Here is a 97,815-nt window from a genome sequence, read left to right as displayed (position 1 = left end):
ACCAACGGCCACTGGAACGCCGAAGTCCGCAACGGCCGCCTGGCCTGGACCGACGACACCACCCCACCACGCATCAACCACGCCCACCACCCCGACGAACTCCTACACGGCGACCCCGACCCACCATGCTGACTGCGCGAGTGACCGACTCACGAACGCACGAGGCGGGCGATCGCCGCGCTCGCCTCGGCGAGCTTGGCGTCGGCCTCGGCGCCGCCGCTGGCGACGGCGTGGGTGACGCAGTGGTTGAGGTGTTCGTCGAGCAGCCCGAGCGCGACCGACTGCAGCGCGCTGTTGACGGCACTGATCTGGGTGAGGATGTCGATGCAGTACTTGTCCTCGTCGATCATCCGGGCGATCCCGCGGACCTGCCCCTCGATACGGCGCAGCCGCTTGGCGTAGTTCTCCTTGTGCGCCGAGTAGCCGTGTTCCCCGGCTGCGACGGGGCCTCCGGCGAGTGCCGTTGCGTCGTCTGGGTTCTCCGTCACGGCGTGCCGCCCTTCAGCATCTGCTTCATCTGCTCGATCTCGGCTTCCTGCGTGGCCACCATGGTCTGGGCCATCGAGATGGCGTCGACGTTCTCACCGTGCGCGATCTCGGCCTTGGCCATTTCGATCGCCCCCCGGTGGTGGGCGACCATCGAGTTCAGCCACAGTGTGTCGAAGTCCGGCCCGTTCAGCGACTCCAGCTTCGCCATCGTGGCGTCGTCGACCATGCCGTGCATCGCCGATCCGTGCCCGGAGTGGTCGCCGCCGGTGGCGGCGTCCGGGTTCTCGTTCCACTGCACCAGAAAGACGTTGAGGATGTTGATCTCGGGCTGCTGCGTGGCGGTGATCTGGTCGGCCAGCGCGATCACCCCCGGGTCGGTGGACCGCTCGGGCACCAGCGCGGACATCTCGATGGCCTGTTTGTGGTGCGGCACCATGTTGGTGGCGAACGCGACATCGTCGGCGTTGTAGCCGGCCGGCTCGCCGGTGATCACCGGCGTCTCGACCCCCGACGTACCGGTGTGCTCCGCGGATTCGGTTCCGCCGCCGCACCCGGCCAGCGCAACGGCGGCGGCCAGTGCGGCGAACGTGGCGGAAAGGCTTGCGATGCTCGAGCGCATGCCCCCAGCGTACAGGTACCCCATGGGGGTATCGATAGTGGTTTGGCCGGGTGAAACGCCGGGGGCATACTTGGGCGCATGCCCTCAGACTCAGCAAGCGGCTCATCGCCGGACATGAAGCCCCGCAGCCGCGATGTCACCGACGGACTCGAGAAGGCCGCCGCCCGCGGCATGCTGCGCGCGGTGGGCATGGGTGACGAGGACTTCGCGAAGCCGCAGATCGGGGTGGCGTCGTCGTGGAACGAGATCACCCCGTGCAACCTGTCACTGGACCGGCTGGCCAAGGCCGTGAAGGAGGGCGTGTTCGAGGCCGGCGGTTTCCCGATGGAGTTCGGCACCATCTCGGTGTCCGACGGCATCTCGATGGGCCACGAGGGCATGCACTTCTCGCTGGTGTCGCGCGAGATCATCGCCGACAGCGTGGAGACCGTCATGCAGGCCGAGCGGCTCGACGGTTCGGTCCTGCTGGCCGGCTGCGACAAGTCGCTGCCCGGGATGTTGATGGCCGCCGCCAGGCTCGACCTGGCCAGCGTGTTCCTCTACGCCGGTTCGATCCTGCCCGGCCGCGCCAAGCTGTCGGACGGCAGCGAGAAGGACGTGACGATCATCGACGCGTTCGAGGCGGTCGGCGCGTGCGCGCGGGGACTCATGCCCCGCGAGGACGTCGACGCCATCGAGCGCGCCATCTGCCCTGGCGAGGGCGCCTGCGGCGGCATGTACACCGCCAACACGATGGCCTCGGCCGCCGAGGCGCTGGGCATGTCGCTGCCCGGCAGCGCCGCTCCCCCGGCCACCGATCGCCGCCGCGACGGGTTCGCCCGCAAGAGCGGGATGGCCGTCGTCGACATGCTTCGCCGCGGCATCACCGCCCGCGACATCCTGACCAGGGAGGCGTTCGAGAACGCCATCGCGGTGGTGATGGCGTTCGGCGGCTCCACCAACGCCGTGCTGCACCTGCTCGCGATCGCCTACGAGGCCAACGTGAAGCTCACCCTGGAGGACTTCACCAGGATCGGCGCCAAGGTGCCACACCTGGCCGACGTCAAGCCGTTCGGCAAGCACGTGATGTTCGACGTCGATCACATCGGCGGCGTCCCTGTCGTGATGAAGGCGCTGCTGGACGCCGGACTGATGCACGGGGACGCATTGACCGTGACGGGGCAGACGATGGCCGAGAACCTGGCGCACATCGCGCCGCCGGATCCCGACGGCAAAGTGCTGCGCGCGTTGTCCAACCCCATCCACCCGACCGGCGGCATCACGATCCTGCACGGATCGCTGGCTCCCGAGGGTGCGGTGGTCAAGTCCGCGGGCTTCGACTCCGATGTCTTCGAAGGCACCGCAAGGGTTTTCGAGCGGGAACGGGCCGCGCTGGACGCCCTCGAGGACGGCACCATCACCGCTGGCGACGTCGTCGTCATCCGGTACGAGGGCCCCAAGGGTGGCCCCGGCATGCGCGAGATGCTGGCCATCACCGGTGCGATCAAGGGCGCCGGCCTGGGCAAGGACGTGCTGCTGATGACCGACGGCCGGTTCTCCGGCGGCACCACCGGTCTGTGCGTCGGCCACATCGCACCGGAGGCCGTCGACGGCGGACCGATCGCGTTGCTGCGCGACGGTGACCGGATCCGCCTCGACGTCGCCAACGGCACCCTGGACGTGTTGGTCGACGCCGACGAGTTCGATGCCCGCAAGACCGGTTTCGAGCCGTTGCCGCCGCGCTACACCACCGGCGTGCTGGCCAAGTACACCAAGCTGGTCGGCTCGGCGGCGGTCGGCGCGGTCTGCAACTAGCGCCGCCCCCTGCCCCGCCGGCGCGAGCACGGCCGTCGGCCGGCCCCCTGCCCTAGTCGACCAGGGCGATCGCGAAGCCGTCCCAGCCCTTGGTCCCGACCGTCTGGATCGCGGCGGCGTCCAGCCGCGGGTGTGCCGCCATCATGTCGAACATGGCGCGGATCGCCTGCGCCTGGGCGTCGTCGGGCGCGGGGTCGAGCACCCGGCCGTTGCGGGCGATGTTGTCGACGACGATCACCGTGCCCGGGCGCCCGAGCGTGACGGCCCACTCGACGTAGGAGACGTTGTTCTCCTTGTCGGCGTCGATGAAAACCAGGTCGAACACCTCACTGCGCTGCTGCAGCTGCGGAAGCGTCTGCAGTGCCGCACCGACGACCACCTCGACCCGGTCCGCCACGCCGGCCCGTTCGAGGTTGGCGCGGGCCACCTCGGCGTGTGCGGGTTCGTATTCCAGGCTGACGACCCCGCCGTCCGGCCCGACCGCACGGGCCAGCGCGATGGTGCTGTAGCCGGCCAGCGTCCCGATCTCCAGGACCCGGTGCGCACCCGCGATGCGCACCAACAACGACAGCAGCTTGGCGTGCTGCGCCGACACCTCGATCGGCGGCATGCCCGCCGCCTTACCGGTCTCCCGGGCGGCATGCAGCGCCTCGTCCTCGGTGTGCAGGACGCGGTTGAACAGATCGTCGAGCGAAGCCCAGTCCGGCACGGTCATCCTTGCGACGTTACCCCCGGCCCCCGACCGGCCGGCCGGCTCCGGGGCGGCCCACGAGGAACAACTAGCGCACCCCCTCCTTCGCGTAGACCACCCGCAGCACGTGTGCCACCTCCGGCCCCATCACCGTCGCGGCGAGCTCGCAGAACGTCGCGACGAAAACGGGACCGTGCGGGAGATCGGCCCCGGCGAGGTGGTGGGCGATCTCGTGCAGCGCCACCAGCTCGCGCAGCGCCCAGGCGGTGCCACCCTCCGGCACCGCGATGGTCGGCCCGTCCGCCCCGCACTCGTAGTGTGCGGCTGTGGTCCCCCGGCGGGGCCGCACCCGCAGCGGGGTTGCTGCGGGCCAGCGCCGCCGGACGGCGGGATGCGACAGCACGTCGTCAACGTAGCGCTGCACGCCGTCGACGGTCGCGAAACGCGCCTCCGGCGGCAGCGTGAGTGCCGTTCCGAAGAAGTCCACCACCGGGTTGCCCCGTTGGGCCGCCCGGTCGAACATGGTCCGCACGAATTCCTCTGCCGCATAGACCTTTGCGCGCTGGGTGTCGCGGGTCATCGCCCCAGTGGCGTGCGAGCCCCGGGCAGCTCGGGGTTGCCACCCAGCCTGGCCCGCCGGCCCGCCCGATCGCCGGCCTGCCGGGCGGCCGACGAGTACCCGGCGGTGGCGCTGGTCGCCCGCCACGTACCCCGGGCCCGCGAGGCCTGCCGATAGTAGTCCTTGAGCTCGAGATCCTTGTTGCGCAAGGCGATAGCGGTGCCCGGCACACTGGCCGGACCCGTGGTCGCCTCCTGCTGCGCCTGCCGGCGCGCGTCGGCCAGCCGCTGCCCGACGCGGGCTCCGAACGCCAGCTGGAAGTTGATCCGCGCCGTGATGGTCGGGGTGGGCCGGTGTGCGCCGGAGTTGATGTAGTCCGTCGATGCCCGCACCATCTGCAGCACCAGGCTGGTGTAGAGGGTGTGGCTGGCCTCGATGTCCTCGGTGAACCCGTAGGCGTAGACGAACGTCGAGTTCGAGGCGATGTCGCATTTGACGTCGTTGGCCGCCGCGATCACGACGAACAGTTGGACATAGGTGCGCAGCCCGCGGGTTCCGGCCTCACCGATGGTGACGGTGCGCTGGATCGGGGTCTGCGCCTTGCTGCGGTTGGCCCCGTGACTGCGGGCGACGGCCAGATCGATCGACGTCGCGGTCGCCAGCCGTTGCGCGGCGGCCATGAAGGCGTCGGCCTCGTGCTGGTTGTCGGTGCCCTCGGCCTGGCGCAGCAGCGCCGCGATCCGGGCCAGCATCTTCTCGTCGGTGCTCATATTCATGCTCGCGAGGCTAGGCAGCGGGTACGACGGTCCTTCGGCGCGTTCATGACGTGTTCACCGAGTTCAGTATCCCCTATCCCCACACCGGTTTTCATCCACAGGTGGCCTGGGGTCAGGAGTCGACCTTGTGCACGAACTGGTCGAGCGCACTCACCAGCTGTGGCGAGAGCGGATCCTGCTTGGCGTAGTTGGCGATGCTGTCGGTGGGGTCGTCGCGCAACACGTGGTTGACGCCTTCGAGCTTCACCTCCGTCAGATCGGTGTGCTTCAGCGCGTCGGCCAGTGGTTGCACCGAATCGCAGCGGGCCTGGTTGTCGGAGTCCGAACAGGTCAGCAGCACCGGGGTGCCGGCGGGGACGGCGGCCGCCAGCGCGAGCGGATCGATCTTGTCGGCCTCGATGACGGCCTTGACGTTGCCCGGGTTCACGATCGCGCCGAGCCCTTCGGGCAGCTTGTCGGGCACGGTCCCGTCGGTGCGCACCTGCTCGACGGCCGCCCGCCACGCCGCCACGGTCTCGGGGGATCCGTCGGCCTCGACCCGGGTGGTGATGATGTCGAGGTAGCGGCCGGGCAGCGGCTGGAACAGGCCCAGCGCGTGCACCTTCGGCGCGCCGGGCGAGGTGTCGCCGGCCAGCGTCACGGCATGGATGGTGCCCTCGCCCACCGCGTACACCGACAGCAGCTGCGGGTCGGTCTCGGGCCGCTGGGCCAGGAACCGCACCGCGGACTTCGCACCCGCCGTGTACACCGCGCTGACCACGTCGTCGGGGTTCTTCTCGAACGGTCCGAGTCCGGTCTGACCGGTGCCCACCTTGTCGTAGCGCAGGCTGGCGACCCCGCGGTCGGACAGCAGCTCGGCCAGTTGGCGCATGTTGCCGATGGGGCCGGCGACGAGGTTGTCGCCGTTGCGGTCGGTGTTCCCGCTCTCCGAGATCAGCAGCGCAGCGGGGCCGGGTCCGGCGTCGGAGCGGTGGCGATAGGTTCCGTGCAGGGTCAGGCCGTCGGCCTCGAACGTCACGTCCTCGTCGGTCCAGCCGGACTGCGCACCGTCGGTGTCGCCGTTGTCCGGGGAACACCCGGCCGCGAGCAGCACCGTCAGCGAAAGCAACAGTGCGACAAGACACCTCACAGCTTCGACTCGATCCACGCCGTGACGTCGTCGAGCACCAGCCCCTGCTCGGGTTCGTTGAACACCTCGTGAAACAGCTCCGGATACACCTTGAGGTGCACATCGTCGGAGCCCACGCACTCGACCAGTCGCCTGCTGCCCTGCACCGGGATCAGCCGGTCCGCCTCGCCGTGCACCACCAGCAGCGGAGCGGTGATGGCGGCCGCGCGCTGCGGCATCGACTCGCCCACACCGATCAGCGCGCGGGCGACGCCGGCGGGCAGCTTGCCGTGGTAGACCAGCGGGTCGTTCTCGTAGGCGGCGACCACCTCCGGGTCGCGTGACACCGCGTCGGCGGGCAGGTCCTCCACCGGCAGTCCGGGGGCGAGTCGGCCCAGCACCTTGGCCATCAGCATCAAGACCGGCGAGACCGCCTCCTGAGCGTCGACAGCCGGCCCGGACAGCACCATCGCGGCGTAGTCGTCGGGATGCTCCACCCCGTAGGTGAAGACGATGCCGCCGCCCATGCTGTGCCCCACCACGATGCGGGGCAGTTCCGGGTGCTCGGCGGTGGCGATGCCGACCAACTTGTGGAAGTCGGCGGTGTACTCGGAGATGTCGCGCAGGTACACCCGCTTGCCGCCGGATCGGCCGTGGCCGCGGTGGTCGAGCGCGTAGGTGATCAGCCCCGCCGCACCGAACCGGGCCGCCACGTGGTCGTAGCGGCGGGCGTGCTCGGCGTACCCGTGAGCGAGGATCACCACGCCGCGGGGCTGTGGACATTCCTGCGCGTCGGGGGTCCACACGTCATAGACGATCCGGACACCACCGACTCCGTCGAAACTGCGTTCGCTGTGGGTGACGGCCATTCCCGAGAGACTACGGGGCGGTGGCGCGGCACCCGAACCGCCCGCCGCCGAAACGCCATGGGACGTGTCGGTCGCGCTGCGTAAGCTGAATTCCGTGACCGTGTCCGCGCTTGACGACAGCGGTGCCGGGGATGCTTTTCTCGCCGACGCACAGCGGTACCGGCGGGAACTGCTGGCGCACTGCTACCGGATGACGGGTTCGCTGCATGACGCGGAGGACCTGGTCCAGGAAACCTATCTGCGGGCCTGGAAGTCGTTCGGCGGCTTCGAGGGCAAGTCGTCGGTGCGCACCTGGCTGTACCGGATCGCCACCAACACCTGCCTGACCGCGCTGGAGGGCCGAAAGCGCAGGCCGCTGCCGACCGGGCTGGGCGCCCCGGCCTCCGATCCCACCGGCGAGATCGCCGAGCACCACGAGATCTCCTGGCTGGAGCCGCTGCCGGACGCCCCGCGCGAGGACCCGTCGGATCCGTCGGTGATCGCCGAGTCCCGCGAGTCGGTGCGCCTGGCGTTCATCGCGGCGCTGCAGCATCTGCCGCCCCGCCAACGCGCGGTCCTGGTGCTGCGCGAGGTGCTGCAGTGGAAGGCCGCCGAGGTCGGGGAGGCGATCGGCGCCTCCCCCGCCGCCGTCAACAGCCTGCTGCAGCGGGCCCGGGCCCAGATCGACGAGGTGCAGCCCAGCCGCGACGACCAGCCGGTCCCGCCGGAGTCCCCCGAGGCGGCCGACCTGCTCGCGAAGTACATCGCGGCGTTCGAGAGCTACGACATCGACGCGCTGGCGGAGCTGTTCACCGCCGACGCGGTGTGGGAGATGCCGCCGTTCGACGGCTGGTATCGCGGACCCTCGGACATCATCACGCTGTCGAAGACACACTGCCCGGCGGACAAACCCGGCGACATGCGCTTCCTCACCACGACGGCCAACGGCCAACCCGCCGCGGCGCTGTACATGTTCAACCCCGAATCCGGCCGGCACGAGGCGTTCCAGCTGCACGTGGTCGACACCCGGAGCAGCGGCATCAGCCACGTGGTGGCGTTCATGGACACCACCCTGTTCACCCATTTCGGCCTGCCCGACACGGTCTGAGCACCCGTCAGTCGCCGCCGCCTCGGTCCAGCCGTTCGAGCGCGGTCTGCACCACGACACCGAACGCCCGCTGCTCGGCCACCGACAGTCCGTCGAACACGACGGCCCGGACCAGCTCGACGTGTCCCGGTGCGGCGGTCTGCAGCGCGGACAGGCCCGCGGCGGTGATCCCGACAACCGCCCCACGGCGGTCGTCCTCGTGCCCCTGCCGGTCGACCAGGCCACGATCCCGCATCCGGCGCAACTGGTGCGACAGCCTGCTCTGCTCCCACCCGATCAGCTGACCGAGCTCGTTGATCCGCAGCGGTCCGCGCTCGGAGAGCGCGACGAGCACGTCGTAGTCGGACAGCGAGAGCTCGCAGTCCTGCTGCAGCTGCCGGTTCAGCGCGGCGTGCAACCGGTCGGTCATCGCCAGGTAGTTACGCCAGATCCGCTGCTGCTCGTCGGTGAGCCATTCCACCCGCCCAGCGTATCGGCGGAATATATGACGTGTCATCCAGGTTGTCGGGGCAGTGCCGGCCACCTAGGCTGACAAGGACCTCCGAGGAGTGATCGCCATGACCAGCCCCCAGAGCATCGTCGACATCCGTCGCGCCGACGAACGCGCCCGGACCCGGATCGCCTGGCTCGATTCCAGGCACTCGTTCTCCTTCGGCGGCCACTACGATCCGGACAACACCCATCACGGTCTGCTGCTGGTCAACAACGACGACACCGTCAAGCCGGGCACGGGTTTTGACACCCACCCGCACCGCGACATGGAAATCGTCACCTGGGTGCTGCGCGGCTCGCTGGTGCACCAGGACTCCACCGGCCACTCCGGCGTCATCTATCCCGGCCTGGCGCAACGGATGTCGGCGGGCCGCGGAATCCTGCACTCCGAGAGGAACGACTCGTGGACGCTGAGCGGCGAGCAATCTCATAGTGATCCCGTGCATTTCGTTCAGATGTGGGTGGTGCCAGACGAGTCCGGGATCACGCCGGGTTATCAGCAACTCGAGATCGACGACGAGCTGTTGCGCGGCAACCTGGTGACGATCGCGTCCGGCATGCCCGAGCACCGCGACCAGGCCGCGATCACCATTCGCAACCGCTACGCGGCGTTGCACGGTGCCCGTCTGCAGCCCGGGCAGAGCATCGAGCTGCCCGAGGCGCCCTACCTGCACCTGTTCGTGCCGAGGGGAGCGGTGACGCTCGAGGGGGCCGGCGCGCTACACGAGGGTGACGCGGTGCGCTTCACCGCGTCGGGCGGTCAGCGGGTCACCGCCGCCGAGCCGGCCGAGATCCTGGTCTGGGAGATGCATGCCGGTCTTGCTGCGGCGTAAGCGAACCGGTGCGATGCTGCTGGGAGCGGCGCTGATCGCCGGCTGCGCTGCGGAGCCTCCGGCAGCGCCCGTCCGCACCGCCCCGGCCGCACCGGCACCGTCGCCGGCCGCCCCGGATCCGTCGAACTTCGTCACGGTGGGGGTGCCACCCGATCTCGCCGCGGCACCGTTCGACGAGCCGCGGCAGGCCGTCGTGCCGGCGGGGTGGACGCTGTCGGTCTGGGCGCGCACCCCGCACCCGCGACTGGCGGCCTGGGCCCCGGACGGCAGGCTGCTGGTGTCGGTCCCGCGCGACGGCCGGGTGCTGCGTCTCTCACCCGCGCCGGACGGCGGCGCGCCCGAACAATCGGTGCTGCTCGACGGTCTCGACCAACCGCACGGATTGGCGTTCGCCGGGTCGAAACTCTATGTGGCCGAGAGCGATCAGATCGACGCATACGACTACGCCGACGGCAGCGCGACCAACCACCGCACCGTTGCGACCGGGCTGCCCGACGCCCGCAGCCCCGAACTGCGCGGTGCCTACTCCCACGCGCTCAAGAGCGTGGCGGTGGGCGCCGACGGCGCTGTCTACTTCTCCATCGGCTCGACGGGCAACATCACCGCAGCGGACCGCGTCGCCGACCCGCCGCGGGCGACGATCATGCGGGTTCCGCCCGGCGGCGGGCCCGCCGAGGTGTTCGCCACCGGGGTGCGCAACGGCACCGGCCTGGCCGTCGCGCCCGACGGCGCGCTGTGGACAGCGGTGAACGGCCGCGACAACGTCGCCTTTCCCGAACCCGGCCCGTCGTACGGACAGGTCATCCCCGACTACGTCGACGACCATCCACCCGAGCAGGTGGCCCGGTTGACGCCGGGACGCGAATTGGGCTGGCCGTACTGCAACTCCGACGGCGGGCCGACCGACCTGCCGTTCGTCCGAGATGTGCAGACCAACCCCGACGGCACCGAGATGGACTGTGCCGCACTGCCTCCGGTCGAGCAGAGCATGGGCGCGCACTCCGCGCCGCTCGGCCTGAGTTTCGTCGACGGCGCACTACCGGCGCCCTACGCCCACGGCGCGCTGGTGGGCGTGCACGGATCCTGGAACCGGCAGCCGCCACGGGCACCCGAGGTGTCGTTCTACCCTTGGCGCGGCGGCGATCTGGGCGATCAGCAGACCCTGATCGGTGGATTCCAGGCCGAGGACGGCTCCCGGTGGGGCCGGCCCGTCGCCGCCGTGGTCGGACCGGACGGCGCGGTCTACGTCACCGATGACGCCGCCGATGCGATATACCGGCTGGCGCCGGGGTAGCCGGCCCACGGCACGGGTTTCGGCACGGCCTCGCGCTCCGACCGGTGACCATCCGTGACCGGGCCGATGCGGGCGAACATCAGCAAACGGCACAGCGACCCGGTCGAGATCGCGAAGTGATACGAATGTGACGAAAGTTGACAGTGTGTCTGCTGGGATTACTGTTGACTTGCCCGCCGTCAACCGTCGCCCCACCCGGAGAGGAGCCACCGGTGTGGACCTTCCCCGCAAACGTCCGGCGCCTTGCACCGGGCGTGCGGGCGCTGGCAAGTGCCCTCGTGTGCACGGTGGCTGCAACCGCCGCAGCCCCGGTCGCAGCGGCCGCCGGCGCCCGCGAACTGCTCGCGGGGGCGATCGCCAACACCCGCGGTTCCTACCTCGTCTACAACTTCGGCGGCGGATTCCCGGCACCGATGCTCGACGCGGCGGGCAACTGGTACGAGCTGAACAACGGCGGGCGCCTGATGATCATCAAGGGCGCGTCGCAGCGGCTGGCGCCCCGACTGCTCGCCGACTCGCACACCGGTTATCAGGCCCGCTGCGAACGTGATCCGCGCGCGCGAACCGGGGAGGGGCTGTGGCAGGCCTCGGAGACCTACCCCCCGATCCAGGCCTGGCAGGCACTCGGTGCGCCGACCATCGCGATCAATGCCAACTTCTTCGACGTCCGCGGCCAGCAGGGTGGATCGTGGAAGACGACCGGGTGCAGTTCGCCGCTGGGGGCCTACGTCGACAACACCCGTGGGCTGGGCCGCACCAACGCCGCGGTGACGGGCACGCTGGCCTACGCAGGCAAGCAGGGGCTCTCCGGCGGTGACGAGAACTGGATCGCGCTGTCCACGATGGTCCTGCCGGTCGCGGGAGCGCCGTTCGTCGTCGCACCGAAGAGCGACGACGACTACGACGCCGCCTCACCGGTGGTCACCGGTCTGATCGACAAGGGCACCCGGTTCGTCGCCGTCGCCGGACTGCCGCTGCTGGCCCCCGGAGACACCGGCCAACTGCACGACCCCGGCCCGAGCGCCGCGCGCACCGCCCTGGCCTACGTCCGCGACCGCGACGAGATGTACGTTTTCCAGGGCGGCAGCTACACGCCCGACCAGATCCAGGATCTGTTCCGCGGCCTGGGCAGTGACACCGCGGTGCTGCTGGACGGCGGCGGGTCCTCGGCGATCGTGCTGCGCCGCGACACCGGCGGCATGTGGGCGGGCGCGGGATCGCCGCGCGGGTCCTGCGACACCATGGCCGTGCTGTGCGACTCCCGCGAGCGCGCCCTGCCGGCCTGGCTCGCCTTCAATTGAGCCGCAACCCCTTCCGCCGCCGGGCCGGAATCGCCTACGGTGGATTTGACCGGATCGTTGCGGCATGCCCGGATTGGTCGAGCGACGTCGCTTCCCGCTTGCGTCGCAGGAGGAAGAACGAATGAACGAGGACTTTCACGGCAAGATCGAACTCGACGTCCGGGACTCCACCTCGGACTGGACCCCCTACGAACTCAAGCGGGCCCCGCAGGGTGCCCCCAACGTGCTGGTGGTGTTGTACGACGACACCGGGCTGGCGGCCTGGTCGCCGTACGGCGGGCGCATCGAGATGCCGGTCATGCAACGGCTGGCCGACAACGGCCTGACCTACACGCAGTGGCACACCACCGCGTTGTGCTCACCGACCCGGTCCTGCTTCCTGACCGGGCGCAACCATCACGTCAACCGCTGCTCGGCGATCACCGAGGCCTCCAACGGATTCCCGGGTGCTGCCGCCCGGCTGCCGGCCGAGTGCGCGACGATCGGGCAGGTGCTGCAGGACAACGGCTACAGCACCTTCTGGATCGGCAAGAACCACAACGTGCCCGAGGAGGATGTCGCCAGCGGCGGAAGCCGATCGGAGTGGCCGTTGCAGAAGGGCTTCGACCGGTTCTACGGGTTCCTCGGCGGCGAGACCAACAACTGGTATCCCGATCTCGTCGAGGACAACAGGTTCATCGAGCAGCCGTACAGCCCCGAGGACGGCTATCACCTGTCCAAGGACCTGGCCGACCAGGCGCTGCGGATGCTGAGCGACCAGCAGGCCACCAACCCGTCCAAGCCCTGGTACCTCTGGTTCTGCCCGGGTGCGAACCATGCGCCGCACCATTCCCCGACCGAGTACGCCGAAAAGTACAAGGGCATGTTCGACGACGGCTACGAGGCCTACCGGGAATGGGTGCTGGCCCGGATGATCGAGAAGGGTGTGCTGCCCGAGGGTACCGAGCTGACCCCGCTCAATCCGCTACCCGATGACGTTGCCATGGAGGCGGATTCGGTCCGGCCGTGGGACAGCCTCAACGACGACGAGAAGCGGCTGTTCGCGCGGATGGCCGAGGTGTACGCCGGGTTCTCCGAGTACACCGACGCCCAGGTCGGTCGCATCGTCGACTATCTCGAGCAGACCGGCCAGCTGGACAACACGATCGTCTTCTACTGCGCCGACAACGGCGCGTCGGGCGAGGGCTCGCCGAACGGCTCGGTCAATGAGAACAAGTTCTTCAACGGCTACCCCGACGAGCTGGCGGAGAACATGCAGTACCTCGAGACCCTCGGCAGCCCGGACACCTACAACCACTACCCCACCGGATGGGCGGTCGCGTTCTCCACCCCGTTCCAGATGTTCAAGCGGTACTCGCAGTTCTCCGGCGGAACCTGCGATCCGATGGTCATCCACTGGCCCGCGGGCATCAAGGCCAGGGGTGAGGTCCGCCAGCAGTACCACCACGCCACCGATGTGGTCGCGACGATCCTCGACGTCATCGGCCTGGACATGCCCGGCACCTACCGCGGCGTCGAACAGCACCCGCTCAACGGGGTGTCGATGCGGTACAGCTTCGACGATTCCGCCGCTCCCACCACCAAGAAGCGGCAGTACTACACGATGCTCGGCACCCGGGGAATCTGGGAGGACGGCTGGAAGGCCGCCGCGCTGCACGCCCCGCTGTCCGGCGCCGGCCACTTCGACCGGGACGTCTGGGAGCTCTACCACGTCGACGAAGACCGCGCCGAGGCGCACAACCTCGCCGACCAGCACCCCGAGAAACTGCAGGCGCTGATCAAAACCTGGTTCACCGAGGCCGACGAGAACTTCGTACTGCCCCTCGACGACCGCTCGGCCACCGAACTGCTCACCACCGAGCGCCCCCAGGCGGAGCCGCCACGCGACCGCTACGTGTACTACCCGGACACCGCACCCATACCCGAAGGGGTGGCGGTGAACATCCGCGGCCGCTCCTACAAGCTCCTCGCCGACGTCGAACTCACCGCGGACGCCGAGGGGGTGATCTTCGCGCACGGCTCGCGCTTCGGCGGCCACGCGCTGTTCATCAAGGACCGCAAACTGCACTACGTGTACAACTTCCTCGGCATCAAACCCGAGCAGGAGTTCGTCTCCGAGGAGCTGACCCCCGGCAAGCACACGCTGGGAATGGAGTTCGTGCGCGAAAGCGCGGGCGACTACGGCGAATCGCTCGGCACCACCACGCTGTTCGTCGACGACAAGGTGGCCGCCAAGGGCCCGATGCGGGCGCAGGTGGGCAAGTTCACGCTGTCCGGCGACGGTCTCTGCGTCGGCTACGACAGCGGCGACAACGTGTCGGCGCACTACCAGAACCCCGGCACGTTCACCGGCGGCACCGTCTACGGCGTCGGGATCGACGTCAGCGAGGAGTCCTACCTCGACATGGAGAAGGAGGCGGCCGCGGCGCTGTCCCGGGACTGACCCCGGTTCAGCCGCCCAGTGCGGCGACCGCCACCACATGCGTCTGGGCGGCATAGCCGCTGCCGAAGAGCACCACGTGGGCCAGCAGCGGGAACAACTGGTGAAGGCCGATCCGGTCACGCCAGCCGGGCCGCAGCGCCCGGCGACTCTGGTAGCCGTCCAGCACCGCGTCCAGGTGCGGGCAGCCGAACAATGCCAGCATCGCCAGGTCGGTTTCGCGGTGGCCGCCGTGCGCGGCCGGGTCGATCAGCACGACCCCGTCCGGAGTCCACATCACGTTGCCGCTCCACAGGTCGCCGTGCAACCGGCTGGGCGCGTCGGCATCGTCGAAATCGCCTGCAGCACAACACTCGATGACGGCTTCGACGGCGCCACGGGTGGCCGCACCCAGCCGGGCCGCGGCCCGCTCGGCCATCGGCGCGAGGCGGTGCGCCGCATAGAACCGCCCCCAGGACGGCTCGGTGCCGAACGCCATCGGCAACGGTTGATCCAGCGGGCCGAAGAAGCCCGGCCCGCGCCACCCCGGCGGCGCGGCCCCGAACCCGTCGGCGCCGGCGTCGTGGGTGATCGCCAGTCGCCGGCCGAACTCGCGTGCGGCCGAGTGGGTGGGAGCCGTGGTCGTCAGCCGCTGCAGAGTCAGCGAGTGCTCGTCCACAGCGATCACCCGGGCGCACGCGACCCCGCCGGTGGCCGTCGAAAGCCACTGCAGCCCAGCGGCTTCACATGCGAAGAACCCGGCAGGCGCCCGCGCGTTGCGCTTCACGAACTCCACACGGCCGCCCTTCCGCCGAAATGGCATTCCAGCAGCGAAAGTTCGGAAGAATCACTGCTGGAATGCCATTTCGGCGCGACACGGACCGGCAGGGCCATGGGCACAGCGGACGTTACAGCTGGGGTGTCAGGTCGAAGGACGTGATCGTCGACATCCTGGTCACCAGCCAGGTCGCGCCTTCGCGTTCCAGCGTCAACCGGTAGGACAGGTAGCGCAACGACGGGATGTTCTTGGTGACCGGGCTGGTGGCCACGGAGTTGGTGTAGACGATCGCAGTCGCCTCCGTGGGGGTATCCGGCGGCGACACGCTCTCCACCGCGGCGCCCATCACCTGGGTGGTGTTGGTGACCTGGGCCTGCTTGTTGGGCTCGACGATGGCATCGATGTAGCGGCGGTACTCCTCGGCGAAATCGCCTGCGAGAAAACGTGATGCGCGGTCGGCGAGGGTGTTCATGTCGTCGGGCGTGTAGGTCCACAGTGTGGTGATGGCATCGGTGGCCCTGGTGGCGATCGCCAACTTGGTCTGCACCATGGCCCGCTCGGACAGGTAGGGCTGTGCCATCGCACCGGCGAAGGCCGCGGCGCCGACGAACAGCACCGACGCCGCGGCGGCGGCGCCGATCAGGCGCTTGCCCGCGGGCCGGTGCGCGACCAGGACGACCTCGTCCGGCTGTTCGTCCCCGTCGGATTCGGTGGACTCCTGCTGCGGGACAGCCGATCCGGTGGACCTCCCCGCCTTGCCGACAGGCGTCTTCCTGGCCCCCGGAGGTGTCTCGGCCTCGGGGGCGGTGTCTCCGTCGGACCCGGCGGTCAGATCACCTGGATCAGGTTGCTGATCTTCCACTGCTGTCCTTCCTTGATCGTCGTGGCGATCCACCGGCTGCCGCTCTGCACCGTCGATTTCCCGTCCGGTGAGGTCGTGGTCACCTTGGTCGCGATGAGCACGTCGGCGCTGCCGTCGTCGTTGCGGCGCTGTACGCCCGCTTCGGTCACCTCCCCGGTCGTCGGCTCGGCCTGTGCGACCTGGATCAGGATCTCGTTCTTCTTCTCGGAGAACATCTTGGCGAAATCCCCGGTGCCCTGGGCCAGGATGCGGTCGGCGTAGTCGTTGGCGTGGAACGGGTCCAGCGTGGTGTACATCGTCATGAACTCACCCGCGTAGCTCAGCGCGGCGGCGTCGAAGAGCGCTTCGCGCCGATCGGTCTCGTGCCGGACGAGCATCAGCGAGCCCGCCGTGATCGCCGCGGCCACCAGCAGCGCGCACAGTGCGGCGACCACCGGGAGCCCCCAACGCCGCGGTGGCCTGGTCTTCCTCGTGAAGAAGCCGGATCCCACGACGTTCTCGGCATCGTGGTCGGCAACCCAGTTGCGTCGCGGGCTCATCGGCCGTCCCGGCCCATCAGCGGCTTCTTGAGCACGGTCAGGTTCGCCACCCGCCACTGCCCGTCTGCGGACCTGTCGAACTCCACCCGCACCGTCGCGGTGATGAACTTCAGGTCCTCGGGATTGGTGCCGCGCTGGCCCTGCATCGCCATCAGCATCGCCGCGTGATCGGTGGTGACCGGCGGGTCGGTCAGCAGCGCGCTGGCCACCGCCCAGTACTCGTTGCCGGTGGCACCGGCCTGCTGGACCGCCTGCTGCTGGGCGATCAGTTGGGGCCGGTAGGCATCGGTCGTCAGCGACTGCGCCCTGGCGAAGTCCTCCGGCAGCGAGTCGGCACCGTAGCTCAGCATCTGCTCGACGATCCGCGGGCCCTGTTCTCTGATCTGCGCGCCGGCCCGGTCCACGGCGAGTTGGGGGCGGTACACGACGGCATAACCCAGCCCGACGGTGGCCACGCACGCCACCGCCGTGGCCACCAGCACCCACCCCACCGTGCGGTGCATGTCGCGGCGCGGCCGGACCACCCGGCGGACCTCGGTGCGCGCCAACAGGTCGGCGAACGTGCGTCCGCGCCGATCCCACAGTGGCCAGAGCCAGCCGACGAACAGCGCGGCGGTATCGAGCAGGTGCGCACACTCCCGTGCGGTCAGCCGCACCACACCGACCGGTTCACCCGCGCGGCGGTACACCCTGATCCCCACCAGCGCGCGCCCCAGCGTCCACCCGGTGGCGTGCGGCAGCACCAGCCGGTTGAGCGCCGTCGCGAACAGCACAACCAGGGCGATTCCGCCGAACAGGTACCGCTGCCAGCCGTCGGCGGGGGCGGCGAGCGCACACAGCGCGGCCGTGGCGATCACTGCGAGCCCGGGACCCAGGTCGACGGCGAGCGCGGTGGCCCTGGCCGGCCAGGACGCCGGCCGGTCCTCGGGCGTGGGGTCGTCGGCCGGGGTCGCCGGGGTGGTGTCCAGAACGGTCGTCACGACGTGACCTGGTCCAATCCGGCGATCCGGTACTGCCCGTCGTCGTAGGCCATCCGGGCCCGCAGCCGGTAACCGACCTGCTGATCGGCGGCCTCGGAGTTCGAAATCCTGACCCGGACCGCGACCAGCACGTTGATCGACCCGTCCTCGTTGTGCCGTTCGACGGCGGCCCGCAGCTCGTCGACGGCGACCGTCGCGTTGGCCGCCTGATAGGCCTCGGCCAGCACGCTTCCGTACAGCCCGGCCTGCACCCCGAACTCGCCGGTCGAGCATTCCAGGATCTTCGACTGTGCGGCCGTCATCGTGGCGGTGTCCGGTGCCTGGGTGGCCACCACGCACTCCTTGGCGGCCTGCAGCGCCGCCTCCTCGGAACGCGCGGTGGCCGCGCCCTGCTCGTTGGCCCGCAGCGCGAAATAGCCGCCGGCGATGCCCGCGCCGGCCAGCAGGACCAGCACCGCGCAGATGCTCGCGACCCAGCCCCTGCCGAGCCGCGCGGGTCGGCGGGTGTCGGAGGGCGCGTCGGTGTCCTCGGGCGTCTCGGTGGCCTCAGACGCGTCGGCGACTTCGGTTTCCGCCGACGCGTCGGCGGCGGTTTCCCCTGAAGTGTCGACGGTTCCCGGGTCTCGGGGGTCCTCCCCGCCGGTGGTGGGGTTCAGCCGGCTGGTGCCAGCATCTCCTTCCATCCATCGTCTCCTGGGTTAGTCGAGTTCCTCACGTTGTACCGGACGCCGTCCGGGCCCACCACCTCGCCGCTACTCGGGCTGTAGGCCGCGGTGCTGCCCGGCGGTCCCTGCGCGGGAGTGTAGATGCACGGGTTGGGCTGCTGTCCGCTGCAACTGACGGTACCCGAGCGCGGAGCGGTCAACGGATCGCTGGTCGGCGCCGTGTGTTCGGGAGGTGGGAGCTGATCGGCGGGCAGTGGATTCTGGCCGTTGTTGATCGACGGGGCCGGGATGACCTGTCCGGGCGCCACCCGCTGGTCGCACCGGGCCCCCGGCGCGGGACAGGACAGGATCTGGTTCGGGTCGCCGTACCAGGGGTTGGTGCCCAGCGGCACGTACGGCTCGTCGCTGCGGCATTCGTTCGGCGTCGCGGCCCGCTTACCGGGCACGGTGGCGCACGGATAGTTACGCGCACCGCGCACGCTGTTGGCCTGGTAGTCCTTCGGGATCTTGCAGTACAGGCCCGACGGCAGCGGCGCCGTGGTGGTGTCCGCCGGCGAGCGCCATTCGGAGGCGGGCAGGAACCCGGTCAGGCACGGCGGCGGCTGGTTGACGGACAGGCCGAAGTGCAGCAGGCCGCCATCCTCGAAGATGGAGCCCTGCTGCAGTAGTGCGGCGCCCTGCGGGTAGATCACCAGGGTCTGCTCGAGCCCCTTGTTGTAGGTCTTGAGCATGTCGATCACGACGGCCAGGTTCGCCAACGTCTGTGGCAGTGCCTCCCGGACGTCGCCGAAGACCGCGGTGACCTGGTCGAGTGTCGGAGCGGCCTGCTGCAGGCCGCTGCGCAGCGCGGTGTCCTGCTCCGCCGTCTGCGACGCGATCGCGTTGAGATTGCGCGCCCACTGTTCGATCGCGCCTCCGGAGTCGACCTGGCTCTGCAGGATCGGCGCCGAGTTGGCGATGATGTCGTTGACCTGAGGCAGGTTGTCCCGGAAGCCCTCGGCGAGGTTGGTCGTCGACTCGACCAGGCGCTGCAACGACGGCCCGAGGCCGCCCACCGCCTGCGATGTCTCGGTCAGCAGCGAGTCGATCTTCTCCTTCGGCAGCACCGCCAGTCCGTCGTTCGCCGCATCCAGCGCCGGACCGACCTCGGATGGCACGGTGCTCTTGGTGATGGTCTGGCCCGGCTGCAGGTACTGGCCACCCTCGCCGGCCGGCACCAGGTCCAGGTACTGCTCACCGATCGCCGACACCGAGTGCACGTTGGCGGTGGTGTCCACCGGGATCTTGACGTCGTTGTCGATGCTCATCGTCACCCGGGCACCCGTTTCGGTGGGTTCCACCGCGGTGACCTTGCCGATCTCGGATCCGCGGTAGGTGACGTTGCCCGTCTCGTACAGCCCACCCGAACGGGGCAACTCGGCGTACAACGTGTACTCACCGACCCCGACGAGGGCGGGCAGGCGCAGGTAGTACAGGCCGAGCACCCCCAGCGCGATGACCGTCAGGATGGAGAACAACACCAGCTGGATCCTGATGAACCGGGTCAGCATCGCTCACTCACCCCTTTCCACCAACGGGCCGCCCGGCACCGAGTGCGCGTTCGGGGTGAAGCGCACATCCGGGATCATCGTGTTCGGGTCGCGGCCCCACGCCTGCTCGAGCGCACGCAGCATGCCCGAGATTCCGGTGCCGCTCAGGAACCCGTTGTCGATGCCCGACAGGGTCAGGTCGATGTTCACCGAGGAGTTGATGTAGTCGCCGCGGATCGCCTTGTCCACGTTCTCGATGGAGTACGGCGCGGTCAGAAAGATCTTCAGCGCGCCGAGCAGGTACGGACCGGCCTTGCCGAGCTCGCGCAGCGGGCGCTGCAGGTTGGCCAGGTTGGTGTGGATGTCGTCGCTGGCCGGGGCCAGGGCGTCCTCGGCCGCGTTGCTGATCCGGCCGAGCGCCTCGACGGCGTCGGCGAACAGGTCGCGGGTGTCGGCGAAATGCTGGATCAGCGGCGGGAACTCCGTCAGCACCGCATCGAGAGTGTCATTGCGCTGCCCGACCACGGCCAGCAGCCGGTTGGTGGAGTCGATGGCCCGGGTGATGTCCTCGCGCTGGGCGTTGAGTTCGGCGGTGAACGTGTCCAGCCGCCCCAGGAAGTCCCTGATCTGGTCGGCGCGTCCGTTGAGCACGTTGTAGACCTCGGTCTGGATGGTTTCCAGGTTGGACACGCCGCCGCCGGTCAGGATGGTGGCGATGCTGGCCAGCACGCGTTCGGTGGTGGGGAAGGCCGAGGCGTTCTTCAGCGGGATCGTGTCACCGGACTTCAGCAGCTGCGGCGACGGGTCCGGCGGCAGGTCCAGCTGGATGTGCTGGGAGCCCAGCAGGCTGGTCTGGCCGATCCTGGCCAGCGCGTTGACCGGCAGCTTCACGCTCGGCTCGAGGTCGAGCGTGAGGACCGCGACCCAGTTCTTCAGCTCGATGGACCGCACCCGCCCGACGTACACGTCGGCGACACGGACCCGGCTGTTCACGTTGAGCGCCAGGGTGTCCGGCATCTGGACGTAGATCGTGGTGTGGTCGTCGCCGGTACCCGGACCGCCGGGCAGCGGCACGTTCGAGATGCCCTTCCACGACCCGCACGAGGTCAGCACCAGCGCCGCGACGCCGAGTGCGGCGGCGCGGCGGGTCAGTGTGCGTAGCTTGCCCACGGGTCAGCCTCCTGCCTCGGCCGGCAACAGGGGTCCGGCCGGCGCGGCCGGGGCCGGAACGGCCGCAGCGGGCGCGGCGGGCGCGATGGCACCCAGCGGGTCGCCCGCGAGCACGCCGGGCGCCGGGCCCGGCGGCGGCGCGGGCTGCGGATACCACGGGGGCGGCAGCGGGCTGGTCTCGTTGTAGGCGTCCGGCGGGCCGGGCAGCCTGCCGTTGTCGACGCCGAATGCGGGCGGGGCCGGCGGGGCGACGATGTCGGGCCCTCCCATCAGCTCGGACAGCGACTCCGGGGTGAGCATGTTCGCGGTGAACGGCTGTACCTCGACGCCCTGCATGCCGGGTGCGACCACCCAGCCCGGCTCGTGGTTGCCGTGCGACCACAGCGTGTCCCGGGAGAAGATGCCCGGCACGGTGGTGTCCTTGTAGCCGGGCGGCGGCTGCAGCCGCGGCTCGGAGTAGGCGATCTGCTTGGGCAGCGTCATCGCGGTCTGCAGCTGGTTGGCTCCGAACGGCAGGTAGTTGAACTTGATCGCGTCGAGGATCGGGCCGAGATACTCCGCGCACAACTCCGCGGACTCCTGATAGCCCAACCGGCTGCCGGCCTGGATGGCGCTGCAGATGAACTGCATCGGGTTGGCGAAGCTGGAGATCACCGGCAGGCTGACGATTCCGCCCGAGTTCGGTGCGTTGATGTTCATCAGGTTCGCCGCCACGTTGGGGTAGGCGTGCAGCGCCGTCTCGAGACCTTCGCGCGCGTCGGGCTGCAGGATCGCGGTGGTCACGTCGGCCAGGTTGTTGACGTCGTGGGCCAGCACGCCGCCGTTCTCCTCGATGAAGCCCCGGGTCGTGGTGAGCAGCTGGTCGAGGTCCTGGACCGCTTGTGCCACCTCGCGGTCGGTGTTGGTGAACGCGTTGGTGAACTGGGCCAGTTGGTTGTTCAGGGCGACGAATTGCTGGTCGCTCTTGTAGAGCGCGTTGACGAACAGCGCCAGGCTCTTCACCACGCTGAAGAAATCGCCGCGTCCCTCGTTGAGCGCGAAGAGCGCCTCCGAGAGCCCGGTCAGCGTCTTGTTCAACTGCTGGCCCTTGCCGGCGAACCCGTCCGCGGCGGATTCGATGATGTCGCCGAACGGGCCGCGCGGCTGCTCGGGTGTCGGGCCCAGGTCGGTGAGCAGCCTGCTCAGCGAGTCCCGCAGGTCGTCGTACTCGACGGGCACCTGGGTGCGGTCGAGTCCGAGGACCGCGTTGTTCTCCAGCACCGGCCCGCCGGTGAAGGGGGGCGCCAACTGGATGGTGCGCGAGGCGACCAGGCTCGGGTTCAGGATCGACGCCGTGGCGTTGGCCGGCACCTTGTACTTCTTGTCGTAGTGGAACGTGACCCGCATCTTGTCGCCGGCCGGCTCGATCTTGTCGATGCTGCCGACCTTCACACCCATGATCTGGACCCGGTCGCCGGGGTAGAGCGCCAGGGTCTGGCTGAAGTAGGCGACGACGGTGTTGGTGGTCATCTTCTTGTACAGGTTCCACCCGAGCAGCCCGCCGACGATAGCGAGGACCAGCACCAGCGCACCGACGATCACCGCCGTGCGTGCCGCACCCGACAGCCGCAGGTTGCGGATGTTGAAAACCGTTGACATCTGCTCGCCCCCCTAGCCTTGCGATCCCGGCGGGAGGAACGGCGGATTGCCCGGCAGCAGCGGCTGGCCTGCCGGGGCCGGCATCGGACCGGGTCCGGGCACCGCGGGAGCCGGCAGCGCGGGCGGCAGCGGAGCGATGCCCGGGGTGAAGTCGGGCGGCGACGGCTGCGGGTCCAGCGGGACGGTTCGGGCGCCGACCGGGGCGGGCGGCAACGGGGTGACCGCGCCGGGGACGTTCGGGGACAGCTGTCCGGGGATCGCCGCGGCGGGCACTCCGGGAGAGGGCTGCGGACCGTGCGCGTTCGGCGCCGACGCGGCGACGTTCGGCGGTGCGAAACCACCGGGAACCGGGCCGTACGGCCCCTGGGTGAGTGCGGCGCACGGCAACGGGTTCTCCGGTCGCGGCAAGCCGTCCGCGGGTGGGGTGTAGGAGCACGGAGAGCCGGGCGGCACGGCCGGGCCGGGATGCTCGGGGGTGCCCTCGATCGGGGTCGGCGCGGGCGGTGGCGCACCGTTGGCGAAGCCGGTGCCGTTCGGGTCGGGGAACCGGAACGCCGGCAGGCCGGCGTTGCGCCAGAACTCCTCGGGGTCGATGCCGCGCTTCTTGAACGCCGCGTCGACGAACGGCTGCAGGATCCAGTACGGCGCCAGGTTGACCAGCAGCACCTTGAAGTAGGGGCCCGACGCGAGCGCCTCACCCAGCGAGACCATGAACTTCGACAGCGAGGACAGCGTGTCGGCGAGATCCTGCTTGCGCTCGGCCAGGATGTCGGTGATCGTGCGGGTCTGCTCCAGCACGTGGTTGAGGTTCGGGTTGTCGTCGATGAAGCCGCGGACCTGATCGGAGAACTTCGCGACTCGTTCCAGCAGTTGGCCCACGGCGTAGTTGCGCTCGTTGATCGCGGCCAGCAGCGCCTGGGCGTTGACGAACAGATCGTTGATCTGCTCGCTGCGGTTACCGAGCACGCCGGCGACCTTGTTGGCGTTGGCCAGCAGCTGCTTGATCTGGTCGTCGCGCTTGCCGATGGTGTCGGAGAACCTGGCCACCCCATCGAGAGCCGCGGACAGATGCGGGGAGGTCTCGTCGATGGTCTGCGACAACACGTTCAGCGAGTCCCGCACCGTCTTGGTGTCCCATTTCGACGTGGAGGTGCTGACGTCGAAGAACGCGTCGTAGATCTGATACGGCGTGGTGGTCTGGCCGAGCGGGAGAACGCCGTTGGCCCGCAATCGATCCGTACCGCGCGGCTCGATCTCGATATTGCGCCTGCCCAGGATGGTGTCGGTGCGGATCGCCGCCCGGCTGTCGGTACCGATCTCGGTGCCGTTCAGCGAGTAGCCGATGACGACCCGGTCACCGTCGATGTCGAACGAGCGCACGTTGCCGACGTCGACACCGGCGATCCGCACGTGGTCACCTGCATTGAGTCCGCCGGTGTCGGAGAACTCCGCGTAATACGTCGGCTGGGCGAACAGCATCGGGACACTCGCGAAGCTCTGCCCCACCCCGATCACCAGGACCACGATGATTATTCCCATCAACCCGCTGCGAACCCGGGTCGAACCCTCCAGAACTCTCATTTCGGCATGCACCTGCCCGTGGGCTGGCTCCACACCTTGACGGTGCGGACCGGTCCTCCCGGCTGCAATCCGTTGAGCTTCAACGTGATATCGCAGGCGTAGAAGTTGAAGAAGTCGCCGTAGATTCCACCCGAGCGGCCGATTATCCTCAGTGCCTGGGGCAGCTTGACCAGCAGGGCGTCGAGCTTGTCGGAATCCTCGACCAGCGGTTGGCCCAGCACCTCGAGACGGCTCACCGTGCTCTGCAGCACCGGCCGGTTGTCGGCGAGCAGATCGGCGATCGTGCCTGCGGCGTCACTGATGTCGGCAACCGACGCGGCGATCGGGTCGGCCCGGTTCTTCAGGCCGGTGATGAGCGTCTCGAAATTCTGGACGGTCTCGTCGAACTGCTGTTGGTGTTTGACCGTCGTGTCCAGCACGGTGTTGAGGTTCTTGATCACCTCGCCGATCGCCTGGTCACGATCGGCGAGGGCCGACGTCAGCGACGCGGTCTGGTCGAGGATGTCGCTGATGGTGCCGCCTTGGCCCTGGAACACCGTGATCAGCGACTGCGCGATGGTGTTGACCTTGTCGGCGTCCAGCGACTGGAAGACCGGACGGAAGCCGCCGATCAGTGCGTCGAGGTCCAGCGCGGGCTCGGTGCGCTCGATCGGAATCGTCGATCCCGCAGGGAGTTTCGTGTTGCTCTCGCCGCGTTTGAGCTCCAGATAGCGGTCGCCGATGAGGTTCAGATAGCGCACCGACGCGGTGGTCTCCTCGAAGAGCTCCAGCGACCGGTCGACGTTGAAATCGACCTTGACCTGGTTGCCGCCGTCGATCAGGGTCACATCGGAGACCTTGCCGACCTCCACTCCGGAGGCCCGCACGAACTGGCCCGCACGCAGGCCGCTGGCGTTGGAGAAGATCGCCGTGTAACCGGTCGTCCGGTCGAACCGGATCTGTCCGAACACCACGATGATGATCGCGGTGAACAACAGCAGCACCAGTGAGAAGGCGCCGAGCTTGATCGCGGTACCGGTGATTTTCATGGGTTGATCGTGTTCTCCCCGACTTGACGCCCCCAGACGTACTCGGTGAACAGCGGCTGGCCGAGTTCCATGTGGTTGTACGGGGCGATCGATGCGCCGGTGTCCATCACCAGGTACGGCGCCGGCCACAGATCACGGGTGACGGGCTGCCAGCATCCCGGGCGTCCCTCCGGTCCGCCCTTGGCATTGACCCGCGGCAGATTGTCCGGGTAGACGTACGGGTTGCCGGCACCCAGGCCGAGCACCTCCGAATGGGTGCGCAGCGAGTAACCGTTGCCGCCCAGTGAATCTGCGATCAGCGGTTCGGCGTCGTGGTAGTTGCGGAACATGCAGAAGAACTCGGGGCTGTACTTGTCCAGCAGCGCCGTCGTCGGCACCAGGTCCGCGGCGCCACGGGTGAGATACGGTCCGCCGCGCTCGAAGACGTCGCCGCCGGTGTTGCCGAAACCGACCGCCGCCATCAGCGCCTGATCGACGTTGCCCTGCTGCTCGTTGAACGTGCGCGCGGTGGTCACCGCGTGCTGCAACCCGTCGAACAGATCGGGCGCCGAATCTGCGTAGATCCCACCGAGATCGGCCAGCAGTTGGTTGTCCCGACGGATCTGCGGCATCTGGGGGTTGATCTCGGAAAGGATCTGGTTGCCGTTGATGATCGACTCGCCGAATCGGTCGCCGAGCCCGTCGAGAGCCTGCGCGGTGGCCGTCAGCGTCTGGTTCAGTTTGATCGGGTCGACCTGTTCGGCCAGCGAGACCACGGTCTCGAACAGCGTGTTGAACTCGGTGGTCACCGACGTCACGTCGATCACATCGCTACTGGTGATCCGTTGCGCGGCAGGGTTCTCGGGCGTGGTGAACGAGATGTACTTGTTGCCGAACACGGTGGTGGCGGTGATGTTGGCGTCGACGTTCTTCGGGATCAGGCTCAGATACTTCGGATCGATCTCGAGCAGGATCTTGGCCTTGGGCTCGTCACCCACGTTGACCTGTTCGACCTTGCCGACCCGGCCGATCTCCACGCCGTTGTAGGTCACCTTGGCCCCGGGATCCATCGACAGGCCGGCGCGCGCGGACAGCAGCGTCAGCTGTTCGCGTTCCATCCACGGCGCGGTGCCCCGGAACTGCAGATACACCACCACCACCACGATGATCGCCAGAACGGCCAGCGCCAGCCCGGCGATCTTGTACGGCGGCTCACGCCTGGTGTTCAGCGGCTTCTGCGGGTCCGACATGGCCGCTACACCGTCAGGTTGAAGTTCGGGTTGACGCCGTAGAGCGCCAACGAGGCGAACAGAACCACACACACGATCGCGACCAGCGACGCCCGCATCGACCGGCCGACCGCCTCACCCACACCGACCGGACCGCCGCTGGCGTAGAAGCCGTAGTAGCAGTGGTTGAGCATGACGATCACCGAGATGATGACCGCCTGCACGAACGAGAAGAACACGTCGTCGGGACGCAGGAACGTCCGGAAGTAGTGCTCGTAGGTGCCGACCGACTGCCCGTAGAAGAGCGTCGTCGTCACCTGCGCCGACAGGAACGACATGATGATCGCCATCGCGTAGAGCGGGATTATGACGATGAATCCGGCCACGATTCGGGTCGAAACCAGATACGAGATCGACTTGATGCCCATCACCTCGAGCGCGTCGATCTCCTCGCTGATCCGCATCGCACCGAGCTCGGCGGTGGCACCGGCGCCGACGGTGGCCGCCAGCGCCTGCCCGGCGACGACGGGGGCGGCGATGCGCACGTTGATCAGGGCGGCGAAGAAGCCGGTGAACGCCTCGACGCCGACGTTGCCGAGCGACGCGAAACCCTGGATCGCGACCAGCGAGGAGCCGGACAGTGTGACGAAACCGACGATGGCGACGGTCCCGCCGACGACGGCCATCGCGCCGGTGCCCATGCCGATCTCGGCGATCAGCCGGAGCATCTCCCTGCGGTAGTACCGCACGGCATGGCCGATCGAACCGACCGCCGTGACGACGAACCACGCGATGTGGCCCAGCGAGTCCAGGCCACGGCCCGGCGCTCCGGCCCATTTCTCGGCTGCGGCGACCCCGCGGGGATACCTCGAGCGCAGAACGGCGATGGTCGACATGTCAGTTCCCCGTTCCGAACCGCACGCCGATGGTGGTCAGCACGACGTTGACCGCGAACAGTGCGATGACGCACAGCACCAGCGTCTCGTTGACGGCGGTGCCCACGCCCTTGGCGCCGCCGGCCACGGTGAGTCCGCGGTAGCAGCCCACCAACCCGGCGATCAGGCCGAACGTGGCCGCCTTGACGATCGAGATGACCACCTCGGGCAGGCCGGTGATCAGCGTCAGCGTGGAGACGTAGGCACCGGCCGACACGTTCTGCAGGTACACGCCGAAGATGAATCCGCCGACCAGGCCGACGGTGATCACCGCGCCGTTGAGCAGGATCGCGACGAACGTCGACGCGACCACCCGGGGCACCACCAGGCGGTGAATCGGATCGATGCCCAGCACCTCGAGCGCGTCGATCTCCTCCCGGATGGTGCGGGCACCGAGGTCGGCGCAGATGGCGGTCGAACCCGCGCCGGCCACCACCAGCACGGTCACCAGGGGCCCCAGCTGGGTCACCGCGCCGATCGCCGCGCCCGCGCCGGAGACGTCGGCGGCGCCGAACTCGGCGAGCAGGATGTTCAGTGTGAAGATCAGCAGCACGGTCAGTGGGATCGCCACCGCGAGGGTGGGCAGGAACGCGACCCGCATCAGGAACCAGCCCTGCAGGATGAACTCACGCCACTGGAACGGCGGCCGCAACGTGGCCTTGCCGACGAGGACGCACATCCGGACGAAGCCGCCGACGGCCTCCAGGGCCGGCCTGCTCTGGTTGCGGATGTAGCCGGACAGATTCGTCGTGCTGGTCACCGGCGCCCCCCGGCGACCATTGCCCGGCCGAGGTAGCACACCGGCAGCATCTGTCGCACGCTCCCTTCCAGCCCCGGCCCCATCCCTGTGAGCTCAGCCCCGCTACCGGCGGGTAGTGAGACAGACCACAGGACTGTACCCGATCGGGTGGTCGCGATGTACCGCATCGGCGGGATTGATATCTTCACCGCTGGCAAACCGGCCCCCCCGTCATCGGTCCCGTCGACTTCCCGCTGAAACCGTTGGCGTAGAGGAACTTTCGTCCACCTCAACAGATTGTTCACCGCCGAACCGCACCCTCAGCTCGGTCTTGAGAACTTTGCCGGCGGGATTGCGTGGAAGCGTGTCGAGGATCTCGACGGCCTTGGGGTGCTTGTATCGCGCCAGCCGGTCGCCGAGGAATTCGCCGAGATCCGCCGGGCCCAGCGGGCGCCGGGGGGCCGTCCCCGGCGAACTCTTGAGCACCACCACAGCAACCGGCACCTCGCCCCACTTGCGATCGGCCCGCCCGATCACCGCCACCTCGACGATGTCCTGGTGAGCGGCCAGCGCGTTCTCGACCTCGGCGCAGTAGATGTTCTCGCCGCCGGAGATGATCATGTCCTTCTTGCGGTCGACCACCCAGATGTAACCGTCCTCGTCCTGCCGGACCAGGTCGCCGGAGTGGAACCAGCCGCCCGCGAACGCCGCGGCGGTGGCCTCGGGGTTGTTCCAGTAGCCCGCCATCAATGTCGGAGCGCGATAGACGATCTCGCCCACCTGGCCGACGGGGACGTCGTTCATCTCGTCGTCGACGATGCGCGCGGACACCGTCGGGATGACCCTGCCCACCGACCCGAGCTTGTGGATGGCGTCCTCGCCCAACAGCATGCAGGTCACCGGCGACATCTCGGTCTGGCCGAACGCGGCAAGGATCTGGGCGCCCGGGAACGTCTCCGACATCTCCCGCAGCAACGTGTCCGAGGCCGGCGCGGCGCCCCAGGACAGCACCCGCAACTGGAGTTCGCGGGGGTTGGCCCGCTGTTCGGCACACACCGCCTGCCATTGGGCGGGCACCAGGAAGATCCCGGTGACCTGCTCGGCCTCCAGCACGTCGAGCAGTTCGCCCGGCTCGAAAGCGCCCAGTGGGTAGATCACGGTCGGACGGCCCAGTAGCAGTCCGAAGATGGTGTTGCCGATGCCCGCGATGTGGAACAGCGGGACCCCGACGAACCCGATGTCGTGGTTGATGTCGGCGCCGATGGTGAACAGGTGCGTCATCGCCTGCCCCGCCAGGTTGTTGTGGGTTAGCACCGCCCCCTTCGGCCGGCCGGTGGTCCCCGACGTGTACATGATCAGCGCGGGTGAGTCGTCGGGGATGTCGACCGGGTCGGCGGCGGGCCCGTCCTCACCCAGCAGACGTTCGTAGTCGAGCACTCCGTCGTTGGCGGTGTCGGCAGTGGCGCCTGCGACGACCACCGTCGCCAACGTGTGGTCGAGTTCCCGCACGGCGGTGGCGACCTGGGCCAGCACCGGTTCGGTGATGATGACGTGAGCCCGGCAGTCGGACACCAGGAATGCGATCTCGGCCGCCGTCATCCGGAAGTTCACCGGGACCGCGATCCCGCCGAGCTTGTTGATCGCCAGGAACGATTCGATGAACTCCGGGCGGTTGAGCATCAGGATCAGCACGCGGTCGCCGTCGCCGACACCCCGGCGGTGCAGTGCAGCCGCCAGCGCCGAGACCCGCTCATCGAGTTGGGCCCAGCTGGTGCTCTTGCCGAGGAATCGCAGCGCGACGGCATCCGGCTGCATCAACGCGTGCCGGCTGAGCTGATTGGCCCAGTTCTGGCGCCGGGCCAGGTACGGCTGCTCGGTGGCCTGGCCCAGCGGGGCGGCGGTATTACTCAACGTCTCCTGCTCCGGGTCGGGGGTTGCGGGCAGCTGATATGTGATCAAACATTGTGTTGCCACGGTCACACTATGACCCCGGCGGGTATCAGACAACCTTTATGGCCGACACGCCAGACACGCCGGAAGGGGCCGCGGAATCCGATGAACGCCCCAGTGGGTTCGCGGTCGCCGGGTGTTCTGCGCCGCGAACAGCTCTCCGACGAGGTGGCCGCCCGGCTGCGCTCCGACATCATGACGGGCGTGCTGCGGCCGGACACCTTCATCCGGCTCGACGAGACCGCCGCCCGGCTGGGCGTCAGCATCACCCCGGTGCGCGAGGCCCTGCGCACCCTGCGTGGCGAGGGCATGGTCGAGCTCGAGCCGCACCGGGGTCACCGGGTGGTCCCACTGACCAGGGGCGACATCGAGGACATCTTCTGGCTGCAGTCGACGATCGCGCGGGAACTGGCCGTCGCGGCGGCGCACCGCATCACCGACGGGCAGATCCAGGAGTTGGAGTATCTCAACGAGGAGATGTCCGACGCGGTGGCGCGAAGCGACCCGGACGGAATCGCCCGGTGTGAGTTCGCCTTCCACCGCGCGTTCAACAGGGCCGGCGGACGGATCAAACTGGCCTGGTTCCTGTTGCACGCGGCCCGCTACCTGCCGCCGCAGCTGTTCGCGACCGATCCGGCCTGGGGTGCCGCCGCGGTGGCCTGCCACACCAAACTGATCGAGGCGCTGCGCCGCCGCGATGTCGACGCCGTCGTGACGTTGACCGAGGAACAGTTCAGCGACGGCCTGGCCCGGTTGCTGGCCTGGCTGGAACAGGCCGGGCTGTGGACCTGAGCCGGATCAGCTGGCCGCGAGCTTCTCGGCGCGCGCCTTGAGGTTGTCGGCCAGATAGTCCAGCGTGTCGCCGATGGCTTTCTTCACCATCGGCTTGGGGATCGGCATCGCGGTCTCGACGTCGAGGTCGACGGTCAACAGCGACGTGGGCCCGATCGGCACCACCGAGAACTTCTGTTCCTGCTTGGCGAAGAGATCGCCCTGCTGCAGCACCGTGTAGATCTGGTTCTCGCCGGGGTAGTAGACGGCGGTGATGAACGTCCCGGACTGGCCCTGCACCACGACGTCGAGCCGCAGCTGGCTGGGCCGCCCGTCGTTGTAGCGGGCCAACACCCAGCACCCCTTGATCTCCTCGTTCCACTGCGGGTAGCTCTCGAAATCGGCGACGATCGCCATGATCGTGTCGGCAGCGGCCGTGACCTCGACCGTCTTACTCACCAGCGGCATGGGCCGAGCATATCGACTGACGCCATGACCTCGACAACTCCCTCCGAAGCGCTTCCGGGCGTCTCGATTTCCGACCCTGCGCAGCCGGTTCCCGAAGGCGGTTCCCGTTTCGACAGCACCGATCTGGCCGAAGGACGAGCGTGGCCATCGGCCGCGAGGACGGCGGCTCCCACTTCGACGTGCCGGATTGAGCCGCGATCCGCGCGGCTGCGCTGACCGGGCCTTCCGGCGCCTTCAGAACCAGGCGTCGCGCATCTCCAGCGTGGTGCGGTCCAGGCTTTCCAGCAGGTCGAGTTGCGCTGCGGTCCTGGGCAATTCGTACCGGAAGAAGAACCGCGCGGCCTGCCGCTTGCCGTAGTAGAAGTCGCCGTCGCGCCCGGCACAGGCCAGCGCCTGCTGCAGCCACATCCACGCGACGGTGATGTGCCCGAACGCCTCGAGGTAGACGACGCTGTTGGCCAGCGCCGCCTCGACGTCGCCAGGGCCGAACATCGCGGCGGTGACCGAGACGAGCCGGCGCACCGAGGCGTCGAGCCGGGTGGCCATCTCCGCGGTGTCCCCGCCGAGCGCCTCGGCCGCCCGCACCGTCGTCCCGACCGCCGAGGCGAACTCCGCCAGCGCGGCACCGTCATGCGCAATCACCTTGCGACCCAACAGATCCAGGCTCTGTATTCCGTGTGTGCCCTCGTGGATCGGGTTGAGCCGGTTGTCCCGGTAGTGCTGTTCGACGTCGTATTCGCGGGTGTAGCCGTACCCGCCGTGCACCTGGATCGCCAGGTTGTTGGCCTCCAGGCACCACTGCGAGGGCCAACTCTTGGCGATCGGGGTCAGCAGGTCGAGCAGCAGGCCGGCGCGGTCGGCCTCGGCCGGCTTCTCGGCGCTGCGCTGGACGTCGACGAGGTTCGCGCAGTACAGCGCCAACGCCAGCCCCCCTTCGACGTACGCCTTCTGCGCCAGCAGCATTCGCTTCACATCGGGGTGCGCGATGATCGGCACCTGAGGGGCGGCCGGGTCCTTGGCGGTGACCGGCCTGCCCTGTGGGCGGTCCCTCGCGTAGGCCAGCGACTTGAGGTATCCGGTGTAGCCGAGCGCAACGGCGCCCATCCCGACACCGAGTCGGGCCTCGTTCATCATCCGGAACATGCAGGCCAGGCCGCGGTTCGGCTCGCCGACCAGGTAACCGACCGCACCCGCTTCGCCGCCGGGCCGGTGCACGCCTTCGCCGAAGTTCAGCACGGTGTTGGTGATGCCGCGCTGGCCCATCTTGTGGTTCAGCCCGGCCAGCACGACGTCGTTGCGCTCTCCGACCGCACCGTCGGCGCCGACCAAGAACTTCGGCACGACGAACAGCGAGATGCCCCGCGTTCCGGCCGGCGCTCCGGGGATCTTGGCCAGCACCAGGTTGACGATGTTCTCGGTCATCTCATGCTCGGCACCCGAGATCCACATCTTGGAGCCGAACAGCCGGTAGCAGCCGTCGGCGCGGGGTTCGGCGCGGGTGGTGATGTCGGCCAGCGAGGACCCCGCCTGGGTCTCGGAGAGCGCCATGGTCCCCGAGAACCGCCCGGCCAGCATCGGCCGCACGAACATCTCGATCTGTTCGGCGCTGCCGAACTCGGCGAGCAGGTTGGCGTTGGCGATGGTCAGCATCAGGTAGCCGGCCGTGGCGATGTTGGCCGCCGACAGCCACGCGAACCCGGCCTGGGCGACGGTCGCGGGCAGCTGCGCGCCACCGAGCGACTCGTCCATTCCCATGCCGAGCAGATCGGCGGCCGCGAAGGCGTCCAGCGCCTCCTTCACCTCGGGGATGACGGTGACGGTCCGACCGTCGAACGTCGGCTCGTGCGCGTCGCTGGTCTTGTTGTGCGGGGCGAAGTACCTCGTGGCCAGCTGCTCGCACAGGTCGAGCACCCCGTCGAAGGTCTCGCGGGAGTGCTCGGCGAAGCGCTTGCGCGCGGTCAGCTCCTCGACCCGCAGCCACTCGTAGAGCAGGAAGTCCAGGTCCCGGCGGGAGAGCAGCGTGGACCTCACGGTCGGCTACGCCGATGCGCTGCCGGCGGCCAGGTCCGCGCCCAGCGGCGAGGTCTGCCGGACTTCGTCGTCACGGATCAGGCCGCGCAGCAGCGCCGTGCTGAACTCGACCGCGATCTCCTGCGCGGTGCGCCGCCCGTGCGGGCGCAGCCACCGGTAGGAGCCCAGCGTCATGCCGATGTATCCCAGCGCCAGCACGTGCGAGTCGCACTCGTAGAACTCGCCGCTGGCGATGCCCCGGTCGATCACGTCACGCACATGCTCGTAGACCTGGGTTTCCTTCTCCCGGATGTAGGCGACCTGTTCCTCGGTGAACCACTCGGTGATGTAGGGGCCTTCCTGGAAGTAGACCGCGGCCCGCTCGATGTTGCCGGCGATGCCGACCAGCAGCCGCCGGGTGAAGTGGTAGATGGTCTCGCGCGCCGAGGCGGTCGGATCGTCGTGCAGCGCATCGACGGTGAAGTCCGCGGCTCCCTTGTAGATGTCGTAGAGGATCAGCGACTTGCTGGCGTAGTAGTGGTAGACGGTCGCCTTGTTCAGGCCGACCGCGTCGGCGACGTCGTCCATCCGGGTGCCGTGGTAGCCACGCGCGGCGAACAGCTTCGTGGCCACGGCCAACAATTCCTCGCGGCGAGACATCCCGTTGGTCGTGACGGTTTCAGACATGGCGACTCACTATAGGCAGGGCCCACCGCAGGGGGCAGTCTACTAACTGGTTGGTTCAGTCTAGGCCGTTGCCATGTTGCCGCGGGTGCTGTCGGTCTAGACTTGCCGGCAGCCGCCGTTCAGCGGGCGGAGACGGAGAGGTGGCGAAATGGACCCGAATCCGGACTACGACGCCAGCGATGAGCTGGAGTACGGCATCAACTGGTTCGCGTGGATCCTGCGCGGGGTGTATCCGCCGCCGTCCTATCCGCCGGTCTGAACGCCGCCCGTCTGAGCCTCGTCGCGCCGGAACCAGTCCGCGGGCCGGATCGTGCGCGCCTTCTGGACCGACTTCGTGACCCACTTCGTCGTCTCGTCCCGGGCCCGAGTGCCCTCCGTACGCGCCCGGGCAGCGACCTCGGCCGTCCGATGTCGTAGCTCGGCGGCCCGTTGCCGAAGCTCGGCGCGCCGGTCCCGCGGTGGAACCGGCTCGCAGTCGGGCGGCCACACGATCGGCGGTTCGGCGACGACGACCGCGGCATGCACCGTCGGCCGACTCTCCTCGCCGTAGCACTCCCCACACTTGCGGCAGCGCACTTCGTAACGCAGCATGCCGGAATACACCTCCGCAGAGAACTCGATGAAGACGTAGTCCGCCATCGACACACATCGCGGGCAGCGCGCCAGCCCGCGTTCGACCACCATGCTCATCTTTGTCATGGTGGGGTGCGGCCCCGGTGGGGCGCACCGGGGCGGCGGAACTCGATGCCGTATCGGTGCCGTTCCGAGATCCGCCCACCCAGGCCGCGGCAGCAGAACGCGCCACCGGACACATTCGTCGAAGTCGGAACACCCGGGGCCACTGTGACGTCTGTGGCGACCGTTCCGGCGTGGCGTGTCGTGTTCAGAAAAATTCCGGCGACCGCGCTCACGCTGGGCGGAGTCCCGCGCAGCAGCTTACGAGTGCGCGACAGATGCGCCTGACCTCTTACACTTGCATTTCCCAAACGTCCAAGACCAAGCAATGCCGGCGCCGGAAGCGCTCCGGCCGCACCGCGAGCAGAGCCTAGATCGGATCGAAATCGATGATCATCGGGATACCGAGAGAGTCCTCACCAGGTGAGACGCGCGTCGCGGCCACACCTGCCACGGTCAGCCAGCTGATCAAGCTCGGCTACTCGGTGGTGGTCGAGTCCGGCGCAGGTGCGGCGGCGAGTTTCTCCGACCAGGCCTTCACCGAAGCCGGCGCGGACGTCGGTGCCACCGAGCAGGTGTGGGCGGCGGATGTGGTGCTGAAGGTCAACGCGCCGACCAGTCCCGAGATCGCGGCGTTGCGCGACGGCGCGACCGTGGTGGGCCTGCTCTCCCCCGCGCTGCGGCCCGAGCTGGTCGAGGAGCTGGGTACCCGGCAGATCACCGCGTTGGCGATGGAGGCCGTCCCCCGCATCTCCCGCGCGCAGTCGCTGGATGTGTTGTCCTCGATGGCCAACATCGCGGGGTACCGCGCCGTCGTCGAGGCCGCGCACACCTTCGGCCGATTCTTCACCGGGCAGGTCACCGCGGCCGGCAAAGTGCCCCCGGCCAAGGTGCTGGTGGTCGGCGCCGGTGTGGCCGGACTGGCTGCGATCGGCGCCGCGGGCAGCCTGGGGGCCATCGTGAAGGCCACCGACCCGCGGCCCGAGGTCGCCGATCAGGTGCAGTCTCTCGGCGGCGAATACGTCTCGGTCGATCCGGCGGCGGCCGAGGTGTCGGCCACCGGCTACGCCAAGGAGATGGGCGAGGACTACAAGGCCCGCGAGGCCGCCCTGTACGCCGAGCTCGCCAAGGACGTCGACATCATCATCACCACCGCGCTGATCCCCGGTAAGCCGGCGCCGCGCATCATCACCGCCGGCATGGTCGCCTCGATGAAGGCCGGCAGCGTCATCGTCGACATGGCCGCCGGTAATGGGGGCAACGTCGAAGGCACCGTCAAGGACCGGGCTGTCGTCACGGACAACGGGGTGACGATCATCGGCTACACCGACCTGGCCGGGCGCCTGCCCGCTCAGGCCTCGCAGCTGTACGGCACCAACCTGGTGAACCTGCTCAAGCTGCTCACCCCCGAGAAGGACGGCCAGCTCACGCTGGACTTCGACGACGTGGTCCAGCGCTCGGTGACGGTGGTCCGCCACGGTGAGATCACCTGGCCGCCCCCGCCGGTGCAGGTGTCGGCAGCGCCCGCGGTCAAGGCCGCCGAGGCGCCGGTGGCCAAGCCCGAGAAGAAGCCCATGACGACGGGCCGCCGGCTGGGCATCACGTTCACCGCCGCGGCGCTGCTGTTCGCGTTGATTGCGCTGTCCCCGGCCGCGCTTCAGGTGCACCTGACGGTGTTCGCGCTGGCGATCGTGATCGGTTACTACGTCATCGGCAATGTGCACCACGCGCTACACACCCCGCTGATGTCGGTGACCAACGCGATCTCGGGCATCATCGTCGTCGGGGCGCTACTGCAGATCGGCCACGGCAACACCGTGATCACCGCCATCAGTTTCGCGGCCATCCTGCTCGCCAGCATCAACATCTTCGGCGGCTTCGCGGTGACCCGCCGCATGCTGGCCATGTTCTCGAGGAGCTAGCACCCATGCTGAGTCTGGAAACCACCGCGACCGCGGCCTACGTGGTCGCCGCGCTGCTGTTCATCCTCGCCCTGGCGGGGCTGTCCAAGCATGAAACCTCCCGCGCGGGCAACACCTTCGGCATCGCCGGGATGGCCGTGGCCCTGATCGCGACCATCGCACTGGCTCTGGCCCGCCACATCGAACCGGTCGGGCTGGGGTTGCTGGTCGGCGCCATGGTCATCGGCGCGGTGATCGGGCTGTGGCGGGCCCGCATCGTCGAGATGACCGGCATGCCGGAGCTGATCGCGTTGCTGCACAGCTTCGTCGGGTTGGCCGCCGTGCTGGTCGGCTGGAACGGATACCTGCACGTCGAGCGCGAGCTGGGCGGCGCCGAGGCGCTTCAGCTCGGCCGTGAAGGCATGCTCGGTATCCATTCGGCAGAGGTGTTCATCGGCGTGTTCATCGGTGGTGTGACATTCACCGGTTCCGTCGTGGCCAACCTCAAGCTCTCGGCGCGTATGAAGTCCGCGCCGTTGATGCTGCCCGGCAAGAACTTCCTCAACGTCGGCGCGCTGGTGGTGTTCGTCGCGCTCACAGTCTGGTTCGTCATCGACCCGCAGCTGTGGCTGCTGATTGCGGTCACCGTCCTGGCCCTGCTGCTGGGCTGGCATCTGGTCGCCTCGATCGGCGGCGGCGACATGCCGGTGGTGGTCTCGATGCTCAACAGCTACTCCGGCTGGGCGGCCGCGGCATCCGGCTTCCTGCTGGGCAACGACCTGCTGATCATCACCGGTGCGCTGGTCGGGTCCTCCGGTGCCTACCTGTCCTACATCATGTGCAAGGCGATGAACCGGTCCTTCATCTCCGTCATCGCCGGCGGCTTCGGTATCGAGGCCGGTCCGGCCGACGACACCGACTACGGCGAACCCCGGGAGATCACCGCCGAGAGCGCGGCCGAACTGCTCGCCAATGCCCACTCGGTGATCATCACCCCGGGCTACGGGATGGCCGTCGCCCAAGCCCAGTACGGCGTCGCCGAACTCACCCGGCGGTTGCGCCAGAGCGGCGTCAACGTGCGCTTCGGCATCCACCCCGTCGCCGGACGACTGCCCGGGCACATGAACGTGCTGCTGGCCGAGGCCAAGGTGCCCTACGACATCGTTCTGGAGATGGACGAGATCAACGACGACTTCGACGACACCGACGTCGTGCTGGTCATCGGCGCCAACGACACCGTCAACCCGGCGGCCACGGAAGACCCGAACAGTCCGATCGCCGGCATGCCGGTGCTCACGGTGTGGAACGCCCGCAACGTGATCGTGTTCAAGCGGTCCATGGCCTCCGGCTACGCCGGGGTGCAGAACCCGCTGTTCTTCCGCGAGAACACCCAGATGCTCTTCGGTGACGCCAAGGACCGCGTCGACGCGATCAACGCGGCGCTGTCGGTCTCCGCGAAGGTCTAGCGACCAAGCGAGAATTCCCACATCCGCACCTTTTGCAGGAAGTTGCTCGCACTTCTGCTGCAAAACGTGGGTGTCTGAGGCGGGCTCGGGTGCGCGGCGGTCGCACCCCCGGGAGACCGGGCGCACCGTCACCACCGGGACTGGCGAGTCGTCTGCGACCGCCTCTGCACACGGCCCTCCCCGGGCGGTGCACTCCGGGGAGGACCCGTCTTTACGGGTGTCATATCGTGACGGGCATGGACTTCGCGATGTCAGCCAAGGCGCAGGACTACCACGAGCGGTTGACCGATTTCATGACCGAGTTCGTGTTTCCGGCCGAGGAGTCGTACCACCGCTACCGCCTCGAGGCCGGCCCCGACGACCACACCGTCCCGCCGGTGGTCGAAGAGCTCAAGGTGCTGGCCAGGGAGCGGGGGCTGTGGAACCTGTTCCTGCCGTCGGTCTCGGGGTTGTCGAACCTGGAGTACGCGCCGCTGGCCGAGCTGACCGGGTGGAGCATGGAGATCGCCCCCGAGGTCACCAACTGCGCCGCCCCCGATACCGGCAACATGGAGACCCTGCACCTGTTCGCCACCGAGCAGCAGCGCAAGGACTGGCTCGAGCCGCTGCTGGCCGGCGACATCCGCAGCGCCTTCGCGATGACCGAACCCGCGGTGGCCTCCAGCGATGCCCGCAACATCGAGACGACCATTGAGCGCGATCGCGCGGGAAATGGGGACTACGTCATCAACGGGCGCAAGTGGTGGATCACCGGCGCGGCCGATCCGCGCTGCAGGATCCTCATCGTGATGGGCCGCACCAACCCCGATGCGGCCAGCCACCGGCAGCAGTCGATGATCCTGGTGCCCGTCGAGACACCAGGGGTCACCATCAGTCGTTCCCTTCCGGTGTTCGGCTGGCAGGACCAGCACGGCCACTGCGAGATCACCTTCGACAACGTGCGGGTGCCGTCGTCGAACCTGCTCGACGAGGAGGGTTCCGGTTTCGCGATCGCCCAGGCCCGGCTCGGGCCGGGCCGCATCCACCACTGCATGCGTGCCCTGGGCGCGGCCGAGCGGGCGCTGGCGCTGATGATCGACCGGGTGCAGACGCGGGTCGCCTTCGGCAGGCCGCTGGCCGAGCAGGGCGTGGTGCGCGAATCGATCGCCAAGTCGCGCAACGAGATCGACCAGGCCCGGCTGCTCTGCGAGAAGGCGGCGTGGACCATCGACCAGCACGGCAACAAGGAAGCCCACGTGCTGGTCAGTCAGATCAAGGCGGTCGCGCCGCAGGTGGCCTGCAACGTGATCGACCGCGCGATCCAGGTGCACGGCGGCGCCGGGGTGTCCGACGACTTCCCGCTGGCCCGGCTCTACAGCTGGCACCGCGCGATGCGCCTGTTCGACGGGCCCGACGAGGTGCACATGCGCACGATCGCCCGCGCCGAACTCGGCCGGGAGAAATCCGCCTTCGCGACGGCGGTGAACCGCCAATCAGACCCGGCGGCGAGCCGCCAATCAGGTCCAGCGCCGGACCGCCGATCGAACCCGGCGGTGACGGCCTGATGGTCCCCGGCGGGCCGGTGGACGGCGGGGAACTGTCGGGAGCCTGGAACTTCCGCGACGTCGCCGAGCAGACCGGTATCGCGCCGGGCCGGTTCTTCCGGGCCAGCGAGTTGTCCCGGCTCGACGAGGCAGGCCGCGCCGCGCTGGCCGACTTCGGCGTCACCGACATCGCCGACCTGCGCACGCTGCGCGAACTCGAAAGGCACGGCCCGGGCCTGGTGCCCGCCGGGGTGGACATCCACCACCTGCCGTTCGTCGAGACGGCCGCATCCGACGCGGAGGCCCCGCACGAGCACGCGTTCCAGCGGATGATGACCGACAAACCCGAGGACGAGTCCGTCGCCGATGCGGCGGCGCGCTACATGACCGAGGAGTACGGACGGATCGCGAGCGCTCCGCTGGCCCGGCGCGCCGTGCACCGGGTCATCACGCTGCTGGGTTCGGGCAACCGGGTGCTCGCGCACTGCTTCGCGGGCAAGGACCGCACCGGGTTCACCATCGCCGTGGTGCTGGAGGCCGCCGGCGTCCGGCGCGATGCGATCATGGCCGACTACCTGCGCAGCAACACCGCGGTGCCGCAGCTTCGGGAGAGCATTCTGGCGACGGTGCGCGAGCGCGCGGCGGAGTCTCCGGAGGTGCTGGAGATGGCCGAGGCCAGGCTCACCGAATCGGTGCTGGGTGTCCGGCCGGAGTACCTGGACGCCGCGCGCCGCGCCCTCGACGACGAGTTCGGCTCGCTGGCAGGCTATCTCGATGCCGCCGGGGTGACCGCCGAGGACCTGGCCCGGCTTCGTTCGACGCTGCACGGCTAGCCTCTCGCGTCGAGTTCTGCGGCACGGCGGCGCCGCAGGCGCCGCCGCGACCCCGCTGCCGAACTCGCGGCAGCCGGCTACGTCAGGAAGACGCCGACCACCCATGCCACGGTGGCCAGCAGGGCGCCGGTGAACTCCACCCCCACCGACAGGGCCACGCCCTTCAGCGCGTGCACGGTCGAGGCCCATGCCCGGGTGGGGTCGCGACGTATCGCCAACTCGGCGGCGAACACCCCGGCCACGAAACCGATGAGCAGCCCGATCACCGGGATCACGAAGAAGCCGACGATGCCCAGCAGCGCGCCGGCGACCAGCACCGACGTGCGTACCTGCGCCTGGCGCATCCGCTTGACCGGCCAGGTGTACTTGATCACCTCAGCGGCGACGAACACCGCGGCCGCGACGCCGAACGTCGCCCACGACACGGCCGAGTTCTCGACGAAGGCCCAAACCCCGATGGCTCCGATGACGAGGATGCCGCCGGGCAGGACCGGCACGATGATGCCGGCCAGGCCGATCGCGATCGCCAGCGCGACCAGGATGATGCCGCCGGCGCTCACGGCTTCCTGCCGCGGGCCCACTGGACGGCGCCGATGCTCTTCGTGCGCACGCCGGTCAGCCCGAGACGCTCCAGCGTGTCGCCGATCTCGTCCTCGCCGAACGCGTGGGCGCCCGCGTTGGGCAGAAACCGCAACAGCCGGGCGCCGGGGCCGGCGGTGGGCACCATGACGGCCAGCCGCCGGCCGGGCCGCAGCACCCGCACCATCTCCGCCAGCGCCACCGCCGGATCGGGGATCAGCTGCAGCATCGCCACCGACACCACGGCGTCGACCGTCGCGTCGCGCAGCGGGAGTCGTTGCGCGTCGGCGCGGATGAACCCCACGGTGGGGCCCGCTTGGGCACGCACGGCGCGGGTGAGCATCGGCACCGAGACGTCGACGCCCAGCGCCAGACCCGACGGTCCGACGGCGCGTCCCAGCGCGGCCGTCACGTTTCCCGGCCCGCTGCCGACGTCGAGTGCCACCCCACCCTCGGGCAGGTCGAGCCATTGGGTGGGTTCCTGCCAGATGGTCGTCAACCGGCGGGCGATGGTCTGCGCGTTGTCGTAGAACCGGGCGCCCAGCGTCGAAGCCCAGAGCGCCTGGATGGCGCCGGTGTTGCGGTCCGGCCCCTGCGCGGACGGGTCGGCCAGCAGATCCAGATAGCCCGAACCCGCGTCGGGGTGTTCCGGCGGGTCGGCGAGCAGCGGCAGCGCCTTGGCCAGCGCCGCGGGCAGAGACGTGTTCACCTCGTCCACGCTACGCCGGCGGCTCACGCACCCAACCGGTCGGCGAGGTCGCAGAAATCGTCTGCCTGAACGTCGAATTCACCGTCCGGTGGCCTGCGCAGCGTGCGGGCGGGCCCGTGCTCGGCCGGTCGGTAGACGAACGCGGTGCGCAGTCCGGCGGCGCGGGCCGCCCGCAGGTCGGCGGGATGGGCGGCCACCATCATCAGCTCGCCCGGGGCGACACCGAGCAGACCGGCGCACCCGAGATAGGTCTGCGGATCCGGCTTGTAGTGCCGGAACAGTTCTGCCGAGAGCACGCAGTCCCACGGCAGGCCTGCGTGCCTGGCCATGTTCGTCAGCAGCGAGACGTTGCCGTTGGACAGCGTGGCGATGATGAATCGCCGCTTGAGCCGCGCCAGTCCGGCGACCGAGTCCGGCCACGGCTCGAGCCGGTGCCAGGCCCGGTTCAGCTCGTCGATCTGCGCATCGGTGGCGGTGATCTCGGCGGCTGCGAGCAGTTCGACGAGGCGTTGGCGGTGCAGGTCGTCCAGCGCGGTCCAGGGCGACTCACCGCGGCGGACCCGGTCCATCGCGGGGACATAGCCCGCCCGCCAGTCATCGGCCATTGCCGCCCAGTCCCGGGTCAGCCCGTTGGCGGCCCCGAACCGCTCCAGCTCCGCGGTCACGCTGGAACGCCAGTCGACCACGGTGCCGAACACGTCGAACGCCAGCGCGCGGACCATCAGCCTCGGGTGTCCGGCTCCAGGACGAGTTTTCCGTGCACCTCTCCGTCGGCCAGGGCCTGCAGCGCCTGCACCCCTGCGGACAGCGGAAAGCTCACGGGTGCAGGCGGTCTGAGTCCGGCGGCGACGAGTTCGCCGAGCCCGGCGGCGACCTCGGCCTGCGCGCCGGGGGTGCGGTTGACGAACTCGCCCCAGCCGACGCCGACGACGCTGACGTTGCGCAGCAGCAGCCGGTTCACCTTGACGGTCGGGATGCCGCCTCCCGCGGCGAAACCGAGGACCAGCAACCGGCCCTCGGTGGCCAGCGCGCGGACGGCGTCGTCGAATGCGGGTCCGCCGATCGGGTCGACCACCACGTCCACGCCGCGGCCGCCGGTGTGCTGTTTGACCGCGTCCAGCCATCCGTCGGTCAGCGGCAACACCGCATCGGCGCCGAGCGATTCGACGAACCCGACCGCGCCCGGCCGGTGCACCATCGCGATGACCCGGGCGCCCATCGCCTTGGCGATCTGCACCGCGGCGGTGCCCACACCCCCGCCGGAGCCCAGCACCAGCACGGTCTCGCCGGCGCGCAGCCCCGCGCGGCGCTGCAACGCGAAATACATCGTGTAGTAGTTGCCCAGCAGGGCGGCCGCCGCAGCATCGTCGACGTCGGCGGGGGTCGGCACCACGCTCTCGGGCGCCACGGCGACCCGTTCGGCGTAGCCGCCCATCATGGTGAACGCCGAGACACGTTGGCCGGCTTGAAATCCCGATCCGGCGGGGGCGCTGCGCACCACCCCGGCGACCTCCATGCCGGGGATGAACGGCGGATCCAGCCGCAGCTGGTACTCGCCGCGCAGGAGCAGCAGGTCCGGAAAACAGACCCCGGCCGCGCCCACGTCGATGATCACCTTCGCCGGATCCGCCGGGTCCGGCACATCGAGGTAGGCCAGCCCCGATGGGCCGGTCAGCTCCTGCGCGACAAGCGCTTTCATGTCTGGGTCAGCCGAGGCTGAAGGTGGCCCGCTCGGCCGCCGACAGATCGGTGATCTCGCCCCACCTGGCGGCGACGTCGTCGACCGACGGCACCTCGGTGAACGTCACACCGCTGTTCTGGAACAGCGCCGCGCGCTGCACCCTGCCGCCCCCGACGATGAACACCGATGCGGTGTCGGGCAGTTCCTCGGTGCACAGGTAGGCCACCACCGGGGCGACGTACTCCGGGGTCAGCTTCTCGAACACCTCCGGCGGCAGGATGTCCTGCGTCATCCGGGTGGCCGCGACCGGGGCGACCGCGTTGGCCTTGATGTCGTACTTGGCGCCCTCCTGGGCCAGCGTGTTGATCAGGCCGACGAGGCCGAGCTTGGCGGCACCGTAGTTGGCCTGGCCGAAGTTGCCGAACAGCCCGCTGGTCGAGGTCGCGACGACGACGCGCCCGAATCCGTTCTCCCGGAAGTGCGGCCAGGCCGCCCGGATCACGTTGTAGCCGCCGTAGAGGTGCACCTTGAGCACGGCGTCCCAGTTGGCGAACTCCATCTTGTGGAAGGTGCCGTCGCGCAGGATGCCCGCGTTGCTGACCACGCCGTCGACCTTGCCGAACTCGTCGATCGCGGTCTTGATGATGTTGGCCGCGCCCTCGGGTTCGGCGACCGAGTCGTAGTTCGCGACGGCCCGGCCCCCGGCGTCCTTGATCTCGGCGACCACCTGGTCGGCCATGGCCGAACCGGCCCCGGTGCCGTCGCGGGCCCCACCGAGATCGTTGACCACCACACTGGCGCCCTCACGGGCCAGCGTCAGCGCGTACTCCCGGCCGAGTCCGCCTCCGGCACCCGTGACGACGATGACACGATCCTGCACTCCTGGCACTGATCTTCCTCTCTTGAAGGTCCGCGCCGGCGGCTCGCCGCTAGAACAGCTTGCGCGCCAGCTTCCACGCCTTCTCTGTATACGGGGGATAGATGAAGGCGCCGACGTCGGGTCGGGTTGGCTTGACCATCACCGTCTTGCGGTGGCTGAATTCCTCGAACCCGTACTTGCCGTGGTAGGCCCCCATCCCGGACGGCCCGACACCGCCGAACGGCAGCTTGTTCGTGGCGAAATGGAACAGCAGGTGGTTGACCACCATGCCGCCGGCGGGCACTTCCCTGATCACCCGTTCGCGGGTGCTCTTGGCCTTGGTGAACAGGTATGCCGCCAGCGGCTTGGGCCTCGAGTTGACGAAAGCGATTGCGTCGTCCAGGGATTGGGCCGTCACGACGGGCAGGATCGGGCCGAAGATCTCGTCTGTCATCAGCGGCTCGGCGGGGTCGGGATCGACGACCACGGTCGGGTGGATGTGCATGTCACCGGCCCCGGGCTTGCCGCCGACCGCGATGTCGCCCTTCGTCGCAGCGAGCGCGTTGGTCAGCCGTTCGAAGTGGCGCTCGTTGACGATCCGCATTCCCTGTGGATGGTCGACCTCGTAGCTCGCGATGGCCTCGCCGATCTTGGTGACCAGCTCGTCGCGGATCTTGGCGTCGGCGATCACGTAGTCCGGCGCGATGCAGATCTGACCGGAGTTGATCAGCTTGGTCCACGCGATCCGCTTGGCGGCGACGTCGATGTCGGCGTCGGCGGCCACGATGACCGGGCTCTTGCCGCCCAGTTCGAGGGTCACCGGGGTCAGGTGCGCCGCGGCGCTCTGGTAGACCTTCCGGCCGATCTCGGTGCCGCCGGTGAACAGCAGATGGTCGAAGCCCTGTCCGATGAGCTCCTGGCTCACCGATCCGTCGCCCTCGACGATGGCGATCGCATCGGTGTCCAGGTAGCGGGGTACCAGTTCGGCCATCAGCGCCGACGACGCCGGGGCGACCTCGGACGGCTTGAGCATGACGGTGTTGCCGGCCGCGATGGCCCCGACGAGGGGACCGAGGGTGAGCGCGAACGGGAAGTTCCAGGCGCCGATGATCAACACCGTGCCGTACGGCTCGTACTCCACCCAGCCCAGCCCGGGCAACTGGGACATCTCGAGCATGCGGTAGCGGCGCTTCGTCCATTTCCCGGCGTTCTTGGCGGCGTCTTTGGCCTCACCGACGACGCTGGCGATGTCCGCCAGCCACGCTTCGAACGGTTTGCGCCCGAGATCGGTTTCCAGCGCGGCGGCGATGGCCGGCTCGTTCTCGACCATCAGCCGCTCCAGCGCGTGCAGCTGCTCCTTGCGCCAGTCGACGCTGCGGGTCCGTCCGGACGCGAACGTCTCCCGGAGCCGGCGCACGATCGCCGGGATGTCGGGGGTGGCGGGTGCCGCGACGGCCTGAACAGGCGTGACGGATTCGGTGGTCATGACGGGTCCTTCCTGACCTTCGGAGTACCCGAATCCTAACCAACCGGACGGTTGGTGAACAGCGCCCGTTCGGGCGGGACACCTGTCCCGAAGGGGGTCAGAGCCGCTCGGCGGTGGTGAACGTGGAGAACGACGGCTCGCCGCTGTCGGCGACCTCGACCAGTCGCCCGAGCCGGCGCATCTCGTCCTGCGACGCCACGTCACGGGCCCGCCAGCCGTGCGCGGAGAGCCATTGCCCCACGTCGGCGCGGTCCGGATCGTCGTAGGTCAACTCGGCGATGTCCATCGGCTCGACGCCGAGCTGATCGGCGATCACGGTGAACCGGTCACGCATCCGCTCCCGGCGCTCGGGAGCGTGCACCCCCATCGACTCGGCGGCGATCCGGCTGCCGGGCGCGCTGAGCTCGGTGATCTGCTCGAACAGCCGATCCTGGGCATCGGCGGGCAGGTACATCAGCAGGCCCTCGGCCAGCCACGCGGTGGGCTGCGCCGCGTCGAAGCCCGCGCCCCGCAGGGCCGCCGGCCAGTCCTGGCGCAGGTCGATGGCCACCTCCCGGCGGTCGGCGGCCGGCTGCACACCGTGCGCGGCCAGCGTGGCGGCCTTGTATTCGAGCACCCTGGGCTGATCGATCTCGAACACCGTGGTGCCCGCGGGCCACGGCAGCCGGAATGCCCGCGAGTCGAGGCCCGACGCCAGGATGACCACCTGGCGGATGCCCGCATCGACGGCCGCTGCGAAATAGGCGTCGAAGAAGTGGGTGCGCACGGCCTGGTAGCTGCCCATGTGCTCGAACATCGCGGCGACCTCACCATCGGACGCGGCCACCTTGGCGACGAACTCGTCGTCGAGCATGTACTCCCATGCGCCGGTGCCCGCATCGGCCACCAGGATCTTGGCGTACGGATCGCGGATCAGCGGATCGGGCCGGTCGGTCTCGGCGGCGCGGGCCGCGGCGACCATCACGGCGGTCGCCCCCACGGAGGAGGCGATGTCCCAGGTGTCGTTGTCGGTGCGCAGTGAACTCATGACGGCTCCGTCCGGGAGAGCAGATCCAACAGATTTACTTCGCAAGTCTATCTAATGAATGTGGCCGATCCCCAAACCCACAGCAAGACGGCAGGAACCCGGGGCGCCGGAGCTACTCGCTGAGGTTCCACAGCTTGTTGGCCAGCATCAGCTCGAGCTTGTGCACGACGAACCCGAGCTCGTCTCGGTCGCCGACGAACCCGGCGTAGAAGCCCATCCCCCACACGACGGCGACCAGCATCTCGACCAGGTGGCCGACATCGGTGTCGGTGCTCAGCTCCCCACGCCTGATCGCGTCGTCGACCGCCCAGGTCACGAACGCGCGCGAGTTCCGCAGCGGATCGTGCCGCTCGCTGGCCAGTTCCGGGTGGCGCTGGGTTTCCAGCACCGACGTGACCAGGAACGCCGCCGCGGAACGATCCTCGGCCTCGGCCTGGGTCGCGACGGACAGAAAGGCTGACAGCCTTCCGATCAACGACGTCTGCTCATGTGCATGTGCGACGCCGGCGCTGACAATCGCGGCATCGGTCTGCTGGACCACCTCGCCCCAGAGAATTCGTTTGCTGGCGAAGTAGTGGTTGATGGCGGGCCGGGTGAGGTCCGCGCGCACGGCAATGGCCTGAAACGTCGCCGCGTCATACCCGAGTTCGCTGAATACCTCACGGGCAGCGCACACAATGCGATGTCGCGTCTCGGCAGCCTTCGCTGCGGGTGGACGGCCCGGGCCTCGACTCGCCGTATGCGGCACGGTCGGATTGTGTCACACATCAACTGGATGTTGGCTGGCCGGCGCCGTCCGTTGCCCGATTGTGTCCATCCAGCAAACAACACGCGCCGCCGCCGGGTGGCCTGCACCCCCTTCGCGCACCGACCACGGGTGAACACTCGGCCGCTGTCGAACTATCGTGCTCAGGCATGGCAGGAGTCGCCTCGAGGGAATCGTTCTTCGACACCGGCCTCGACGTGCTCTCCGATCTCGGCTACGGCGGCCTGAAACTGGCCGAGGTGTGCCAACGGCTGGGCGTCACCAGCGGATCCTTCTACCACTATTTCGCGAGCTGGTCGGTCTACACCAACGAGCTCGTCGCGCACTGGTACGAAGGGCTGACCGTGAACGTCGTCGAGGCCGTCCAGGCCGAACCGGACCCCCGCAAGCGCATCGACAGCCTGATCCACGCCGGGCTGCTGCTGCCGCACGGCGCCGAGGCCGCGATCAGGGTCTGGAGCGCGATCGACCCCGAGGTGCGTGCGGTCCAGGCGGAGGTGGACCGTCAGCGCCACGATGCGATGTATCAGTGCGCGCTGGAGATCCTGGCCACTCCCCGACAGGCCGAGTTGTTCGCCGCATGGGCGGTCTACCTTCTGGTCGGCTACGAGCAGACGCTGCTGCCGATGGACACCGCGGGGCTGAGCTGGATCGCCGAGCAGCTTCTCGCCGCCCTCGACGGCGGCCGGTTCGCGTCGGTGCCCGCCGATGAGTGAGCAGACCGGGGATCCGGAGACCCGCGCCGGAACCGACGCCGAGGACCTGCCGGTACCCGTCGCACACACCGTGGCGATGCTGCGCGAACGCCTCTACGGGGCGATCTCCTGCCTGGCGACGCTGGCCGTGCTCACCCGCTACACCGGTGACGAAACCAGCGGATGGGCCCGCATGATCGATGTCGCGGTCGCGCTGGGTGGTCTGTGGCTGGCCAGCCTGCTCTCGGACTGGGTCGCGCACATGAGCGTGCACTCGCGTGCGCCGCAAGGCGTCGAGCGCTTGCGGATGCTGCAGGCGTCCGGGCAGATCCTGCAGGCCGGCGTGCTGCCGTTGGGGGCGCTGGCACTGGCCGGGATCGGCGTCTACGACACCGACACCGCGGTGTGGATCGCTCAGTGGATCCTGGTCGTCGAGCTGGCGCTGATCGCGCTGCTCGCCGTCCGCAAGACCGAGCTGCCCTGGTGGCGGCAGGTGATGATGGTGGTGCTGCTCGCCGGGGTGGGTCTGCTGGTCATCGCCGTCAAGGTGCTCGCGCACTGATGACGCAGGGCCCGCGCGGGCTGGTTGAGCGAATCGCACACCGGATCCGGCAACGCGATCCCGACCACGACGCACTCCGCCGCGCGGTACGGGCGGCGGTGATCGTGCCGACGGCCGGGGCCGTCGGGTTCGCGGTCGGCGGCGGTTCGCAGACACCGCTGTTCACCATCTTCGGTTCGGTGGCGTTGCTGGTGTTCGCCGACTTTCCGGGCAACCGGCAGAACCGCGCGGTCGCCTACGGCGGGCTGGCGCTCAACGGCTTCGTGCTGATCACCCTCGGCACCCTGATCGCCCCCTATCCGGTGCCCTCGGTGGCGCTGATGTTCGTGCTGGGCGTGGCGGTGACGTTCTGCGGGGTGCTCAGCGAGACGATCGCGGCCGGTCAGCGGTCCACGCTGCTGCTGTTCGTGCTGCCCGCGTGCACGCCGACCGGGCCGGTCGCCGAGCGGCTGCTGGGCTGGACCATCGCGCTGGCGGTGTGCGTCCCGGCGGCGCTGTTCATCCTGCCGCCGCGGCACCACGGGCAGCTGCGCCGGCGCGCCGCGCGGGCCTGCCGGACGCTGGCCGACCGGCTGGACGGGGCGGCCTCGGCCACCGATGTCTCGCACGCGATGAACCGGCTGCGGGAGACGTTCCTGGGGGCCGACTACCGCCCCGTCGGCCTGACCGCCGGCAGCCGCGCACTCGTCCGGGTGGTCGACGACCTCGAGTGGGTGACCGACCGCACCGGCCAGAAGGCGGGCGCGGCGCTCGCCGACATGAAGGATCCCGCGGTGCGGGTACTGCGCTGCGCGGCCGCGGTACTGCGGATCTCACATCCCGCCGGCCGGGACGCGTGGCGCGCCGAACTCGATGCCGCGCTGGTCGATCTGCGCACCGCGGCCCGGGGCCGCTACCGCGAGGACCTCGAGGCGATCCTGGGCGCGGCCGACGACGAGCGCGCGGTGGAGCTGGGCCGGGAACTGCTGCGCCGGCGCACCATCGCGGCCACCATCGGCGCGACCGGGCGGATCATCGCCGCGGCCGCGGCCGCCGACGCCCGCCCGGTGTGGGCCCGCGCCCTCGGTCTGCGACTGCCCGAGACCGGGGCGTCGGAGCGACTGTTGTCCGAGACCCGGGCGCTCACCCAGATCACCACCGGGTTTCTGGCGAATCGTTCGGTGGCGGTGCGCAACAGCCTGCGCACCGGGCTCGGGTTGGCGCTGGCGGTGGCCGTCACTCATGTCTTCCCGGTCGAGCACGGTTTCTGGGTGGTGCTCGGCGCGCTGTCGGTGCTGCGCAGCAGCGCGCTGACCACCGGAACCCGGGTGTGGCGTGCGGTGATCGGCACCGGCATCGGCTTCCTGATCGGCGCGGTGGTGATCAACTTCGTCGGCGTGGATCCGACGGTGCTGTGGGTCCTGATGCCGCTGGTGGTCTTCGGGTCGGCATATGTCCCGGAGATCGCGTCGTTCACCGCGGCCCAGGCGGCGTTCACGATGATGGTGCTGATCTTCTTCAACCTGATCGTGCCGACCGGGTGGCAGGTCGGACTGATCCGGGTGGAGGACGTCGTGGTCGGGGCCCTCGTCGGTGTGATGGTGTCGGTGTTGCTGTGGCCCCGGGGCGCCACCGCATCGGTCACCCGGGTGATCGACTCGGCGCGCGCGATCTTCGCGCGCTACCTGAAAGTGGCGGTGCTGCGCGTCACCCGGGGCGCCTTCGAGGAGCGCACCGACGAGCTGGTCACCCTCAGCCACGATGCGCTGAACGCCTCTCGCGTCGTCGATGACGCAGTGCGGCAGTATCTTTCGGAGAGCAGCGGGGAGACCGACTTCCGGGCGCCGGTGGTGCGTTCGTTCAACCGGGCGATCCGGCTGCGCGCCTCGGCCGATTTGATCGCCGACATCCCCACGCCGCCACCGCTGTGGGCGTACCCGAATGTGCGGGAGATCATCGAGGTCCACGTCGACGCCATCTGCGCACGGCTGGCCGGCCGGTTCGATCCGGCGCACGCGTGGGTGCCGATCAGCGACGACTTCGTGCTCGCACTGCGTTCGGAGGCGCTCGACGACACCCTCGGGGTCTCCGCGGCCTTGCCGCTGCTGACCGTCGCGGCCCTGCTCGGCGAACTGGAGTTGATCTACCCGCTGCAGCCTGCCCCGGCCTGACCCGGACCTCTTCGCCGGGTGCCCCGCCCCGTTCTTTCGCCGAAATGGCATTCCGGCAGGGCGCTTCTCGCACTTTTCCTGCCGGAATGCCATTTCGGCGGAGCGGTGGGAGGCGCAGGGGCGGAAGGGCGGCGGGAGGGCCTCAGCACTGCGACCGGTGCGGCATCAGCGCTGTGGGCGGTGCGGCATCAGCGCTGTGGGCGGTGCGGCATCAGCGCGCCGGGCGGGATGGTCCCGAACCTGCCCGCGTTGAAATCCTCGACCGCGGCGATGATCTCGGACTTCGAGTTCATCACGAACGGCCCGTACTGGAACACCGGCTCGCGGATCGGCCGGCCGCCGAGCAGCAGCACCTCGAGGGCGGGCCGGTTGCCGTCCTGGCCGCCGGCCGCGGCGACCGTGATGCGGTCCCCCGGGCCGAGCACGGCCAGCTGCCCCTGTTCGACCGGATGGCCGACGGGCCCGACCGCACCGCGGCCGGACAGCACGTAGCCCAGTGCGTTGAACTCCCGGTTCCACGGCAGGTTCAGCCGGGCACCGGGCTCGATGGTGGCATGCGCCAACGTGATCGGCGTGTGCGTCAGACCGGGCCCGCCCAGGCCGTCGATCTCGCCGGCGATCACCCGTACCAGTGCCCCGCCGTCGTCGGAGGACAGCAGCCGCACCTGGCCGCCCTCGATCGCCTGATACCTGGGCGCCGCGAACTTGTCCTTCTTCGGCAGGTTCACCCACAACTGGATGCCGTGGAACACCCCGCCGCTCTCCACCAGTTCGGCCGGCGGCGTCTCGATGTGCAGGACCCCCGATCCGGCCGTCATCCACTGGGTGGCGCCGTCTTCGATCAGGCCGCCACCGCCGTGTGAATCCTGATGGGCGAAGCGGCCGTCGATCATGTAGGTGACGGTCTCGAACCCGCGGTGCGGGTGCCAGTCGGTGCCGCGCGGTTCGCCGGGCTGGTACTCGACCTCGCCCATCTGGTCCATGTGCACGAACGGGTCCAGGTCGCGGGCGTCGACCCCGGCGAAGGCACGCACGACCGGGAAGCCCTCGCCCTCGTAACCGCGGGGACCGGTCGTCACCGAGCGCACGGGGCGTTCGGTGTCGGCCGGTGCCGGCCCGGCGATGCGGGGCAGGGTGAGCGTATCGGCGGTGACGGCAGGCATACTCACACCAACCGGACCATAGTCCGAATAATTCCCGGTCCGCCCATCCGCCGATCATCGCAATCGGCACCGTAAATCGCTCGGCGTCGAACGGATACTCGACACATGACCGTTCAGCATGTTGACGGCCACAAGCTGGTCAACTTCGCCTCGCTTGTCGACGACTCGACCGTCGCGCAGGCCCGGCAGACGGCGTCGATGCCGTTCGTGCACCCGCACGTGGCGTTGATGCCGGATGCCCACTTCGGCAAGGGCTCGGCGGTCGGCACGGTCATCCCCACCGTCGACGCGGTGATCCCGGCCGCGGTGGGGGTCGACATCGGGTGCGGCATGATCGCCGCGCGCACCGTCTACACGGCCGACGAAATCGCCGGGCGCGATCTGTCCGCGTTGCGGGCGTCGATCGAGTCGGCGATCCCGCTCTCGCCGGGCAACCACAACCGGCGCACCGACCGCTACCCGTTCACCGCGGCGCGGATCGACGAATTGCGTTGCGACGCCGAGGAGAACGGTGTACAGCTGACCCATTCGCTGAACTGGCCCTACCAGCTCGGCTCGCTCGGCGGCGGCAACCACTTCATCGAGCTGTGCCTCGACGAGCGGTCGCGGGTGTGGATGTTCCTGCACTCCGGGTCGCGCGGGGTGGGCAACAAGATCGCCCAGCACCACATCAAGGTGGCCCAGCGGCTGTGCGCGCAGGCGGGGGTCGAACTGCCCAACCGGGACCTGGCGTACCTGACCGCGGGCACCGACGAGTTCGCGGCGTACCTGCGGGATCTGCACTGGGCCCAGCGTTTCGCGCTGGCCAACCGCGCCGAGATGACGGACCGGTTCCGGCAGGCCCTGGCCCACTGGATGGGTGTGGATGCCGGCGCCGCGGCCGGCATCGAGGTCGACCGGGTGAACTGCCACCACAACTATGTCCAGCTCGAGCAGCACGGCGGGCGCGAGGTGTGGCTGACCCGCAAGGGCGCGGTCGACGCGCACGCCGGGGTGCGTGCGGTCATTCCCGGCAGCATGGGCACCCGCTCGTATGTGGTGCGCGGTAAGGGCAACCCGGCCGGCCTGTGCTCGGCCCCGCACGGGGCCGGTCGACGGTTCTCCCGGACCGAGGCGCGCAAGCGCTTCAGCGCCGAGGACCTCGCGGCCCGGATGACGGGCATCGAGTACCGCCACGGGTCGCAGTGGATCGACGAGATCCCGGACGCCTACAAGGACATCGATCAGGTCATGGCCGACGCCGCCGACCTGATCGAGGTCGAGCACTCACTTCGTCAGGTGCTCAACGTCAAGGGCACCTGAGCCTGTTTCCGCCGACCGACAGTGGGTATATAGCCGCCACGTCAGTTTCGCGTCATGGGGTGAGTCGATGAACGAAAGCACAGTCGGGCAGGCAGGCGGGCTGCCGGGCGGCAGCGCCGGGGCGGCCACGGCGCCGTGGAGCGCCGACCCGTCCCTCGAGTTGTTCGGGCTCGGTTGGCGGCCGCCGGCTCCGGCCGGCGAATACGTCGGCCGGCACCGCGCCCCGGGCACCTAACCCAGAACCGCCAGTGCCGCCGCCCGCGCGTCGGCGGCGTTGGCGGTGGCCAGCACGGCGTCGGCGGCCGCGCGGCACTGCTCGAGTGTCACCTGGGCGAGCTTGGCGCCGACCCCCTGCACCGCGGCCGACGCCGCCGACAGCGAGGTCACCCCGAACCCGGTGAGCACACAGGCCAGCAGCGGATCGGCGGCGGCCTCACCGCACACCCCGACCGGCTTGCCGGTCGCCGCGCCGGCCCGCACGGTCATCGCGACCAGCGCGAGCACCGCGGGCTGCCACGGGTCGGTCAGCGTGGCCAGGTCGGCCGACATCCGGTCGGCGGCCATCGTGTACTGCGCGAGGTCGTTGGTGCCGATCGACAGGAAGTCGACGTGCTCGAGGATCCGCTCGGCCAGCAGCGCGGCGGCGGGCACCTCGATCATCACGCCCGGGGTCAGGCCGCGGTCGCGGGCCTTGGCCGCGAAGTTCTGCGCCTCGGTCGCGGTGGCGATCATCGGGGCCATCACCCACGGCTGGTTGCCGGTGCTGGTGGCCGCCGCGGCGATCGCGTCCAGTTGGTGCTCGAGCAGGCCCGGGTTGCCCTCGGCGATCCGGATCCCGCGCACCCCAAGCGCCGGATTGGCCTCGTCGGGGTGACCGGCGAACTTCAGCGGCTTGTCCGACCCGGCGTCGAGCGTGCGGATCACCACCTTGTGCCCGCCGAACGCGTCGAGCACCTCGGCGTAGATGGCGGCCTGCTCGTCGACCGTGGGCTCGGTGTCGGTGTTCAGGAAGCACAACTCGGTGCGGAACAGCCCGACCCCCTCGGCCGGGGTCTCCCGGGCCGACCGGGCCGCGGCCCCGTCCTGCACATTGGCCAGCACCGCCACGGCGTGCCCGTCGGCGGTGGCGCCGGGACCGGACCACTTGGCGGCCTGGGCCGCGATGCGCTGGGCCTCGGCGACCGCCTCACGCGCGGCGCCCTCGTCCGGCGAGACGGTGACGGTGCCCAGCGTGCCGTCGACGAGCACCGGGGTACCGGCGGCGACGTCGTCGAGCCCGTGCACCGCCACCACGCAGGGGATGCCGAGCTGGCGGGCGATGATCGCGGTGTGGCTGGTCGGGCCGCCGAGCGTGGTGGCCAGCGCGACCACCAGCGACGGGTCCAGGCCTGCGGTGTCGGCGGGCGCGAGATCCTCGGCGCACAGGATCGACGGCTCGTCGGGCATCGGGACGCCGGGTTCGGGCAGACCCTTGAGCTCGGCGATCACCCGGTCGCGGATGTCACGCAGGTCGGTGACCCGTTCGGCCATCAGCCCACCCATCTTGGTGAACATGTCGACGAACTGGTCGACCGCGCCGGCCACGGCGCGCACCGCGGGGGCACCGTCCTTGATGCGCTTCTCGGTGGCGCCCAGCCAGGCCCGGTCCTGCGCCAGCATCGCCGTCGCGGCCAGCACCTCCGACGCGGCGCCGGTCGCGTGGCCGGCCCGTTCTCGCAGCCGGGTGGCCACCGTCGCGGCGGCCGCGCTGAACCGCTCCCCCTCGGCGGCCCGGTCGGCCTCGGCGACGTCGGCGGCCGTGCCGACGTCGATGTCGGGCAGCTTGCCCGGCCGGATGACCGGCGCATATTGAACGCCCGGCACAACGGGCACACCGTGCAGGACCAGTGATGTGAGTGACGTCGAAGCTGTCATGTGAACCAGATTACAGAAATCCGTTGACAAGTCAACAAGTTCAGGAGTAAAACCAAACATAACAACATCAATGTGGATCCATACCCACACATAACCTCGTAACACCGTCAGATTCAGGAAGCGCCATGTATCCCGAAGAGCGTCAGCAGGCCATCGCCTCGCTGGTGATGGCCAAGGGCCGGGCGTCGGTGACCGAACTGGCCCAGGCCTACGACGTCACCACCGAAACGGTGCGCCGCGACCTCGCCGTGCTGGACAAGGCGGGCGTCGTACGCCGGGTGCACGGCGGCGCCGTACCGGTCCGGGCGCTGCACCTGGTCGAGCCCGGCGTCGGCGAGCGCGACGTCACCCGCGCCGAGCACAAGGACGCCATCGCCGCCGCGGCCGCCGAGTTCTTCCCGCTGTCCGGGGCCAGCGTGCTGCTCGACGCCGGCACGACGACGATGCGCATCGCCGCGCACATCCCCGCCGACCGGCCGTTGGTGGTGGTCACCAACTCGGTTCCGATCGCCGCCCGGCTGGCCACCTCTCCGACGGTGACGCTGCAACTGCTCGGCGGCCGGGTGCGCGGGGTCACCCAGGCGGCGGTGGGCGAGCAGGCGCTGCGGGTGCTCGACACGCTGCGCGTCGACATCGCGTTCATCGGCACCAACGCCCTCAGCGTGCGCCACGGCCTGTCCACCCCCGACAGCGAGGAGGCCGCGGTGAAGCGGGCCATGGTGCGCGCCGCCAACTACGTCGTCGCCGCCGCCGACTCGTCGAAGGTGGGCCGCGAGGACTTCGTCAGCTTCGCACCCATTTCCAGTGTCGACACCCTCATCACCGACCCCGAGATCAGCGCCGAGGACACCGCCGCGCTGAGCGAGCACGGGGTCGAGGTCATCTGCGCAGGAGGTTCTCAGTGATCGTCACCGTCACCCCCAATCCGAGCATCGACCGCACCGTCACGCTGCCGTCGGCGCTGACCCGCGGTGCCGTGCACCGCGTCACGTCGGTGACCAGCCAGGCCGGCGGCAAGGGCGTCAACGTCGCCCGCGCGCTCACGCTGGCGGGCCTGGACACCCTCGCGGTGCTCCCGGCGGCGGCCAACGACCCGCTGATCAGCACGCTGCAGACGATCGCCGTGCCCTACCGGGTGGTGCCGACCGCAGAACCGGCCCGCACCAACCTGACCATCACCGAACCCGACGGCACCACCACCAAGATCAACGAGCCGGGCGCGACGCTGGACGCCGCGACGGTGGCCGCGCTGACCGACGCGGTGCTGGGCACCGCCGACGGCGCCGACTGGGTGGTGATGTCCGGATCGCTGCCCCCGGGGGTGCCGGCGTCCTGGTACGGCGACGTGGTCGCGCTTCTGGCGCCGCAGCCCTGCCGGGTCGCCGTCGACACCTCCGACGCCCCGCTGGCCGCGCTGGTGGCATCGCTGGACCGGGGTGCCCCGGATCTGATCAAGCCCAACCACGAGGAGCTCGCCGGCGTTCTCGGGTTGGACCCGGACGCCCTGGAAGACGCCGTCAGCCAGGGTGATCCGGCCCCGGTGGTGGCGGCGGCCCGCCAGCTCGTCGACCGGGGCATCGGTGCCGTGCTCGTCACGCTCGGCGCCGCCGGCGCCGTGCTGGTCGACCGCAACGGCGCGTGGATGGCCATGCCCCCGCCGATCACCCCGCGCTCGACGGTCGGCGCGGGCGACTCCTCGCTGGCCGGCTACGTCCGGGCCGAGGTCGGCGGCGCGGTCGCGCCGCAACGTCTCCAGATGGCCGTCGCTTACGGCAGCGCCGCCGCGGCACTACCGGGCACCACCCTGCCCACACCCGCCGAGATCGACCTGAATGCCGTTCAGGTGTCACCGATCTCACCAATTCCCGCCACCCGGTAACACAGAAGGACGAGAGTAGATTCATGACCAGCTCCACCACCTCACCACCGATCATCACCAAAGATCTGGTTCTGCTCGACGCCGACATCGAGGGTGACAAGCAGGCCGTCATCGCCGCACTGGTCGGCAGCCTCGCCGGCGCCGGCCGCACCCACGACGCGAAAGGACTGATCGGCGCCGCGATGGCCCGCGAGGAGCAGTCGGCCACCGGTCTGCCCGGCGGCATCGCCATCCCGCACTGCCGCTCGCCCTACGTCGATACCCCGACGATCGGGTTCGCCCGGCTGAGCCCGGGCGTGGACTTCGGCGCCCCGGACGGTCCGGCCGACCTGGCGTTCCTGATCGCCGCGCCGGAGTCCGGCGGGCAGGAGCACATGAAGCTGCTGTCCAGCCTGGCAAGGGCGTTGGTGCGCAAGGACTTCGTCGAATCGCTGCGCAACGCGACCAGCGAGGACGAGGTGGTCGACCTGGTCGACGGGGTGGTCAACCCGGCACCGGCGGCACCCGCCGCCGCGGAGAAGCCGGCCGAGAAGCGCGCCAAGACCGTCGTCGCGATCACCGCCTGCCCGACCGGCATCGCGCACACCTACATGGCCGCCGACTCGCTGGCCGCCGCGGCCAAGGAGGCCGGGGTCGAGTTGCTCGTCGAAACCCAGGGATCGTCGGGCAGCACCCCGCTGGCGGCCGACCGCATCGCCAACGCCGACGCGGTCATCTTCGCCACCGACGTCGGGGTGAAGGACAAGGGTCGCTTCGCCGGTAAGCCGGTCGTGGCCTCCGGCGTCAAGCGGGCGATCAACGAGCCGGCCAAGATGATCGCCGAAGCGGTTGCCGCGGCGGACAATCCGAACGCGGCCCGGGTCGAGGGCTCGGCCGGTGACGCCGGCACCGGCGGCGCCCCGGCCGGCAAGGTGGGCTGGGGCACCAGGACCCGCCAGATCCTGCTGACCGGCGTGAGCTACATGATCCCGTTCGTCGCCGCCGGCGGCCTGCTGATCGCGCTGGGCTTCCTGTTCGGTGGGTACGAGATCGCCGACACCGGCAACGACATCGCGCTGAACAACTCGCTGACCGACCTGCCGCCCGGCGGGTTCGCGCAGTACCTGGGCGCCATCCTGTTCAGCCTCGGCGGGCTGGCCTTCAGCTTCCTGGTACCCGCACTGGCCGGTTACATCGCGTTCGCGATCGCCGACCGGCCCGGCATCGCACCAGGTTTCACCGCCGGAGCGCTGGCGGTGTTCATCGGCGGCGGTTTCATCGGCGGCATCGTCGGCGGTGTCATCGCCGGCTTCGCCGCGCTGTGGATCAGCAACCTCAAGGTGCCGCAGTGGTTCCGCGGCCTGATGCCGGTGGTGATCGTGCCGCTGTTCGCATCGCTGGCCGTCGGCCTGATCATGTTCTTCTTCGTCGGCCGCCCGCTGGCCTGGGTCAACACCAGCCTCACCAACTGGCTCAACGGCATGTCCGGCACCTCGGCGGTCTTCCTGGGCATCATCCTCGGCCTGATGATGTGCTTCGACCTGGGTGGCCCGGTCAACAAGGCGGCCTACGCGTTCGCCACCGCGGGACTGGCCGCCGCCACCACCGCGTCGTTCGGGATCATGGCCGCGGTGATGGCCGCGGGCATGGTTCCGCCGCTGGCGATGGCGCTGGCCACCGTGGTGCGCCCACAGCTGTTCAGCGAGCCGGAGCGGGAGAACGGGCGGGCCGCCTGGCTGCTGGGCGCCTCGTTCATCTCCGAGGGCGCGATCCCGTTCGCCGCGGCCGACCCGCTGCGCGTCATCCCGTCGATGATGGTCGGCGGCGCGGTCACCGGTGGCCTGTCGATGGCGTTCGGTGCGACGTCCCGCGCGCCGCACGGCGGCATCTTCGTGCTGTTCGCCATCGAGAACAAGATCGGCTTCGTCATCGCGATCCTGGCCGGCATGCTGGCCGGCGCCGTGGCGGTGATCGTCGCCAAGCAGTTCATCAAGCCCGCCGCGGCGAAGGCCGAAGCCGAGTTCGTCGCCGCCTGAGCTACGTCCTCAAAAGCCCGTCCCCACCTACCCGACACGAAGGAGTATTCATGCCCACCAAGAACGTCATCGTCGGCTCGGCCATCGGCCTGCACGCCCGTCCCGCGGCGATCATCGCCGAGGCGGTGGTCAACGCCGGCGTTCCCGTCACGCTGTCGATGGATGGCGGTGAGCCCGTCGACGCCGGATCGGCCCTGATGATCATGACCCTCGGCGCGGGCAAGGGCGCCGAGGTCACCGTCGAATCCGACGACGAAGGCGCGCTGGCCACCGTCGCCGACCTCGTGGAGCAAGACCTCGACGCGTAGCCCCCGTTCGGGCCGAACTGGCATTCCGGCAGGGAAAGTGCGAGTGCACCTCTGCCGGAATGCCATTTCGGCTGGCGTGGGCACTCGAGAAAGCGGAATGACCCCGCCCCAGCCACCCTTACGATTGCCGGTGTGCCCGCAACGCGTAGCCTTGACGTCACCTTTTGGGCTGCCGCTGACGGTGCCGTACGTTACCGGACGACCGCCTGTCCGACGGGCGCTACGCCAAGGTGCGCAGACTGGGAAACGAGTATCTCGGGCGCAACCCGAGGTCGCTCGCCCTCGAGGACGACGTCCGCGCCGCGATGGGAGCGAGCTAGGCGCAGGCCCGCATGGGTTCGGTAATGCGAGTGCGCTCGTCCTCCGACATCGGCGTGAGCGTCACCTTCATGCCTAACGCCGCTGCGACCTCGGCGATGGTGCTAAGGACTGGTACTTCGGACTCGACGCCGGGGCCGTGACTGCTGTCACGGGTGCCATCGACTTGCTCGAACAAGAGGGGACAACACTCGGCCGGCCAACGGCGGACAAAGTCAATGGGTCGAAGTTCCACAGCATGAAGGAACTGCGGCCCGCTGGTACGAGCATCCGAATCTTGTTCCTTTTCGATCCTCGAAGGCAGGCCATCCTGTTACTCGCGGGCGACAAGGCATCCCGCTGGAAGAGCTGGTACGAAAAGAACATTCCCATCGCTGAGCAGCGATATGAAGGCTGGTTAGCAGGAGGTGAATCACGTTGGCACGCAATTGGCGCGAAATTCGGGACGAGGCAATCGCACAGGATCGTGTCGGCCCGGACCAAGCCGCTGCTGCGCGCAAGCAGATGCATCACGCCGTCCAGGCGCAGCGTCTCGCTGACATCCGCAAGTCTCATGGACACCCGCGCCAAGCTGATGTCGCCGAGCTTATGGGTGTATCTCAGGCACGGGTTTCCAAGCTGGAGAGCGGTGACCTATCGAGCACCGAAGTAGGCACTCTTCAAGCGTATGTGGCCGCACTCGGCGGCCAGCTAAGGATAGTGGCGGAGTTTGGCGAAGGTAGTGTCGAGTTGACGGGTTAGAGATCGCGCCTCGAAAGAGGCTATCCGTCACGCGTCGGTCGGGTTGTCGGTATCGGTCCGGCGATGCCGACCGGGAGACTTTGCCTCCGAATCCTTTTCGGCTTCCTCTGCCTTGTCTGCCGTCTCCGGGGCCCGTTCGGCACCGGGCTCGCCGGAAGCAGCGCCGTCCTCCTGCACTAGTCGTTCGGTGCCCTTCACGTGACCGGGATCTGCTTGAGGATCGTCGCCGACAACGGATCCAAGCCAACCGAGTTGGTGGGCGGCGAGGCGGCGCGCAACTGTGACACAGACTCCGCCAGCTGGGCCCCGGCGATGCCGAATTGGTCCGGATCAACCAACAGCGTCCGCGGTGAGATACCCGATCAGCAGCCGCTTGGCCAGCCGGCTGCGCCCGGTCAGCCGCGCAGCGGAGTCCGGCACCGAGGCGATGATCGCCTGCCAAGTCTCCGATTCCTCCGACATGTCTTGGTCGCCACCGGGTCGAGGAGATCATCGTTGGCGGCGTAGAAGGTGAGCCCGCTGCACCGGTGTGCGGTTCCCCGGCACGCCGGCCCCTGGCGCCCCCCCCCCGGGCCTCCGACCGGACACGTCCCTCGACGCCCCCGGCGCATCAGAGGGCAGGATTTGCTCGCCACGGCGCACAGCTAGCCTGGCAGATGAAAAGGCCGAGTTCCGGTTACGGATTGCAGTATGAGGAGACGAGAAGTGACCGACCGCGATGACGCATTGCGGAGCGAACGGCGATGGACCGGGCCCGAGGACGCGGACTTCGAACCCCTCAGTCAGCACATCGCCGCTCCGAATCCCGCGCGGCCACCGTCGCGCCCACCCGTTGAATTTCCGCCTGCGGGCGACCCGACGCCCGCCACCCCGGAACCCGACCGGCCGGGTAACACCTTCAGGCCCCCGCCACAGCAATTCGGACCAGCGGGCCCACAAGACCGGTGGGCTCAGCAACCGCCGCCGGGCTGGTCCGGGGCGCCCCGGCAACCGGCCCCCGGGGCTCCACCGCAGCAGGCCGCCGGCCAACCGTGGCCCGGCCCCCAGACCGGTTCGTACGCGGACCTCATCCGCCCCGACGAACTGGTGCCGGCCCGCAAACCCGTACCCGGCCACGGATGGCGCGCGGTGCTCTACAAGGCGACCTTCGGCCTGGTGAACCTGGGCCCGTCGCCCGACGAGCGGCGGCTCGCCGAGCTCGAGGCCGCCGTCCGTGCCCCGCTGCGCGGCCACTTCAAGATCGGGGTGATGGGCAAGGGCGGTGTCGGCAAGACCACGGTGTCGGCATGCATCGGCTCGGTCCTGGCCGAGCTGCGCCAGGACGACCGCGTCGTTGCCGTCGACGCGGACACCGCGTTCGGCAAGCTGGGCAGCCGGGTCGACCCGAAGGCACAGGGTTCGTACTGGGAGCTGGCCTCCGATCAGCATCTGGAAACCTTCGCCGACATCCGCAGCCTGGTCGGCAACAACGCCGCCGGGTTGTTCGTGTTGGCCGGTGAGGCCACCCCGGCCCGACGCCGGGTCCTCGATCCGGCGATCTATCGCGAGGCCACCACGCGGTTGGACCGCCATTTCACCATCTCGGTGGTCGACTGCAGCTCGACGATGGACGCACCGGTGACCCAGGAGGCGCTGCGCGACCTCGACGCGCTGGTCGTGGTGTCCTCGCCGTGGGTGGACGGAGCCGCGGCGGCCGGTCAGACCCTGGACTGGCTCGCGGCGCGGGGCCTGAACGCGTTGTTGCACCGCACGATCGTCGTCGTCAACGACTCCGACGGGCACGCCGACAAGCGGACCAGGACCGTGCTCGCCCAACAGTTCTCCGGTCAGGGCCAGCCGGTGATCGAGGTGCCCTACGACGGGCGCCTGCGGCCCGGCGGCGTCATCGAGGGCACCGACGAGATGTCACATGCGACCCGACTGCGCTTCCTGGAGATCTGCGCGGCGCTGGCGGCGTTCTTCCCGACCCAACCGGACAAGGCCCGCGAACGCCGCTGACCCGGACCTGCACTCAGCTGATCTGACCCACCAACGACTCGATGGCCGCGACATCGGTCGCCGATACCGGCTCCTCGGCCTCGGCCGACTCGATGGCGCGCTCCGGGACACCGGCGGCCTGTGCGGTCTCCGCCACCGTCAGGTTGGCGCCCCGGCGAGCGGCGAAGTGCCGCTGGCCCAGCATCGCGTGCGGTGAGCGGGCGGGCCGATCGGTCACCAGGTGTCGACGAACCGGCCCGGTCCGGGTTCCGGCATAGCGGCCGCGGCCAGCGTCGCGGCGATCACGCCCCGGGTCTGCACGGGGTCGATCACGTCGTCGATCTCGAACAGCATCGCGGCGTTCAGCGCCCGGGCGTTCTCCTCCGCGGCCGCCGTGGCGGCCCGGACCCTGCCCTCACGCTCGACCTCGTCGACGATCGCGTCGAGCTCCTTGCGCAGGCCGAGGCGCACCGCGCCCTCCAGTCCCATCGGCCCGAGGTGCGCGCCCGGCCAGGCCACCGTCAGCAGCGGCTCGTGCAGGCTTCCGCCCGCCATCGCCTGCGCGCCCAGCCCGTAGCCGCGGCGCAGGATCACCGCGATCATCGGCACCCGCAGCGCTGCGCCGGCCACCAGCATCCGCGACGCGCGGCGCACCAGCGACTCCGCCTCGGCGGCCGGGCCGACCATGTAGCCCGGGCAGTCGATCAGCGAGATCACCGGCAACCCGAACGCATCGCAGAGCTGCAGGAAGCGCGCGGCCTTGTCGGAGGCGCCCGCGGTGATCGCGCCGGCGGTGAAGCGGGTGTCGTTGGCGATCACCCCGACCGGGCGCCCCTCGATGCGGGCCAGCGCGGTGACCATCTCGCGGGCGAACCGGGGCCGCAGCACCGTCACCGACCCGTCGTCGGCGATCGTCTCGATGATCGGGGTGACGTCGTAGGCGCGCCGGGCCCGCTCGGGCACCGCGGTGCGCAGCGGGCTCTGGTCGGCGGCGGTCCAGTCCGTGGTGGCGCCCTGGAAGTAGCCGAGCAGGCGTTTGGTGACGGCCACCGCCTCGGCCTCGTCGTCGACGACGACGTCGACGTTGCCGTTGGGCTCCTGCATCTCGATCGGCCCGACCGCGTCGGGGTGCACGTCGCCCAGCCCGCCGCCGGCGATCATGGCCGGCCCGCCCATCCCCAGAGAGGCGTCGCGGGTCGCCACGATCAGGTCGGACGCCCCGGCGATGACGGCGTTGCCGGCGAAGCAGCGGCCCTTGACCACGGCGATGCGGGGCACCACGCCGGACAGCTTGGCCCACAGCGCGAACGCCCGGGTGTCCAGCGCGGACACCACGGGATAGTCGGTGTCGCCGGGCCGCCCGCCGCCGCCCTCGGCGAAGAACACCGTCGGCAGGCGCATCCGGTCGATCAGCTCGAAGAGCCGGTCCTTCTTGCGGTGCCCGAGCGCGCCCTGGGTGCCGGCCAGCACGGTGTAGTCGTAGGACAGCACGGCACACGCGCTGCGCCGTTCGCCGAACACGTCGCCGTTGATCCGTGCCGTCCCGGCGATCAGGCCGTCGGCCGGGGTGCGGGCGATCAGGTCGCCGACGTCGCGGCGCATCCGTTGCGGGGCGATGGCGAACCGGCCGTACTCCACGAACGACCCGGGGTCGATCAGGTCGGCCAGGTTCTCCCGGGCGGTGCGCCCGCCCGCGTCGTGCCGCCTGGCCACCGCGTCGGGGCGGGCCTCGTCCTCGGTGAGCGCGCGGCGGCGCCGCAACTCGGCGAGGTCGACGCGTTCGGGCTCAGCCATCGAGGCCGGCGATGGCGTCGGCGATCTCGCCGATCAGCGCGTCGACCTGCGCAGCGTCGTAACCGCGCCGGCCGAACTTCGGCTTGTTGAAGCGCATGCCGCGCACCTCGTCGGCCGACAGGTGACCGCGGCCGTCGAGCCGGCGGGCGGCCAGGGCGAGGAAGTCCCCGACCGCCTTCTCGTCGTACCCCCGCTTGCCCAGCGGCGGTTTCTCGAACGTGATGCCGCGCAGCTGCTCTGCCGTGAGACCGCCCTCGCTCATGGGGTCAGACTCTAACAACCCGTGATATGTCGCACACTAATAGTTAGTGTACTAGCTATTAGGTTAGGCTGGGATCACGACGAAAGGTGACCGTGATGACCGCGACCCGCCCCGGCCCGGTGCGCTACATCGGCTACGCATTCGGCCGCAAGCTGCCCGACGAGATGCGCGAATGGGTGCGCAACGACCTGACCGGCGACCACGCGGTGCCCCGCCACATCTTCCGGGCGATGGTGCCGCTGGTGCCGATCTTCATCGCGGCGCTGTTCATCCCCGGCTCACCGATGCTCAAGGGCGCCTCGCTGCTGCTCGGCCTGCTGCTGGCGCTGTTCTACTCGATCGTGCTGATCGACCCCAGCAGGCGGCGCCGGCTGATCCAGCACGGGCTGCCCGAGGACCTGCAGAACCCCAAGGTGGCTCGGCGCCGCGAAGAGTCGCGTACCCGCTACGAGCAGACGCACCGCACGGCGGTCTGAGGCTCACTTCTCCGCCGACTGAAGCGAAGGGCACATCGGCCTCCGATACCGTGGTCTCAGGCAGCTACATCAGGAGGGCGCTATGCCGGCCACAGACGGGGACAAAGCATCGACCGCTAACGTCGCCGCGGCGATCGCAAAGGGCTTGACGCACACCGATTACGGCAAGACGCTCGCCGCGCGCGGGGTCGTCGCTGTGGCGCTCGACGACGACGATGCCCTGGTTCAGTACCGGCCGGACGGCACCTCGACCGTGCTGCGGACACCCTGACACGTCGATTCGTCCGATCTCGAGATCCTCAAGCCTGCCAGAAGCCTATCCCGCCGGCCGCCCCGCGATCCCGTCGATGAGCCGGGCGCACACCGCATCCATATCCGCGCGCGCCTGCACCTTGTCCTGTGCCCGCGACACGTACAGCGCCGCCTCGTCGAGCGCGCCGAGCAGCACGTGCGCGGTCGGGCGCAGCGCCAGGCCGGCCACTCCACCCTCGGCGACCGCCTGGGTGAGCATCGCCTCGATGACCCCGAGCCCGTAGCGCTCCCCGACCGCGCGCCAGGCCTCCCAGCCCAGCACCGCCGGGGCGTCGAGCAGCACGATCTGCTGCACATCGGGCCGCGCGCAGACGTCCAGGAACACCTGCGCCCCGAGCCGCATCGCGGTCAGCGCATCCGGCGGCGCCACCTCGGCGATCCGCTGCGCCACCTCGCCGACGACGTCGCGCTCGACCTCCTCGTAGACCGCCGCGAACAGCGCCGTCTTGTCCTCGAACTGGTGATACAGCGCGCCCCGGGTCACCCCCGCCGCGTCGACGATCGCCTGGGTGGAGACGTTGGCGAACCCCTTGTCGGCGAACAACGTTCGGGCCGCGCCGAGCAGCAGCGCCCGGGTGGCGGCCCGGCGCTCGGCCTGGGTGCGCCGGCCGGTCACGGATCCCGTGTCATTGACTTTCATACAGGCTGTATGTAACTTTCGTACTGAGTGTTTGTAAGTTGACCGAAAGGATAGCGAAGATGCCGCAGGTCACGCTGGAACAGGCGACGATCGACTACCGCGTGGTGGGCCCGGAGGACTCCACGCACCCGCCGGTGCTGTTCATCCACGGAATCCTGGTGGACAACCGGCTGTGGAGCGGGGTCGCCGACCGGCTCGCCGAACAGGGCTACCGCTGCTATCTGCCCAACCTGCCGCTGGGCTCGCACACCATCCCGGTCACCGACCCGTCGGTGCTGTCGCCGTCCGGGGTCGCCCGGCTGATCGGCGAATTCATCACCGCGACCGGCCTGCACGACGTCACGCTGGTCGGCAACGACACCGGCGGCGGGCTGTGCCAGCTGCTGATCGACACCCGCCCCGACCTGGTCGGGCGGCTGGTGCTGACCAACTGCGATGCCTTCGACCAGTTCCCGCCGTTCCCGTTCACGCTGGTGTTCGCGCTGCTGCGGGGCCCGGTGTCGATCAAGGTGCTGTTCGACCAGATGCGGCTGCGCGCGCTGCGGCATTCACCGCTGGGCTACGGGCTGCTGGCGGCCCACCCCGATCCGGCGCTGACCGAGTCCTGGACGCGGCCGGCCCGCACCGACGCACGCATCCGCCACGATCTGGCGCGGCTGCTGCGCGCGGTGGCGGCCACCGACCTCACCGACGTCGCACCGCGGCTGCGGCGGTTCACCAAGCCGGTCACCGTCGTCTGGGGTCAGCGCGACCGCTGCTTCACCCCCGCGCTCGGGCGCCGGCTGGCCGCCGCGTTCGGCTCGGCCACGCTGGTCGAGGTGCCCGACGCGACCACCTTCGTCGCACTGGACCGGCCCGACGCCGTCGTCGACGCGGTCGCCGGGATCAGCGCTGAGGTGTCCTGACCTCTGCCGATCCGCGAACATGTCAGTCGCCGGGCCTACCGTGCGGACATGACCAACTGGATCAACACCGTCAGCCGCGACCACGTCGAGCGCGGCGTGGCCGGCGGCTTCACCCAGGCCAACCACGGCAAGCCGCACACGCTGCGCAAGATGAAACGCGGCGACTGGATCCTGTTCTACTCACCACGCACGGTGTACCCCGACGGGCCGGCGCTGCAGGCGTTCACCGCGATCGGGCAGGTATCCGACGACGAGCCCTACCAGGCCGAGATGGCGCCGGACTTCAAACCATGGCGTCGCCACGTCGAGTTCCTCGACTGCTTCGAGACGCCGATCCGGCCGCTGCTCGACGACCTGGACTTCGTCGAGGACAAGGGCCGCTGGGGCTACAAATTCCGGTTCGGCGTCTTCGCGATCGACGACCACGACCTGTCGGTCATCCGTTCGGCGATGACCCGGCCCGAGGCGGCTACTGTGGACGGGTGAGTAACACCGAAACGGCGCCCAACGAAGTCGACTGTGCCGCTTCGTCATTCGCTGGTGTGCTGCATCCGCGCGAGGTTCCGCTGGGCGGGCCGCGGGCCATCCGGGTGCGCCGGACCCTGCCGCAGCGGGAACGCTCGCTGATCGGGGCGTGGTGCTTCGCCGACCACTACGGGCCCCACGACCAGCGCGGCGGCACCGGGATGGACGTGCCGCCGCACCCGCACACCGGCCTGCAGACGGTCAGCTGGCTGTTCAGCGGCGCGGTGGAGCACCGCGACAGCGCCGGCGTGCACGCCCTGGTGCGGCCCGGAGAGCTCAACCTGATGACCGCCGGGGCCGGGATCTGCCACTCCGAGGTGTCGGTGGCCTCCGCCGAGCCGATCCTGCACGGCGCCCAGCTGTGGGTCGCGCTACCGGACTCCGACCGCGACACCGGCCGGGATTTCGCGCACTACGCGCCGCGGGCGCGCACCGCCGGCGGCGTCACGCTGCGGACGTTCCTCGGCGAGCTGGACGGGCAGCGCTCGCCGGTGCACACCTTCACCCCGCTGCTCGGCGCACAGGTCGACCTGGAACCCGGTGTGCGGCTGGCCCTGGAGGTCGATCACCGCTTCGAGCACGGCGTGCTGCTGGACCGGGGTCGGGTCGAGGCCTGCGGGTCGCTGCTCGAGGTCGCCGACCTGGCCTACCAGGGTCCCGGCCACGCCGGCCTCGAGCTGACCAACCTCGGCGACGAGCCGGCCCGGCTGCTGCTGCTGGGCGGCACACCGTTCACCGAGGAACTGGTGATGTGGTGGAACTTCGTCGGCCGCAGCCACGACGACATCGCCGCCTACCGCGAGCAGTGGCAGCAGCACGACGCCCGCTTCGGCCGCGTCGAGGGCTACCGCGGCGCCGTCGAGCGGCTGCCGGCCCCGCCGCTGCCCAACGGCCGGCTGCGGCCGCGGGCCAATCCCGGGATATAGCTCGACGTTGCAGGGTTGGTGACGCGTGCGGTCACCGGACTACGACGCCCACCTTCACGCATGTGCGAGAAGCGCGGTCTGCCGGAATCCGACGCTCCTGGTCGCGGGGTCGACGGGGTCGACGTCGAGGCGGTGTCGCCACCGCCGCGTGGCATCGGTCATCTCGTACGCCCGGTCGACGTGGAGTCGGTGCCGGCACCCTCACGCAGCGCTACCGGTCGCCGGGTCCGTTCGGTCGACGTCGAGTCGGTCGACCTGGAGTCCGCGCTAGCGATCACCGCATGCTCACGCACCGGCTCTGACCGCTGTGCCGTGGCGGTCGCGGCACCGGCACCCCCGATGGCAGCCAGGGCTGCGCTGAAAGCGACGACTTTCCAGGTGGGGAATCGCTTCACGATGTCCTCCTCCGAATCTGGTTTGAATCCGGCCCGCGTACTTCGCGGCTACGTCCAGATTCCGGGGGCACAGTGAGACACGGCCGAAACGCCAATGAGCGCTCTCACATCTCTGAGTGCGACATCGCGACATCCGATGCGAACCCGACGCGAAGCGAACGCCTGGTCGGCGATGCTTCAACAGACACCGCGCCCGATCCCCGGGTATAGACGAGCCATGACCACCGACAAGACCGGCGCCCCGACCACCGTCACGCAGGAACCGGACCGGTTCGCGATCAGTGTCGACGGGCAGCGGGTCGGCCACACCGAGTTCATGGACCACGGCGATCAGCGGATCTTCCCGCACACCGAGATCGACGACGCCTACGGTGGGCGCGGGCTGGCCACCGTCCTGGTGCGCGAGGCCCTGGAGTCGACCCGCGCCGCCGGGCTGCGCATCGTGCCGGTGTGCCCGCTGGTCGCCGGCTACCTCGACAGGCACCCGGAGTTCGGCGACCTCGTCGACCCGGTGACCATCGACGTCAAGCGCGTACTCGCCAGACGCTAGAACGCGCGGCCGGTTAGGGTCTGCCGGTGAACGGCCGAGCCTTCTTCGTCGCCGACGGCGACGAATTCGTCCCCACCCCGCTGGCGCGGGGACCGTGGGGCGAGACGATCAGCGGCAACTACGTCGGCGGCCTGATCGGCCACGTCATCGAACGCGACAACGACGACCCCGAGCTGCAGCCGGCCCGGCTCACCGTCGACCTGTGCCGGCCCGCCGCGCTGGCCCCGGTGCGGGTGCAGACCGTGGTGACCCGCAAGGGACGCCGGCTCACGCTGGTGGAGGCGGCGATGTTCCAGGGACCGGCCATGGTCGCGCGGGCCAGCGCGCTGCTACTGCGCACCGGCCAACAGCCCCCGGCAGAGATCTGGTCCACCCCGATCACGATGCCGCCGCCACCGCCACTGCCCGACCCGGTCCCCGAGGGTCTGACGATGCTGGTGTGGACCTACGGCAAGGACGGTGACACGCCCCATCTCGGGCTGGGCGCGTGGGCGCACAGCGGCCCCAAGCACGTCTGGGTGCACGACCTGGTCCCGCTCGTCGACGGGGTGGCGCTGTCCCCGTTCACCCGCTCGGCGATGGCCGGCGACGTGGCCAGCTCACTGACCCACTTCGGCCCGGACGGACTGCACTTCATCAACGCCGACTACACGCTGACGCTCAGCAGGCTGCCCGACGGCCCCTACCTCGGGCTGGCGGCGCTGACGCACTCCAGCCACGCCGGTGTCGCGACCGGCACCGCCGTGCTGTTCGACCAGGCCGGCCCGATCGGGTCCGCGACGGCCACCGCGCTGGCCAACCCCGGCTTCGCGCCGCCGCGGGCCCAGATCAGCACCTAGAGGTACTGCGCCGTGCTGCCCGAGATCGGCATGCCCGCCATGCCGAGCTTGCGGTGATCCCAGCTGCGCAACCGCGACGGCACCACCCGCACGCAGATGCGGTTGTCCATCATCTGGTCGACGAACGGCCGCATCTCGTCGGTGTAGGGACCGGTGTAGCGCTCCCACACGCTGATGCCGACCCGCAGGCTGGTCTCCGGATCGTCGTAGATCTCGGCCTGCCCGTCGATCGACACCCCGCGCAGGGTGTCGTAGGTCAGGCCGTCCTCGATCATCACGGTGACGGTCGGGTCCCGGCGCAGGTTCACCGCCTTCTGCGACTTGGCCTTGGTCTCGAACCAGATCTCGCCGTCGAGTACCGCGTACCACATCGCGACCAGGTGTGGCTGTCCGCCCGGCAGCACGGTGGCCATCGTCGCGGTGCGGCTGCATTCGATGAATCCGGCGATCTCGTCGTCGGACATGACGATCTTCGCGCGTTCGTTCTTGCCCACGAACCCGATACTTCCAGGTGCTCGTCAGTAGAACAGCACCGGTGGCAGCGGTCTGATGTTGCCGCCGCTGTTTCGCGCCGAGAACGCCACCTCACCCGGGTGCGACCCGGCCAGCGTCAACGATCCGATCCGCCGGAACCGGCCGACCGGGGGGCTGATCAGAAACTCCAGCTCGTCGCCGGGCCCGAAGCGGACGTCGGGGCCGGTGATCGGGGGCCGGACACCGAAGAGCACGGGTTGCAGACCGGTGAGGTAGAGCCACAGCGACGAGTACAGCGGCGCCACCGGGTCGGCGGGCAGCGCCGCGTGGTGCAGCGGGGCGCCGTCACCGGAGGACGCCAGCAGGAAGTCCTGGTCGCGGCCTTCGCCGTAGGCGTTGGGGATCTTCACGCACAGGCCGCGCACCACCGAACCGGGGTCGTCCGGACCCACCCGCACCAGCGCGGGGACCGAGTTGCCCGGCCGCAGCAGCGCCGAGCTGGGAACCTCGGCGTTCGTGTCGACGGACAGCGTGGCGTCGAAGGTCTCGCCGGGCGCGCTGAACAGTTCGCCGCCCTGGCCGAGCACCGCGGCGGCCGTGGCCCGCACACCGGTGCCCACGGCGGCGAGATTGGCAGCGACGCTATTGGCAGCGGGCATCTGGCCTCCCCGATCCGGTGGCACCGACACTACCCGCGGCGCAGCGGTTGCGGCCGGCCGTTCAGCGGTCGGTGAGGGCGGCTTCGAACGCCACCCGGTCCCCTCGGTAGAGCGCCCGCACGACCTCGATCGGTGCGCCGTCGGTGTCGACGGACCGGCGGTGCAGCAGCAGCATCGGCATCGCGGCGGTGGACTCGACCAGGGTGGCCTCCCGCGGTGACGGCAGCACGGTCTCGATGCGCTCGATGGCGTGGGCGAACACCACGCCCCGGCCCCGGATCGCCGCGTACAGCGAGCTGGCCGGGTCGAAGTCCTTCCTCAGGTCGGCGAGCCGGTGCAGCGGCAGGTAGGTGCTCTCCAGACCGATCCGCACACCGTCGGCCAGCAGCACCCGCTCCAGGTGCATCACCCGGTCCGCGGGCCGAACATCCAGCGCCCCTGCGGTTTCCGCGTCGACGGTGACGTCCTCCCAGGTGACCAGCAACCGGCCCGGGGTGCGGCCCATCCGCTGGGCCCCCTCGGTGTAGGACCGCAGCGACAGCGGCTGTACCAGCTTCGGGCGCGACACCACGGTGCCCCGCCCGCGCCGCTCGATCCGGCCCTCCACCAACAGCTCGTGCACCGCCTGCCGGATTGTCTCGCGAGCCACCCCGAGCCGGGCGGCCAACTCACGCTAGGCCGGGAACGGATCCCCTTCGCGCAGCCCGTCGAGGATCCGCTTCCAGCCCGGTACGCACCAGATAGGGCTTCGGCAGGTTCACCGGGCCAGCCGCGCCACGATCTCGAGCACCACCGGCAACGGTGCGCCAGCCACCGAGGGATCCTTGGCGGCGTCGTCATATCGGCGCAGCCGCAACGCATCCCGATGCCACGGGTGTCCGGCGAACGCCGGATCGACCGCCGCCCCGCCCTGTGCCACCAGCGACGTCACCGACGTGTCGCTCAGCGCGGCCGCATAGGCCGGGTCGACCGCGGCGAGATGCCGTTTGGCGGCCACATGGGCGCCGGCCAGCCACCCGGCGCGCGCGCCGAACCGCGGGGTGATCCAGTCCCGGGCCAGTCCCGAATGGTCGTCGACGCCTGGGCCGCCCAGCAGCACCTGGGTGTTCGTCATCTTCTACGGGCTGGACTGGGTCGCCACCGTGCCCCCGACCATCGCGTTGTGCCGCAACTACTTCGGGGATCGGGCGCCGATCGTTTTCGGCTGGGTGTTCGCCGCCCATCAGCTGGGTGCGGCGGTGGCCGCCGCCGGTGCGGGTTGGCTGCGGACCTGCGTGGCGACCACGACGTGGCCTTCTACCTGGCCGCCGGGTTGTGCGGGTTGGCCGCGCTGATGTGTCTGGCGGTGCGCCGGGCCGACTTACCCGTCGCCGGCACCGACGGCCGACCCCGCGGGCCTGCGCAGCCAGATGTCGCCCTCGAGGGTTCCCGGTAGCCCGGCCTCGTCGGCGACGAACACCGGGTCCGTGCCGGTTTCGGCCTGCCGGTGGAAGTCCTTGATCGCGGCGAACGCCCACTTGCCGAGCAGCACGATGGCGACCAGGTTGACCAGGGCCATCAGGCCCATCGCGACGTCGGCCAGCGCCCACACCGCGATCAGCTCCGCGAGCGCCCCGATGGCGATCGCGATCAGCACTAACACCCGGAACACGTTGATCACGAGCTGTTTTGCTCCCAGGAAGAACAGGTTGATCTCGGCATACACGTAGTTTCCCAGCACCGAGGAGAACGCGAACACGAACACCAGCACCGTCATCAGCGACACCGTCCAGGAGCCCAGCCCGTCGGAGATCGCCGCCTGGGTCAACGTCGCGCCCTCCACCCTGGTGGGCGTCGACGGATCGTAGATGTCGGGGCCGGACACCAGGATGATGAACGCGGTGGCCGTGCAGATGATCATCGTGTCGACGAAGACGCCGAGCGACTGGATCAGCCCCTGCTTCACCGGGTGGGACACGGTGGCCGTCGCCGCCACGTTCGGTGCGCTGCCCATGCCGGCCTCGTTGGAGAACAGCCCGCGCTTGACGCCGTTGAGCATCGCCGCGGCGATGCCGCCGGCGAAGCCGCCGGCCAGTTCGGTCAGGCCGAACGCCCCGCCGATGATCTCCTTGAGCACCTCCGGGAGATAGTCGATGTTGATCGCCACGATCACCATGGCCAGCACCGCGTAGGCGACCGCCATCAGCGGCAGCACCACCTCGGCGATCCTTGCGACCCGCTTGACGCCGCCGAACAGCACCGGGGCCGACAGCACGATCAACCCGACGGTGGTCCACCCGGTCTCCACGGCGTAGGAGGCGTCCAGCACGGCGCTGATCGCGTTGGCCTGCACCATGTTGAACGCGATGCCGAACGTGAAGATCAACAGCACGGCGAAGATGATCCCGCCGGTGCGCGATCCCAGACCACGCTGGATGTAGAACGCGGGCCCGCCGCGGAACGATCCGTCGTCGGCGCGGACCTTGAAGATCTGGCCGAGGGTGGCCTCGATGAACGCGGTGGCCATGCCGATCGCGGCGACCACCCACATCCAGAAGATCGATCCCGGGCCGCCGACCGTCAGCGCGATGGCCACCCCGGCGATGTTGCCGGTGCCGACCCGCGAGGCCAGCCCGACGCAGAACGCCTGGAACGACGAGATGCCCTCGCCGTGGGTGCGGGAGTGGGTGAGCTGGCGCAGCATCTTGGGGAAGTAGCGGATCTGGATGCAGCGGGTGCGGATGGTGAAGTAGATGCCCACCGCGACGAGCAGGTAGACCAAAACGTAGCTGTAGAGCACATCGCTGACCGGTCCGATCACATGCTCTTGGAAGAACTCCACGACCACTCCCGGTGTCCAGTCGGTGACTGCGGTCGTCCCATCGTCGCACCTCGGACGCGGTTCCGTGCGGTTCTCAGCGACCGGTGCGCTCGCGGTGCTTACATCCGGGCCAGCAGCACGGCCGCCGCTTGCCTTCTTCCAACTCCTCCCGGGTGCGCCGGATCCGGCGCTCGCGGGTCTTGTCCTGCTTGGCGTCCTCGACCCAGCAGATGAACTCGTTGCGGGCCAGTGGCGTGATGTCCTTCCACGCGGCCAGCACGGCCGCGTCGGCGCTCAGCGCCAGGCGCAGGTCGGCGGGAAGTCCGTGCACCACCCCGCCGGGGATCCGTTGACCGGGCATGGGTTCAAGGGTAGCCGTGGCCTGCGATACTTCGACCCGATGGGCGGTCGCGGCGGGTTCGGGCGGTGGTACTGGGTCAAGCGCCGCCTGTACCCCGGCCGGCGGCCCGGCCCGGCGGCGCGGGTGCTCAACGCGTTCTGGGCCCGGCAGTACGCGGCGGGTCGGTTGGCCCGCGACAGGGACGTGACGCTGGAGGTGCGGGGCCGGGTCAGCGGCGACACCGTCGCGGTTCCGGTGGTGATGGCCGACCTCGCGGGCCAGTGGTACCTGGTGTCCATGCTGGGCGGCGACGCCCGCTGGGTGAGCAACGTGCGGGCGGCGGGCGGCCGTGCGACGATCCGCCATGGCCGCGGGTATCCCGTTGCGCTGCAGGAGGTTGCGATTGCCGATCGGGCCCCCGTCCTGCGGCGCTATATCGACGTCGCCCCAGGCGCGCGTCCGCACGTTCCGGTCCCGCGGCAGGCCCCACTCGCCGAGTTCGAAGCCATCGCCGCCGATTTCCCGGTGTTCCGGATCGGCTGGATCAGCGGCCGTCCTGAAGCTCTTCGATGATCGATTGACCGGGTCGCCGGGTATCCCGGCTCTTCGGGTCGTCGTCGTTCCGGCGATCCAGCCGGCCTTCCCTTCGTGCCCATGATGCGCGTGACGACCGCGTCGCCGGTGATGTTCACCGCGGTGCGGATCGTCGTCGCCACCTGCACCGAGGTGTCAGGCACCCCGGTGCCAGTCCGAGATGGCCCCGGCCACCAGCGCCGGATTGTCCGACTGCGGGAAGTGCACGCCCCACGGCACGGTCACCTCGATCACGGCCGGGCGGATACGGCGCCAGCCGCGGCGGAAGAAGAAGTAGTCCCCGAACTGTCCGAACACCGTCATGGTCGGCCGGTCCGCCAGCGCCTCGATTCCGCGTTCCGCGGCCAATGACACGGCGCCGTCGTTCGCGGCGTCGGTGAACATGCGGTGCAGGAACCGGCGTCGGGCGTGTGACCGCAGGCCGCGCCGCCAGGCCCGCCTGGTGGGCCGGTCGAAGTGCCGACCCACCCCGAACCGGGTGGCGCTGCCCCAGGCCATGAACCCGGTCCACACCATCAGCTCACGCATCACGGCCGAACCCATGATCCGCAGGGCCAGCCTCAGCACGCCGCGCGGTCGCCAGCCGAAGGTGTTGACGGCGACGACTTTTGAGATGCCTTCGCTGCGCGAGCAGTTGTCGCCGATGGCCGCCATCGCCGCCCAGCCGCCGGTATCGTGCACCACCAGGGTGACGTCGTGCAGACCCAGATGATCGATGAAGCGCCCGATCGCGTCCGACGCGGCGGCCAGCGACGCCGGCGCGGTACCGGACAGACCGGAGCCGGGAACGTCGAGCGTGACGCACCGGAAGCGCGGCGCCAACTCGGTGATCAGTCCCTTCCACAGCAGCGACCACAGACCGACGTGCACCATCAGCACGACCGGGCCGTCGCCGCCGGTGTCGGTGTAGACCAGGCGCCGGCCGTCCAGGTCGAGCTCGTGCAGGTCGAACGGCCAGACGGGCTCGGGAAGCCAGTCGGGACGGGGCGGGGTGTGCAGAGCTGCGTTGCGGGAATCGTTGATGTGAATGTTCATGCCCCCAAGGACGATCGGTGCGGCGACAATGTGACGGTCACACTTTCCCGTCCCCGCGCGTCCTTGATGACATGACCGATACGACGGTGGCAGACCTCTGGCACCAGCACCGCAAACGCGTCCTCGACGTCAGCTACCGGATGCTGGGCACGCTGACCGACGCTGAGGATGCGCTGCAGGAGACGTTCGCCCGGCTCACCCGTTCCGATGTCGACGCCATCGACGACGTCGAGGGCTGGCTCGTCACGGTCGCCGGCCGGGTCTGCCTGGACATGCTCCGGGCCGGTGCGACCCGGCGCAGGTACCTCGGGCCCTGGCTGCCCGAACCGCTGATCGACCAGTACGCCTCCGCACCCGATCCGGCCGACCGGGTCACCCTGGACGACACCGTCCGGATCGCGCTGCTGGCGGTGTTGCACACGCTGAGCCCGGCCGAGCGGGTCGCCTTCGTCCTGCACGACGTGTTCGGGCTGACGTTCGAGGCGATCGGCGAGATCGTCGGACGTTCGCCGGCTGCGACCCGAAAGCTCGCCAGCCGCGCCCGCACGGCGATCCGTGACGACCCCGAGCCCCGTTTCGACGTCACGACCGCCCAGGCCCGATCGGTCGCGGAACGGTTCGCCGCGGCGTGCGCCGGCGGCGACATCGCCGATCTGGCCGCGGTACTGGCCCCCGACGTCGTCGGAGAGTTCGATTCCGGCGGCCGCGTCGCGGGCGCACCACATGACGCGCGGGTCGGCGCGGAGCTGGTGTCGATCGTCCTGGCCGGCTCGCTGTTCGGCGCGGGCGCGGACTTCCGGGTCGCCGGCGTCAACGGCCGGCCCGGCGTCGTGGTGTCGCTGCGCGGCCGGGTGATGGCGGTCATCGACCTGGAGACCGACGGCCACCGGGTCCTAGCCATCCGCGCGATCGGCAATCCGGAGAAACTCGCCCGCCTCAACCGCGGATGACGGCCGTCGACGGCTCATTCCGCGGGTTGACCGCGCATTCGGGAGGGGTCCCCGTCCAGAACTGCACCGTCCCGTGTCACCCGTGGACGGTGCAGCCCTTTTTCGGCGCCGTGGGTCGACGCTGCCTCAGACCTGAGACACCTGGCCGTTGGCGCGGTTCCAGAACAGCGAGCCCCGCTGGAAACGCTGGATGCGACCGCCCGGTGCATCCTGTTCCGGGGCCACCGGACCGCCGATGGCCGAACCACCCGCGCCCATCGACTTCCACTTCGCACAGATTCCACCGAAGATCTCGACCGCACCCGTCTGGGGGGCCCAGAAGATCGCGGCCTCCGGCTTGCCGGCCAGGTGAAGCGCCTTGAAGGTGTTCATCCTGCCGTTCCCACTGGAAACCTCGTCGGTGACCGGATAACCGAACTTCTCGCGACCGATCTGCAGCCAGCGCCCGCCGATCGCACCCCACACGCCGTGCGCCCCGGTGTCCGGATGCCACGAAATGACCCCGCCGGCGAAGTTGACGAAGCGGCCCTTGCCGTCGAAGGTCGGATTCTCCCCGGACAGCGGCCGGCCCAGCGGCGAGCCGCCGGCGCCCAGGGCGATCCACCGGTCCCGAATGCCGCCGAAGATGTCGGGTGACACGTCGAACGTCAACCGGTAACGCCCGCCGTCTCCGACGAAGACGAGCTCCTTGGATACCACGTCGCCGGCCGCTCGCTGTAGTTCGGCCGCCTCGTAGCGCAACTCCTGAGTGCCGACATGGTCGTCGTCGAGCGCGAACGGAATCGGGCCCAGGTCGATACCGTTGAGAACCTCGCCGATCTCACGTGCCAGCTTGGACCGCACGACGCCCAACGACTCCCCCACCGAGGAGCCGAGGGACTTCGGGATCACCACTCGTAGCACCTGCTGATACTGCTCGGGCACCCCGTTGTCGTTCTCGATCACCGAGACCACGAAGATCGCCTGATCCGGGTTGGTCAGCGGCGCCGTCCAAAACGGCTGGAACGCCGGGGCTTTGGTCTCACCCTGGTCGAAGTCGCCGAAGATGCCGTAGCGCCAGACGTCGAAGGACGGAATCGGGACGGGCACACCCTCGATCCGCACCTGGGCGCCCAGGTTCACCATGCTGATGAGAACGTAGATCTCGTCGGCGCCGAGCTCGTCGGTCTCGATGTCGCAGTGGACGTTCCGCAATGAAACGAATGTCATGATTGGGTTCCTCCTCGATCGGGCCGACACTGGCGGACACCGGAGTGACTGCAGTCGCGGCCAGGATTGGTGTCTGTTGCAGACACACCGATCGTCGGAGTTCTCAGGGGCGGGCCACAGCGTAGATGGCTACCCGAACAGGCATGGCCCGCATAGACATGGCTACTCGGCCGCTTGGTCCGCTACGCTGCCCGGTGCACTGGGCGCGAATTCATCTGGAAGCCGCCGGCGGCGTTTCCCGTGCCCGCCTCGACTCGCGAATCCCCGATTCCATCGACCGCGCGTCCGGGACGGCCATGGGCGATGCTTGGTATATCGGGGTAACCTCCGAATCCCGGGAGGAAATACTGTGAAGAAGTCGACAGGTCAGGCCGCGGAGCGGCTGGGTCGCCCGCGCTTGTTCGACGACGAGACCGAGCGGCGGATGGTCATGAACGCCGCGGTCACGGTGATGAACCGCAACGGGTACTCGGCCATGTCGGTCGCCGACGTGCTGGCCGAGGCGAACCTGTCGACCAGCAGCTTCTACCGCCACTTCGCCTCCAAGGACGCGCTGGCCGAGGCGCTGATCCGCCGGGACGGGCGCTCCGCACGTCGTTTCCTGGACGCCGCTATCGACGCGGCCCCGGACCCGGTCGCCGCGTTCCACGCGTGGCTCGATGCGTTGCTGGACCTGTTCTTCCAGCCGGGCCGGGCCGAACGGACCTCATTGCTCAGCGCCGCCGACGTGCTGGGGTCCCGGCGTGCGGCCGAGGTGACCGATGAGATGCGGTGGCTGCTGGCCGAACCATTGGTGGATCTCCTGCGAGCAGGGCATGCCGCCGGGGTGCTGGATTCCGCGCATCCGGAAGCCGACGCGGTGAGCCTTTTCGCCCTCGCGAGTCAGATCTCCTTTTCCGAGCACGGGTTCGCCGGGAACCGGGATGAAACGCGGGCTCAGGTCATGCGATTCGCCGCACCGGCGTTGCGGATCCCGGACCCCGGTGCACGCCGGAAGTCGTCGCGGTCACGCCAGCCGGGTAAGAAGCATGCATCCTGAGACCGGTCCGCCGCCGTTGGACACGGCGGCCACTTCCGGCGTTCCGGCGACCTGACGGGCGCCGGCTTCGCCGCGTAGTTGCAGCACCGCTTCGTGCAGGTATCCGTACCCGTGCAGCCGGCCCGCCGACAGCTGGCCGCCGTGGGTGTTGAGCGGCAGCTCGCCGTCGAGCGCGATCCGCTCCCCGCCTTCGATGAACGGGCCACTCTCGCCGTGCCCGCAGAATCCGAGCGCTTCCAGCCACGACATCGTCAGCCAAGAGAACCCGTCGTAGAGTTCGGCGACGTCGACGTCGGACGGGCGCAGGTCGGTGCGCGCCCACATCTGCGCCGCGGAGGTGCGTGCGGGCATCGTGGTCAGGTCGTCCCACTGTTCCCACGAAGGCCGACCGCGCAGAGCCGTGCCGACCGCCTCGATGCGTGCGACGGGATGGTCCACCGCGCCGGCATGTTCGGCGGCGGACACGATCAGTGCGGTGGAGCCGTCGACGGGGACGTCGCAGTCATACAGCCGGAACGGGGTCGAGATCATCCGCGCAGCGAGATAGTCGTCCATTGTCAGCGGCTCGCGGAAGATGGCCTTGTCGTTCAGCGCGGCGTTGCGCCGTCCGTTCAGCGCGATCTGCGCCATCTGCTTCTCGGTGGTGCCGAATTCGTGGAAATGCCGTGCCGCGTACATTGCCAGCCAGTTCGCCGCCGAGTACGCGCGGAACGGAATGGTCCACTGTTGCGCCCCGGTCACCACATTCGCGTCCATGCCGATGCCCGGACGTCGCCCGGTGCCCTGCGCGGTGGACTCGGTGACGGTTCGGTAGACCAGCACGTGGCGGGCCAGGCCCATCGATACGGCCATGGTCGCATTCACCACGGCCTGTAACTGGGCCGGGCCTTCTGCCCCTCCGCTGTGCCAGTTCAGGTTCAGTCGTAGCGCGTCGTGGACCGCGGGTGTGCCCGGCCCGCTGAACCCCGGGTATCCGCCTATCCCGCCCGGATAGCTCGCGAGGCCGTCGATGTCGGCGACCGTGAGACCCGCGTCGGTGATCGCGGCCAGCGCCGCGTCGAGGGTGAGATCCAGCTCGTCCCGACAGAGCCGGCGGCCGATCGCGGACTGGCCGATCCCGGAAATGACCGCGCGCCGTTCGCCGGAACTCATGACGCCACCGGGCGGAACAGCGGCAGGTGGACCGGCGCGTGGTCTTCGAACGTGACCTCGAGGGGCATGCCGATGTAGACCTCCCCGGGCGCGACATCGACGACGTTCGTCATCAGGCGCAGTCCCGGTTGCTCGGCGAGTTCGACGATGCCGACCACGTAGGGGGTGTCATCGCCGTCCCACGGTTGGTGGTTGACGGTGAACGAGTACAGCCTGGCGAGCCCCGACACCTCCCCCGGCGCGGATTCGCGCCCCCCGCATTGCGGACAGTACGAGGTCGGCGGATGAATGTAGTACCCACATGCTGCGCATTGCTGGAACCGCAACCTGCCGTCTTCGCCCATGGTCCAGAAGAACCCGGTGGGTCCGTCGACCGGTGGCAGGATCCGACGCGGTGGTGATGACATGGTGTTTCCCCTCGGCGTGGCAGAGCAGGGCCAGATATTTCGAGAATAGCATTTGAAAAATTGTTCCGGTGGTGGGAGGCTCGATGCAGACCCGACACACAGAGGAGCAGCCGTGGCGCAAGAGCAGTCCGCGATGTTGTCCAACCCGCTCGGCCTGGCGGGCGACGCCGTCGGCACCAACCCGCATCCGATCTACCAGGCGCTCCGTGACAACTCCCCCGTTCTGCACGTCGACGGGGTGGGCACGTTGGTCAGCTCCTGGGCCCTGGTCGACGAGGTGCTGCACGACACGGATCGGTTCTCGTCGTCGCCTGCCGCGGGTGATCTCAAGAACGAGCGCCCGCTGATCCCGCTGCAGATCGACCCGCCCGAGCACGGAAAGTTCCGCCGGATCCTCGACCCGCTGTTCTCGCCCAAGTTGATGAAGCAGCGGGAGGGCGATGTCGAGGCACTGGTGCACCGGCTCATCGACGGCTTCGTCGGCAGGTCCGAGATCGATTTCGTCGCCGACTTCTCGGTGCCGTTCCCCAGCCAGGTGTTCATCACCATGCTGGGCCTGCCGGTCGAGGAGCTGCCGAAGTTCCTGGCGATGAAGGACGGGATCATCCGGCCCGACATGGTGGTCGGCAAGCCCTTCGACCATCCGGACGTGCAAGAACACCAACGCGCCACGGCCCAGTCGATCTACGAGTACTTCGACGGGGTGATCAACGAACGCGGCGGCGTCCGGGGCGATGACCTGATGAGCCACTTCCTCGACGCGGAGATCGACGGCGAACGGCTGAGTCACAACGACATTCTGGATATCTGCTTCCTGTTCCTGATCGCCGGTCTGGACACCGTGTCGGCCTCGCTGGACTGCTTCTTCAAGTACCTGATCGACCACCCCGAGTTGCGTCAGGTGATCATCGACGACCCGGAGATGATTCCATCGGTGGTGGAGGAACTGTTGCGTTGGGAGACACCAGTGATGTCGGTCCCGCGCGCCGCCACCCGCGACACCGAACTCGGCGGCTGCCCGATCGCCGCCGGCGAGCGCGTGCTGGTGATGCTCGGGTCCGCGAACGTCGACGGCTCCGCAAACCCGGACGCCGATGTGCCGGAATGGTCCCGGAAGATCAAGCGCCACTTCGGCTTCGGCGGCGGACCGCACAGGTGCCTCGGTTCGCACCTGGCTCGGGTGGAACTGCGTGCAGCGTTGAAGGTCTGGCACCAGCGCATCCCCGAGTACGGTCTGAAGCCGGGGGCGGAACTGACGTTCACCCTCGGGGTACGGGCCGCGCACGACTTCCCGATGACGCTGGGCCCTGTCCGCGACGGTTCATGATCGAAGACCGCCGCGACGGCGGCGTGGCCTGGTTGACCTTCGCCCGGCCGCAACGACTGAACTCCTTCACCGCCGACGACTATCGCGATCTACACCTCGCCCTTGCCGGACTGCGTGACGATCCTGCGGTTCGTGTCGTGGTGCTGACCGGGCATGGCCGCGCCTTCTCCGTCGGTGCGGACCGATCACTGCTCACCGGCGGCGACAGCGAGGGTCGGCAACGCGCAGGCGCGGAGTTCGATCGCCTGCTCGAGGCGCTGTCGGGTTTCGACAAACCGCTGTTCGCCGCGGTGAACGGCATGGCGGTGGGATTCGGCGCCACCTTGCTGCTGTACTGCGATGTCGTCCTCGCGGGCGCCGGCGCCCGGTTCCGGTTGCCGTTCACCAGCCTCGGCCTGGTGCCGGAGGCCGGCAGTTCGGTGCTGCTGCCGACACGGATGCGGTGGGCCGACGCCATGTGGTCGGTGCTCTCCAGTGAATGGCTGGACGCCGCCGAGGCTGCACGGTCCGGACTGGTGTGGCGCGTGGTCGCCGACCCGGATCTGGCCGAAGCGACCTCGACTGCCGCGAAGCAGGTGGCAGCGCAGAACCCGGCGGCGGTATCGGCGTCCAAGCGTCTGCTCATCGCCGACCGTGCCGAGCTCGTCAAGGACGGTCTCGCCCGCGAATTGCATGCGATGGCTGAGCTTTTCAATCGTCAGCCCTGAGGCGCCGTCACCCTGGTGAATTCCTTTTCACACCAGTCCGTTTGACCGACGCAATCCCGCCGCGGCCGGTGGCCGCGGCGGGATCGGCATTGGTGCGTCAGACCTCGGTCGTCTCCTGCGGGAACGGTGCGAACCGGCTGAAGAAGCCTTCGCGGCGCAGCTCGATCTGGGCGGCCCGCTCCTCGTCGGTGACGTAAACCATGGTGTCCGGCACCGCCGTGGCCAGCTGATCCAGCTTCACGAACGCCGTGCTGACCGTCGGGTTGTCCGCCGAGCTCTGATCGAGGTCCTGGAACCTCAAATACAAGGTGCCCATGCTCAGTCCGCCGGTGGACACCCAGTTCGCCACACCGGGGTCGGTCGGCGAGATGACGAACGTGTACGTCCCGTCCGGGTTCGGGATGGCCTGAAAGTTGTTCAAGCTGGTCTGCTCGTCCCAGTAGTTCGCGGTGGAAGTCCACACGTTGGTAACTGGAACCACGAAATACCCTGCACGGCCTGGGTCGACGGTGACCACCATGGCCTCGTCGTCCGCCAACTGGAAGTAGCCCCAGCTCTGCAGCTGTGTCGCCAGCGTCAGCCCACCGCTCGAGAACGGCTGGGTCAGTGTGTTCGGCTCCCTCAGCTCTCCGGTCGCAGGGTTGATCGTCAGCTGCCGCAGGAAGAACTGCTGGATCGTCGTCGAGCCCAGCATGGTTTGCACCGTGCGGGTGACCAGCTCATCCATCGTCGGCTCTGCGGTGCTCGCCGGGGGACCGCTGATCCGCGTGACGGTCAGCGACATCGCCGTCTCGTTGTTCCAGTCTCCCAACGTGTTACGAGCGAGGATGTAGGTGGCGTTGGCGGGTATCTGGATGTGGTTCACTTCCCCTGGTGCGGCGGGCTCGGAACTCACCGTGATCGTGAAGGTTCCGTCGGGCCTGACCACGAGGTCCCGGCCGGCCAGATCACCGACGGTTCCGGCCTGTCCGGCGGTCACGCTGAAGTTGGTGTCTGCGGGCCGCCGACCATCGGCGAAGTGTCCTTCGATGATGTACGTGGACGCGCTGTTGACCGGGATGAACCGGTACAGGGTGTCGGGATTGTCGTAAACGACCCGTGACCCACCGACCGACTGTCCGTACCACGTGTGCGGCGGCAACAGGTTCTCCAGAACCTGCGGATTGGTCGGATCCAGCCCCTGGACGTTGATCGCGGCGGCCCGTGCAGACTCCTCGAGCGCTGCATCCAGCTGAGCCAGGTTCGCGGCGTCGATGTTCCCGGCGCCGAATACCGCCTCCGTCCCGGTCAGCCACGCCTGCCTGACCTGGGCCATGGCCGCCTGCACCTCGTCGCTCGCGACGATGAGCTCGGCGATGCGTTCGGCCTGGATCTGCTCCGGGGTGCCCAACGGACTGGTCGGCATCACGTTCACCTCGATGACCTTGGTGGTCGTGGTACCCGCACCCGGCCTGAAGAGCTTGAGCAGGTTGACGTGGAACGGGTTTCCCTCGCGGGTGTCGATGAGAACCGTGAAGGTGTCGCGGCCGCCCTCGACCGCGAAGTCGGCGTTGGGGGCGTAGGCGAAGGTGCCGTCCTGGTTGAGCATCACCGTGCCCTTGTCCGGGCCGTCGACGACGCTCAGCGTGAGCTTGTCGCCGTTGGCCTGGCTGGGGTTGATCGCCCCGGAGACCACCCCGTAGTAGCTCTGCTCGTTAGCCGCCAGGTGGTAACCCGTGGTCGGCGAGCTGTAGAAGAACGAGTACTCGATCTGGCGCCGGATCCAGCCCAGCACCGCCCACAGCGTCGGTGAGGAAGGTGGCGTGACCGGGCCGTTGCCGGCACCGGTGTTCGTGGTGAGCAGCGACGCGAACCCCGCCAGCAGACCGCTCGTGAGTCCGACCTGGCGCGTGGCTTCGGCCCGGTCCGCCCGCGGGGCCGAGGCGAGTTCGACCGTCTCCACCGGCTCGGGCTCCGGCGTCACGATGGCTGGCGTTTGCACGCTCACCTGGACGGCGGTGGTTTCGCCGCTCGATTCGCTGCCCGCCGGCGCCTCCGTTTCCGGCTCCATGGGCGTTTCGATAGCAGCAGCGGGCGGTGCGCTCGTAGTCTCGACGGTGACGTCCTCGGATCGAAGGGCCGATCGCTTCTCGTCGGCAGCCGGCGCCAGATCTTCGGCCTCGGGCTCGTCTTCCGACGGATCCGCCGGCGCAGTTGACATCTCGCCGGTGCTCGCTTCGGCGGAATCGCCCGACGGCGTTTCGTCCGTCACCGAATCCGTCTCGGCATCCGATTCCGCATCTACCGCCACGTCATCCCCGGCGTCCCCGGCGTCCTCGGCGTCCTCGGCGAGCTCGGCCTCGTCGGCTCCGTCGGCCCCGTCGCCTTCGTCGGCTTCGTCGGCCTCCCCGTCACCGGAGTCGTCGGTTCCGGCGTCGCTCGCCGGCTCCGTCGATCCGGCGGCATCGGCGCCGGAAACATCCTTCGATTCGCTGGCGCTCGAGGTCTCCTTGGAGCCTCCGGTGGTGTCGGCGACCGCGAGGCCCGACCCATTGGCGATCGCCACTCCGATGCCCAGCGCGACCGCGAGTGCACCCACCCGGCCGACGTATCTGGCAAAGCCTGCGGCTCCCCGCTCGATCACGCCTTGTTGTGTTGTGCACGTTGCTGTTTCGTGGTTCGGCAGGGCCATGTCGCCTCCTTGACGGCAATAGACAGACCGGTTGCGAACTGCGCCTACCTCGTCGGCTGCTCGCACCGGCGCATCGCTCACCTGGTCTCACAACCGATCAGAGGCGGCTTCAGCCGAGCGACTCGCTGACTATTAAAACGCTATTTTTTAAGTGTGTCAAGGGTCTCACCCTGGCCACCTTTGTGGTCGGAGACACATCGTGGTCCAGGTGTGCAGACGCTGCAGGTCACGGCGGGGTCTCGTCGCGTTCGCGCCACGTCGCCTGCGCGTCGACATCGGCGCTTCGGCATCGGTTCCCGCAAGCAGGCAGCATCTTTCGGCAACACAAGAATCCCGCGGCGTGCACGGCACGCCGCGGGATGAAGGGGTTTGTCCGGTCCTCAGACCTCGGAGTGTCGCGACTCCACTTCGGCCATGTGCTCTTGCAGCGACTGGCGCGGCCGCTTGGTCCCCCCGCGGTGGCTGCCGGCCCGGATGGACACATCATGGTCGGCCGATGCGGCCCGCAGCGCGCCCACCGTCGCCATCTCTCGCGGGATGTGCGCGAACGGGTCGAACGAGTACCAGCGCATCGCGTTGAGGTGGGTTATCTTGTCAACCTCGTCGTCGGGCACATCGTTCTTGGTGAGCACGTCGTGGAGCGCCTCCGGCGCCCCCGGCCACAGCGAGTCCGAATGCGGGTAGTCGGCTTCCCAGCAGATATTGTCGATGCCGATCTCATTTCGCATCTTGATGCCCATGTCGTCGGAGATGAAGCAGGTGAGGAAGTGCTCGCGGAAGACCTCTGACGGCAGCTTGCCGCGGAAATCCTGGTGCGTCCAGCCCGAGTGTGTCTCGTAGGTCCGGTCGGCCCGCTCGAGGAAGTACGGGATCCATCCGGTGCCGCCCTCGCTGAGGGCGATCTTGAGGTCCGGGTAATCCTTGATCGGCTTGGACCACAGCAGGTCCGCGGCGGCCTGCACGATGTTCATCGGCTGCAGGGTGATCATCACGTCGGCGGGCGAGTTCGGCGATGGCACCGCCAGCCGGCCGGACGACCCGATGTGCACGCTGAGCACGGTGCCGGTGTCCACCAACGCCTTCCACAGCGGTGTCCAGTAGTCGTCGTGGAAGCTGGGATAGCCCATCGCAGCGGGGTTTTCGCTGAAGGTCAGCGAGTGCACACCCTTCTCGGAAACCCGGCGCACCTCGGCCGCACACAGCTCCGCGTCCCAGATCACCGGGAGCGCCATCGGAATGAAGCGGCCCGGGTACGCTCCGCACCACTCGTCGATGTGCCAGTCGTTGTATGCCTGCACCAGCGCCAGCGAGAAGTCGCGATCCTCGGTGGCGAACAGCCGGGCGGCAAACCCGGGGAACGACGGGAAGTTCATCGATGCCAGGATGCCGCCGGCGTTCATGTCCTTGACCCGCTCGTCGACGTCGTAGCAGCCGCGGCGGATCTCGTCGAGGCCGGTCGGCTCGAGCCCATACTCCTCCTTCGGGCGTCCCGCGACGGCATTCAACGCGACGTTGGGGATGACGGTGTCACGGAACTGCCACACGTCGGCGCCGTCCGGGTTGTGCACCAGCCGGGGCGCGTCGTGCAGGTACTTCTTGGGCAGATGGTTCCGGAACATGTCAGGCGGCTCGATGATGTGGTCATCGACGCTGATCAGCACCATGTCGTCTCGGTTCAACGCGGTTCTTCCTCTCGAGCCGGTCGCGGTCAGGACTTAAAGAATAGCATTTGTAAATTTGTCCTGGGTTCGGAATCCGGAACGTGCGGCCGGCTGCGAGATTGCATAGGCGGTCGGTGCCGATCGCCGTCAGCAGCCGCTACCGCAATCTGGATCCGCGAGGCGGTCCGGCAACGTCAGGGCGGCGGCGCTGGAGGCGGCGGCGCTGGAGGCGGAGGCGGAGCTGGCCACGGCAGCACAATCGGCGGCAGTCCGGGGAGTTGGAGAATGTTCGGCGGGGGCGGGGGCGGCGGCGCCTCGGGAGGAGGCGGCGGCGCATCCGGGGGCGGCGGCTGGTAGACCGGCGCCGGGGCGATCCCATTGCTGGTGTAGATCGTGACGATCGACCCGGGGATGGTCTTACCCTTCGGCGTCGTGCCCACCACAGCACCCCTGGCGGAGTAGCTGTTGATCGCGGTCGGTTCCGGTGCGACCTGAAAACCTGATTCCTCCAGCTTCTTCCGCGCTGCATCGAGCTTCAGCCCGGTCACGCTCGGCACCTCGCTGCCGGGACCGCCGTCGACGTAGCGCGGATCGGTGGGCGGCATCGCCACCGGGCCGAAGTCCTCGGCGATCGGCTTCATCGCCAGGTACCAGGTGCGGGCCGGTTCCGTTCCGCCGTAGAGGTTCCCGTCGCGGCATTGGCGCAGCGGGTACGAACACAGACCCGACGGTGCCGGGGAGTCGTCGAAGATGTAGTTCGCCGCGGCGTACCGATTGGTGAAACCGAGGAACCCCGAGGACCGGTGCGACTCGGTGGTGCCGGTCTTGCCCGCCATCGGCAGATCCCAGCCGACCGAACCGGCCGCGCCGGCGGCGGTCCCGTTGATGTCGTCCTTGCCCAGTGCATTGGCCAACGTGTGGGCCAGCCCCTCGGGGACGACCTGCTCGCAGGGCGCCGTCTCGAGCGCCACCTCGCCGCCATGGCGGTCGAAGACCTTGTCGATCGGGTTCGGCGGGCACCACGTTCCGCCGGAGGCCAGCGTCGCGGCCACATTGGAGAGTTCGAGCGCGTTGAGCTCCAGCGGGCCGAGCGTGAACGATCCGAGGTTCTGCCGCTTGACGAAATCGGCGATGCTCTCGTTCGTCCCGGGGTCATAGGCGCGGGCGGTCCCCGGCTCGGCGTAGGACCGCAGCCCGAGCCTGACCGCCATGTCCACCGCGCGCGGGACACCGATCTGGGCGATCAGCTTGGCGAACGCGGTATTGGGCGATTTCGCGAGCGCATCGGTCACATTCATCTCGCCGGCGTACCCGGCGGCGTTCTTCACACACCAGGTCTTCGGCGGACATCCCGGCTCGGTGCTGTCACCCAGGCCGATGGCCCGGAACGTCTGCGGAACATCGAGTTTGGCGTTGATTCCCATCCCCATCTCCAGCGCCGCGGCCGTGGTGAAGATCTTGAAGATCGAGCCGGCGCCGTCACCGACGAGGGAGAAGGGCTGCGGCTGCATCGTCTGGCCGGCATCGAGGTCCAGCCCGTAGCTGCGGCTGTCGGCCATCGCGACGACGCGGTGGGCGTCCTTGCCGGGGGTGATCACGCTCATCACGCTGGCGACGCCGGCGGCGGTGGGGTCGGCAACCGTGTCGATGGCGTTCTTGACGCTGTCCTGGACCTTCGGGTCGAGCGTGGTGCGGATCAGGTAACCGTTGCGTGCCACGTCCTCCTTGCTCAGACCCGCGCGGGCCAGATACTGCATCGCGTATTCACAGAAGAACGCCCGGTCGGCCGCGGCGATGCAGCCCCGCGGCAGCTGATCGGGCCGGGGCAGAACTCCCAGCGGTTGGACCTTCGCGGCGCGGAGTTCGTCGGCCTTGTCGGGCAGGTTCTCGATCATGGTGCTGAGCACCAGGTTGCGCCGTTCCAGCGCCGCGTCGGGGTGGGTGTACGGATCGAGTGCGCTCGGGGAGCGCACCAAACCGGCCAACAGCGCAGCCTGCTGCCAGTTGAGGTCCGCGGCGTTGACGCCGAAGTAGGTTCTCGCGGCGTCCTGGACGCCGAACGCGCCGTTGCCGAACGACACCAGGTTCAGATAGCGGGCCAGGATCTCCGACTTGGGCAGCGCCGTGTTCATGGCCAGGGCCGCCCGGATCTCGCGCAGCTTGCGGGCCGGGGTGATCTCGACGGCGGCGCGCCGATCGGCGTTGGTCTTCGCCAGCACCAGCAGGTTGAAGTTCTTGACGTACTGCTGCTCGATCGTCGACCCGCCCCTGGTGCTCCTGTCGCCCTGCAGGTACCCGGCGAGGCCGGTCAGCGTCCCCTGCCAGTCCACGCCGTTGTGTTCGGTGAATCGCTTGTCCTCGATCGCGATGACGGCCAGCTTCATCGTGTTGGCGATCCGATTGCTGGGCACGACCCAGCGGCGTTGCTCGTACAGCCACGCGATGGGCTTGCCCTCCGTGTCCACCATGGTGGTCACGATCGGCACCTCGCCGTCGAGCAGTTGCGTGGATTCGTTGCTGGCCGAGTCGGACAGCCGCATGACCGCCCAGCCGGCCCCGCCGGCGAACGGGAACAGCAACGCCGCCGCGAGCAGGCCGGCGAGCAGACAGCAGGCCGCCAGTCTGGTGACGGTCCGCCATTTTGCCCGACGTCGGTCGTGCATGGCGCCAGCTTACGGCGGTTCGGGATGCCTGATGGGTGGATTGCCGGGGCCGGCAATCACCACGCCAACAGGCGGCCGACGGCTGGTACGGCCGGGTGTGGACGAGGACCGCGGCGAAGTGGGAACACATGAGCGGCAACGATTTTGACAACACCGAGATGAGCAAATGGGATCCGGGTTTCGGCCGGGTGGCGGAGAAGCTGATCACCCCGGCGATCAGGTGGTGTTCTGCACCAGAACGTCATCGACTTCGCGGGCTCCTCACCGAGGTCCTGGCACCCATCCGGGATCGCCGCCCGGTACGGCGAGCATCCCGGCGCCGATGAAGTCGACGCCGGCGTCCGAATGGCGATGCAGCGCGCACGCGACCGGCCGGCCGGCGCCGGTCCCGGTCTGGGGGTGATGCCCGCGCCGCGCTATCGAGTTCCCACGCGGCGTTTGGCGTCTCGGTCGACCGCGGTCGCGATGTCGCGGACGAGCCTGGAATGCCACTGTGTGTGCGCTGCCAGGTCTGCGGTGAGCGCATGACAGTCGGGACACTCCTGATGGGCCGGGCTCTGCTGGGTCTGATCCATGGCCAGTACCTCCTCGAACAATGCAGCCGTGTCCACCGTGGCACGAAGCGGGTCCGCCGTCCAGCACGTACGCCGGACCGCCGGCGATGAAGTGACTTACGTCCCTTTCCCGGCACCGAACCCGGTGCTCTGATGGAACAGACGGGACGGCGTTGTTCGTACCGGCGGACAGAGCCGTCCGTCGGATGGAGGTCACTGCAATGAACACGTCACAACAGGCCCACGACAGGACGCGGATGTTCGCCCGCGTGCTCGGGCCTTTCATCGTGATCGTCTGCGCCACAGCCGTGCTGCGGGCGTCGGACATGCGAACGCTGCTGTCGGACTTCTCGGCGAACTCGGCGTGGCCGTGGGTGTCGGGTGCGTTCATCCTGATCGGCGGCCTCGTCATCGTGGCCCTGCATCAGCACTGGCACGGTCCCCCGGCGATCATCATCTCGGCGCTGGGCTGGCTGGTCGTCGTGCGCGGGGTGTTCCTGCTGGCGTTCCCCGACACGTTCATGTCGTTGGCCGACAACATCATCGGCGCAACGGCATGGTGGACGGCGGTGTGCGTTGTGGCTGCGCTGGTCGGGGTGTACCTGACCTACGTCGGCTGGGCACCCGAGCACCATCGACCGACCGCAGATGCGACGAACCCGAGCCGGGACGTGACGCCGGCCGCGTAGCGATCGGCGGCATTGAGCGCATCACCCGCCGGTGCCACAATCGAATCATGGACTCGGGCCCGGTGGGCCGGAGATCGGTCGGACTCCGCAGGGATCTCGACACGCCGACAGCGACGTGCCGCACTCGTCGCCGGCGTCCATCGCCGGATGAGCGACCGGCATCTTTCGAAGCGGAGGCGCCATGATCACCCTCTACGCGGTGGCCGGCGGGGTCGCCCTGATACTGCTCTGGCTCGTCGGGGCCAACGTGCGCGTGATCCAGCAGTTCGAACGCGGCGTGGTGTACCGCTTCGGGCAGGTCCAGTCCCGGGTGCGTGAGCCCGGGCTGACGCTGCTGGTACCGATCGCCGATCGCCTGCAGAAGGTGAACGTGCAGATCATCACGATGCCGGTGCCCGCCCAGGACGGCATCACCCGCGACAACGTGACCGTCCGGGTGGATGCGGTCATCTACTTCAAGGTGGCCGATCCGGTGCGGGCTGCCGTCGACGTCCAGGACTACATGTCGGCCGTCGGGCAGGTCGCACAGACGTCGCTGCGGTCGATCATCGGCAAGAGCAACCTCGATGATCTGCTATCCAACCGGGAGCACCTCAACGAGGGCCTGGAGCTGATGATCGACAGCCCGGCGCTGGGCTGGGGCATCCACATCGACCGCGTCGAGATCAAGGACGTGGTGCTGCCCGACTCGATGAAGCGGTCCATCGCCCGCCAGGCCGAGGCCGAGCGGGAGCGACGGGCCAGGGTCATCACCGCCGACGGCGAACTGCAGGCCTCCCAGAAGCTGGCCGCGGCGGCCGGCGTGATGTCCGAGCAACCCGCGGCACTGCAGCTGCGGCTGTTGCAGACCGTGGTGGAGGTGGCGGCGGAGAAGAACTCGACCCTGGTGCTGCCGTTCCCCGTCGAACTGCTCCGCTTCCTGGAACGGTCCACACCGGACGAGCCCGAGGGCCGCTCCGGCGCCGCCGAGGACGCCGTGCCCACGGCGCCCACCGACGTTCAGACTGCGCTGACGGCGTCGTTGTCGGACATCTCGTCTGCGCTGACGCAGCCTCACCGAGAGACCAAACTGGTGCCCTGAAGGCTGAGATCCGTTCTCGGCGTCGTGCGATGATGGCCCGCATATCCGGCGCAGGCAAAGGAGCTTGGGATGGGGTTCGAGCGAATCGACGACCTTCTGAACGGCGTGACCGCCGACGGATCGCTGCATGGCGTCGCCGCGACGGTGGTCGGGCGCGACGGCGTGCTCTACGCGGGCGCAGCCGGAGACGCGAAGTCCGACACGATGTTCCGTAACGCGTCGATGACGAAGGCCGTCGCGACCACTGCGGCGTTGCAGCTCGTCGAGCAGGGGCGCGTCGACCTGGACGCGACCGTCGCGTCGATCGTGCCCGAGTTCGGCGAGCTCCAGGTGCTCGACCACTTCGACGGCCGTGAGCCCGTGCTGCGGGCGCCCAAGACGCATGCGACAGTCCGGCACCTGATGAACCACACCGCCGGCTGCGGCTACCACTTCCTCAACGCGAAGCTCTTCGCCTACTGCGCCGAGAAGAACTTCCCCAACCCGCTCGAAGGCCTCAAGCAGAGCATCAGCGCGCCGCTGGTCCACGATCCCGGCACGGTCTGGGAGTACGGCGTCAGCACCGACTGGCTCGGAATGGTCGTCGAGGCGGTCAGTGGCCAGACTCTGTCCGACTACCTCGCCGAGCACGTCTACGGCCCGCTCGGCATGAGCGATTCGACGTTCGACCCGACCGACGAGCAGCGCGCGCGGCTGCTGCCTGTCCGCTTCCGGGCGCCGGACGGCAGCTTGTCCGCGACCGACCTCGACCTGCCGGCGCAGCCTGAGTGGGACGCCGCCGGCCACGGGTCCTACGGGACGATCGCCGACTACGGGCGATTCGTGCGGGCGTGGCTCAACGGCGGCGAGCTCGACGGTGCGCGCATCCTCCGAGAGGAGACCGTGGAGCTCGCGTTGCGGGACCACCTCGACGGGGCGCCGCTGCCGAAGCAGATGGAGCCGACCATCCCCGAGCTCACCCAGCCGGTCGAGTTGCTCGACGTCCCCCAGGGGTGGGGTCTGGGGTTCCACCTGTACCTGGTCGACCTGCCCGGCATGCGCAGCGCCGGCTCGGCCGACTGGTCGGGACTGTTCAACAGCTTCTTCTGGATCGACCGCAAGGCGGGGATCGGCGCCGTCATCGCGACGCAGCTACTACCGTTCTTCGATGACCGGATGGTCGCGACGATTCTCGGCTTCGAGGCTGCGGTCTACGCGGAGCTCGGCGCGGCGGTGTCGTGAACGTCGGCGCAGCACCCTTACCCGCGGGATAGGAAACTCTTCCCTGTCCGGTACCGGACTCTGGCTTGCCGGCGATTACGGCGCAGGGCTCTGAGCAGCAGTATTTCTCTCAACACAGCGGGCAACCCCGCACCGACCGAGAGGAAACGTCATGACCGCCACCCGCAAGCTGTCCGGCATCAAGTACGCGGCCACCGTCCTGGGCGCCTTCGCAGTTCTGGCTGCCGCCCCCGCCACCGCGTTCGCCACCGACAACGAGCCCACCCCCGGCGGGGGCGGCTGCACCTACACCGACGCCGACGGCTACCCGGTGCCGATCGACGACGGCCAGGACGTCTTCGTCGACGGCAAGATCGTCAGCTGCCGCGGCGGCAAGATCGTCATCACGACCGCGCCCCAGCGCAACGTCGTCCGTCCGCCGCTATTCGACCGCGCGCCGGTACTCGTCGACGCCGGGCCGGCACCCGACGGTGGGCCGGTCCTCGACCGTGGGCCGGTGCTCGCCCGCGGACCCGTGCTCGCGATGCCCTGACCGCCATCCCCCACTCGGCCCGTCACCCACCCCCGGTGACGGGCCGAGCCCTGTGCGTCAGAATTGCCCGAATAGGAGGTGCGCATGTCTTCCCACCTGGAAGTCTTCAAGCCGACCGGCCGGGAACTCGTCCCGCTGGCCGGCCAGCGCGTGACCCTCGGCAAGGCCTCGGGCAACGACGTCGCCCTCGAGCACGACGGCACCGTCTCGCGGCTGCACGCCGTCTTCGAAAACCTCGGGGCGGCATGGTCGATCCGCGACATGGGCAGCCGCAACGGCACCTACCTCAACGGTGAGAAGATCACCGCCGAACGTGTCCTGCACTCCGGTGACGAGGTGCGCGTCGGCAAGTCGCGGCTGATCTTCTGGATGGTCCACGACACCGCCGGCGCCCGCCGCGACGAGGAGACCGTCGCCGCCCAGCCCGTCGAGGTGCCGCCCCGGCTGACCCGCCGCGAACTCGACGTACTCGTGGTGTTGTGCCGCCCGCTGGTCTCCGACGATCCGTTCCCCGAGCCGGCGTCGGTGCGGGCGATGGCCGGCGAGCTCTACGTCACCGAGGCCGCCGTCAAACAGCACCTGCAGAACCTCTACGACAAGTTCGCCATCCCCACCGAGGGCGACCGGCGCGTCCGGCTGGCCAACGAGGCGCTGCGCCGCGGCGCGGTCACCCTGGCCCAGCTGCGCGAGCGCGCTACGTGAAGTCCAGCGCCTCGACGGTGGCGACCGGCCCCTCGTGGGTCGGCCGGTCGGCGCCACCGATGACGTAGATGGTGGAGCCGACCGCGGCGACCGCCTCACCGTGCACCGGTGTGTTGATCGGAGCCTGCGTGCTCCACTTACGGTTCGCGATGTCGTACATCTCGACGGTGGCCAGCACCCGTGTCGGCTCCTCGCCGCCGGCCACCACGATGCGGCCGTCGATGAACGCCGCACCGTAGCTGCCGCGCGGAGTCGGCATGTCGGGCAACTTCTCCCAGTTCCCCGACGCCGGATCGAACCGCTCGAAGGCTGCCGAGTTCTCGTCGGCGCTGAGGAACCGGCCGCCCACCGTGTACACGTACACGCCATCGGACACCGCAGCGAGATGCTCACGGGGAGTGGGCATGTCGGCCGCCTGCGTCCATGACGTGCCGTCGAACACCTCGGTCTGGGGCACCAGTTCCTTGTCGCTCTGCCCGCCGAGCACGACCAGCTTGTCGTCGACCACCGCCGCAGCCGCAGCCGCCCGCGCATGCTGAAGGCTCGGCAGTTCGACCCACGCGCCGTCGCGGAACGCGAACACCTTGTCCGACGCCTGCGTGATGGTGTCGGTGGCCCCGCCGATCACCACGACCTCCCCGCGGTAGGTCGCCGCCGCCGCGTGGTTCAGTGGGATCGGCAGCGACGGCTGTTGCTGCCACCGATCGGTGGCCGGGTCGAACGTCTCGACGGTCTGCAGTGTCTCGCCTTCCCGGATCCCGCCGACGAGCCAGATCTTGTCGTCGAGCACCGTCCACGCCGTCATCAACCGAGCGGTCGGCGCGTCCGGCAGCGACCGCCACTGCGCCGCGGGCTGCGGCGTGCGCGGCGCCAGCTTCAGCGCCTCGGCCGACGACGTGGCCTGACCCTCGGCGGCGCCGGTCGACCCGCCGATCGCATACACCGTCTTGCCGACGGCCGCCACGGCCGCGCCGTGGCGAGCCGTACTCAGATCCGGCAGGTCGGTCCACGTCGCCGTCGTCAGATCCAGCGCGCTCACACTCTTGACGGGCCGGCCTGCGGCGGTGCCGCCGACCGCCACCAATCGGGCGTCGGTGACCGCGGCCCCGAAGTCGCTGCGCGGCTCGGGCAGCGCCGGCATGGTCGTCCAGGTGTCGGCGCCCGGGTCGTACGCCTCGACCGACGCCAGGTCCGCCGTGCCGTTCGTACCGCCGATCGCGTAGACCAGCTTGCCGTCCGACGCCGCGGCCAGCAGCTGCCGAGGAGTCGGCATCGGTGCGCCCAGCTTCCACCCGCTGCCGTCGTACACCTCGGTGGTGTTGAGCACCTTGCCGTTGGCGTCCACGCCGCCGGTGACGACGATGCGGTCGCCCACCACCGCGGCCGCCGCCGCGGCGCGCGGCTGCAGCAGCGGCGGCAGCTCCACCCAGCGGCTGTTGACCACCCGCCACACCTGGTCGGTGGCGACCTCGGTCTCGGCACCCTCGGTGCGCCAGCCGCCGAGCACGACGGGGGTGTCCTCCCACGTCACCGCCATCGCCCGCTGCACGGGAACGGGCAGGGGCTCGGCGCCCTTCCAGCTGTCGATCGCCGGGTCGTAACCCTCGTGGGCTCCGCTGACCCGGTCGTCGGCGCCCATACCGCCGAAGATCCAGATGGTGCCGTCGGCCTGGGTGGCCGCCGCCCCGGCGAGCGCAGCGCGGGTGTCTGTGATCGGCCGCCACCCGGGCTGCGCTTCGGCGGTCGGCTGCGCCGAGGGCGTCACCCCGCCACCGCCGCCGGTGTTTCGCGACGTCGCGACGATGACGAGACCGCCGATCACCAAGAGCGCCGCCGCCGCGGCGGCGCCGAGCGCGATCAGTGTCTTCTTGCGGTTCTTCGTCGGCGCGGCGGGCACCGGGGCAGGCGGCGCGGCGAGGTTCCACGGTGCGGGCGACGGACTCAAGGCGAACATGTCGGCCGGCGGCGGTGGTGGGCCCGGCGGTGACGGCGGCGCTTCGCTCGGCATCGGTGGCGCAACAGCCGGAATCGGCGGCACGACAGACGGACCGGACTGGTCCGCCACGGGGAGCGCCTGCGTGCCCGTGGAATGCTCGGGAGCGGGAACGGGCTCGCCGATCGCCATCGCGTCGGCGGTCAGGCCGTTGTGCCGCTGGGCTTCCTGCAACGCGCGACCCAACTCGGCCGCCGATTCGAAGCGTTCGGCGGGGTCGAGCGCCATCGCCTTCTCGATCACCGAGCACACGTCGGGCGGGATGCCTTGCTGGCGCAGGTCCGGCACCGGCTGCGAGGTGATCCGCAGGTAGTGGGCGATCAGCTCCTCGTCGGTGTTGCGCTCGTGCGCGGCCTTCCCGGCGATCATCGCGAACAGGGTGGCGCCGAGCGAATAGACGTCGGCCTCTACCGTCGGCGGCTTACCGGTGAGCACCTCGGGCGCGGTATAGGACAGCGTGCCGGTGAAGAACCCGGTCACCGTCTTGTACCCGCCGACGATCCGCGCGGTACCGAAGTCGCTCAGCTGCGGCTCGCCGTAGTCGTTGACGAGCACGTTGGCGGGTTTGATATCCCTGTGCAAAGTTCCTGTCCGGTGGGCGGTTTCGAGCGCCCCGCACAGCTTCACGCCGATCCGCAAGGCGTCGGGCCACGGGATCCGGCCCTCCCGCCGCACTTGGTCGGCGAGCGAAGCCCTGGCGTGATACGGCATCACGATGAACGGGCGGTCCTGTTCGGTCATGCCGACCTGCAGGATGTTCACAATGTTCGGGTGGCCCGACAGCCCACCCATCGCGAAGCCCTCGCGCAGGAACCGTTCACGGTCGTCATCGTCGAGGTGAGACGCGAGAACCTTGATCGCGACGGTTCGCCCGAGCGACGCCTGGTGGCAGCGGTAGACGACGCCGCCCCCGCCCCTGCCCACTTCGACGGCGTCGTCGAATCCGGCGGATGCCAGCTCGTAAGCAACCTCGCCCGCCATCGTCTCGTCCTCCGGTGAAGTGCGAGTAGTGCATTTACGGTACCGCTCAGCGGCGGTGCCGGACAGGCTTTGCCACCGCGCTTTCGGCAGGAGAGAATCGCACCGTCCGCCCAGACCAGCCGGCGGACACGAACTCGCTGGGCACCGATCCCGACGGCGAACTCGGGTAACCGTCCGGAAGCTGAGCCTCGGGTCCCTAGATGAGTGATTCCAAGAGTGTGACTGGTGTGGCGCGTGTGATTTGAGATGGAGGGTGCCCAGACTCGGTGTTGCTAACCCAACTCGAGCCGGGAGGCCCTTGTGGACACCGATCTGGACACCCTCGCAACGGCACTCTATGTGACCTGCGATG

The 97,815-nt window shown here is 69.2% G+C and carries 91 protein-coding genes and 7 pseudogenes; 42 read left to right on the top strand and 56 right to left on the bottom strand.

All coding sequences use genetic code 11. The features are described 5' to 3' along the window. Positions 1-149: 149 nt before the first annotated feature. On the bottom strand, positions 150-488 hold the full coding sequence (ricR, locus tag JDV09_RS19565) for a copper-sensing transcriptional repressor RicR (RefSeq protein ID WP_221370793.1): 339 nt from the start codon (positions 486-488) through the stop codon (positions 150-152). Continuing rightward, positions 485-1,108, bottom strand: coding sequence for a DUF305 domain-containing protein (locus tag JDV09_RS19560; RefSeq protein WP_221370792.1), 624 nt, complete (start codon positions 1,106-1,108; stop codon positions 485-487). The genes ricR and JDV09_RS19560 overlap by 4 nt, the downstream gene beginning before the upstream one ends. Before the next feature lie 78 nt (positions 1,109-1,186). Here JDV09_RS19560 and ilvD point away from each other — a divergent pair, with 78 nt between their 5' ends. Continuing rightward, on the top strand, positions 1,187-2,902 hold the full coding sequence (gene ilvD / locus JDV09_RS19555; protein ID WP_221370791.1) for a dihydroxy-acid dehydratase: 1,716 nt from the start codon (positions 1,187-1,189) through the stop codon (positions 2,900-2,902). 52 nt (positions 2,903-2,954) lie between these two features. Here the strand turns inward: ilvD and JDV09_RS19550 are convergent, their stop codons facing one another. The 5 genes from JDV09_RS19550 to JDV09_RS19530 all read right to left on the bottom strand — a co-directional run bounded on the left by JDV09_RS19550 (position 2,955) and on the right by JDV09_RS19530 (position 6,905). Then, on the bottom strand, positions 2,955-3,617 hold the full coding sequence (locus tag JDV09_RS19550) for an O-methyltransferase (protein WP_221370790.1): 663 nt from the start codon (positions 3,615-3,617) through the stop codon (positions 2,955-2,957). A gap of 64 nt (positions 3,618-3,681) precedes the next feature. Continuing rightward, positions 3,682-4,173, bottom strand: a complete 492-nt coding sequence (locus tag JDV09_RS19545; RefSeq protein WP_221370789.1) for a TIGR04338 family metallohydrolase — start codon at positions 4,171-4,173, stop codon at positions 3,682-3,684. After that, the gene (locus tag JDV09_RS19540) at positions 4,170-4,922 is read right to left on the bottom strand and encodes a DUF2786 domain-containing protein (protein ID WP_221370803.1); all 753 of its coding nucleotides are present in this window, start codon (positions 4,920-4,922) and stop codon (positions 4,170-4,172) included. The genes JDV09_RS19545 and JDV09_RS19540 overlap by 4 nt, the downstream gene beginning before the upstream one ends. A 118-nt stretch (positions 4,923-5,040) precedes the next feature. Continuing rightward, positions 5,041-6,057: a hypothetical protein gene (locus tag JDV09_RS19535; protein ID WP_221370788.1), complete on the bottom strand. Its 1,017-nt coding sequence runs from the start codon at positions 6,055-6,057 to the stop codon at positions 5,041-5,043. Then, complete coding sequence (locus JDV09_RS19530) at positions 6,054-6,905, bottom strand: alpha/beta hydrolase (protein WP_221370787.1); 852 nt, start codon at positions 6,903-6,905, stop codon at positions 6,054-6,056. The genes JDV09_RS19535 and JDV09_RS19530 overlap by 4 nt, the downstream gene beginning before the upstream one ends. Positions 6,906-6,969: 64 nt before the next feature. On the opposite strand from JDV09_RS19530, the gene JDV09_RS19525 reads away from it, so the two are divergent. After that, a complete protein-coding gene (locus JDV09_RS19525; RefSeq protein ID WP_221370802.1) occupies positions 6,970-7,992 on the top strand; it encodes a sigma-70 family RNA polymerase sigma factor in 1,023 nt (340 codons plus the stop codon). Between the two features lie 7 nt (positions 7,993-7,999). Here the strand turns inward: JDV09_RS19525 and JDV09_RS19520 are convergent, their stop codons facing one another. Beyond that, the gene (locus tag JDV09_RS19520) at positions 8,000-8,452 is read right to left on the bottom strand and encodes a MarR family winged helix-turn-helix transcriptional regulator (protein ID WP_308124176.1); all 453 of its coding nucleotides are present in this window, start codon (positions 8,450-8,452) and stop codon (positions 8,000-8,002) included. A gap of 97 nt (positions 8,453-8,549) precedes the next feature. On the opposite strand from JDV09_RS19520, the gene JDV09_RS19515 reads away from it, so the two are divergent. The 4 genes and pseudogenes from JDV09_RS19515 to JDV09_RS19500 all read left to right on the top strand — a co-directional run bounded on the left by JDV09_RS19515 (position 8,550) and on the right by JDV09_RS19500 (position 14,355). Next, complete coding sequence (locus tag JDV09_RS19515; protein ID WP_221370785.1) at positions 8,550-9,317, top strand: pirin family protein; 768 nt, start codon at positions 8,550-8,552, stop codon at positions 9,315-9,317. Beyond that, positions 9,295-10,611, top strand: a complete 1,317-nt coding sequence (locus JDV09_RS19510) for a PQQ-dependent sugar dehydrogenase (protein WP_221370784.1) — start codon at positions 9,295-9,297, stop codon at positions 10,609-10,611. Before JDV09_RS19515 ends, JDV09_RS19510 begins: the two co-directional genes overlap by 23 nt. Before the next feature lie 212 nt (positions 10,612-10,823). Next, on the top strand, positions 10,824-11,912 hold the full coding sequence (locus JDV09_RS19505; RefSeq protein ID WP_221370783.1) for a phosphodiester glycosidase family protein: 1,089 nt from the start codon (positions 10,824-10,826) through the stop codon (positions 11,910-11,912). Then, positions 11,909-14,355: pseudogene (locus JDV09_RS19500) on the top strand (arylsulfatase). The gene JDV09_RS19505 and the pseudogene JDV09_RS19500 overlap by 4 nt, the downstream one beginning before the upstream one ends. A gap of 7 nt (positions 14,356-14,362) precedes the next feature. Here the strand turns inward: JDV09_RS19500 and JDV09_RS19495 are convergent. From JDV09_RS19495 to fadD5, 14 genes are all read right to left on the bottom strand, one after another. After that, positions 14,363-15,127: a fructosamine kinase family protein gene (locus tag JDV09_RS19495; protein ID WP_308124175.1), complete on the bottom strand. Its 765-nt coding sequence runs from the start codon at positions 15,125-15,127 to the stop codon at positions 14,363-14,365. Between the two features lie 112 nt (positions 15,128-15,239). Continuing rightward, on the bottom strand, positions 15,240-15,971 hold the full coding sequence (locus JDV09_RS19490) for a mammalian cell entry protein (RefSeq protein WP_308124174.1): 732 nt from the start codon (positions 15,969-15,971) through the stop codon (positions 15,240-15,242). Beyond that, positions 15,938-16,510: an Rv1363c family protein gene (locus JDV09_RS19485; RefSeq protein WP_255605649.1), complete on the bottom strand. Its 573-nt coding sequence runs from the start codon at positions 16,508-16,510 to the stop codon at positions 15,938-15,940. Before JDV09_RS19485 ends, JDV09_RS19490 begins: the two co-directional genes overlap by 34 nt. Then, entirely contained in the window at positions 16,507-17,490 is a 984-nt protein-coding gene (locus JDV09_RS19480) for an RDD family protein (RefSeq protein ID WP_221370780.1), read from the bottom strand. The genes JDV09_RS19485 and JDV09_RS19480 overlap by 4 nt, the downstream gene beginning before the upstream one ends. Next, positions 17,487-18,173 carry an Rv1363c family protein gene (locus tag JDV09_RS19475; RefSeq protein ID WP_221370779.1) on the bottom strand — a complete coding sequence of 229 codons (687 nt, stop codon included), beginning with the start codon at positions 18,171-18,173 and terminating at the stop codon, positions 17,487-17,489. The genes JDV09_RS19480 and JDV09_RS19475 overlap by 4 nt, the downstream gene beginning before the upstream one ends. Further along, entirely contained in the window at positions 18,143-19,705 is a 1,563-nt protein-coding gene (locus JDV09_RS19470; protein ID WP_221370778.1) for an MCE family protein, read from the bottom strand. Before JDV09_RS19470 ends, JDV09_RS19475 begins: the two co-directional genes overlap by 31 nt. A 3-nt stretch (positions 19,706-19,708) precedes the next feature. Further along, a complete protein-coding gene (locus JDV09_RS19465) occupies positions 19,709-20,854 on the bottom strand; it encodes a virulence factor Mce family protein (protein WP_221370777.1) in 1,146 nt (381 codons plus the stop codon). A gap of 3 nt (positions 20,855-20,857) precedes the next feature. Then, on the bottom strand, positions 20,858-22,492 hold the full coding sequence (locus JDV09_RS19460; protein WP_221370776.1) for a virulence factor Mce family protein: 1,635 nt from the start codon (positions 22,490-22,492) through the stop codon (positions 20,858-20,860). A 12-nt stretch (positions 22,493-22,504) separates the two neighbouring features. After that, positions 22,505-24,073 (bottom strand): MCE family protein, encoded by a 1,569-nt coding sequence (locus JDV09_RS19455; RefSeq protein ID WP_221370775.1) that lies wholly within the window; start codon positions 24,071-24,073, stop codon positions 22,505-22,507. Beyond that, entirely contained in the window at positions 24,070-25,101 is a 1,032-nt protein-coding gene (locus JDV09_RS19450) for a virulence factor Mce family protein (protein ID WP_221370774.1), read from the bottom strand. The genes JDV09_RS19455 and JDV09_RS19450 overlap by 4 nt, the downstream gene beginning before the upstream one ends. Then, positions 25,098-26,330: an MCE family protein gene (locus JDV09_RS19445; RefSeq protein ID WP_221370773.1), complete on the bottom strand. Its 1,233-nt coding sequence runs from the start codon at positions 26,328-26,330 to the stop codon at positions 25,098-25,100. Before JDV09_RS19445 ends, JDV09_RS19450 begins: the two co-directional genes overlap by 4 nt. Positions 26,331-26,335: 5 nt before the next feature. Continuing rightward, a complete protein-coding gene (locus JDV09_RS19440; RefSeq protein WP_221370772.1) occupies positions 26,336-27,205 on the bottom strand; it encodes an MlaE family ABC transporter permease in 870 nt (289 codons plus the stop codon). Position 27,206: 1 nt separating this feature from the next. After that, positions 27,207-28,004, bottom strand: coding sequence for an MlaE family ABC transporter permease (locus JDV09_RS19435; protein WP_221370771.1), 798 nt, complete (start codon positions 28,002-28,004; stop codon positions 27,207-27,209). A gap of 210 nt (positions 28,005-28,214) precedes the next feature. After that, positions 28,215-29,894 (bottom strand): fatty-acid--CoA ligase FadD5, encoded by a 1,680-nt coding sequence (gene fadD5, locus JDV09_RS19430; RefSeq protein ID WP_221370799.1) that lies wholly within the window; start codon positions 29,892-29,894, stop codon positions 28,215-28,217. 144 nt (positions 29,895-30,038) lie between these two features. Here fadD5 and JDV09_RS19425 point away from each other — a divergent pair, with 144 nt between their 5' ends. Next, positions 30,039-30,725, top strand: a complete 687-nt coding sequence (locus JDV09_RS19425; RefSeq protein ID WP_221370770.1) for a GntR family transcriptional regulator — start codon at positions 30,039-30,041, stop codon at positions 30,723-30,725. Positions 30,726-30,731: 6 nt separating this feature from the next. On the opposite strand, the gene JDV09_RS19420 is transcribed toward JDV09_RS19425, so the two are convergent. The 3 genes from JDV09_RS19420 to JDV09_RS19410 all read right to left on the bottom strand — a co-directional run bounded on the left by JDV09_RS19420 (position 30,732) and on the right by JDV09_RS19410 (position 33,869). Next, on the bottom strand, positions 30,732-31,172 hold the full coding sequence (locus tag JDV09_RS19420) for an SRPBCC family protein (protein ID WP_221370769.1): 441 nt from the start codon (positions 31,170-31,172) through the stop codon (positions 30,732-30,734). A gap of 234 nt (positions 31,173-31,406) precedes the next feature. Then, positions 31,407-33,203: an acyl-CoA dehydrogenase gene (locus JDV09_RS19415; protein ID WP_221370768.1), complete on the bottom strand. Its 1,797-nt coding sequence runs from the start codon at positions 33,201-33,203 to the stop codon at positions 31,407-31,409. Positions 33,204-33,209: 6 nt separating this feature from the next. Further along, positions 33,210-33,869: a TetR/AcrR family transcriptional regulator gene (locus JDV09_RS19410; RefSeq protein WP_221370767.1), complete on the bottom strand. Its 660-nt coding sequence runs from the start codon at positions 33,867-33,869 to the stop codon at positions 33,210-33,212. A 151-nt stretch (positions 33,870-34,020) separates the two neighbouring features. Between JDV09_RS19410 and JDV09_RS19405 the strand changes: the two are divergent. Continuing rightward, a pseudogene (locus tag JDV09_RS19405) lies at positions 34,021-34,128 on the top strand (CAP domain-containing protein); the annotation flags it as partial. Here JDV09_RS19405 and JDV09_RS19400 read toward each other — a convergent pair. Next, entirely contained in the window at positions 34,113-34,559 is a 447-nt protein-coding gene (locus tag JDV09_RS19400) for a hypothetical protein (RefSeq protein WP_221370766.1), read from the bottom strand. The pseudogene JDV09_RS19405 and the gene JDV09_RS19400 overlap by 16 nt on opposite strands. Positions 34,560-34,933: 374 nt before the next feature. On the opposite strand from JDV09_RS19400, the gene JDV09_RS19395 reads away from it, so the two are divergent. The 4 genes from JDV09_RS19395 to JDV09_RS19380 all read left to right on the top strand — a co-directional run bounded on the left by JDV09_RS19395 (position 34,934) and on the right by JDV09_RS19380 (position 40,267). Further along, complete coding sequence (locus JDV09_RS19395; RefSeq protein WP_221370765.1) at positions 34,934-36,466, top strand: Re/Si-specific NAD(P)(+) transhydrogenase subunit alpha; 1,533 nt, start codon at positions 34,934-34,936, stop codon at positions 36,464-36,466. Between the two features lie 5 nt (positions 36,467-36,471). Continuing rightward, on the top strand, positions 36,472-37,911 hold the full coding sequence (gene pntB, locus JDV09_RS19390; RefSeq protein ID WP_221370764.1) for a Re/Si-specific NAD(P)(+) transhydrogenase subunit beta: 1,440 nt from the start codon (positions 36,472-36,474) through the stop codon (positions 37,909-37,911). Positions 37,912-38,147: 236 nt separating this feature from the next. Next, positions 38,148-39,455, top strand: coding sequence for an acyl-CoA dehydrogenase family protein (locus tag JDV09_RS19385; RefSeq protein ID WP_304620418.1), 1,308 nt, complete (start codon positions 38,148-38,150; stop codon positions 39,453-39,455). Further along, positions 39,455-40,267 (top strand): tyrosine-protein phosphatase, encoded by an 813-nt coding sequence (locus tag JDV09_RS19380; RefSeq protein ID WP_255605648.1) that lies wholly within the window; start codon positions 39,455-39,457, stop codon positions 40,265-40,267. Before JDV09_RS19385 ends, JDV09_RS19380 begins: the two co-directional genes overlap by 1 nt. A gap of 77 nt (positions 40,268-40,344) precedes the next feature. Here JDV09_RS19380 and JDV09_RS19375 read toward each other — a convergent pair whose 3' ends face one another. From JDV09_RS19375 to JDV09_RS19340, 8 genes are all read right to left on the bottom strand, one after another. Further along, positions 40,345-40,827 (bottom strand): DUF456 domain-containing protein, encoded by a 483-nt coding sequence (locus JDV09_RS19375; protein WP_221370763.1) that lies wholly within the window; start codon positions 40,825-40,827, stop codon positions 40,345-40,347. Continuing rightward, positions 40,824-41,564: a methyltransferase domain-containing protein gene (locus JDV09_RS19370; RefSeq protein ID WP_221370796.1), complete on the bottom strand. Its 741-nt coding sequence runs from the start codon at positions 41,562-41,564 to the stop codon at positions 40,824-40,826. The genes JDV09_RS19375 and JDV09_RS19370 overlap by 4 nt, the downstream gene beginning before the upstream one ends. Before the next feature lie 14 nt (positions 41,565-41,578). Then, positions 41,579-42,277: a haloacid dehalogenase type II gene (locus JDV09_RS19365; RefSeq protein ID WP_221370762.1), complete on the bottom strand. Its 699-nt coding sequence runs from the start codon at positions 42,275-42,277 to the stop codon at positions 41,579-41,581. Next, on the bottom strand, positions 42,277-43,254 hold the full coding sequence (locus tag JDV09_RS19360) for an NADPH:quinone oxidoreductase family protein (RefSeq protein WP_221370761.1): 978 nt from the start codon (positions 43,252-43,254) through the stop codon (positions 42,277-42,279). Before JDV09_RS19360 ends, JDV09_RS19365 begins: the two co-directional genes overlap by 1 nt. Before the next feature lie 7 nt (positions 43,255-43,261). Next, positions 43,262-44,125: an SDR family oxidoreductase gene (locus tag JDV09_RS19355; RefSeq protein WP_221370760.1), complete on the bottom strand. Its 864-nt coding sequence runs from the start codon at positions 44,123-44,125 to the stop codon at positions 43,262-43,264. 40 nt (positions 44,126-44,165) lie between these two features. After that, positions 44,166-45,581 (bottom strand): aldehyde dehydrogenase family protein, encoded by a 1,416-nt coding sequence (locus JDV09_RS19350; RefSeq protein ID WP_221370759.1) that lies wholly within the window; start codon positions 45,579-45,581, stop codon positions 44,166-44,168. Positions 45,582-45,678: 97 nt separating this feature from the next. Next, a complete protein-coding gene (locus JDV09_RS19345) occupies positions 45,679-46,608 on the bottom strand; it encodes a class I SAM-dependent methyltransferase (RefSeq protein WP_221370758.1) in 930 nt (309 codons plus the stop codon). Positions 46,609-46,720: 112 nt separating this feature from the next. Beyond that, entirely contained in the window at positions 46,721-47,356 is a 636-nt protein-coding gene (locus tag JDV09_RS19340) for a TetR/AcrR family transcriptional regulator (protein WP_221370757.1), read from the bottom strand. A gap of 167 nt (positions 47,357-47,523) precedes the next feature. Here JDV09_RS19340 and JDV09_RS19335 point away from each other — a divergent pair, with 167 nt between their 5' ends. Genes JDV09_RS19335 through JDV09_RS19325 form a run of 3 tightly spaced genes read left to right on the top strand, consistent with a single transcriptional unit; the run spans position 47,524 to position 50,781 of the window. Continuing rightward, entirely contained in the window at positions 47,524-48,090 is a 567-nt protein-coding gene (locus tag JDV09_RS19335; protein WP_221370756.1) for a TetR/AcrR family transcriptional regulator, read from the top strand. Beyond that, entirely contained in the window at positions 48,083-48,631 is a 549-nt protein-coding gene (locus JDV09_RS19330; protein WP_221370755.1) for a hypothetical protein, read from the top strand. The genes JDV09_RS19335 and JDV09_RS19330 overlap by 8 nt, the downstream gene beginning before the upstream one ends. Then, positions 48,631-50,781: an FUSC family protein gene (locus tag JDV09_RS19325; RefSeq protein ID WP_221370754.1), complete on the top strand. Its 2,151-nt coding sequence runs from the start codon at positions 48,631-48,633 to the stop codon at positions 50,779-50,781. Before JDV09_RS19330 ends, JDV09_RS19325 begins: the two co-directional genes overlap by 1 nt. 188 nt (positions 50,782-50,969) lie before the next feature. Here JDV09_RS19325 and JDV09_RS19320 read toward each other — a convergent pair whose 3' ends face one another. After that, positions 50,970-51,944: a pirin family protein gene (locus tag JDV09_RS19320; protein ID WP_221370753.1), complete on the bottom strand. Its 975-nt coding sequence runs from the start codon at positions 51,942-51,944 to the stop codon at positions 50,970-50,972. Between the two features lie 105 nt (positions 51,945-52,049). On the opposite strand from JDV09_RS19320, the gene JDV09_RS19315 reads away from it, so the two are divergent. Together JDV09_RS19315 and JDV09_RS19310 are read left to right on the top strand one after the other, a co-directional pair. Further along, the gene (locus JDV09_RS19315; RefSeq protein ID WP_221370752.1) at positions 52,050-53,246 is read left to right on the top strand and encodes an RtcB family protein; all 1,197 of its coding nucleotides are present in this window, start codon (positions 52,050-52,052) and stop codon (positions 53,244-53,246) included. A gap of 67 nt (positions 53,247-53,313) precedes the next feature. Continuing rightward, positions 53,314-53,481, top strand: a complete 168-nt coding sequence (locus tag JDV09_RS19310) for a hypothetical protein (protein ID WP_221370751.1) — start codon at positions 53,314-53,316, stop codon at positions 53,479-53,481. On the opposite strand, the gene ptsP is transcribed toward JDV09_RS19310, so the two are convergent. Continuing rightward, positions 53,478-55,220, bottom strand: a complete 1,743-nt coding sequence (gene ptsP, locus JDV09_RS19305; protein ID WP_221370750.1) for a phosphoenolpyruvate--protein phosphotransferase — start codon at positions 55,218-55,220, stop codon at positions 53,478-53,480. The two genes, JDV09_RS19310 and ptsP, sit on opposite strands and share 4 nt — an antisense overlap. A gap of 65 nt (positions 55,221-55,285) precedes the next feature. Here ptsP and JDV09_RS19300 point away from each other — a divergent pair, with 65 nt between their 5' ends. The 6 genes and pseudogenes from JDV09_RS19300 to JDV09_RS19275 all read left to right on the top strand — a co-directional run bounded on the left by JDV09_RS19300 (position 55,286) and on the right by JDV09_RS19275 (position 60,421). Next, positions 55,286-56,065 (top strand): DeoR/GlpR family DNA-binding transcription regulator, encoded by a 780-nt coding sequence (locus JDV09_RS19300; RefSeq protein WP_221370749.1) that lies wholly within the window; start codon positions 55,286-55,288, stop codon positions 56,063-56,065. Continuing rightward, positions 56,062-57,039, top strand: coding sequence for a 1-phosphofructokinase (gene pfkB, locus JDV09_RS19295; RefSeq protein ID WP_221370748.1), 978 nt, complete (start codon positions 56,062-56,064; stop codon positions 57,037-57,039). Before JDV09_RS19300 ends, pfkB begins: the two co-directional genes overlap by 4 nt. A 23-nt stretch (positions 57,040-57,062) precedes the next feature. Next, positions 57,063-59,054 (top strand): PTS fructose transporter subunit IIABC, encoded by a 1,992-nt coding sequence (locus JDV09_RS19290; RefSeq protein WP_221370747.1) that lies wholly within the window; start codon positions 57,063-57,065, stop codon positions 59,052-59,054. Positions 59,055-59,104: 50 nt separating this feature from the next. Continuing rightward, on the top strand, positions 59,105-59,362 hold the full coding sequence (locus JDV09_RS19285) for an HPr family phosphocarrier protein (RefSeq protein ID WP_221370746.1): 258 nt from the start codon (positions 59,105-59,107) through the stop codon (positions 59,360-59,362). Positions 59,363-59,819: 457 nt separating this feature from the next. Next, a pseudogene (locus tag JDV09_RS19280) lies at positions 59,820-60,083 on the top strand (type II toxin-antitoxin system RelE/ParE family toxin); the annotation flags it as partial. Between the two features lie 8 nt (positions 60,084-60,091). Beyond that, positions 60,092-60,421, top strand: coding sequence for a type II toxin-antitoxin system RelB family anti-toxin (locus JDV09_RS19275; RefSeq protein ID WP_221370795.1), 330 nt, complete (start codon positions 60,092-60,094; stop codon positions 60,419-60,421). 27 nt (positions 60,422-60,448) lie between these two features. Here JDV09_RS19275 and JDV09_RS19270 read toward each other — a convergent pair whose 3' ends face one another. Further along, entirely contained in the window at positions 60,449-60,619 is a 171-nt protein-coding gene (locus tag JDV09_RS19270; RefSeq protein ID WP_221370745.1) for a hypothetical protein, read from the bottom strand. 147 nt (positions 60,620-60,766) lie between these two features. Continuing rightward, a pseudogene (locus tag JDV09_RS26950) lies at positions 60,767-60,918 on the bottom strand (hypothetical protein); the annotation flags it as partial. A 208-nt stretch (positions 60,919-61,126) separates the two neighbouring features. Here JDV09_RS26950 and JDV09_RS19265 point away from each other — a divergent pair. Further along, positions 61,127-62,419 carry a MinD/ParA family ATP-binding protein gene (locus JDV09_RS19265; protein WP_221370744.1) on the top strand — a complete coding sequence of 431 codons (1,293 nt, stop codon included), beginning with the start codon at positions 61,127-61,129 and terminating at the stop codon, positions 62,417-62,419. A gap of 13 nt (positions 62,420-62,432) precedes the next feature. Here JDV09_RS19265 and JDV09_RS19260 read toward each other — a convergent pair. From JDV09_RS19260 to JDV09_RS19250, 3 genes and pseudogenes are all read right to left on the bottom strand, one after another. Then, positions 62,433-62,627: pseudogene (locus JDV09_RS19260) on the bottom strand (transcriptional regulator); the annotation flags it as partial. A gap of 5 nt (positions 62,628-62,632) precedes the next feature. After that, positions 62,633-64,192: an acyl-CoA carboxylase subunit beta gene (locus tag JDV09_RS19255; protein WP_221370742.1), complete on the bottom strand. Its 1,560-nt coding sequence runs from the start codon at positions 64,190-64,192 to the stop codon at positions 62,633-62,635. Further along, on the bottom strand, positions 64,185-64,454 hold the full coding sequence (locus JDV09_RS19250; protein ID WP_221370741.1) for a DivIVA domain-containing protein: 270 nt from the start codon (positions 64,452-64,454) through the stop codon (positions 64,185-64,187). Before JDV09_RS19250 ends, JDV09_RS19255 begins: the two co-directional genes overlap by 8 nt. Positions 64,455-64,549: 95 nt before the next feature. Here JDV09_RS19250 and JDV09_RS19245 point away from each other — a divergent pair, with 95 nt between their 5' ends. Together JDV09_RS19245 and JDV09_RS19240 are read left to right on the top strand one after the other, a co-directional pair. Then, the gene (locus JDV09_RS19245; RefSeq protein ID WP_221370740.1) at positions 64,550-64,930 is read left to right on the top strand and encodes a DUF5313 family protein; all 381 of its coding nucleotides are present in this window, start codon (positions 64,550-64,552) and stop codon (positions 64,928-64,930) included. Between the two features lie 82 nt (positions 64,931-65,012). After that, positions 65,013-65,201 carry a hypothetical protein gene (locus tag JDV09_RS19240; protein ID WP_221370739.1) on the top strand — a complete coding sequence of 63 codons (189 nt, stop codon included), beginning with the start codon at positions 65,013-65,015 and terminating at the stop codon, positions 65,199-65,201. A gap of 45 nt (positions 65,202-65,246) precedes the next feature. Here JDV09_RS19240 and JDV09_RS19235 read toward each other — a convergent pair whose 3' ends face one another. Next, positions 65,247-65,882, bottom strand: a complete 636-nt coding sequence (locus JDV09_RS19235) for a TetR/AcrR family transcriptional regulator (protein ID WP_221370738.1) — start codon at positions 65,880-65,882, stop codon at positions 65,247-65,249. A gap of 59 nt (positions 65,883-65,941) precedes the next feature. On the opposite strand from JDV09_RS19235, the gene JDV09_RS19230 reads away from it, so the two are divergent. The 5 genes from JDV09_RS19230 to JDV09_RS19210 all read left to right on the top strand — a co-directional run bounded on the left by JDV09_RS19230 (position 65,942) and on the right by JDV09_RS19210 (position 70,022). Beyond that, positions 65,942-66,787: an alpha/beta fold hydrolase gene (locus JDV09_RS19230; protein WP_221370737.1), complete on the top strand. Its 846-nt coding sequence runs from the start codon at positions 65,942-65,944 to the stop codon at positions 66,785-66,787. A gap of 48 nt (positions 66,788-66,835) precedes the next feature. After that, positions 66,836-67,273 (top strand): EVE domain-containing protein, encoded by a 438-nt coding sequence (locus tag JDV09_RS19225; RefSeq protein WP_221370736.1) that lies wholly within the window; start codon positions 66,836-66,838, stop codon positions 67,271-67,273. Continuing rightward, positions 67,270-68,238 (top strand): pirin family protein, encoded by a 969-nt coding sequence (locus JDV09_RS19220; RefSeq protein WP_221370735.1) that lies wholly within the window; start codon positions 67,270-67,272, stop codon positions 68,236-68,238. The genes JDV09_RS19225 and JDV09_RS19220 overlap by 4 nt, the downstream gene beginning before the upstream one ends. Before the next feature lie 612 nt (positions 68,239-68,850). Next, the gene (locus tag JDV09_RS19215) at positions 68,851-69,183 is read left to right on the top strand and encodes a GNAT family N-acetyltransferase (protein WP_221370734.1); all 333 of its coding nucleotides are present in this window, start codon (positions 68,851-68,853) and stop codon (positions 69,181-69,183) included. A gap of 26 nt (positions 69,184-69,209) precedes the next feature. Continuing rightward, on the top strand, positions 69,210-70,022 hold the full coding sequence (locus tag JDV09_RS19210) for an acyl-CoA thioesterase domain-containing protein (RefSeq protein WP_221370733.1): 813 nt from the start codon (positions 69,210-69,212) through the stop codon (positions 70,020-70,022). Here the strand turns inward: JDV09_RS19210 and JDV09_RS19205 are convergent. From JDV09_RS19205 to JDV09_RS19190, 4 genes and pseudogenes are all read right to left on the bottom strand, one after another. Then, the gene (locus JDV09_RS19205) at positions 70,019-70,516 is read right to left on the bottom strand and encodes a pyridoxamine 5'-phosphate oxidase family protein (RefSeq protein ID WP_221370732.1); all 498 of its coding nucleotides are present in this window, start codon (positions 70,514-70,516) and stop codon (positions 70,019-70,021) included. The genes JDV09_RS19210 and JDV09_RS19205 overlap by 4 nt on opposite strands. Positions 70,517-70,540: 24 nt before the next feature. Beyond that, complete coding sequence (locus JDV09_RS19200) at positions 70,541-71,155, bottom strand: catalase family protein (RefSeq protein WP_221370731.1); 615 nt, start codon at positions 71,153-71,155, stop codon at positions 70,541-70,543. A gap of 61 nt (positions 71,156-71,216) precedes the next feature. Next, positions 71,217-71,916 (bottom strand): annotated as a pseudogene (locus JDV09_RS19195) (GntR family transcriptional regulator). After that, positions 71,913-72,269 carry a hypothetical protein gene (locus tag JDV09_RS19190; RefSeq protein ID WP_372452971.1) on the bottom strand — a complete coding sequence of 119 codons (357 nt, stop codon included), beginning with the start codon at positions 72,267-72,269 and terminating at the stop codon, positions 71,913-71,915. Before JDV09_RS19190 ends, JDV09_RS19195 begins: the two are co-directional and overlap by 4 nt. On the opposite strand from JDV09_RS19190, the pseudogene JDV09_RS19185 reads away from it, so the two are divergent. Then, positions 72,232-72,590, top strand: a pseudogene (locus JDV09_RS19185) (MFS transporter); the annotation flags it as partial. The gene JDV09_RS19190 and the pseudogene JDV09_RS19185 overlap by 38 nt on opposite strands. Here JDV09_RS19185 and JDV09_RS19180 read toward each other — a convergent pair. Further along, positions 72,516-73,976 (bottom strand): alanine/glycine:cation symporter family protein, encoded by a 1,461-nt coding sequence (locus tag JDV09_RS19180; RefSeq protein WP_308124173.1) that lies wholly within the window; start codon positions 73,974-73,976, stop codon positions 72,516-72,518. The pseudogene JDV09_RS19185 and the gene JDV09_RS19180 sit on opposite strands and share 75 nt — an antisense overlap. A 73-nt stretch (positions 73,977-74,049) precedes the next feature. Continuing rightward, complete coding sequence (locus JDV09_RS19175; RefSeq protein ID WP_221370729.1) at positions 74,050-74,316, bottom strand: YdeI/OmpD-associated family protein; 267 nt, start codon at positions 74,314-74,316, stop codon at positions 74,050-74,052. A gap of 39 nt (positions 74,317-74,355) precedes the next feature. Between JDV09_RS19175 and JDV09_RS19170 the strand changes: the two genes are divergently transcribed. Further along, the gene (locus JDV09_RS19170) at positions 74,356-74,868 is read left to right on the top strand and encodes a nitroreductase family deazaflavin-dependent oxidoreductase (protein ID WP_221370728.1); all 513 of its coding nucleotides are present in this window, start codon (positions 74,356-74,358) and stop codon (positions 74,866-74,868) included. Between the two features lie 156 nt (positions 74,869-75,024). Here JDV09_RS19170 and JDV09_RS19165 read toward each other — a convergent pair whose 3' ends face one another. After that, positions 75,025-75,924, bottom strand: a complete 900-nt coding sequence (locus tag JDV09_RS19165) for an alpha/beta fold hydrolase (RefSeq protein ID WP_221370727.1) — start codon at positions 75,922-75,924, stop codon at positions 75,025-75,027. 71 nt (positions 75,925-75,995) lie between these two features. Here JDV09_RS19165 and JDV09_RS19160 point away from each other — a divergent pair, with 71 nt between their 5' ends. After that, positions 75,996-76,874 (top strand): sigma-70 family RNA polymerase sigma factor, encoded by an 879-nt coding sequence (locus tag JDV09_RS19160; RefSeq protein WP_221370726.1) that lies wholly within the window; start codon positions 75,996-75,998, stop codon positions 76,872-76,874. 126 nt (positions 76,875-77,000) lie between these two features. Here the strand turns inward: JDV09_RS19160 and JDV09_RS19155 are convergent, their stop codons facing one another. Continuing rightward, positions 77,001-78,083 carry an LGFP repeat-containing protein gene (locus JDV09_RS19155; protein WP_221370725.1) on the bottom strand — a complete coding sequence of 361 codons (1,083 nt, stop codon included), beginning with the start codon at positions 78,081-78,083 and terminating at the stop codon, positions 77,001-77,003. Positions 78,084-78,432: 349 nt separating this feature from the next. Here JDV09_RS19155 and JDV09_RS19150 point away from each other — a divergent pair, with 349 nt between their 5' ends. After that, positions 78,433-79,122 (top strand): TetR/AcrR family transcriptional regulator, encoded by a 690-nt coding sequence (locus JDV09_RS19150; RefSeq protein WP_221370724.1) that lies wholly within the window; start codon positions 78,433-78,435, stop codon positions 79,120-79,122. Here JDV09_RS19150 and JDV09_RS19145 read toward each other — a convergent pair. After that, positions 79,090-80,274 carry a thiolase family protein gene (locus tag JDV09_RS19145; protein WP_255605645.1) on the bottom strand — a complete coding sequence of 395 codons (1,185 nt, stop codon included), beginning with the start codon at positions 80,272-80,274 and terminating at the stop codon, positions 79,090-79,092. The genes JDV09_RS19150 and JDV09_RS19145 overlap by 33 nt on opposite strands. After that, complete coding sequence (locus JDV09_RS26945) at positions 80,271-80,681, bottom strand: Zn-ribbon domain-containing OB-fold protein (RefSeq protein ID WP_255605644.1); 411 nt, start codon at positions 80,679-80,681, stop codon at positions 80,271-80,273. The genes JDV09_RS19145 and JDV09_RS26945 overlap by 4 nt, the downstream gene beginning before the upstream one ends. 112 nt (positions 80,682-80,793) lie before the next feature. Between JDV09_RS26945 and JDV09_RS19140 the strand changes: the two genes are divergently transcribed. Beyond that, positions 80,794-82,008: a cytochrome P450 gene (locus tag JDV09_RS19140; protein ID WP_308124172.1), complete on the top strand. Its 1,215-nt coding sequence runs from the start codon at positions 80,794-80,796 to the stop codon at positions 82,006-82,008. Then, complete coding sequence (locus JDV09_RS19135; RefSeq protein WP_221370723.1) at positions 82,005-82,715, top strand: enoyl-CoA hydratase/isomerase family protein; 711 nt, start codon at positions 82,005-82,007, stop codon at positions 82,713-82,715. Before JDV09_RS19140 ends, JDV09_RS19135 begins: the two co-directional genes overlap by 4 nt. Before the next feature lie 97 nt (positions 82,716-82,812). On the opposite strand, the gene JDV09_RS19130 is transcribed toward JDV09_RS19135, so the two are convergent. The 3 genes from JDV09_RS19130 to ponA2 all read right to left on the bottom strand — a co-directional run bounded on the left by JDV09_RS19130 (position 82,813) and on the right by ponA2 (position 89,710). Further along, positions 82,813-85,386, bottom strand: a complete 2,574-nt coding sequence (locus JDV09_RS19130; protein WP_221370722.1) for an Ig-like domain-containing protein — start codon at positions 85,384-85,386, stop codon at positions 82,813-82,815. Between the two features lie 380 nt (positions 85,387-85,766). Next, positions 85,767-87,065 carry an amidohydrolase family protein gene (locus tag JDV09_RS19125; protein WP_221370721.1) on the bottom strand — a complete coding sequence of 433 codons (1,299 nt, stop codon included), beginning with the start codon at positions 87,063-87,065 and terminating at the stop codon, positions 85,767-85,769. 176 nt (positions 87,066-87,241) lie between these two features. After that, entirely contained in the window at positions 87,242-89,710 is a 2,469-nt protein-coding gene (ponA2, locus tag JDV09_RS19120) for a transglycosylase/D,D-transpeptidase PonA2 (RefSeq protein WP_221370720.1), read from the bottom strand. Between the two features lie 775 nt (positions 89,711-90,485). Between ponA2 and JDV09_RS19115 the strand changes: the two genes are divergently transcribed. The 5 genes from JDV09_RS19115 (at position 90,486) to JDV09_RS19095 (ending at position 94,489) form a co-directional block, all read left to right on the top strand. After that, complete coding sequence (locus JDV09_RS19115) at positions 90,486-90,953, top strand: hypothetical protein (RefSeq protein WP_221370719.1); 468 nt, start codon at positions 90,486-90,488, stop codon at positions 90,951-90,953. A gap of 181 nt (positions 90,954-91,134) precedes the next feature. Beyond that, positions 91,135-92,034, top strand: coding sequence for an SPFH domain-containing protein (locus JDV09_RS19110; RefSeq protein ID WP_221370718.1), 900 nt, complete (start codon positions 91,135-91,137; stop codon positions 92,032-92,034). Between the two features lie 69 nt (positions 92,035-92,103). Next, the gene (locus JDV09_RS19105; RefSeq protein ID WP_221370717.1) at positions 92,104-93,255 is read left to right on the top strand and encodes a serine hydrolase domain-containing protein; all 1,152 of its coding nucleotides are present in this window, start codon (positions 92,104-92,106) and stop codon (positions 93,253-93,255) included. A gap of 151 nt (positions 93,256-93,406) precedes the next feature. Next, positions 93,407-93,787, top strand: a complete 381-nt coding sequence (locus JDV09_RS19100) for a hypothetical protein (RefSeq protein WP_221370716.1) — start codon at positions 93,407-93,409, stop codon at positions 93,785-93,787. Positions 93,788-93,871: 84 nt separating this feature from the next. Then, positions 93,872-94,489 carry an FHA domain-containing protein gene (locus tag JDV09_RS19095; protein WP_221370715.1) on the top strand — a complete coding sequence of 206 codons (618 nt, stop codon included), beginning with the start codon at positions 93,872-93,874 and terminating at the stop codon, positions 94,487-94,489. Here JDV09_RS19095 and JDV09_RS19090 read toward each other — a convergent pair. Continuing rightward, a complete protein-coding gene (locus JDV09_RS19090) occupies positions 94,482-97,463 on the bottom strand; it encodes a Kelch repeat-containing protein (protein WP_221370714.1) in 2,982 nt (993 codons plus the stop codon). The two genes, JDV09_RS19095 and JDV09_RS19090, sit on opposite strands and share 8 nt — an antisense overlap. Positions 97,464-97,815 lie beyond the last annotated feature (352 nt).

Source organism: Mycolicibacterium xanthum, from assembly GCF_019710635.1.
Classification (GTDB): Bacteria; Actinomycetota; Actinomycetes; order Mycobacteriales; family Mycobacteriaceae; genus Mycobacterium; species Mycobacterium xanthum.
The sequence above is the reverse complement of the archived record's forward strand: the minus strand, read 5'-3'. Positions and strand labels throughout refer to the sequence as shown.

Excerpts from the sequence above, each read along its gene's own strand:
- JDV09_RS19215 (WP_221370734.1), top strand. The coding sequence starts at position 68,851 with ATGACCACCGACAAGACCGGCGCCCCGACCACCGTCACGCAGGAACCG.
- JDV09_RS19335 (WP_221370756.1), top strand. The coding sequence starts at position 47,524 with ATGGCAGGAGTCGCCTCGAGGGAATCGTTCTTCGACACCGGCCTCGAC.
- JDV09_RS19470 (WP_221370778.1), bottom strand. The coding sequence starts at position 19,705 with ATGCTGACCCGGTTCATCAGGATCCAGCTGGTGTTGTTCTCCATCCTG.
- ilvD (WP_221370791.1), top strand. The coding sequence starts at position 1,187 with ATGCCCTCAGACTCAGCAAGCGGCTCATCGCCGGACATGAAGCCCCGC.
- JDV09_RS19380 (WP_255605648.1), top strand. The coding sequence starts at position 39,455 with ATGGTCCCCGGCGGGCCGGTGGACGGCGGGGAACTGTCGGGAGCCTGG.
- JDV09_RS19285 (WP_221370746.1), top strand. The coding sequence starts at position 59,105 with ATGCCCACCAAGAACGTCATCGTCGGCTCGGCCATCGGCCTGCACGCC.
- JDV09_RS19545 (WP_221370789.1), bottom strand. The coding sequence starts at position 4,173 with ATGACCCGCGACACCCAGCGCGCAAAGGTCTATGCGGCAGAGGAATTC.
- JDV09_RS19325 (WP_221370754.1), top strand. The coding sequence starts at position 48,631 with ATGACGCAGGGCCCGCGCGGGCTGGTTGAGCGAATCGCACACCGGATC.
- JDV09_RS19100 (WP_221370716.1), top strand. The coding sequence starts at position 93,407 with ATGACCGCCACCCGCAAGCTGTCCGGCATCAAGTACGCGGCCACCGTC.
- JDV09_RS19300 (WP_221370749.1), top strand. The coding sequence starts at position 55,286 with ATGTATCCCGAAGAGCGTCAGCAGGCCATCGCCTCGCTGGTGATGGCC.
- JDV09_RS19170 (WP_221370728.1), top strand. The coding sequence starts at position 74,356 with ATGGGCGGTCGCGGCGGGTTCGGGCGGTGGTACTGGGTCAAGCGCCGC.
- JDV09_RS19165 (WP_221370727.1), bottom strand. The coding sequence starts at position 75,924 with ATGAACATTCACATCAACGATTCCCGCAACGCAGCTCTGCACACCCCG.
- JDV09_RS19515 (WP_221370785.1), top strand. The coding sequence starts at position 8,550 with ATGACCAGCCCCCAGAGCATCGTCGACATCCGTCGCGCCGACGAACGC.
- JDV09_RS19190 (WP_372452971.1), bottom strand. The coding sequence starts at position 72,269 with ATGACGAACACCCAGGTGCTGCTGGGCGGCCCAGGCGTCGACGACCAT.
- JDV09_RS19400 (WP_221370766.1), bottom strand. The coding sequence starts at position 34,559 with ATGAGCATGGTGGTCGAACGCGGGCTGGCGCGCTGCCCGCGATGTGTG.
- JDV09_RS19345 (WP_221370758.1), bottom strand. The coding sequence starts at position 46,608 with ATGAGTTCACTGCGCACCGACAACGACACCTGGGACATCGCCTCCTCC.
- JDV09_RS19460 (WP_221370776.1), bottom strand. The coding sequence starts at position 22,492 with ATGTCAACGGTTTTCAACATCCGCAACCTGCGGCTGTCGGGTGCGGCA.
- JDV09_RS19225 (WP_221370736.1), top strand. The coding sequence starts at position 66,836 with ATGACCAACTGGATCAACACCGTCAGCCGCGACCACGTCGAGCGCGGC.
- JDV09_RS19255 (WP_221370742.1), bottom strand. The coding sequence starts at position 64,192 with ATGGCTGAGCCCGAACGCGTCGACCTCGCCGAGTTGCGGCGCCGCCGC.
- JDV09_RS19385 (WP_304620418.1), top strand. The coding sequence starts at position 38,148 with ATGGACTTCGCGATGTCAGCCAAGGCGCAGGACTACCACGAGCGGTTG.
- JDV09_RS19230 (WP_221370737.1), top strand. The coding sequence starts at position 65,942 with ATGCCGCAGGTCACGCTGGAACAGGCGACGATCGACTACCGCGTGGTG.
- JDV09_RS19240 (WP_221370739.1), top strand. The coding sequence starts at position 65,013 with ATGCCGGCCACAGACGGGGACAAAGCATCGACCGCTAACGTCGCCGCG.
- JDV09_RS19450 (WP_221370774.1), bottom strand. The coding sequence starts at position 25,101 with ATGAAAATCACCGGTACCGCGATCAAGCTCGGCGCCTTCTCACTGGTG.
- JDV09_RS19425 (WP_221370770.1), top strand. The coding sequence starts at position 30,039 with ATGAACGCCCCAGTGGGTTCGCGGTCGCCGGGTGTTCTGCGCCGCGAA.
- JDV09_RS19455 (WP_221370775.1), bottom strand. The coding sequence starts at position 24,073 with ATGAGAGTTCTGGAGGGTTCGACCCGGGTTCGCAGCGGGTTGATGGGA.
- JDV09_RS19550 (WP_221370790.1), bottom strand. The coding sequence starts at position 3,617 with ATGACCGTGCCGGACTGGGCTTCGCTCGACGATCTGTTCAACCGCGTC.
- JDV09_RS19155 (WP_221370725.1), bottom strand. The coding sequence starts at position 78,083 with ATGACATTCGTTTCATTGCGGAACGTCCACTGCGACATCGAGACCGAC.
- JDV09_RS19095 (WP_221370715.1), top strand. The coding sequence starts at position 93,872 with ATGTCTTCCCACCTGGAAGTCTTCAAGCCGACCGGCCGGGAACTCGTC.
- ptsP (WP_221370750.1), bottom strand. The coding sequence starts at position 55,220 with ATGTTTGGTTTTACTCCTGAACTTGTTGACTTGTCAACGGATTTCTGT.
- JDV09_RS19540 (WP_221370803.1), bottom strand. The coding sequence starts at position 4,922 with ATGAGCACCGACGAGAAGATGCTGGCCCGGATCGCGGCGCTGCTGCGC.
- JDV09_RS19290 (WP_221370747.1), top strand. The coding sequence starts at position 57,063 with ATGACCAGCTCCACCACCTCACCACCGATCATCACCAAAGATCTGGTT.
- JDV09_RS19200 (WP_221370731.1), bottom strand. The coding sequence starts at position 71,155 with ATGCCCGCTGCCAATAGCGTCGCTGCCAATCTCGCCGCCGTGGGCACC.
- JDV09_RS19160 (WP_221370726.1), top strand. The coding sequence starts at position 75,996 with ATGACCGATACGACGGTGGCAGACCTCTGGCACCAGCACCGCAAACGC.
- JDV09_RS19320 (WP_221370753.1), bottom strand. The coding sequence starts at position 51,944 with ATGCCTGCCGTCACCGCCGATACGCTCACCCTGCCCCGCATCGCCGGG.
- JDV09_RS19410 (WP_221370767.1), bottom strand. The coding sequence starts at position 33,869 with ATGTCTGAAACCGTCACGACCAACGGGATGTCTCGCCGCGAGGAATTG.
- JDV09_RS19315 (WP_221370752.1), top strand. The coding sequence starts at position 52,050 with ATGACCGTTCAGCATGTTGACGGCCACAAGCTGGTCAACTTCGCCTCG.
- JDV09_RS19115 (WP_221370719.1), top strand. The coding sequence starts at position 90,486 with ATGAACACGTCACAACAGGCCCACGACAGGACGCGGATGTTCGCCCGC.
- JDV09_RS19530 (WP_221370787.1), bottom strand. The coding sequence starts at position 6,905 with ATGGCCGTCACCCACAGCGAACGCAGTTTCGACGGAGTCGGTGGTGTC.
- JDV09_RS19245 (WP_221370740.1), top strand. The coding sequence starts at position 64,550 with ATGACCGCGACCCGCCCCGGCCCGGTGCGCTACATCGGCTACGCATTC.
- JDV09_RS19475 (WP_221370779.1), bottom strand. The coding sequence starts at position 18,173 with ATGGAAGGAGATGCTGGCACCAGCCGGCTGAACCCCACCACCGGCGGG.
- JDV09_RS19145 (WP_255605645.1), bottom strand. The coding sequence starts at position 80,274 with ATGAGTTCCGGCGAACGGCGCGCGGTCATTTCCGGGATCGGCCAGTCC.
- JDV09_RS19235 (WP_221370738.1), bottom strand. The coding sequence starts at position 65,882 with ATGAAAGTCAATGACACGGGATCCGTGACCGGCCGGCGCACCCAGGCC.
- JDV09_RS19130 (WP_221370722.1), bottom strand. The coding sequence starts at position 85,386 with ATGGCCCTGCCGAACCACGAAACAGCAACGTGCACAACACAACAAGGC.
- JDV09_RS19350 (WP_221370759.1), bottom strand. The coding sequence starts at position 45,581 with ATGACCACCGAATCCGTCACGCCTGTTCAGGCCGTCGCGGCACCCGCC.
- JDV09_RS19310 (WP_221370751.1), top strand. The coding sequence starts at position 53,314 with ATGAACGAAAGCACAGTCGGGCAGGCAGGCGGGCTGCCGGGCGGCAGC.
- pntB (WP_221370764.1), top strand. The coding sequence starts at position 36,472 with ATGCTGAGTCTGGAAACCACCGCGACCGCGGCCTACGTGGTCGCCGCG.
- JDV09_RS19365 (WP_221370762.1), bottom strand. The coding sequence starts at position 42,277 with ATGGTCCGCGCGCTGGCGTTCGACGTGTTCGGCACCGTGGTCGACTGG.
- ponA2 (WP_221370720.1), bottom strand. The coding sequence starts at position 89,710 with ATGCACGACCGACGTCGGGCAAAATGGCGGACCGTCACCAGACTGGCG.
- JDV09_RS19360 (WP_221370761.1), bottom strand. The coding sequence starts at position 43,254 with ATGAAAGCGCTTGTCGCGCAGGAGCTGACCGGCCCATCGGGGCTGGCC.
- JDV09_RS26945 (WP_255605644.1), bottom strand. The coding sequence starts at position 80,681 with ATGTCATCACCACCGCGTCGGATCCTGCCACCGGTCGACGGACCCACC.
- JDV09_RS19560 (WP_221370792.1), bottom strand. The coding sequence starts at position 1,108 with ATGCGCTCGAGCATCGCAAGCCTTTCCGCCACGTTCGCCGCACTGGCC.
- JDV09_RS19175 (WP_221370729.1), bottom strand. The coding sequence starts at position 74,316 with ATGCCCGGTCAACGGATCCCCGGCGGGGTGGTGCACGGACTTCCCGCC.
- JDV09_RS19110 (WP_221370718.1), top strand. The coding sequence starts at position 91,135 with ATGATCACCCTCTACGCGGTGGCCGGCGGGGTCGCCCTGATACTGCTC.
- JDV09_RS19105 (WP_221370717.1), top strand. The coding sequence starts at position 92,104 with ATGGGGTTCGAGCGAATCGACGACCTTCTGAACGGCGTGACCGCCGAC.
- JDV09_RS19485 (WP_255605649.1), bottom strand. The coding sequence starts at position 16,510 with ATGAGCCCGCGACGCAACTGGGTTGCCGACCACGATGCCGAGAACGTC.
- JDV09_RS19135 (WP_221370723.1), top strand. The coding sequence starts at position 82,005 with ATGATCGAAGACCGCCGCGACGGCGGCGTGGCCTGGTTGACCTTCGCC.
- JDV09_RS19510 (WP_221370784.1), top strand. The coding sequence starts at position 9,295 with ATGCCGGTCTTGCTGCGGCGTAAGCGAACCGGTGCGATGCTGCTGGGA.
- JDV09_RS19440 (WP_221370772.1), bottom strand. The coding sequence starts at position 27,205 with ATGTCGACCATCGCCGTTCTGCGCTCGAGGTATCCCCGCGGGGTCGCC.
- JDV09_RS19395 (WP_221370765.1), top strand. The coding sequence starts at position 34,934 with ATGATCATCGGGATACCGAGAGAGTCCTCACCAGGTGAGACGCGCGTC.
- JDV09_RS19445 (WP_221370773.1), bottom strand. The coding sequence starts at position 26,330 with ATGTCGGACCCGCAGAAGCCGCTGAACACCAGGCGTGAGCCGCCGTAC.
- JDV09_RS19090 (WP_221370714.1), bottom strand. The coding sequence starts at position 97,463 with ATGGCGGGCGAGGTTGCTTACGAGCTGGCATCCGCCGGATTCGACGAC.
- JDV09_RS19250 (WP_221370741.1), bottom strand. The coding sequence starts at position 64,454 with ATGAGCGAGGGCGGTCTCACGGCAGAGCAGCTGCGCGGCATCACGTTC.
- JDV09_RS19420 (WP_221370769.1), bottom strand. The coding sequence starts at position 31,172 with ATGCCGCTGGTGAGTAAGACGGTCGAGGTCACGGCCGCTGCCGACACG.
- JDV09_RS19330 (WP_221370755.1), top strand. The coding sequence starts at position 48,083 with ATGAGTGAGCAGACCGGGGATCCGGAGACCCGCGCCGGAACCGACGCC.